General features: G+C 37.0%; 109 protein-coding genes and 1 tRNA gene (2 of these 110 only partly in view). 38 read left to right on the top strand and 72 right to left on the bottom strand.

The genetic code is table 11. The features are described from left to right. The 11 genes from alaS to gpt form a co-directional block, all read right to left on the bottom strand. Positions 1 to 193, bottom strand: partial view of an alanine--tRNA ligase gene (gene alaS, locus AB4J89_RS13660; RefSeq protein WP_311755410.1) — the 5' end (the start) only. Its footprint begins 2,435 nt before the window's first position; 193 of the gene's 2,628 nt are visible here — the first part of the coding sequence; the start codon lies at positions 191 to 193; its stop codon lies beyond the left edge, outside the window. A gap of 903 nt (positions 194 to 1,096) precedes the next feature. Beyond that, a complete protein-coding gene (gene recA, locus AB4J89_RS13655; RefSeq protein ID WP_311755409.1) occupies positions 1,097 to 2,167 on the bottom strand; it encodes a recombinase RecA in 1,071 nt (356 codons plus the stop codon). 107 nt (positions 2,168 to 2,274) lie between these two features. Further along, a complete protein-coding gene (gene pncC, locus AB4J89_RS13650; RefSeq protein ID WP_088493492.1) occupies positions 2,275 to 2,781 on the bottom strand; it encodes a nicotinamide-nucleotide amidase in 507 nt (168 codons plus the stop codon). Positions 2,782 to 2,817: 36 nt separating this feature from the next. After that, positions 2,818 to 4,017 (bottom strand): lysophospholipid transporter LplT, encoded by a 1,200-nt coding sequence (lplT, locus tag AB4J89_RS13645; protein WP_088493493.1) that lies wholly within the window; start codon positions 4,015 to 4,017, stop codon positions 2,818 to 2,820. Further along, positions 4,017 to 6,176 (bottom strand): bifunctional acyl-ACP--phospholipid O-acyltransferase/long-chain-fatty-acid--ACP ligase, encoded by a 2,160-nt coding sequence (aas, locus tag AB4J89_RS13640; RefSeq protein WP_368469608.1) that lies wholly within the window; start codon positions 6,174 to 6,176, stop codon positions 4,017 to 4,019. The genes lplT and aas overlap by 1 nt, the downstream gene beginning before the upstream one ends. Positions 6,177 to 6,279: 103 nt before the next feature. After that, the gene (aroL, locus tag AB4J89_RS13635) at positions 6,280 to 6,792 is read right to left on the bottom strand and encodes a shikimate kinase AroL (protein ID WP_088493495.1); all 513 of its coding nucleotides are present in this window, start codon (positions 6,790 to 6,792) and stop codon (positions 6,280 to 6,282) included. Positions 6,793 to 6,937: 145 nt separating this feature from the next. Further along, on the bottom strand, positions 6,938 to 8,191 hold the full coding sequence (locus AB4J89_RS13630) for a glutamate-5-semialdehyde dehydrogenase (protein WP_368469605.1): 1,254 nt from the start codon (positions 8,189 to 8,191) through the stop codon (positions 6,938 to 6,940). Between the two features lie 11 nt (positions 8,192 to 8,202). Next, the gene (proB, locus tag AB4J89_RS13625; protein WP_036911879.1) at positions 8,203 to 9,306 is read right to left on the bottom strand and encodes a glutamate 5-kinase; all 1,104 of its coding nucleotides are present in this window, start codon (positions 9,304 to 9,306) and stop codon (positions 8,203 to 8,205) included. A gap of 115 nt (positions 9,307 to 9,421) precedes the next feature. Next, on the bottom strand, positions 9,422 to 9,823 hold the full coding sequence (crl, locus tag AB4J89_RS13620) for a sigma factor-binding protein Crl (protein WP_075672399.1): 402 nt from the start codon (positions 9,821 to 9,823) through the stop codon (positions 9,422 to 9,424). 71 nt (positions 9,824 to 9,894) lie between these two features. Further along, entirely contained in the window at positions 9,895 to 11,145 is a 1,251-nt protein-coding gene (gene frsA / locus AB4J89_RS13615) for an esterase FrsA (RefSeq protein ID WP_088493497.1), read from the bottom strand. 201 nt (positions 11,146 to 11,346) lie between these two features. Further along, entirely contained in the window at positions 11,347 to 11,808 is a 462-nt protein-coding gene (gene gpt / locus AB4J89_RS13610) for a xanthine phosphoribosyltransferase (RefSeq protein WP_023580994.1), read from the bottom strand. A gap of 352 nt (positions 11,809 to 12,160) precedes the next feature. On the opposite strand from gpt, the gene pepD reads away from it, so the two are divergent. Together pepD and AB4J89_RS13600 are read left to right on the top strand one after the other, a co-directional pair. Continuing rightward, positions 12,161 to 13,618 carry a beta-Ala-His dipeptidase gene (gene pepD, locus AB4J89_RS13605; RefSeq protein ID WP_368469602.1) on the top strand — a complete coding sequence of 486 codons (1,458 nt, stop codon included), beginning with the start codon at positions 12,161 to 12,163 and terminating at the stop codon, positions 13,616 to 13,618. Positions 13,619 to 13,914: 296 nt separating this feature from the next. Beyond that, positions 13,915 to 16,077, top strand: a complete 2,163-nt coding sequence (locus tag AB4J89_RS13600; RefSeq protein WP_311755406.1) for a TonB-dependent siderophore receptor — start codon at positions 13,915 to 13,917, stop codon at positions 16,075 to 16,077. 103 nt (positions 16,078 to 16,180) lie between these two features. Here the strand turns inward: AB4J89_RS13600 and dinB are convergent, their stop codons facing one another. Further along, positions 16,181 to 17,236: a DNA polymerase IV gene (gene dinB / locus AB4J89_RS13595; RefSeq protein ID WP_088493499.1), complete on the bottom strand. Its 1,056-nt coding sequence runs from the start codon at positions 17,234 to 17,236 to the stop codon at positions 16,181 to 16,183. A gap of 233 nt (positions 17,237 to 17,469) precedes the next feature. On the opposite strand from dinB, the gene AB4J89_RS13590 reads away from it, so the two are divergent. Further along, the gene (locus AB4J89_RS13590; RefSeq protein ID WP_368469599.1) at positions 17,470 to 18,342 is read left to right on the top strand and encodes a glycerophosphodiester phosphodiesterase family protein; all 873 of its coding nucleotides are present in this window, start codon (positions 17,470 to 17,472) and stop codon (positions 18,340 to 18,342) included. Between the two features lie 93 nt (positions 18,343 to 18,435). Here AB4J89_RS13590 and nqrM read toward each other — a convergent pair whose 3' ends face one another. The 8 genes from nqrM to AB4J89_RS13550 all read right to left on the bottom strand — a co-directional run bounded on the left by nqrM (position 18,436) and on the right by AB4J89_RS13550 (position 25,616). Beyond that, positions 18,436 to 18,663 (bottom strand): (Na+)-NQR maturation NqrM, encoded by a 228-nt coding sequence (nqrM, locus tag AB4J89_RS13585; RefSeq protein ID WP_023580998.1) that lies wholly within the window; start codon positions 18,661 to 18,663, stop codon positions 18,436 to 18,438. Between the two features lie 19 nt (positions 18,664 to 18,682). Continuing rightward, positions 18,683 to 19,705 (bottom strand): FAD:protein FMN transferase, encoded by a 1,023-nt coding sequence (locus AB4J89_RS13580; protein ID WP_102949400.1) that lies wholly within the window; start codon positions 19,703 to 19,705, stop codon positions 18,683 to 18,685. A gap of 80 nt (positions 19,706 to 19,785) precedes the next feature. After that, positions 19,786 to 21,012: an NADH:ubiquinone reductase (Na(+)-transporting) subunit F gene (gene nqrF / locus AB4J89_RS13575; protein ID WP_088493502.1), complete on the bottom strand. Its 1,227-nt coding sequence runs from the start codon at positions 21,010 to 21,012 to the stop codon at positions 19,786 to 19,788. Between the two features lie 16 nt (positions 21,013 to 21,028). Beyond that, a complete protein-coding gene (nqrE, locus tag AB4J89_RS13570) occupies positions 21,029 to 21,625 on the bottom strand; it encodes an NADH:ubiquinone reductase (Na(+)-transporting) subunit E (RefSeq protein ID WP_006534792.1) in 597 nt (198 codons plus the stop codon). A 5-nt stretch (positions 21,626 to 21,630) separates the two neighbouring features. After that, on the bottom strand, positions 21,631 to 22,260 hold the full coding sequence (locus tag AB4J89_RS13565) for an NADH:ubiquinone reductase (Na(+)-transporting) subunit D (protein WP_088493503.1): 630 nt from the start codon (positions 22,258 to 22,260) through the stop codon (positions 21,631 to 21,633). Continuing rightward, positions 22,253 to 23,041, bottom strand: a complete 789-nt coding sequence (locus AB4J89_RS13560; RefSeq protein ID WP_088493504.1) for a Na(+)-translocating NADH-quinone reductase subunit C — start codon at positions 23,039 to 23,041, stop codon at positions 22,253 to 22,255. The genes AB4J89_RS13565 and AB4J89_RS13560 overlap by 8 nt, the downstream gene beginning before the upstream one ends. Next, positions 23,034 to 24,272 carry an NADH:ubiquinone reductase (Na(+)-transporting) subunit B gene (locus AB4J89_RS13555; protein ID WP_088493505.1) on the bottom strand — a complete coding sequence of 413 codons (1,239 nt, stop codon included), beginning with the start codon at positions 24,270 to 24,272 and terminating at the stop codon, positions 23,034 to 23,036. The genes AB4J89_RS13560 and AB4J89_RS13555 overlap by 8 nt, the downstream gene beginning before the upstream one ends. 3 nt (positions 24,273 to 24,275) lie before the next feature. Beyond that, positions 24,276 to 25,616: a Na(+)-translocating NADH-quinone reductase subunit A gene (locus AB4J89_RS13550; RefSeq protein ID WP_088493506.1), complete on the bottom strand. Its 1,341-nt coding sequence runs from the start codon at positions 25,614 to 25,616 to the stop codon at positions 24,276 to 24,278. Between the two features lie 415 nt (positions 25,617 to 26,031). On the opposite strand from AB4J89_RS13550, the gene AB4J89_RS13545 reads away from it, so the two are divergent. Continuing rightward, the gene (locus AB4J89_RS13545; RefSeq protein ID WP_088493507.1) at positions 26,032 to 26,799 is read left to right on the top strand and encodes a murein L,D-transpeptidase family protein; all 768 of its coding nucleotides are present in this window, start codon (positions 26,032 to 26,034) and stop codon (positions 26,797 to 26,799) included. Here the strand turns inward: AB4J89_RS13545 and AB4J89_RS13540 are convergent. Both AB4J89_RS13540 and lpcA read right to left on the bottom strand, forming a co-directional pair. Continuing rightward, positions 26,770 to 27,537, bottom strand: coding sequence for a class II glutamine amidotransferase (locus AB4J89_RS13540; RefSeq protein ID WP_368469594.1), 768 nt, complete (start codon positions 27,535 to 27,537; stop codon positions 26,770 to 26,772). The genes AB4J89_RS13545 and AB4J89_RS13540 overlap by 30 nt on opposite strands. 53 nt (positions 27,538 to 27,590) lie before the next feature. Next, on the bottom strand, positions 27,591 to 28,169 hold the full coding sequence (gene lpcA, locus AB4J89_RS13535) for a D-sedoheptulose 7-phosphate isomerase (protein WP_006534804.1): 579 nt from the start codon (positions 28,167 to 28,169) through the stop codon (positions 27,591 to 27,593). A 238-nt stretch (positions 28,170 to 28,407) separates the two neighbouring features. On the opposite strand from lpcA, the gene fadE reads away from it, so the two are divergent. After that, positions 28,408 to 30,855, top strand: a complete 2,448-nt coding sequence (fadE, locus tag AB4J89_RS13530; RefSeq protein WP_311755404.1) for an acyl-CoA dehydrogenase FadE — start codon at positions 28,408 to 28,410, stop codon at positions 30,853 to 30,855. Positions 30,856 to 30,964: 109 nt separating this feature from the next. Here fadE and lysA read toward each other — a convergent pair whose 3' ends face one another. Then, the gene (lysA, locus tag AB4J89_RS13525; protein WP_088493508.1) at positions 30,965 to 32,206 is read right to left on the bottom strand and encodes a diaminopimelate decarboxylase; all 1,242 of its coding nucleotides are present in this window, start codon (positions 32,204 to 32,206) and stop codon (positions 30,965 to 30,967) included. Between the two features lie 113 nt (positions 32,207 to 32,319). On the opposite strand from lysA, the gene AB4J89_RS13520 reads away from it, so the two are divergent. Then, positions 32,320 to 33,246, top strand: a complete 927-nt coding sequence (locus tag AB4J89_RS13520; RefSeq protein ID WP_088493509.1) for a LysR family transcriptional regulator — start codon at positions 32,320 to 32,322, stop codon at positions 33,244 to 33,246. Here the strand turns inward: AB4J89_RS13520 and AB4J89_RS13515 are convergent. Then, a complete protein-coding gene (locus tag AB4J89_RS13515; RefSeq protein ID WP_088493510.1) occupies positions 33,223 to 34,143 on the bottom strand; it encodes a LysR family transcriptional regulator in 921 nt (306 codons plus the stop codon). The two genes, AB4J89_RS13520 and AB4J89_RS13515, sit on opposite strands and share 24 nt — an antisense overlap. Positions 34,144 to 34,248: 105 nt before the next feature. Between AB4J89_RS13515 and AB4J89_RS13510 the strand changes: the two genes are divergently transcribed. Together AB4J89_RS13510 and AB4J89_RS13505 are read left to right on the top strand one after the other, a co-directional pair. After that, entirely contained in the window at positions 34,249 to 35,121 is an 873-nt protein-coding gene (locus AB4J89_RS13510; RefSeq protein ID WP_088493511.1) for an MBL fold metallo-hydrolase, read from the top strand. After that, positions 35,109 to 35,777 carry a DsbA family protein gene (locus AB4J89_RS13505; RefSeq protein WP_088493512.1) on the top strand — a complete coding sequence of 223 codons (669 nt, stop codon included), beginning with the start codon at positions 35,109 to 35,111 and terminating at the stop codon, positions 35,775 to 35,777. Before AB4J89_RS13510 ends, AB4J89_RS13505 begins: the two co-directional genes overlap by 13 nt. Positions 35,778 to 35,900: 123 nt before the next feature. Here AB4J89_RS13505 and AB4J89_RS13500 read toward each other — a convergent pair whose 3' ends face one another. Further along, positions 35,901 to 36,554 carry a prepilin peptidase gene (locus tag AB4J89_RS13500; RefSeq protein WP_368469590.1) on the bottom strand — a complete coding sequence of 218 codons (654 nt, stop codon included), beginning with the start codon at positions 36,552 to 36,554 and terminating at the stop codon, positions 35,901 to 35,903. A gap of 251 nt (positions 36,555 to 36,805) precedes the next feature. Between AB4J89_RS13500 and rsmE the strand changes: the two genes are divergently transcribed. From rsmE to ruvX, 4 genes are all read left to right on the top strand, one after another. Next, positions 36,806 to 37,537 (top strand): 16S rRNA (uracil(1498)-N(3))-methyltransferase, encoded by a 732-nt coding sequence (gene rsmE / locus AB4J89_RS13495; RefSeq protein WP_165125430.1) that lies wholly within the window; start codon positions 36,806 to 36,808, stop codon positions 37,535 to 37,537. 10 nt (positions 37,538 to 37,547) lie between these two features. Continuing rightward, a complete protein-coding gene (gene gshB / locus AB4J89_RS13490; RefSeq protein ID WP_088493514.1) occupies positions 37,548 to 38,504 on the top strand; it encodes a glutathione synthase in 957 nt (318 codons plus the stop codon). A 142-nt stretch (positions 38,505 to 38,646) separates the two neighbouring features. Beyond that, complete coding sequence (locus AB4J89_RS13485; RefSeq protein ID WP_023581015.1) at positions 38,647 to 39,210, top strand: YqgE/AlgH family protein; 564 nt, start codon at positions 38,647 to 38,649, stop codon at positions 39,208 to 39,210. Beyond that, the gene (ruvX, locus tag AB4J89_RS13480; RefSeq protein WP_088493515.1) at positions 39,210 to 39,629 is read left to right on the top strand and encodes a Holliday junction resolvase RuvX; all 420 of its coding nucleotides are present in this window, start codon (positions 39,210 to 39,212) and stop codon (positions 39,627 to 39,629) included. The genes AB4J89_RS13485 and ruvX overlap by 1 nt, the downstream gene beginning before the upstream one ends. A 48-nt stretch (positions 39,630 to 39,677) precedes the next feature. On the opposite strand, the gene AB4J89_RS13475 is transcribed toward ruvX, so the two are convergent. Further along, complete coding sequence (locus AB4J89_RS13475; protein ID WP_088493516.1) at positions 39,678 to 40,682, bottom strand: type IV pilus twitching motility protein PilT; 1,005 nt, start codon at positions 40,680 to 40,682, stop codon at positions 39,678 to 39,680. A gap of 21 nt (positions 40,683 to 40,703) precedes the next feature. On the opposite strand from AB4J89_RS13475, the gene AB4J89_RS13470 reads away from it, so the two are divergent. The 5 genes from AB4J89_RS13470 to hemW are packed head-to-tail and all read left to right on the top strand — an operon-like array spanning position 40,704 to position 44,539. Continuing rightward, positions 40,704 to 41,402 (top strand): YggS family pyridoxal phosphate-dependent enzyme, encoded by a 699-nt coding sequence (locus tag AB4J89_RS13470; protein WP_088493517.1) that lies wholly within the window; start codon positions 40,704 to 40,706, stop codon positions 41,400 to 41,402. Positions 41,403 to 41,416: 14 nt separating this feature from the next. Continuing rightward, entirely contained in the window at positions 41,417 to 42,235 is an 819-nt protein-coding gene (gene proC / locus AB4J89_RS13465) for a pyrroline-5-carboxylate reductase (protein WP_088493518.1), read from the top strand. 18 nt (positions 42,236 to 42,253) lie between these two features. Further along, entirely contained in the window at positions 42,254 to 42,811 is a 558-nt protein-coding gene (locus AB4J89_RS13460; protein WP_088493519.1) for a YggT family protein, read from the top strand. A gap of 11 nt (positions 42,812 to 42,822) precedes the next feature. Continuing rightward, positions 42,823 to 43,416, top strand: a complete 594-nt coding sequence (locus AB4J89_RS13455; protein ID WP_088493520.1) for an XTP/dITP diphosphatase — start codon at positions 42,823 to 42,825, stop codon at positions 43,414 to 43,416. Beyond that, positions 43,409 to 44,539 carry a radical SAM family heme chaperone HemW gene (hemW, locus tag AB4J89_RS13450; RefSeq protein ID WP_368469585.1) on the top strand — a complete coding sequence of 377 codons (1,131 nt, stop codon included), beginning with the start codon at positions 43,409 to 43,411 and terminating at the stop codon, positions 44,537 to 44,539. The genes AB4J89_RS13455 and hemW overlap by 8 nt, the downstream gene beginning before the upstream one ends. A gap of 115 nt (positions 44,540 to 44,654) precedes the next feature. Here hemW and AB4J89_RS13445 read toward each other — a convergent pair whose 3' ends face one another. The 5 genes from AB4J89_RS13445 to trmB all read right to left on the bottom strand — a co-directional run bounded on the left by AB4J89_RS13445 (position 44,655) and on the right by trmB (position 48,579). After that, entirely contained in the window at positions 44,655 to 45,605 is a 951-nt protein-coding gene (locus AB4J89_RS13445; protein ID WP_088493522.1) for a siderophore ABC transporter substrate-binding protein, read from the bottom strand. Positions 45,606 to 45,772: 167 nt separating this feature from the next. Beyond that, the gene (locus AB4J89_RS13440; RefSeq protein WP_368469582.1) at positions 45,773 to 46,510 is read right to left on the bottom strand and encodes a DUF2884 family protein; all 738 of its coding nucleotides are present in this window, start codon (positions 46,508 to 46,510) and stop codon (positions 45,773 to 45,775) included. Between the two features lie 22 nt (positions 46,511 to 46,532). Then, positions 46,533 to 47,459: a glutaminase B gene (glsB, locus tag AB4J89_RS13435; protein WP_368469579.1), complete on the bottom strand. Its 927-nt coding sequence runs from the start codon at positions 47,457 to 47,459 to the stop codon at positions 46,533 to 46,535. A gap of 74 nt (positions 47,460 to 47,533) precedes the next feature. Continuing rightward, positions 47,534 to 47,860 carry a YggL family protein gene (locus tag AB4J89_RS13430; protein ID WP_023581025.1) on the bottom strand — a complete coding sequence of 109 codons (327 nt, stop codon included), beginning with the start codon at positions 47,858 to 47,860 and terminating at the stop codon, positions 47,534 to 47,536. Continuing rightward, positions 47,860 to 48,579: a tRNA (guanosine(46)-N7)-methyltransferase TrmB gene (gene trmB / locus AB4J89_RS13425; RefSeq protein ID WP_088493525.1), complete on the bottom strand. Its 720-nt coding sequence runs from the start codon at positions 48,577 to 48,579 to the stop codon at positions 47,860 to 47,862. The genes AB4J89_RS13430 and trmB overlap by 1 nt, the downstream gene beginning before the upstream one ends. A gap of 216 nt (positions 48,580 to 48,795) precedes the next feature. Here trmB and mutY point away from each other — a divergent pair, with 216 nt between their 5' ends. From mutY to tssD, 5 genes are all read left to right on the top strand, one after another. Next, entirely contained in the window at positions 48,796 to 49,836 is a 1,041-nt protein-coding gene (mutY, locus tag AB4J89_RS13420; protein WP_088493526.1) for an A/G-specific adenine glycosylase, read from the top strand. A gap of 29 nt (positions 49,837 to 49,865) precedes the next feature. Continuing rightward, a complete protein-coding gene (locus tag AB4J89_RS13415) occupies positions 49,866 to 50,138 on the top strand; it encodes an oxidative damage protection protein (protein ID WP_006534840.1) in 273 nt (90 codons plus the stop codon). A 63-nt stretch (positions 50,139 to 50,201) separates the two neighbouring features. Next, positions 50,202 to 51,272 carry a membrane-bound lytic murein transglycosylase MltC gene (mltC, locus tag AB4J89_RS13410; protein WP_088493528.1) on the top strand — a complete coding sequence of 357 codons (1,071 nt, stop codon included), beginning with the start codon at positions 50,202 to 50,204 and terminating at the stop codon, positions 51,270 to 51,272. Positions 51,273 to 51,522: 250 nt separating this feature from the next. Continuing rightward, positions 51,523 to 51,598: transfer RNA gene (locus AB4J89_RS13405), tRNA-Phe, on the top strand. A gap of 297 nt (positions 51,599 to 51,895) precedes the next feature. After that, complete coding sequence (gene tssD / locus AB4J89_RS13400) at positions 51,896 to 52,369, top strand: type VI secretion system tube protein TssD (RefSeq protein WP_088493529.1); 474 nt, start codon at positions 51,896 to 51,898, stop codon at positions 52,367 to 52,369. A gap of 82 nt (positions 52,370 to 52,451) precedes the next feature. Here tssD and AB4J89_RS13395 read toward each other — a convergent pair whose 3' ends face one another. Next, a complete protein-coding gene (locus AB4J89_RS13395) occupies positions 52,452 to 52,775 on the bottom strand; it encodes a hypothetical protein (RefSeq protein ID WP_088493530.1) in 324 nt (107 codons plus the stop codon). After that, positions 52,768 to 53,571 carry a DUF4225 domain-containing protein gene (locus tag AB4J89_RS13390; protein ID WP_088493531.1) on the bottom strand — a complete coding sequence of 268 codons (804 nt, stop codon included), beginning with the start codon at positions 53,569 to 53,571 and terminating at the stop codon, positions 52,768 to 52,770. The genes AB4J89_RS13395 and AB4J89_RS13390 overlap by 8 nt, the downstream gene beginning before the upstream one ends. A 755-nt stretch (positions 53,572 to 54,326) precedes the next feature. Here AB4J89_RS13390 and AB4J89_RS13385 point away from each other — a divergent pair. Further along, positions 54,327 to 55,583, top strand: a complete 1,257-nt coding sequence (locus AB4J89_RS13385) for a Zn-dependent hydrolase (protein ID WP_088493532.1) — start codon at positions 54,327 to 54,329, stop codon at positions 55,581 to 55,583. Here the strand turns inward: AB4J89_RS13385 and AB4J89_RS13380 are convergent. After that, positions 55,577 to 56,461, bottom strand: coding sequence for a helix-turn-helix domain-containing protein (locus AB4J89_RS13380; protein WP_088493533.1), 885 nt, complete (start codon positions 56,459 to 56,461; stop codon positions 55,577 to 55,579). The genes AB4J89_RS13385 and AB4J89_RS13380 overlap by 7 nt on opposite strands. 273 nt (positions 56,462 to 56,734) lie before the next feature. Beyond that, entirely contained in the window at positions 56,735 to 57,931 is a 1,197-nt protein-coding gene (locus AB4J89_RS13375) for an ROK family protein (protein WP_088493534.1), read from the bottom strand. A gap of 204 nt (positions 57,932 to 58,135) precedes the next feature. On the opposite strand from AB4J89_RS13375, the gene AB4J89_RS13370 reads away from it, so the two are divergent. From AB4J89_RS13370 to AB4J89_RS13340, 7 genes are all read left to right on the top strand, one after another. Continuing rightward, complete coding sequence (locus AB4J89_RS13370; RefSeq protein ID WP_088493535.1) at positions 58,136 to 58,954, top strand: purine-nucleoside phosphorylase; 819 nt, start codon at positions 58,136 to 58,138, stop codon at positions 58,952 to 58,954. A gap of 84 nt (positions 58,955 to 59,038) precedes the next feature. Continuing rightward, positions 59,039 to 60,271 carry a nucleoside permease gene (locus AB4J89_RS13365; protein ID WP_088493536.1) on the top strand — a complete coding sequence of 411 codons (1,233 nt, stop codon included), beginning with the start codon at positions 59,039 to 59,041 and terminating at the stop codon, positions 60,269 to 60,271. A gap of 189 nt (positions 60,272 to 60,460) precedes the next feature. Next, positions 60,461 to 62,074: a M10 family metallopeptidase C-terminal domain-containing protein gene (locus AB4J89_RS13360; protein ID WP_368469573.1), complete on the top strand. Its 1,614-nt coding sequence runs from the start codon at positions 60,461 to 60,463 to the stop codon at positions 62,072 to 62,074. A 335-nt stretch (positions 62,075 to 62,409) separates the two neighbouring features. Beyond that, complete coding sequence (locus tag AB4J89_RS13355; RefSeq protein ID WP_088493538.1) at positions 62,410 to 63,837, top strand: serralysin family metalloprotease; 1,428 nt, start codon at positions 62,410 to 62,412, stop codon at positions 63,835 to 63,837. A gap of 163 nt (positions 63,838 to 64,000) precedes the next feature. Further along, complete coding sequence (locus AB4J89_RS13350) at positions 64,001 to 65,740, top strand: type I secretion system permease/ATPase (protein WP_368469571.1); 1,740 nt, start codon at positions 64,001 to 64,003, stop codon at positions 65,738 to 65,740. A 16-nt stretch (positions 65,741 to 65,756) separates the two neighbouring features. After that, a complete protein-coding gene (locus AB4J89_RS13345; protein ID WP_368469569.1) occupies positions 65,757 to 67,082 on the top strand; it encodes an HlyD family type I secretion periplasmic adaptor subunit in 1,326 nt (441 codons plus the stop codon). Beyond that, a complete protein-coding gene (locus AB4J89_RS13340; protein ID WP_088493541.1) occupies positions 67,082 to 68,434 on the top strand; it encodes a TolC family outer membrane protein in 1,353 nt (450 codons plus the stop codon). Before AB4J89_RS13345 ends, AB4J89_RS13340 begins: the two co-directional genes overlap by 1 nt. A gap of 496 nt (positions 68,435 to 68,930) precedes the next feature. Here the strand turns inward: AB4J89_RS13340 and arnT are convergent, their stop codons facing one another. Together arnT and AB4J89_RS13330 are read right to left on the bottom strand one after the other, a co-directional pair. After that, a complete protein-coding gene (arnT, locus tag AB4J89_RS13335) occupies positions 68,931 to 70,577 on the bottom strand; it encodes a lipid IV(A) 4-amino-4-deoxy-L-arabinosyltransferase (protein ID WP_088493542.1) in 1,647 nt (548 codons plus the stop codon). Positions 70,578 to 70,966: 389 nt separating this feature from the next. After that, positions 70,967 to 71,305 carry a carboxymuconolactone decarboxylase family protein gene (locus AB4J89_RS13330; RefSeq protein WP_006534886.1) on the bottom strand — a complete coding sequence of 113 codons (339 nt, stop codon included), beginning with the start codon at positions 71,303 to 71,305 and terminating at the stop codon, positions 70,967 to 70,969. Between the two features lie 130 nt (positions 71,306 to 71,435). Here AB4J89_RS13330 and AB4J89_RS13325 point away from each other — a divergent pair, with 130 nt between their 5' ends. Beyond that, on the top strand, positions 71,436 to 71,825 hold the full coding sequence (locus AB4J89_RS13325) for a DUF1992 domain-containing protein (RefSeq protein ID WP_088493543.1): 390 nt from the start codon (positions 71,436 to 71,438) through the stop codon (positions 71,823 to 71,825). Positions 71,826 to 71,886: 61 nt separating this feature from the next. Here AB4J89_RS13325 and AB4J89_RS13320 read toward each other — a convergent pair whose 3' ends face one another. From AB4J89_RS13320 to AB4J89_RS13230, 19 genes are all read right to left on the bottom strand, one after another. Then, positions 71,887 to 73,461 carry an AbgT family transporter gene (locus AB4J89_RS13320; RefSeq protein ID WP_088493544.1) on the bottom strand — a complete coding sequence of 525 codons (1,575 nt, stop codon included), beginning with the start codon at positions 73,459 to 73,461 and terminating at the stop codon, positions 71,887 to 71,889. Positions 73,462 to 74,077: 616 nt separating this feature from the next. After that, on the bottom strand, positions 74,078 to 74,395 hold the full coding sequence (locus tag AB4J89_RS13315; protein ID WP_088493545.1) for a helix-turn-helix domain-containing protein: 318 nt from the start codon (positions 74,393 to 74,395) through the stop codon (positions 74,078 to 74,080). 23 nt (positions 74,396 to 74,418) lie between these two features. Continuing rightward, on the bottom strand, positions 74,419 to 75,252 hold the full coding sequence (locus AB4J89_RS13310) for an adhesin (protein ID WP_088493546.1): 834 nt from the start codon (positions 75,250 to 75,252) through the stop codon (positions 74,419 to 74,421). Between the two features lie 20 nt (positions 75,253 to 75,272). Beyond that, positions 75,273 to 75,824, bottom strand: coding sequence for a fimbrial protein (locus AB4J89_RS13305; protein ID WP_311755390.1), 552 nt, complete (start codon positions 75,822 to 75,824; stop codon positions 75,273 to 75,275). A gap of 10 nt (positions 75,825 to 75,834) precedes the next feature. Beyond that, complete coding sequence (locus AB4J89_RS13300) at positions 75,835 to 76,326, bottom strand: fimbrial protein (RefSeq protein WP_088493548.1); 492 nt, start codon at positions 76,324 to 76,326, stop codon at positions 75,835 to 75,837. An 11-nt stretch (positions 76,327 to 76,337) separates the two neighbouring features. Beyond that, entirely contained in the window at positions 76,338 to 76,886 is a 549-nt protein-coding gene (locus AB4J89_RS13295; RefSeq protein WP_088493549.1) for a fimbrial protein, read from the bottom strand. A gap of 11 nt (positions 76,887 to 76,897) precedes the next feature. Then, on the bottom strand, positions 76,898 to 77,656 hold the full coding sequence (locus AB4J89_RS13290) for a fimbria/pilus periplasmic chaperone (RefSeq protein WP_088493550.1): 759 nt from the start codon (positions 77,654 to 77,656) through the stop codon (positions 76,898 to 76,900). A gap of 45 nt (positions 77,657 to 77,701) precedes the next feature. Continuing rightward, a complete protein-coding gene (locus tag AB4J89_RS13285) occupies positions 77,702 to 80,323 on the bottom strand; it encodes an outer membrane usher protein (protein WP_088493551.1) in 2,622 nt (873 codons plus the stop codon). A gap of 20 nt (positions 80,324 to 80,343) precedes the next feature. Further along, the gene (locus AB4J89_RS13280) at positions 80,344 to 80,904 is read right to left on the bottom strand and encodes a fimbrial protein (protein WP_088493552.1); all 561 of its coding nucleotides are present in this window, start codon (positions 80,902 to 80,904) and stop codon (positions 80,344 to 80,346) included. A gap of 88 nt (positions 80,905 to 80,992) precedes the next feature. Continuing rightward, entirely contained in the window at positions 80,993 to 81,520 is a 528-nt protein-coding gene (locus AB4J89_RS13275; protein WP_088493553.1) for a fimbrial protein, read from the bottom strand. A gap of 1,937 nt (positions 81,521 to 83,457) precedes the next feature. Continuing rightward, positions 83,458 to 83,778, bottom strand: coding sequence for a helix-turn-helix domain-containing protein (locus tag AB4J89_RS13270; protein WP_088493554.1), 321 nt, complete (start codon positions 83,776 to 83,778; stop codon positions 83,458 to 83,460). Positions 83,779 to 83,799: 21 nt separating this feature from the next. Next, positions 83,800 to 84,627 (bottom strand): adhesin, encoded by an 828-nt coding sequence (locus AB4J89_RS13265; RefSeq protein ID WP_311755389.1) that lies wholly within the window; start codon positions 84,625 to 84,627, stop codon positions 83,800 to 83,802. Between the two features lie 21 nt (positions 84,628 to 84,648). Next, on the bottom strand, positions 84,649 to 85,197 hold the full coding sequence (locus tag AB4J89_RS13260; RefSeq protein ID WP_368469561.1) for a fimbrial protein: 549 nt from the start codon (positions 85,195 to 85,197) through the stop codon (positions 84,649 to 84,651). Positions 85,198 to 85,207: 10 nt separating this feature from the next. Then, positions 85,208 to 85,693 (bottom strand): fimbrial protein, encoded by a 486-nt coding sequence (locus tag AB4J89_RS13255; protein WP_023581062.1) that lies wholly within the window; start codon positions 85,691 to 85,693, stop codon positions 85,208 to 85,210. Positions 85,694 to 85,704: 11 nt separating this feature from the next. Further along, entirely contained in the window at positions 85,705 to 86,250 is a 546-nt protein-coding gene (locus tag AB4J89_RS13250; protein WP_368469559.1) for a fimbrial protein, read from the bottom strand. Between the two features lie 13 nt (positions 86,251 to 86,263). Beyond that, positions 86,264 to 87,022 carry a fimbria/pilus periplasmic chaperone gene (locus tag AB4J89_RS13245; RefSeq protein WP_194951955.1) on the bottom strand — a complete coding sequence of 253 codons (759 nt, stop codon included), beginning with the start codon at positions 87,020 to 87,022 and terminating at the stop codon, positions 86,264 to 86,266. Positions 87,023 to 87,077: 55 nt separating this feature from the next. Then, on the bottom strand, positions 87,078 to 89,693 hold the full coding sequence (locus tag AB4J89_RS13240) for an outer membrane usher protein (RefSeq protein ID WP_088493560.1): 2,616 nt from the start codon (positions 89,691 to 89,693) through the stop codon (positions 87,078 to 87,080). Positions 89,694 to 89,714: 21 nt separating this feature from the next. Then, positions 89,715 to 90,263, bottom strand: coding sequence for a fimbrial protein (locus AB4J89_RS13235; RefSeq protein ID WP_153050571.1), 549 nt, complete (start codon positions 90,261 to 90,263; stop codon positions 89,715 to 89,717). Between the two features lie 95 nt (positions 90,264 to 90,358). Continuing rightward, the gene (locus AB4J89_RS13230; RefSeq protein ID WP_023581066.1) at positions 90,359 to 90,886 is read right to left on the bottom strand and encodes a fimbrial protein; all 528 of its coding nucleotides are present in this window, start codon (positions 90,884 to 90,886) and stop codon (positions 90,359 to 90,361) included. Positions 90,887 to 91,565: 679 nt separating this feature from the next. Here AB4J89_RS13230 and mrpI point away from each other — a divergent pair. After that, on the top strand, positions 91,566 to 92,126 hold the full coding sequence (gene mrpI / locus AB4J89_RS13225) for a phase variation DNA invertase MrpI (protein ID WP_102949403.1): 561 nt from the start codon (positions 91,566 to 91,568) through the stop codon (positions 92,124 to 92,126). A gap of 434 nt (positions 92,127 to 92,560) precedes the next feature. On the opposite strand, the gene AB4J89_RS13220 is transcribed toward mrpI, so the two are convergent. Both AB4J89_RS13220 and AB4J89_RS13215 read right to left on the bottom strand, forming a co-directional pair. Further along, entirely contained in the window at positions 92,561 to 93,784 is a 1,224-nt protein-coding gene (locus tag AB4J89_RS13220; RefSeq protein WP_088493562.1) for an RtcB family protein, read from the bottom strand. Next, positions 93,781 to 94,920: a slipin family protein gene (locus tag AB4J89_RS13215; RefSeq protein WP_311755415.1), complete on the bottom strand. Its 1,140-nt coding sequence runs from the start codon at positions 94,918 to 94,920 to the stop codon at positions 93,781 to 93,783. Before AB4J89_RS13215 ends, AB4J89_RS13220 begins: the two co-directional genes overlap by 4 nt. Before the next feature lie 560 nt (positions 94,921 to 95,480). Here AB4J89_RS13215 and rtcR point away from each other — a divergent pair. Then, on the top strand, positions 95,481 to 97,073 hold the full coding sequence (gene rtcR, locus AB4J89_RS13210) for an RNA repair transcriptional activator RtcR (protein WP_088493564.1): 1,593 nt from the start codon (positions 95,481 to 95,483) through the stop codon (positions 97,071 to 97,073). A gap of 9 nt (positions 97,074 to 97,082) precedes the next feature. Beyond that, complete coding sequence (rnz, locus tag AB4J89_RS13205) at positions 97,083 to 98,000, top strand: ribonuclease Z (RefSeq protein ID WP_088493565.1); 918 nt, start codon at positions 97,083 to 97,085, stop codon at positions 97,998 to 98,000. A gap of 107 nt (positions 98,001 to 98,107) precedes the next feature. Here the strand turns inward: rnz and AB4J89_RS13200 are convergent, their stop codons facing one another. Next, positions 98,108 to 98,770, bottom strand: a complete 663-nt coding sequence (locus AB4J89_RS13200) for a DUF421 domain-containing protein (RefSeq protein ID WP_088493566.1) — start codon at positions 98,768 to 98,770, stop codon at positions 98,108 to 98,110. A 264-nt stretch (positions 98,771 to 99,034) separates the two neighbouring features. On the opposite strand from AB4J89_RS13200, the gene AB4J89_RS13195 reads away from it, so the two are divergent. Continuing rightward, on the top strand, positions 99,035 to 99,670 hold the full coding sequence (locus tag AB4J89_RS13195) for a hypothetical protein (RefSeq protein ID WP_088493567.1): 636 nt from the start codon (positions 99,035 to 99,037) through the stop codon (positions 99,668 to 99,670). Positions 99,671 to 100,035: 365 nt separating this feature from the next. Continuing rightward, positions 100,036 to 102,039 (top strand): choline BCCT transporter BetT, encoded by a 2,004-nt coding sequence (betT, locus tag AB4J89_RS13190; RefSeq protein ID WP_088493568.1) that lies wholly within the window; start codon positions 100,036 to 100,038, stop codon positions 102,037 to 102,039. Between the two features lie 65 nt (positions 102,040 to 102,104). Here betT and hpaR read toward each other — a convergent pair whose 3' ends face one another. Further along, complete coding sequence (hpaR, locus tag AB4J89_RS13185; RefSeq protein WP_075673407.1) at positions 102,105 to 102,542, bottom strand: homoprotocatechuate degradation operon regulator HpaR; 438 nt, start codon at positions 102,540 to 102,542, stop codon at positions 102,105 to 102,107. 590 nt (positions 102,543 to 103,132) lie between these two features. Between hpaR and hpaC the strand changes: the two genes are divergently transcribed. Next, complete coding sequence (gene hpaC, locus AB4J89_RS13180; RefSeq protein WP_088493569.1) at positions 103,133 to 103,651, top strand: 4-hydroxyphenylacetate 3-monooxygenase, reductase component; 519 nt, start codon at positions 103,133 to 103,135, stop codon at positions 103,649 to 103,651. A 597-nt stretch (positions 103,652 to 104,248) separates the two neighbouring features. Next, entirely contained in the window at positions 104,249 to 105,736 is a 1,488-nt protein-coding gene (gene dtpB / locus AB4J89_RS13175; RefSeq protein ID WP_311755387.1) for a dipeptide/tripeptide permease DtpB, read from the top strand. Between the two features lie 250 nt (positions 105,737 to 105,986). Here dtpB and fbaA read toward each other — a convergent pair whose 3' ends face one another. The 12 genes from fbaA to AB4J89_RS13115 all read right to left on the bottom strand — a co-directional run. Next, a complete protein-coding gene (gene fbaA / locus AB4J89_RS13170; protein WP_088493571.1) occupies positions 105,987 to 107,066 on the bottom strand; it encodes a class II fructose-bisphosphate aldolase in 1,080 nt (359 codons plus the stop codon). Between the two features lie 63 nt (positions 107,067 to 107,129). Next, on the bottom strand, positions 107,130 to 108,293 hold the full coding sequence (gene pgk, locus AB4J89_RS13165) for a phosphoglycerate kinase (protein ID WP_088493572.1): 1,164 nt from the start codon (positions 108,291 to 108,293) through the stop codon (positions 107,130 to 107,132). A gap of 87 nt (positions 108,294 to 108,380) precedes the next feature. After that, on the bottom strand, positions 108,381 to 109,400 hold the full coding sequence (gene epd, locus AB4J89_RS13160; protein WP_075673402.1) for an erythrose-4-phosphate dehydrogenase: 1,020 nt from the start codon (positions 109,398 to 109,400) through the stop codon (positions 108,381 to 108,383). Between the two features lie 257 nt (positions 109,401 to 109,657). Further along, the gene (tkt, locus tag AB4J89_RS13155; RefSeq protein WP_088493573.1) at positions 109,658 to 111,652 is read right to left on the bottom strand and encodes a transketolase; all 1,995 of its coding nucleotides are present in this window, start codon (positions 111,650 to 111,652) and stop codon (positions 109,658 to 109,660) included. Between the two features lie 552 nt (positions 111,653 to 112,204). Continuing rightward, positions 112,205 to 112,663 (bottom strand): hypothetical protein, encoded by a 459-nt coding sequence (locus tag AB4J89_RS13150; RefSeq protein WP_088493574.1) that lies wholly within the window; start codon positions 112,661 to 112,663, stop codon positions 112,205 to 112,207. Continuing rightward, the gene (locus tag AB4J89_RS13145) at positions 112,650 to 113,042 is read right to left on the bottom strand and encodes a hypothetical protein (protein ID WP_088493575.1); all 393 of its coding nucleotides are present in this window, start codon (positions 113,040 to 113,042) and stop codon (positions 112,650 to 112,652) included. Before AB4J89_RS13145 ends, AB4J89_RS13150 begins: the two co-directional genes overlap by 14 nt. A 2-nt stretch (positions 113,043 to 113,044) precedes the next feature. After that, a complete protein-coding gene (locus AB4J89_RS13140; protein ID WP_088493576.1) occupies positions 113,045 to 113,374 on the bottom strand; it encodes a hypothetical protein in 330 nt (109 codons plus the stop codon). A gap of 55 nt (positions 113,375 to 113,429) precedes the next feature. Continuing rightward, positions 113,430 to 113,780, bottom strand: coding sequence for a hypothetical protein (locus AB4J89_RS13135; protein ID WP_088493577.1), 351 nt, complete (start codon positions 113,778 to 113,780; stop codon positions 113,430 to 113,432). A gap of 14 nt (positions 113,781 to 113,794) precedes the next feature. Beyond that, complete coding sequence (locus tag AB4J89_RS13130; protein ID WP_368469548.1) at positions 113,795 to 114,124, bottom strand: hypothetical protein; 330 nt, start codon at positions 114,122 to 114,124, stop codon at positions 113,795 to 113,797. After that, positions 114,121 to 114,474: a hypothetical protein gene (locus AB4J89_RS13125; RefSeq protein WP_368469546.1), complete on the bottom strand. Its 354-nt coding sequence runs from the start codon at positions 114,472 to 114,474 to the stop codon at positions 114,121 to 114,123. Before AB4J89_RS13125 ends, AB4J89_RS13130 begins: the two co-directional genes overlap by 4 nt. 1 nt (position 114,475) lies before the next feature. Further along, complete coding sequence (locus AB4J89_RS13120; RefSeq protein ID WP_368469544.1) at positions 114,476 to 115,021, bottom strand: nuclease; 546 nt, start codon at positions 115,019 to 115,021, stop codon at positions 114,476 to 114,478. 33 nt (positions 115,022 to 115,054) lie between these two features. After that, a protein-coding gene (locus tag AB4J89_RS13115; protein ID WP_270754186.1) for an immunity 22 family protein crosses the window boundary here: on the bottom strand, positions 115,055 to 115,343 show its 3' portion. It continues 107 nt past the right edge of the window; only the last 289 of its 396 coding nucleotides appear in the window; its start codon lies beyond the right edge, outside the window; the stop codon is at positions 115,055 to 115,057.

The following is a 115,343-nucleotide window of genomic DNA, read 5'->3' as shown; positions in this document are numbered from 1 at the left end:
CGGTTGTCGCTCGGGAATAAGGTCTATTATCCAATCCAAGAAATACATCTTTGAATTGGTTCATCCCTGCGTTTGTAAACAGCAATGTTGGATCGTTATTTGGAACCAAAGAACTGCTAGGTACTATTTGATGTCCTTTAGTATGAAAAAAGTCGAGAAACGCCTGACGGATCTCAGCGGTGCTTTTGCTCATAATTATCCCGAAATCAAGCTGGAAAAACAGAAATTAGAAATCTAGTTAGAGGAGGTTTATTGTTACCTCTACTTAGCCAACGAATACATAAGTAGGGATAAGATAGAATTTCTTCTGTCAGAAGTAAAACCCCCGATAAACTTATTCGTGTTGACATTGTAAATCGTCTAGTTTTTTTCTGAAAGTGGGATTGTTATCTGAGAATGGGACTTTTCTCTATTTAAGAGCAATTATCTTGGGAAATGTTAACAACTGAAAGTATTTTCATTTTGTAATTATTAAAAAGTATTTGTTATTACTGATCTTTTATGGAATTACTCTCTATACGTTTCTTTTCTACAAATAATCTCTTTTTCTCATGGTAATTAGTTATAAACACATAAGCACTATTACTTAAATAAGATATTAAGAGCACGATAACTTACTAAAATAAAAGCGCTTGTCAGTATAAAATTCACCTTACATCTCAACAAACCTTTAAATACAATTTAAATTAGATCCAAATATCTTGAAGATATTTATCTTTATATGTCAATTATTTACTATCTGGTGCAACCAGATTATCGTAATGATTCTTATTTAGATTAATTATTGATAAGAATATATCACCAAAATTTCACTATATAAAATTTCATACAACTAAAAAAAATAGATTAGTAAAAAATATCGTTATATTAAATAAAGTAGTGTTAAAGGCTATTTTTTATAGGAAGAAAACAAAATAAGGCTAATTTTAACCCTATTTTGAATAAAAAATACGACATATAGCAAAAAGGAAGCCTTTTTATAGCTTCCTTTTTAAGTGAGTTAAATCACATTAATTGACTAGTGTTTTACAACTACGATAATCGTAATATGTTTTAATACGCATTCAATTTAGCAATTTAGGCATTGGCAAAAGAATTATTCTTCTGTTTCTTCAATATCTGCTGCATCATCGCTATCGTTAGTAAAATCAGCTGCGCTAGTAAATTCGCCAGCATGATTTAATAACATTTCACGTAATTTTGTGTTTAACTCATTGTACATTTCAGGGTGTTCTTTTAGGTAAGTTGTTGCATTGGCTTTACCTTGACCAATTTTCTCACCATTGTAGCTGTACCATGCACCCGCTTTCTCTACCAATTTATGTTTAACACCTAAATCAATCAGTTCACCAAAGGTATTGATACCTTCGCCATACATAATTTGGAATTCAGCTTGTTTAAATGGTGCTGCAATTTTATTTTTCACCACTTTAACGCGTGTTTCACTACCAACAACTTCATCACCGTTTTTAACAGAACCGATACGACGAATATCTAAGCGTACAGAAGCGTAGAATTTAAGTGCATTACCGCCTGTTGTGGTTTCTGGGTTACCAAACATAACACCGATTTTCATACGAATTTGGTTGATGAAAATAAGTAATGTATTTGAGTTTTTCAGGTTACCCGCTAATTTACGCATAGCTTGGCTCATCATACGAGCCGCTAAACCAACGTGCGAATCACCAATTTCGCCTTCAATTTCTGCTTTTGGTGTTAAAGCGGCAACGGAGTCAACAACGATAACATCAACAGCACCAGAACGAGATAATGCATCACAAATTTCTAAGGCTTGTTCACCAGTATCAGGCTGAGAACACAGCAGGTTATCAATATCTACGCCCAGCTTTTTAGCATAGATAGGATCTAAAGCGTGCTCAGCATCGATAAATGCACAAATTTTGCCTTCACGTTGAGCAGCTGCGATAACTTGTAGAGTTAAGGTAGTTTTACCAGAAGATTCTGGGCCATAGATTTCAACAATACGACCACGTGGTAAACCACCAGCACCTAAAGCAACGTCTAATGATAAAGAACCCGTAGAGATGGTTTCAACGTTCATGGAACGATCTTCACCCAGACGCATGATAGACCCTTTACCAAATTGCTTTTCAATTTGACCAAGTGCTGCGGCCAATGCTTTTTGTTTGTTTTCATCAATAGCCATGTTATCTCCCTCTGGGCAGTGAAACATAAATATGGGTCACTACCATTAAAACGTATATGATTTTGCTTGTTGAAATTCATTATACTGTATAATCATACAGTATCAAGTTAATTATTAATAATTTCTTTAAGTATTGATTTTAAAGAAAAAACAACAGATTCAGCTCTTACTTGCTCTCGTGAACCACTGAATATACAGTGTTTTGCCGTAGTTTGAATACCTGTTGGTGTTTTCATTGCAAAGCCGAACCAAACTAAACCAACAGGTTTTTCTTCACTCCCACCACCGGGTCCGGCAATACCACTAACAGACACTGCAAAATCTGCATTAGCTGTTAGTAGTGCCCCTTTAGCCATTTGAAGAACGACTTCTTCACTCACCGCGCCGTATTTAAGCAAAGTTTGTTCATCAACACCTATCATTTCATGCTTTGCTTCATTGCTATATGTTACAAAGCCACGGTGATAATATTCAGAACTTCCTGCGATATCCGTGATAATTTTCGCAATCCATCCGCCAGTGCAAGATTCAGCCGTTGTTATCGTACTCTTCTTTTCAATTAACGCTTTACCCACCTCAATACTTAGGCGGGTCATTTCATCGTAATTTATCATTAAGGTTCATCTAACCTCTATTCTAAATCTCACTGTTTAAGATTTTTTTCTGGTGCAATCCCATAACCATAAACCACCAATTGCTAAGGCAAAGATAGCACCAAAGCCAATTCCGATAGCAACGACAGAGACACCAATGCTCGTAACCAGTGAGAATAATCCAAGCATTAATAGCATTGCCGTATTTTCACCTAAGTTTTGTACAGCGATAGCATTGCCAGCACCCACACTGTGCTTTCCTTTATCTTGTAATAACGCATTCAAAGGAACGACAAAGAAGCCACCAAAAACACCGATGATGATAAGGATTAGATAGGATGGAATAATTGAAGTTTGCAATGAGAAGTAAACAACACCAAGACCAATTAAAATACCGGCAGGCATGCAGCGGCGTACTGTTTTTAGTGTCACAAATTTAGCGGCTAATCCAGCACCGACCACAATACCAATGGCAACCATCGCATTTAATACAGTAGGTGTCGTATTATCAGTCATACCTAAAGCAATAGGTACCCATTGAACCAGTAAGAAACGCAATGTGACTCCCGCTCCCCAAAACATGCTGGTTCCCACTAAAGAAAAGCGACTTTCTTTATCAGCCCATAAAGTACGTGTAGCTTCAAGAAACTGAATAAACATTTTTTTAATGTTCCAACCACGACCAATTTGAGCTGCTGATAATTTAGGTATACCAAAGTTAACAAATACAGCTAAGGCATACATTGCCGCGCAAACACCTAATGCAAAAACAATGTTCCAATCTGAGAGCAAACCGCCTATGACTGATCCCAGTAAAATAGCAGCAATGGTAGATGCTTCCATTAAGCCATTTGCTTTAACTAAACGCTCGCCATCTGTTAATTCACCCAAAATGCCATATTTAGCAGGAGAATAAACAGCTGCGCCAATGCCGACTAAGGCATAACCAAGGAAAGGGTCTGAGCCTACACAAATAAGAAATGCACCTACGAATTTTAAAAGGTTGCCACTGAGCATAACCCTACCTTTAGGATTACGATCAGCAAACTGTCCCACAAAAGGTGCTAAGAGAATAAAAGCCAGCACAAAGACCATTTGTAAAACAGGCTGGCTCCACTCTGGGTAAAGCGCCGATTTAAACTGAGCGAGGATCGCAAACAATAATGCATTGTCAGCAAAAGCAGAAAGAAATTGCGATATCAATACCGCTTTCATTCCTTTACTCATTAAAGGAGGCTGGCTAATATTCTCTGACATTAGTTATTTTCCTGTTCAGCAAGTTTTTTCAATGAGACAAAATCCGTTTTCCCACTTCCTAAAACAGGAATTTCTTTGATAAAACGAATATCCTTTGGTACAGCAATTTCAGCAACACCTTCCAATTTTGCCAATGCTGACAGCGTACTACGATCTAATTGCTTATCGGTTGTGAACAGGACTAATGATTCACCTCTGCGCTTATCACTTATAGTCACAACGGCGTGCTCACCTTTAGATGCTTTACGTGCAAGTTGCTCAACACCCTCAAGAGAAACCATTTCACCCGCAATTTTTGCAAAGCGTTTTACACGCCCTTTAATAGTACAAAAACCTTCACTATCAATAGCAACGATATCACCAGTGTCGTACCAACCTTCTTCGTCAATACCTTCAGCATTGGTTGCGACAGGGACTTCCAGTTTTTCAGGTGATTCAACGCGTAAATATCCCATCATTACGTTAGGACCACGTAGTTGTAGTCTACCGCCTTCGGCAATACCATTCATTGGAATTAAGCGCCCTTCCATACCGGGTAACAAACGCCCCACTGTATGAGCTTTGGCACTCATAGGCACGTTGATTGAAACAACAGGTGCGCATTCTGTTACACCATAACCTTCTAAAATACGAATACCGAATTTCTCTTGCCATAAAACACGAGTCGATTCAGAAAGCTTTTCAGCTCCAGCAACCACATATCTGACTCTGGCAAAATCATAAGGGTGGGCAAATTTTCCGTAGTTTCCTAAAAAAGTTGATGTACCAAACAACACCGTACAGTTTTGGTCATAGACCAATTCAGGCACAACTCGATAGTGTAACGGACTTGGGTAAAGAAAAACGCGCGCCCCCAAGCAAATTGGAGTCAGTAAACAAGCGGTTAAACCAAATGCATGGAATAACGGCAATGCTGACATAAATTTGTCTTTCGGTGAAAAATCAGCAATAGCGCGAATTTGATCAACATTAGCCAATAAACTTGAATGACTATGAACAACACCTTTAGGCGTACCTTCAGAGCCTGATGTAAATAGAATAACGGCTGCATCATGTGCGTCTTGCGGTAACATCGCTTTTTTAGGCGTAACTAGGTGTTTGAGGACCCAGCGTTTATCTTCACTGGTAACAGTATCTTTTAGATCTTCAAGATAAATCCAATTCGCTTCTGGGGTTTGCTCAGGAATATGTAATAAATTCCCTTTTTCTAAAAATTGACGTGATGTAAAAATGGTTTTGATTGATGCGGCTTTCATCGCATTTTGTACACCTAAACTACCCGCCGTATAGTTAAGCATTGCCACAACACGTTGACGCATTGTTGCACCTAATAGTGCAGCCGCAGTGACGGTTGTATTTGGAAGCAGTAAACCGATACGCTCTTTGGGCTCTGTATAGCGCTCAATTAATCGGCTGATCCCTAACGTTTTTTTCAGTAACCCTTGATAAGAATCTTCTTTTAGATTGATATCAGAAATTAGCGGACTAAATCGACCATATTGAGACATTGCCTGTAAAAATGCTTCATATAGCGTGATATTAGGGCGCGTTTGCATGATGGCTTCCATCATGATGTCACGCATGGCTTCACCCGCTAATCGGCGACGCTCAGAAGACTTTTCAGCTTTTGGCATCGGTAAATCAACAGCAGGAAGTACCTTGATGGTGATTTTAGGAAAGAATTGAGATTTTACTCGTAAGCTTTTACGTACTCGTGAAAAATAGCTGAATTCAGCTCCTTCAATTCTAACAGGAACAACTTTAGCGCCTGATTTTGCGGCAATAAAAGCAGCACCTTCATAAATTTTCATCAAACCATTTGTTACTGTGATCCTTCCTTCTGGGAAAATCACAACAGGACGACCTTTATCCACTTCTTTAACTAACTGACGAACAGCCATTGGGTTGGCGGGATCTAAAGGTACGATATCAGCATAACGACCTAACCATCTTGTCGTTTTTGCGGAAGCAACAGAGGTATAAACAGCAAACACAGGATTAATAGGCAGGAATAAGCGTAATAATATACCATCAATAAAAGAAGTATGATTTGGTGTAATTATACATTTTTCATATTGTGAAAACTGATTAACAAGTCCTTCAATTCTTATTCTAAATAAGAATTTAAATAGTGTTTTAAAAAACGCTATCAACATCATATCCATATCTCATTTTGCTATAATTAGCCTTACTATAAATAGGATGTGATGAAAATAAAATAGATGTTCCCTGTTTTATCCTTTATATCAGACGACTTCTTAATTATTTCGTGAGTTTTGCGAGAATTGCCTCAATAATCTCATTAATAGGTAATCCAGCATCCACAATAATATCAGCACATTGCAAATATAAAGGTTCACGTTTAACCAAAACGTCATTCATTTCTGAAACTAACGTTTTCCCCGTCAAACTTGGTCTTTGTGCTTCATTCGGATCTTGGGACAAACGCTCAACTAAAGTTTCAAGAGATGCCTGTAAATAAATAGTAACACCAGAAGATTTCATATAAGCACGATTTTGATCTGCCAAAATCATACCGCCACCTGTTGAGATAACTTGATTAGGTTGGCTAACTTGGACGAGCGCTTCTGACTCAGTTTGTCGAAAAAAATCCCAACCTTTCTCTTGAACCATAGTCGATATAGTTTGTTGATATTTTTGAGTTATCCAATCATCTGTATCAATGAATCTATAATTTAACGCAAGGGAAAGTGCTTTACCTACTGTTGTTTTGCCTGCACCTCTAGGTCCGATAAGGTAAATTGTACTATCCATAAAATGCACTATCTCCATAGTGTGTTCCCTTTTAGGGGTGTAATTAAAAATTTACATGCTGTAAAGTATAAAATATCATACCTGATGTAACAAAAAAATAAAGCCACACTTTAGAAAAGTATGGCTTATTTATTCATATTAACAATTAGCTACGAATTGTATTATCGCCGTAGCCAATCCATTTATAGGTCGTTAGAGCATCTAATCCCATTGGGCCTCTAGCATGTAATTTCTGTGTACTAACAGCAACTTCGGCACCTAAACCGAATTGTCCACCATCAGTAAAACGCGTACTTGCATTAACATACACCGCAGCCGAATCAACTTGGCGAACAAAGCGATCAGCATTAGCAATAGATTGCGTTAAAATAGCGTCAGAGTGTGCAGTACCATAACGACGAATATGACTAATTGCTTCAGTTAAACCACTTACCACTTCTACATTTAAATCAAGTGATAACCATTCATCGCAATAATCTGCATCTTTCACATCAACAACAGTAGCGACGCCTTTTTTCAGCCCTGCCAATGCCTTTTCACTTGAATGTAAAGTCACTTTTTGAGCTGCCATAGCATCGCTTAACTGTGGTAAAAAGAGATCTGCAATATTCTCGTGTACTAAAAGCGTTTCTAAAGAATTACACGCGCTTGGACGTTGTACCTTTGCATTTACGATAACCGTTAATGCTTTTTCTAAATCTGCACTCTCATCCACAAAAGTATGGCAAACACCGATACCACCAGTAATAACTGGAATGGTTGATTGTTCACGGCAAAGTTTATGCAGCCCTGCTCCGCCTCGTGGAATAAGCATATCAATATACTCATCCATTTTTAGCATTTTAGCGACTAACTCACGATCAGGCTTATCAATTGCCTGAATAGCGCCGGCTGGAATACCACATTTTTCTAATGCTTGTTGAATAACCGCAACAACCGCTTGGTTAGTGTGATAAGTTTCTTTTCCGCCACGAAGAATAGCCGCATTACCTGTTTTCAAACATAAAGAAGCAACATCAATCGTAACATTAGGGCGAGCTTCATAAATAACACCCACAACACCCAGCGGCACACGGCGACGCTCTAAACGTAAACCGCTATCTAGCATACGACCATCAATAACTTGACCCACAGGATCTTCTAAGCGACACACTTGTCGAACATCATCGGCGATCGCTTTTAAACGTGCTGAATTAAGTAATAAACGATCAAGCATAGCGGCATTGATATTGGCTTCGCGAGCCGCTTGCATATCTTTTTCATTTGCTGCAAGAATTGACGCTTCTTGTTGTTCTAATAAATCAGCCATAACTAATAATGCCTGATTTTTTTGCTCTGTTGATAGTTGAGCTAAATGCCAAGATGCCTCTCTTGCAGATTTACCCATTTGTTCTAACATCAGAAGGCTCCTTAGCTAACAATCATATCATCACGATGCACAGCAACACTGCCATACTCGTAACCTAAAATTTGACTAATTTCTTGTGAATGGTGCCCTGCAATTAAACGCAATGCATCACTATTATAGTGCGCAACACCATGAGCGAGATCTTTACCTTGTAAACTTTGAATGCGAATAACACATCCACGAGAGAAATCGCCTTTAATCTCTTTGATACCTTTTGGTAAAAGGGAGCTACCTTTTTCTTTAATTGCGTTTTCAGCCCCTTCATCAACTACTATTACACCAGCAATTGGCGCACCAAAGATCCACCGCTTACGCGCTTCTAATGGACTTTGTAAACCATGAAATAATGTTCCAACAGGTTCATCATTGATCACTTTGGCAATAACTTCAGGTTGTACGCCGGCGGCGATAACAACATCAATACCCGCGCGTCCTGCAACGGTTGCTGCTTGCAATTTTGTTGCCATACCACCCGTGCCTAGACCAGATACGCTATCACCCGCCATTTGGCGTAACTCATCATTGATATCAAAAACTTCAGGGATCAGTTTAGCATCTGGATTACTACGAGGATCAGCCGTGTAAAGCCCTTCAATATCCGTTAGTAATAACAGCTTATCAGCACCACCTAAAATAGCGGCTAATGCTGACAAGTTATCGTTATCACCCACTTTAATTTCTGCGGTGGCAACAGCATCATTTTCATTGATAACGGGAATAATATGGTTATCTAACAGCGCATGTAATGTATCACGCGCATTCAGGAAACGTTCTCTATCTTCAATATCAGCACGTGTTAATAGCATTTGACCAATATGAATACCGTAGATAGCAAATAACTGTTTCCATACTTGAATTAAGGCACTTTGCCCCACAGCGGCAAGCAACTGCTTTGACGCAATAGTTGCGGGCAAATCAGGATAATTCAAATACTCACGTCCTGCTGCAATTGCACCAGAAGTGACAATAATAATCCGGTGCCCTTTTTCGTGTTGTTTAGCGCATTGGCGAACCAGCTCAACAATATGAGACTGATCCAGACGTCGTGAACCACCAGTAAGTACACTCGTCCCTAATTTAACAACCAGCGTTTGGCTGCTACTCATAACATTTACCATTCTTGTTGATTATTTAAAAAGATAATACACAGTTTTATCAGGAGAGAAGCGTTATGCCAACTGACATAACGCAAAATCTATGAAAAGTTGCCCTAACACAAAATTAGGGCTGAATGGGAAGAGGAAATTTGTTCATTTTTTCATCGGGGATGAGTGTCATCTCTAATTCACTCACCGCAAGTTGAAGAAATTCATGAAAACGAATAAGTGTTTCATTGATTGACTCAACAACATCATTCTTACTTATGTTCTGATGGAGCCAATCACCATTTTTATCGAATAGCCCAATTTGATAATGATAAATAAGCTGTTCATTATTACGTTCTAATTCCATCCACCAGCCCCAAAACTCTCGTTTTTCCGGCGCGACTTTTTTATTTACACAAACTGCTAAACAGTCAAAAAAGAACTGGCTCTCTTGGCATTGTTGCTCTCGGATATAAGGTCCGATTTGAGCAAAACGCTTTAATAACTTACCTCGGGTAGGGTTCAAAGATGAAGTCATAAATTCAGTCTCCTTAGAAACTCTACTGTTATATAATCTAATATAATTAGCAAGTTATTGTTCAAAATTAATTATATTAATTTATCATAGATCCAATCTGCACTTTTTTGTAACGCAAGCTCTAAACCTTCATAAAGCGGTTTATCATTAATAGCAAGAATGTCACCATCCATAGAGGAGCGTGCAATTAATTGCGAATCCTCTTTAGGGCTCATTTCATCCCCTTTCCAATAAACCCCCATCATAGGAACAGGCATACGTCGCCCAATCAAACCTTGGTTTTTCAGAGAATAACTGCTTAACGATAATCGAAGATTATTCTCGTCAATATTCCATAATCCTAAGCGGCTTGCTAACACATCAAGATACATCACAGGAATTTTTTTCTGTAATTCAGCTTGGGTAAAGAAAGTGTGGATCAACGGACCTAAGGCAACAACACCTTTAATCAATTTTGGGTAGATATAAGCTAAACGCACAGCAATATTACCGCCAAAGCGAAACCCCATCACACCAACACGAGTATGATCAATCCAAGGTACTTCAGAAAGTTGCTTTAGAACTTCACCTTGTAAATGGCATGTATCTTCCGTTAGTTTTTGTTTTACTGAATAACCAATTGCGGGCATATCCAGAGTTAACATTGCAATACCTTTAGGGGAAAGATAGTCACGGAAGAAGCTAACATAATCGCTTTGTAAGCCGTCTAATCCGCCGCAAAATAACACGGTAGGATAAGGGCCTCTACAATCTTTGGGTAAATGTAGAAAACCTGTTGTCGTCCCTTTTCCTTCTAATTTAAATGTCAGTTTCTTGACTTCAAAAGAAGAAAATTTCGTCGCATTCTCAAAGGCTTTCATCGACAAAATAACGGCTTGATCCGCTAAAAAATCACCATTAATAAAGGGATATGCGGCAATACTATAAAGATGAGCGGCTTGTAACCAACAATCTGCTGCGGCATCACCAGACTCTTCACGTAATGCTTTTTGTTGCCAGATCATCGCTTGATGCGACCACTCAAATGACCAACCACCTTTACGATACCCGATAACAGTATCAATAAATTTATCATCACTACGAGGGGCATCCTGTACCGCAATTCGGCTTAACACCTCTTCTATCTCAATAGGAGAAATTCCACGCCAAATCCACAGTAAACGTTGAATAGTTCGATACCAATTTTGTTGGCTCGTACCATTAAGCACGCTATAGGTATTAATATTCGATTTTGGATGGGTATACTGAATTAGCGTTGAGGTTTCAGCGTGTTTTGCTCGTGGCTTAAATAAAGTTTCAGAAAGATTCGTATTGTTTGCCATATCACTCTTCAAATCAGTGGATATCGTATAAAGGGGCTTAAAAGTCTGGCTTTATCATAGCATGAAATTGACTGGAACAATGTGTATCACGACAAGCAATCGCACGAAGACATCATTAAGAGGAAGAGAAAAAAGCTTCAAAACAAAAATCCCCGCCTAAGCGAGGATCTCAATTAAAACAGCAAAACGAATGCTATCAACTTATTTTTGATCGCAAACTGGTGGAATAAAGGCAACACCCATATCCCAAGGCTGTTCAATCCATGTATTTTGCGGAATGTCAACCACAAAATCATCCACTAAAGGGCGCCCTTCTGGTTTTGCAAAGATAGTGACGAAATGCGCTTTTGGATACATGTCACGAATAACTTTAGCAGTACCACCAGTATCAACTAAATCGTCAACAACGATAAAGCCTTCACCATCACCTTCTGCTTTTTTTAAGATTTTGAGGTCGCGCTGATGATCGTGGTCATAGCTAGAAATGCAAACTGTATCTACATGACGGATACCTAATTCACGAGCAAGTAATGCAGCAGGGACTAATCCCCCACGGCTGACAGCAATAATGCCTGTCCACTGTTCGACTGGTAATAAACGTTGCGCCAATTGACGGGCATGTATTTGCAACATATCCCACGTTACAACATATTTTTCGCTCATAATATTGTGATCCTAGCTACTTGAATTTCGAGAGAAGCTTTTTTGCGGAAAAAAAGGTTGCGCGAGATTATAGTGATTTGAGCGCCTAAAAACCAGAGAAAACGTGAAAACAGGTGAGATTATCCTTATTTTTTTCTGTAATGTCTTTTTATGATTAAAAAACGAGCTATATAAAAAATGAATACAAATAGAGATCTAATTTCTTAGATAGAGATGTGAATAGAATGACGCATTCATCAGAAGAAAGTGATATTCTCAACTATATTGGCGTATAACGCTCAGAATAATAAAGCTAACCCTTAAAATAGCGGTAGGCTATCAATAACACAGATGCTGTTAGAGGAGATCCATCGTGTCTGAACTATCTACTCTATCCCCACAACCACTATGGGATATTTTTGCAAAAATTTGTTCGATTCCACATCCATCACATCATGAAGAAGCCTTAGCTTCCCATATTCTTTCTTGGGCAAGTGAAAAAGGTCTTTTTGCACAGCGCGATGCAGTTGGCAATATTTTAATTCGTAAACCAGCAACTAAAGGCATGGAAGATCGTAAAGCCGTTGTTTTACAAGCACACTTAGATATGGTGCCACAAAAAAACAACGACACCGTTCACGACTTCACTAAAGATCCAATTCAACCTTACATTGATGGTGAATGGATCAAAGCTAAAGGCACTACATTAGGTGCTGATAATGGCGTAGGTATGGCATCTGCATTAGCTGTTTTAGCTGACGATACTGTTAAACACGGTCCATTAGAAGTCCTGTTAACTATGACTGAAGAAACCGGCATGGACGGTGCATTTGGTTTACAACCAGGTTGGTTACAAGCTGATATTCTTATCAACACAGACTCTGAAGAAGAAGGTGAAATCTACATGGGTTGTGCGGGTGGTATTGATGTTAAAACCACAGTAAGCCTTTCTTACGATGCTATCCCAGCAGGTCACGTTGTTAAGCAACTGGTTCTGAAAGGATTAAATGGTGGTCACTCAGGTGGTGATATCCATTTAGGTTTAGGTAACGCAAATAAATTATTAGCGCGTTTCTTAGCGGGTCATGCAGAAGAATTATCACTGAAATTAATTGATTTCCACGGTGGTACACTGCGTAATGCTATTCCTCGTGAAGCAAACATTGTTTTTGCAATTCCAGCAGATAAAGCAAACCAACTAGACGCAGTAAAAGCGAAATTTGAAGCTCTGCTAAAAACTGAATTAGCTATTGCTGAAAAAAATCTGAAAGTTGAATTAATTGATACAACAACAGATAAAAAAGTTTTCACCGCAGATTGCCAAGAGCGCTTAATCAACCTACTTAATGCTATGCCAAATGGCGTTATTCGTATGAGTGACGACGTTGAAGGTGTTGTTGAAACTTCATTAAACGTAGGTGTTGTTAGCATTGTTGACGATAAAGTAGAAATCCTATGCTTAATTCGTTCTCTGATTGATAGCGGTAAAACCTATGTTGTTAGTATGCTGACAGCATTAGCAAAACTGGCTAAAGCGGACATCGAAACCAAAGGCGGTTACCCAGGTTGGAAACCAGATGCAGACTCTCCTGTTATGCATTTAGTTCGTGACACTTACCAACAACTGTTTGATAAAGTGCCAAACATCATGGTTATCCACGCGGGTCTTGAGTGTGGTCTGTTCAAAAAACCTTACCCAGATATGGATATGGTTTCTATTGGGCCAACAATCCGTGGTGCTCACTCACCAGACGAGCGCGTTCACGTTAAGAGCGTCGGTCAATACTGGCAATTATTAACTGCAATTTTAAAAGCGATCCCTGCTAAATAATTTTGCTTTAATGTTAATAATGAAACCCGCTTAATTGGCGGGTTTTTTGTGCCTAAAGCTATCACCAAAAAATAAATTATCCCCTCAAATCACACGCTATTTCCCTTAAAGATCATAATTTATTCCTCATATAGCCAATTCCATAATCACTTATTCCATTATGGAATAAAAAATAAATCTTAATAAATTAAATATATAGAATGCTAATCATTATCATTAGCATTAATGTATTTGGGGTGATATTTTCATGACTTCCGCATTTAAAGTTAAAAAATAAAAAACCAAAGGGTTCTATTGTGTCTAATAAAAATTACGTTGCTAGCGTCTTTCTCGCCTTACCTCTAAGTTTACTCTCTGTTCAAATTCATGCGGCCGTCAATCAAAATGTCCCTGAAAAGATAATTGTTACAGCATCTCCATCGCAAGATCCTCAAGCGCCTGTTTCCGGTTTTGTGGCAACAAAAACGTTATCAACAAATAAAACACCGAGTGAAATTGAAAAAACACCACAATCCATTAGTGTGATCACACGTGATCAAATGGATGCTCAAGATGTCAGTTCAGTTTCTCAAGCATTACGTTATACGCCCGGAGTTTTCACAGAATATCGTGGAAGTTCTAATCGTAATGATGAGGTTTTTATTCGCGGATACAGTTATGCACCCCGTTTTCTTGACGGCCTAAGTTATGGAATGGGCGCTTCATCATCAACTGGTGCAATTGATCCCTGGTTATTAGAGCGCGTTGAAGTTGTTAGAGGGCCGGCATCCGTTCTTTATGGCCAAGTTAATCCGGGTGGCCTTGTGGCAATGACAAGTAAAAGACCAACCGCAACCCCTATTCGCCATATTCAAGTACGAGCTGGCAATGATAAATTAGCAGAAACTGCTTTTGATTTTTCAGGTGCATTAAGTGATGACAATCGAGTGCTTTATCGCCTAAACGGTGTTGCAAAAACACAACACACTCAAATAAAAAACTATAAAGAAGAACGTTTTGCACTTGCACCTGCTATTACTTTCTTACCTAATGAACAAACTCGTTTAACACTGTTAAGCTTTATTCAGCAAGAGCCTGAAGCTGGGTATCGTAATTTTTTACCTGCTTATGGAACGGTTAAAAGTACTCCAGCAGGTACTATTCCCTTTGATTTTGATGTTAACAATCCCGATTACCATAAATCATGGCGTCAACAATATGGTATAGGCTATGAATTTGAACACGAATTTAGTGATTCACTAAAAATTGTACAAAATGCTCGATATAGCCATATTAATCAGAAATATAAATATCTTGTATTTGGCTCTTTAAGAAAAGATAACCCTTATGTTCTTGAACGCCGAGCGCAACAAGAGCAGCGTGAAACAGATACTTTAGGAATAGATACTCGTTTACAAGCTGATTTTACCACTGCAAAACTTAATCATACTGTGATTGCTGGTATTGATTATCAGTGGAGCAAAGATCAAGATAATTTGCTCCGAGCAATGGGTTCAGAGTACGATCTTGACTGGCGTGATCCTAATTATCACTATCCAATTGATATGAGTTTACAAAAACCTGCGACCGATCAGCTACAAAAACGTGATCAAATCGGGTTATATCTACAAGATCAGATCCAATGGAAAAATTGGATCTTACTTGCAGGCTTACGCCAAGATTGGGCTCAAGTTCGTACTCATGATTTCTTAGCGAAAAGCTATGATCAACAAGATGATAATAAGTTAACGGGTCGTGCAGGACTTTTATATGCTTTTGATAATGGTATTTCGCCATATATTAGTTATAGCACTTCGTTTGAGCCTAATTTACAAACTCGCCGAGCACCAGGAAGTGCCCCTTTTGAACCTAGCGAAGGTCGTCAATTAGAAGCTGGAATAAAATACCTCACACCAAATGAGCAAACATTGGCAACACTCTCTGTTTATCAATTACAACAACGTAATGTTACCAACTACAATGCTGAAAAAGCGTATTTCGAACCAGTGGGTGAAATTAGAAGTCGTGGTGTTGAAGCTCAAATTAATAGCCAATTAACTGAAAATATTTCATTTATCAGCAGTTATGCTTATATCGATACTGAAGTAAGAAAAACCATTATTGCGGGAACACAAGGAAAAGAACTCCCTAGAGTTCCTAAGCATATGGCATCACTTTGGGGTCAATATGATGAAACATCTGGGCTATTTAATGGCGCTAAAGCGGGTGTTGGTGTCAGATATGTGGGTGTATCTCAAGGAGATACAAAAAATACAGTTAGCGTACCCGCAGTGACTCTTTACGATGCGATGATTGGTTATTCATTAGGTGAGCTATCACCTTCTTTAAAAGGTGCTGAAATTCAGCTTAATATGAATAATATTGCGAATAAACATTATGTTGCATCTTGTGCTGGTGATACTGCTTGTTTTTATGGTATTGGCAGGACGATGACAGCAACTATGAATTATCGCTGGTAATACTATATAAATTAACTAAATAAATTAACTAAATAGATTAACTACATAAATTAACTGCGTTAACCATAGTCTATCTGTTGATCGACTATGGTTTTTTTAATTTTTATAGCGCCAAAAGAAGTTGTCGTTCTATTTGTGGATCTTGCAAGGTGACATGAAATCCGATCAAGCGCACACCTCTGCCATTTCGACGCTCATGCCATGCTTGATAGGCAATATTGATTAAATCGGCTTTTTCTAAAATAGGATGAGTATGCTCTTGTGTTGTTAATTGAAAATCATCAAATTTTAATTTAACGCCCTGCCTTGCTATCCTTAGATCCGGTTTAACTTTTGTTAGTCGCCTTTCCAATTCGCTATATAATCCGTCAAGTAATACCAAGCAATCATCCCAAGAATTAATATCTGAAGCAAAAGTGCGCTCAACTCCGACTGATTTTCTAAGTCTATCTGGGTTAATTTCGCGCTCATCAATACCATGACTGCGTTCCCATAAATTTTGACCAAATTTTCCAAACGTTTTTACTAAAGAAATGACATCGGTGCGACGAATATCAGCGCAAGTTTCTAACCCCATTTCTTGCAAACGAGCAAATGTCACCTTACCTACACCCGGTATTTTATTAAGTGGTAATTTTAAAATAAAATCATCGACTTGTTCTGGTGTAATAACAAATTGCCCGTTAGGTTTATTCATATCAGAGGCAATTTTTGCAAGAAATTTAATTGGTGCAATACCTGCGGATGCCGTGAGATTTAACTCATCAAAAATTTGTTGGCGAATTTCTTGAGCCATCAACGTTGCTGAGCCATGACAATGCTTACTGTCAGAGACATCAAGATAAGCTTCATCGAGTGAAAGAGGTTCAATAAGGTGAGTATAACGAGAAAAGATTTGACGTATTTTTGCTGATGTCTCTTTATAGAGAGCCATCCTACCGGGTAGCACTTTTAAGTGAGGACATAACTTCAACGCTGTTGCTGTTGACATAGCACTACGAACACCAAAACGACGAGCGGGATAATTCGCCGTGCAGATCACACCTCGACTAGAGGCATTGCCTCCAACCGCAATTGGGATCTCTTTTAGTGCTGGATTATCTCGTATTTCAATCGCAGCATAAAAACAATCCATATCAACATGAATAATTTTACGCATACAATCACCTCACTTTATTTACTGTTTAAATATACAGTAAATAAATATTAACTACAATTTTTATTCGCTCTTATCTCCCTCTATTGAGGTGTATTTCTCATAAAAATCTGAATTAGTCTGTTTATTTATAGAATTGTCACAAAGTGATGATAGATTGTTTTTGCTCGTTGATTAATTACATTAATTTTAAATATTGTTTTGTAACTATATATAAAACAAGGAAATAATTTTTCATGATCAAGTTATTCATCGCTATTTCTCTCTTTTTTTATTCTGTAATCCTTATGGCATCTCCTAAAATTATCGCACATCGTGGTGGCACAGCTGATGCCCCTGAAAATACTGAAATTGCTATAAAAACAGCGCTCTCTAATCAAGCTGATGCAATTTGGATCACTATTCAATTATCGAAAGATAATATTCCTGTCCTTTATCGCCCTAGCGATTTAAAAAGCTTAACGAATGGGCAAGGTAGTGTTTCTGAATTTACTGCACAACAACTGAAGCAATGGGATGCCGGCTATAAATTTGGTGAAGCTCAGCAATTTCCTTATCGAAATAAAGGTGTCACCATTCCGACATTGGATGAGATCTTAACTCTATTCCCCACAACACAATTTTATCTTGATTTAAAATCACCAGATGCTGATCCAGCAATCCAAGGAGAAGCATTAATAACCGTACTTCGTAATCATAACGCACTGGATAGAACTCGCGTTTATTCTACAAATACCGCATTTCTTGATGCCTTACCGACTAATGTACAACGTTTTGAAAGCCGTGATATCACTCGTGATATTTTAGCCAATACCACAATGAGCCATGTTTGCTTGTTACCTGAAAATTTAGATATTACTCGTTGGTACGGACTTGAGCTTCACCGCAAAGTCGAGGTTGTTGAGAAGTACACATTAGGAGAAGCGCGTTCCGCTTCAGTTCTGAGTTGGGATAAAGATGCAATGTCTTGTTTTCGTGCTGGTGGCAATGCTCATATTGTTCTTTTTGGGATCAACACAGAGAAAGACTATATTCAAGCTACTGAATTAGGTGCTGATGCGGTTATGGTTGATTCACCCGCAAATATGAAAGCATTTAGAAAAGAGTAAGCGTCCTCACTTTTATCTTAGTTTTCTTAGAAAGAAATAAAAAAGAGTGATGTAAATATATACATCACTCTTTTTCTTATTCTTATATCTTACTCAAAGAATTCTATTTTTATTAAGCAATTCTTCTCTTGCTGCATCTTTTGCCATACGTTTTTTACGTGCATCACAAGGTTCTGGGCAATCACACTCTTTCTCAATGCCCATAGCACCTAAACCACCACAGCTACCTTGAAGGCTTTTACGTTTTACAATATAGCCTAATGCCATACCAAAGAAGGCAATCAAGAATAAGATGAAGGCAAATAGAAATATTTTTAACATAACCTTCTCTCCTTAAATTCTACTTTTTCAAGAATGGGGCGAACGCTTTACTATAACGCTCTTCAAACCCATTTTCAGTTTTCACTATCATAAAGACAGGAATATTTAGTTCGTTTGCTACTGCTAACCCTTTTTCAGGCCCTAAAACATTCAACCCTGTTGAAAGACCATCAGCACTCATGCAAGTTGGCACAATCACAGTGATAGAAACAAGGTTATGTTTAATAGGGTGACCTGTGGTTGGGTCAATAGTATGAGAAAAACGAACACCATTTTCTTCAAAATAGTTACGATAGTCACCAGAAGTGGCAATTGAGTTATCACCCGGTTCAATAATTAACTGAACACTCTGTTTTGTACCGTCATTTGCTGGTTTTTCAATCGCTATACGCCAAAGCTTGTCATTTCCATTCACGCCTTGAGTTCTTACTTCGCCACCAATATCAACCATATAGTTAGTGATATTCTGTGAAATTAAATATTCAGCTACAGCATCAACACCATAGCCTTTAGCAATTGAAGAGAGATCAACATAAAGTTCAGGGATCTTCTTAATTAACGAATTACCTTCAACAGCAAGATAATCAATTCCAATCCACTGTTTACGTTTTGCTAATTCATCTTCAGAAGGTTGATGCGTAAATCGACCTTCTGGACCAAATCCCCATAAATTCACTAACGGCCCCACAGTCACATCTAAAGCACCATCAGTCATTTTATTAATGCGAATAGCTTCACTGACTACTTTTGCTGTTGCAGGTGAAACAGGAAATGGAGTATTAATTTCACGGCTTTGATTGAAACGACTGAGTTCAGAATGAGGACGATATGTTGACATTTGATCGTTAACTTCTTCAAGAATACGATCAATCTCTGTTTGTAAGACGTTTTGTGGAGGTGAATTACTATCAGGAACATATTTAATCGAGTAATAAGTTCCCATGGTTTCGCCTTCTAATACCTGCTGTTTTTCACCACATGCAGATAATAGAACTAATGCAGACAGCATCACTATCCAATTTATCATCTTTCTTTTTAACATAACTCTCTCTTCTGATCATGAGCGCCCACATAAGTGGGCGCTTGTCATTTCATTCATTTATGCTTTATCGGAAGTTAGGATCAACCTCCAAAGTCATCCAGCATAATGTTTTCATCTTCAACGCCTAAATCTTTGAGCATTTTAATAACTGCTGCGTTCATCACTGGCGGTCCACACATATAGAATTCACAATCTTCTGGTGCTGGATGATTTTTGAGGTAATTCTCAAACAACACATTGTGAATAAATCCAGTATAGCCAGTCCAATTATCTTCAGGTAATGCATCTGAAAGTGCGACATTCCATGTGAAGTTTTCGTTTTCTTTTGCAAGCATATCGAAATCTTCAGTGTAGAACATTTCACGAACAGAACGCGCACCATACCAGAAGCTGATTTTGCGTTTAGAATGTAAGCGCTTCAATTGGTCGAAGATATGTGAACGCATTGGCGCCATACCTGCACCACCACCAATAAAGATCATCTCAGCATCAGTTTTCTTAGCAAAGAATTCACCAAATGGTCCTGAAATTGTCACTTTATCGCCCGGTTTTAATGACCAAATATACGATGACATAATTCCAGGTGGCACATCAGGATTACGTGGCGGAGGTGTTGCAATACGCACGTTTAACATGATGATGCCATGCTCTTCAGGGTAGTTCGCCATTGAATAAGCACGTACAGTGGTTTCTTTAACGTCAGAAACATAACGGAATAAATTAAATTTATCCCAATCTTCACGATACTCTTCTGGTACATCAAAATCTTCATAACGTACCGTATGAGGAGGACATTCGATTTGAATAAATCCACCAGCACGGAAAGGTACAACCTCACCTTCAGGGATTTTTAACACTAATTCTTTAATGAAAGTGGCTTTATTATCATTTGAGATAACTTCACATTCCCACTTTTTAACACCAAAGATTTCTTCTGGTAATTCTAATTTCAAGTTGCTTTTTACGTTTACCTGACATGCTAAACGACAACCTTCTTTAGCTTCACGCTTGTTAATATGCGAAAGTTCTGTCGGTAAAATATCACCGCCACCTTCCAGCACTTTAACGCGACACTGACCACAAGAGCCACCGCCACCGCAAGCTGATGAAATAAAAATACCTTCGTTTGATAATACGTTAAGTAATTTATCACCTGCTGGTGCATCAAAACTTTTTTCTGGGTCTCCATTGACCTCAACTGAAATATCCCCTGTATTGACCAGTTTTGATTTTGCGAACAAAATCAACGCTGTTAATACCAATACAATCAGGGTAAACATCACGACACCTAGAATAATTATATCCATGAGTTCTTCTCACCCTTTATAGCTGAACACCAGAGAAGGACATGAAACCTAATGCCATCAACCCTGTGGTGACAAAAGTAACGCCTAACCCTTTCATACCTGCCGGTACATCCGCGTACTTCATTTTCTCACGGATAGAAGCCAGTAATACGATGGCTAACATCCAACCAATCCCAGAGCCGAAACCATAAACAATAGATTCACTAAAGTTATAGTCACGTTGTGCCATAAATGACACACCACCGAAAATGGCGCAGTTAACGGTAATAAGTGGCAAGAAGATCCCTAGTGCGTTATACAGCGCAGGGAAATAACGGTCTAAAATCATCTCTAGGATTTGTACCAGTGCCGCAATCACACCAATGAAAGTGATAAAGTTTAAGAAACTTAAATCAACACCTTCCATCAATGCATTATCACGTAACACATAGTTGTAAACCAAGTTATTCAACGGTACAGAAAGACCCAGAACAACAGTAACAGCGATACCTAATCCAAAAGCTGTTTTTACGTTTTTAGAAACGGCGAGAAATGTACACATCCCTAAGAAGAATGCGAGAGCCATATTCTCAATAAAAACAGCACGAACAAACAGGCTTATATAATGTTCCATGGCGATTAGTCCTCTTCAACCTGTGCAGGTTTTAATGTACGTAATCCCCAAATTAGCAAGCCAATAATAAAGAACGCACTTGGTGCTAACAGGAATAAACCGTTTGGCTGATACCAGCCACCATTTTGGACAGATTCCATTACTGTAATGCCGAATAATTTACCAGAACCAAAGAGTTCACGTAAAAAACCAACAAGGATCAAGATAACGCCGTATCCTAAGCCGTTACCAATACCATCCATAAAGCTTTCGACAGGAGGTGCTTTCATCGCATAAGCTTCAGCACGACCCATTACAATACAGTTAGTAATGATAAGACCAACGAAAACAGATAGTTGCTTAGAAATTTCATACGCATAAGCTTGTAGTATTTGGTCAACAACGATAACTAATGAAGCAATAATCGCCATTTGAACAATAATACGAACACTACTTGGTATGTAATTACGAATTAGTGAAATAAAGAAGCTTGAGAATGCAGTAACCAAAGTTACCGCTATTGTCATCACTAATGCGGTTTCAAGTTTTGTTGTTACCGCCAATGCAGAACACACACCTAATACCTGTAAGGCAATCGGGTTGTTATCTAACAATGGCCCAAGTAAAACTCGTTTAATTTCTTTTGTATCAGCCATTGATCTCTCCTTCACGAACTTTTTTCAGGAATGGGCCGAAACCTTTTTCACCTAACCAGAAATCGAACATATGCTGGATACCATTTGAGGTCAGTGTTGCACCAGAAAGTCCATCAATGCCATAAGGATTACCAGCCGCTGCGCCGCTGCGCACAATTTTAATTGCAGGTACGCCTTCTTCATTAATTAAGCGCTTACCTTTCCACTGTGCTTTCCATTGAGGGTTATCAACTTCACCACCTAAGCCTGGCGTTTCACCATGAGCATAATAGGTAATGCCTTTAGAAGTCACACCATCAATATCAACCGCAATAAATGCATACATCACAGACCATAAGCCAGAACCATAAACAGGTAGAACGACTTCTGTAGTTTTGCCTTGTTCATCAAGAACAAAATACACTTCTGCGGTATTTGCACGTCGGCGAATTTTTGCTGCATCGTCTGCTGGAGATAATGCAATAGAAGTATCATCACTACGTAATGCAGCATTTAAATCAAAATTGCCTTTACTATCAGTCAGTTCACCTGTCTGGAAATTAACAATTTTTGCTTTAATACGAGAGTCATACACTTTCAGTACATCTGTAGCACTCATTTTAGGTACGAGCAGACCCGCAACATCAAGAATATTACGTTGTTTATCAAGAAGTTTTTGCTCTTCTTGTTTAGACTTCAGTCCAACAGCCGCTCCTGCTACTACCACGGAACACACTAGACATAGAATAAATACAACGAGGAACGTTCTTGCGACGCTATCTTTGTTTTTCTCTTTAGCCACGAGCTTTTCTCCGCTTAATATTCGCCTGAACAACCACGTAATCGAACAGTGGTGCAAATAAGTTTGCGAATAAGATTGCCAGCATCATACCTTCAGGGTAAGCCGGATTGACGACACGAATAAGCACAGCCATTACGCCAATCAAAATACCGTAAGCCCATTTACCTTTATCAGTAAACGATGCGGATACTGGATCTGTTGCCATAAACATCATACCGAAAGCAAAACCACCTAATACTAAGTGCCAGTGCCAAGGCATTGAGAAGAGAGGATTGGTATCTGAACCGATGAAATTAAATAGGTATGACATTGCAATCATGCCCACCATTACCCCAGCAACAATACGCCATGAAGCAATGCGAGCAAAAAGAATGACAGCACCACCGATTAAAATCATCAGTGTTGAAACTTCACCGATCGACCCTGGAATATATCCAAGGAAAGCATCCATCCAAGAGATAGGTTGTTGAGTGACGGTATTTACTAATGCACTTTCACCCGATACAGACCATTGTGACAATGGTGTTGCACCAGAGAAACCGTCAGCCGCAGTCCAAACTAAATCACCTGAAATTTGAGCCGGATAAGCAAAGAACAGAAATGCACGACCTGCCAATGCTGGGTTTAAGAAGTTACGTCCTGTTCCACCAAAGATTTCTTTCGCGATAACAACACCAAACGTAATACCTAATGCAGCCTGCCAAAGTGGTAATGTTGGCGGTACGATTAAGGCAAATAAGATTGATGTAACAAAGAAGCCTTCGTTAATTTCATGACCACGAATAAAGGCAAAAAGAACTTCCCAAAATCCGCCAACCGCAAAAACAACTAGATAAATAGGTAAGAAGTAAGTTGCACCAAGTAGCATCTTACTTGCCCAACCCGCATCTGTTGTTAATGATGCGCCGAGGAATTCAGCAAGGCGATAGTGCCAATCTGAAGCAATGATTTGCTGTAATTCAGCACCACTATATAACTGATTAAGTGCAGGGATCGCTTGATGACCTACGTTATACATTCCCCAAAACATTGCTGGGAAAACGGCTAACCAAACTAAGATCATCATGCGTTTTAGGTCAATGGTGTCACGAACATGACCGCCATTACGCGTGACAGTACCTGGCGTATAAAATACCGTGGTCACTGCCTCATAAAGTACGTACCATTTTGCTAATTTGCCACCGGGCTCAAAATGGTGCTCTACTTTTTCAAATAAATTTTTCAAACCCATGAGTTACCCTTCCTGCTCAATTTTGGTCAATACTTGGCGCAGTGCTGGGCCATACTCATATTTGCTTGGGCAAACATAAGTACATAATCCCAAATCTTCTTCATCCAATTCCAAACAACCTAATGCTTGAGAACTGTCAGTATCACCTACAACTAAATCACGTAATAAATGCGTTGCCATAATGTCTAACGGCATCACACGCTCATAGTTACCAATTGGTACCATTGAACGTTCGCCACCATTCATAGTGGTTGTGAATGCAAAGCGTTTATTTTTTAAGAAGTGACCGATGGTGGTACGAGTGATAGAAAATTTATCGCTACCCGGCATACCCCAACCAAATAACTCTTTATCACGACCTTCACGTAATACAGAAACTTGGTTATGGAAACGACCTAAATAGTGATGAGCCTCATCAGATTTCCATCCCCATAATACAGAGCCAGAAATAATGCGGTTTTCACCATCAACTAATTGATCTTTAGTTAACTCATAGAGATCAGCCCCTAAACGAGTACGCACTAAACGAGGTGCTTTTACTTGAGGGCCAGCTAATGCAACAACACGCTCTGTATATAAAGAACCTGTTGTAAACAGATAACCAATAGCAATAACATCTTGATAATTTAAATGCCAAACCATTTTCTTAGCACTAACAGGTTCTAAGAAATGGATATGCGTACCGACTAATCCTGCTGGATGAGGGCCTGCAAATTGGTTATAGCTAATTTGTCCGTCATTTAATTTTGTCGGTGATTTTTCACCATGACAAACATAGACTTTCCCTTCGGTTAAACGAGTTAAAACAACAAGGCCATCATTAAATGCCTTCTCATTTTGCTCAATAATAACCATAGGATCTGCTGCAAGCGGATTTGTATCCATTGCAGAGACGAAAATGGCAACAGGTGTTGTGCCTAAATGCGGAGTACGACTATAAGGACGAGTCCTTAACGCAGTCCACATTCCCGAATTAACAAGGTTAGTTTCAACTTGTTCGCGGGTCAGGTCTGAAAGCGTTGAGCTATCATAACGGTTAAAGGTAATTTCTTCGTCGCCATCAATTTCGATAACGATAGATTGGAACACACGACGTTCGCCGCGGTTAATTGCAACGACTTTACCACAAGCTGGGCTGGTGAAAACAACACCGGCATTCTTTTTATCTTCAAAAAGAATTTGCCCTTTCTTTACATGCTCACCTTCCGAAACCACCATAGAAGGACGCATACCGACATATTCTTCGCCTAGCAATGCTATGCGTCGAATCGCGGGTCCGTCTTCTATCACTTGGGCAGGCGCTCCTGCAATTGGGAGGTCGAGTCCTTTTTTAATTTTAATCATAAGATTTGCACAAGTTTATCAGTTAAACCCTAAGCTACAAATTCACCCCGAAAATGTAGCGACTCTGTAATAAAAACATCTTAAGGTGTTTTTGAACCCTAAGTTATTTATCTCCGATAATTGTTACTATTTTCTCTTATTCTGCCGAACTGAATTTTATCATCTCAGCCTAAACCTGTCTGACTATTCGAGTGATTTAGCTCAAGCAAATGGGAATATTATTTTGACTGAAACGTTAACAACTCGTATAAACCGAATTAAAATATCATCTTTTTCGACGAGCGCTTAAATTTCATACAGAATATTTTGTAAAAGAAAAGAAACCATATCAGATTTTAATTTACAAATTTATTGCTTCATAGCAATCTACGATCTACTTTATCAACAAATTTTAAGCTATTTTTCTGATAAAACCATGACCAGTCACGCAAAACTACTAATCAGTTTTTTAACATTAATGTTAACTTCCTTATTAGTTAACGCTGAAAACAGTTCAAAATTTCTAATGAAACCTGTCACAAAAAGTACAGGCCAGCCTATCTATATTCAGATTTTTAAAGAAGAGAGCTTACTTGAACTTTATACGGAAAAATTAGATGGGCAATTAGAAAAAGTACGTACTTACCCTATTTGTAGCTATTCTGGAGGTCTTGGTCCTAAAAAGTTTCAAGGTGATTTAAAAAGCCCGGAAGGTTTTTATCAGGTCAACTTTTCGCAATTAAATCCGAACAGTCGATTTTACCGAGCTATTAACCTAGGATTTCCTAATCAATATGATAAATCAAAAGGATACACCGGCGACTTTTTAATGATCCACGGGGCATGTAAATCGGTTGGTTGTTATGCAATGACGGATTCGGTGATGGACGAAATTTATCAGTATGCGGAATTAGCGCTACAAGGAGGTCAATCTACGATTAATATTCATATTTTTCCATTTAAGATGACCGCTGAAAATATGAAAAAACATCAGTACTCAAAAGATATAGATTTCTGGCAACAGCTTATGCCTGCCTATCAATATGTTGAAGAACGCAAACAAATTCCATCTGTTACCGTTCAAAATGGGCGTTATTCCGTTAATAGTACGTTGGCTTCATCTAATAGCGTAAGTCCTGTCCTTAACTTATCGCAAAATAGCGAAAGCAAATGGCTACAGAATACGCACACCACGATCAAATAAGACAAACTCGCCAGCGGGAATACGCTGCCAAGATTCATTTCCAGTCAATGGTAATGTTGAAATAACAGAAACCACATCATCTGATTGTGTGTGTTGCTGGAAATCAATTTCTATATCTTGATCAAGTAATTTTGCTTTGCCGAAAGGTGCTTTACGCGTGATCCAGTGTAAGTTAGTTGAACAATATGCCATTACAAATCGACCATCCGACAACAGCATATTAAAGACCCCTTTTTGCTTTAATTGAGAGGCTAAAATAGCGATAAAACGAAATACAGCTGGCCAATTCACAGGAGTTCGTTTATAGCGATTTTCAAGTTGATTTAAGATCCAGCAAAAAGCTTTTTCACTATCTGTCTGCCCTATCGCCCGAAAACGCCCTGTCTCAAGAGATTGATAACCTTTCAGTTGACCATTATGCGCATAAGTCCAATTTTTTCCCCATAATTCACGGGTAAAAGGATGGGTATTTTCTAAAGAGACATTACCTCGATTCGCTTGACGAATATGAGCGATCACAGCCTCTGATTTAATCGGGTACTCTTGAACAAAGCGAGCGACTGGTGAAATTGCGCTGGCTTGAGGATCTTTAAATGTACGACATCCCAATCCTTCGTAGAAAGTAATTCCCCATCCATCTTTATGAGGTCCTGTCTTTCCACCTCGAGGAATTAAGCCACTTAGACTGAAGTTAATATCTGTCGGTACATTTGCACTCATGCCTAACAACTCACACATCGCTCACTCCTTCTTGTCGATGTTTATTGCTAATTTATAGCAATATCAACAAATTATTTTTCCATTTCTTTTTCAATTAATTGGATCAGAATATGGATAACTTTGATATGAATTTCTTGAATACGATCAGCGTAACCGAAATGAGGTACACGAATTTCAATATCTGCTGTACCGTCCATTTTTCCGCCATCTTTCCCCGTTAACGTAATGACTTTCATGCCTTTCTCACGCGCAGCACTAATTGCTTTGATGATATTGCCTGAATTGCCTGAGGTTGAAATACCCAGTAGAACGTCACCTTCTTTACCCACTGCTTCAACATAACGAGAGAAGATATATTCATAGCCAAAATCATTACTCACACATGAAATATGGCTTACATCTGAAATAGCAATGGCAGGATAACCAGGGCGATTTTCACGATAGCGTCCGGTTAACTCTTCTGCAAAATGCATTGCATCACAATGAGAGCCACCATTACCGCAAGATAATACTTTACCGCCTGCTTTAAAAGAATCTGCTAATAACACCGCAGCTTTTTGGATAGCTTCAATATTTGCATCATCTTGAAGAAAGCGAGAGAGTGTATCTGCTGCTTCTGTTAATTCACCACGGATAAGATCTTGGTACATAGGATTTTTACTCCAGAAAGGGTAATCGAAATTTTCTGTTTCTCAGTGTAACGGATTAAATGTCATGAAAGAAGATACCTATTATCGACAAATGCTAACTTCTCTCATTTACGAATAATTTGTGAGCTATATTGTAATTAGAATGTAAATATATTGATAAAAGTTAGTGACTGGATTAGATCTAAATAACAAACAACAGGTCTGACCTCTGATCTCTTGCTAAATACAGGAGTTTATTATGACACTACTCAGTATCGTACTTTTTATTGTTCTTATTGGCGTACTTAGTTATCGCAAATTCGGTATTGCGGTAAGTAGCCTCGCACTTATTGCTTATACGTTAGTAATGGGTATCGCCAATATTTGGAGTTACTGGTTACTCCTCCCCGTTGCATTGGTTTTATTACCCTTTACTATTCCTTCTATTCGTAGAGCCTATATCTCAGTACCTGCACTTAAAGCATTTCAAAAAGTCATGCCTTCTATGTCTAAAACGGAACAAGAAGCCATTGATGCAGGTACAACATGGTGGGAAGGTGAGCTTTTCCGTGGTGCTCCCGATTGGAAACAACTTCATAATTACCCTAAACCACAGTTAACGGCTGAAGAACAAGCTTTCCTTGATGGACCTGTCGAAGAAGTTTGCCGTATGACAAACGACTTTGAGATCACACATGAATTAGCTGATTTACCTCCTGAAATTTGGCAATACCTTAAGGATAATCGCTTCTTCGCGATGATCATTAAAAAAGAGTACGGCGGATTAGAATTTTCAGCCTACGCTCAATCCCGTGTATTGCAAAAGCTGTCAGGAGTATCTGGTATTTTAGCCATCACCGTGGGTGTACCTAATTCTTTAGGCCCTGGTGAACTGCTACAACACTACGGTACTGATGAACAGAAAAAACGCTATTTACCCGGTTTAGCCAAAGGCGATGAAATTCCTTGTTTCGCATTAACAAGCCCTGAAGCGGGCTCCGATGCAGGAGCTATTCCTGACAGTGGCATAGTCTGTATGGGTGAATGGCAAGGCGAGCAAGTACTTGGTCTTCGTTTAACATGGAATAAACGCTATATCACGCTTGCCCCTATCGCAACCGTATTAGGATTAGCATTTAAATTACGCGATCCTGACCATCTATTAAGTGATGACGAAAACCCTGGCATTACCTGTGCGTTAATTCCAACTGATGTCAAAGGTGTTGAAATTGGTCATCGCCATTTCCCACTGAATGTGCCATTTATGAATGGACCGACTCGTGGTAAAGATGTTTTTGTCCCTATCGATTACATCATTGGTGGACCAAAAATGGCAGGTCAGGGCTGGAGAATGCTGGTGGAATGTCTCTCTGTTGGTCGAGGCATCACTCTACCTTCAAACTCTACTGGTGGATTAAAAAGTGTGGCTATGGCAACAGGCGCTTATTCTCGTGTCCGTCGTCAGTTCAAAATTCCAATTGGTAAAATGGAAGGCATTGAAGAGCCATTAGCTCGTCTGGCTGGTAACGCCTATCTTTTAGATTCAGCGGCAACCTTAATTACTACGGGTATTATGCTGGGAGAAAAACCTGCCGTACTATCCGCTATCGTAAAATATCATTGTACTCACCGAGCACAACGTGGCGTTATTGATGCAATGGATATCGTTGGTGGTAAAGGGATCAGCCTTGGGCCATCAAACTTTGTCGCACGTTCTTATCAAGGTTCTCCAATTGCTATCACGGTTGAAGGTGCCAATATTTTAACTCGTAGCATGATCATTTATGGTCAAGGTGCTATCCGTTGCCATCCTTATGTATTAGATGAAATTGCAGCGGCACGAGATAACAATCTACACGATTTTGACCGTGCTTTATTTGGCCATATCGGTCACGTAGCAAGTAATACCTTACGCAGCCTGTGGTTAGGTATCACCAATGGTCGATTAAGTAATTCACCAACTAATGATGAAACTCGTCGTTATTATCAACAGATTAACCGCCTGAGTGCCAATATGGCGCTGCTGTCTGATGTTTCAATGGGTGTTTTAGGCGGAAGCTTAAAACGTCGTGAGCGTATTTCAGCACGCTTGGGTGATATATTAAGTCATATCTTCCTCGCATCTGCCGCACTTAAGCGTTATGAAGATGAAGGTCGCCATACCGCCGATTTACCTCTCGTACATTGGAGCGTAAAAGAGTGTTTATACCAAGCTGAAAATGCAATTGATGAACTGCTACGCAATTTCCCAAGCCGTGCTGTTGCTGGCACTATGCGAGCAATTATTTTCCCACTGGGTAAAGCTCAAAAATTACCATCAGATAAATTAGATAGCAAAGTGGCGCAACTTATCCAACAACCGTCTGAAACCCGTGATCGCATTGGTAGAGGTCAATACTTAACACCAAGCGAGCATAATCCACATGGTTTAATGGAAGAAGCACTGCTGGATATTTTAGCGGCTGAACCTATTTTTGACCGTATTTGTCGCCTCTATGAGAAGAAATTTAACTTTACTCAATTAGATAAATTAGCGGACAAAGCACTGGCTGATAAACGAGTAACTCAAGAAGAGGCTGATATCTTACGTAAAGCAGAACAGAGTCGCTTACGGAGTATCAATGTTGATGAATTTGACTTTGATGCATTGGCGGTGCCAGCAAAAAAGCCGAAAGCTGACAAAGTCAAAACAGACAAAGCAGCCTAACAATCGAGATAAAGGGAAATATTTCCCCTGATAGAACACAAACACCTCATCACTTTTAGTCATGAGGTGTTTTTTTATTAAGAGCAAACTGTTAAGACCAAAAAATTAATTAGAGATCTAACTCCAATGCTAATAACTCTTCTATTGTTTGGCGACGACGAATTAATTGAGGAACGCCTTCTGTTATCAACACTTCAGGAATAAGTGGTCGGCTATTATAATTTGATGACATTGACGCACCATACGCCCCCGTATCATGGATCACTAAATAATCGCCCACCTGTGCTTGAGGCAATAAACGAGGAACAACCGTACCGCCCTCTTGCTGAGTAAAAACATCACCCGATTCACACAACGGACCTGCCACAATAGTCTCTTGTAATTCTGTCATTGGTTTTATTTGACCATGAGTGTCTAAAACTGAAATCTGATGATAACTGCCATACATTGCAGGACGCATTAAATCACTAAACCCAGCGTCCACCAGCACATAATGACGGCTTCCCATTGATTTAACGGCTCTCACTTGTGAAATCAATACACCGGATTCAGCCACTAAAAAACGTCCCGGCTCAATCTCTAACTCAACAGAATGCCCTAAGTGTTGTGCAATACACTGGCGTGCTTTATCCCATAAAGAAAAATAGTGATCCAAATCGACTGTTGCATCACCTTCTTGATAAGGCGTTGATAATCCACCTCCTGCCGAAATAGCTTGAATATCAACTCGAGAGGTAAGCACTTGCTCTACCATTGCATCGCAGACACTAGCAAGATGTTGATAGTCAACACCCGAACCAATATGCATATGAAAACCAACTAGAGTTAGATTATATTGCTGGATCACAGCTAACGCTTCTGGCACATCTTCATACCAAATACCATGCTTACTGTTTTCACCACCTGTATTGGTTTTTTGACTATGCCCATGACCAAATCCGGGGTTAACCCTTATCCAAACCGCATGACCTTGGTTGCGCTCACCTAATTGACGGAGCATATCAATAGAGCCAGCATTAACAGGAATATCTAACTCAACAACACGTTCAATGGTTCTTTCATCAAGTAAATCAGCCGTAAAGACAATCTCACTTTTTTCTCTGCCACCTTGATAACCGGCAACTAAAGCGCGTTCAATCTCGCCCAATGAAACAGAGTCAACTTTAACACCCTGTGCTTTCATTAAACGTAAAATATGAATATTGGAGCACGCCTTTTGAGCAAATCGAACTACATCAAAAGATTTAAGCTGGGCAATACGCTGAGAAATAGTATCGCCTTGATAAATCCATAATGGCGTTCCATAGGTTTGTGCTAATTGGTATTGAGCCATAGTTATTGATGTTGTCATGTTATCTACTCATAGAAGTCACTGGTGAATAAAATCATTATTTATGAACTTACAAGGGAATAAAAATATCAAATAAGCTACACTCTATTCATCTGTGATATAGGGATCTTAAGATGAAAGCTCTTTTTAATTGGCGACATATTGAAATTTTTCATGCAGTGATGACCACTCAAAATCTTACTGAAGCCGCAGAGTTACTGAAAACGTCACAACCTACTGTCAGTAGAGAGCTATCTCGTCTTGAACATCTATTAGCATTTAAATTATTTGATAGAATAAAAGGCCGTTTACAGCCGACAACTGAAGGGCTACGCTTTTTTGAGGAAGTACAGCGTTCTTATTATGGTTTAGATAGAATAATTAACGCTGCTGAAAATATTCGTCATTTTAACCAAGCAGAATTGAATATCACCTGCTTGCCTGCATTTGCTCAATCATTATTACCTTCAATCTGCCGACAATTTCTAGATAAATATCCTGATGTCAATTTAACTATTGTCCCTCAAGAATCCCCTTTATTAGAAGAGTGGTTATCCGCACAACATTACGATTTAGGATTGGTAGAACACACACAAACACCAGCAGGAACTCAACAAGAGACTGTGCTTACACTCAATGAAGTTGCAGTTTTACCCAAATCACATCCATTGTGTAAAAAACCATTGTTGTACCCTACTGATTTTCAAAATGAACGTTTTATTAGCCTGTCAGCCAATGATAGCTATCGACAATTAATTGATACCGTATTTATTAAAAATAGAATTGCACGACAGTTAGTAATGGAAACGCAAAGTGCCGCCTCTATTTGTGCAATGGTGAGTGAGAATATCGGCATTTCAATTGTTAACCCTATTACCGCACTTGATTACTTAGATAAGTCTATTTGCCTTCGTCCTTTGAGCTTTACTATCCCTTTTACCATCAGCTTAATTACCCCATCACATCGCCCTTCATCACAACTTGTTACCTATTTTATTGATGTGATGAAAGAAACATTATCAGATTATCCTAAACGGCTAACCCAAGCTTTTACCCGATAAAGCAAGCCAATAAGGTGATGATGAAAACCACTCTACTAAGAAATCCAGCAATACTCTAACGGCAGCGGGCATATTTTGCCGGCTCGCTAAAACCGCATAAATTCCCATCGGCTGAGCTTGATAGTCAGACAAAATTTGTTCTAATTCACCACTTTCAATATAAGGTTTGGCTGAGTAATAAGGTTGTAGCGATATACCAGCTCCTTTTAACGTAGCTTGCAATAAAACAACCGATTCATTTGCGCTTAAATTCCCCCCAACAGGTACTGAATAACGTTCGTCACCTAAATTAAATTCCCACAAGCTACGACCAAAAAATCGGTAAGTTAAACATTGATGCTGAGCGAGTTCATCTGGCGTTTGAGGTATACCTTTTTTTGCTAAGTAATCTTTATGAGCACATACCACAGAAAGACATGTCGCGAGCGAGCGTGCGATTAAGTTAGGCTCAAGGTGATTCGTAATACGCAATGCAATATCAATACGTTCTTCCACCAAATTCACGGTTTGATTAGTAATTTGCAAATCAACCGCAATTAAAGGATAACGCTGCATAAATTCACATATTGCCACTGACAAAATACTATTTGCTAATGATTGTGAACTGGTAATACGAACAAGCCCACTGATTTGATGACGCTCTTTAGGAATATTAGCGGGTATACGTTCGGCCATTTCTAATAGCTGTACACTCTGTTCATATACCATTTCGCCTACTGATGTTAGGCTTTGTTTGCGTGTTGTTCTATGCAATAAGCGCACTCCTGCCCACTCTTCCATCTCATTTAAATAACGCGTCACCATAGCTCTAGACATACCTAGATAATCAGCAGCTTTTATCATGCTCCCCTGCTTCACAATAGTTACAAACACTTCTGATGCTTTTATTTTATCCATTTGATTTACTCGATTTACGCAACAATCAATTGCCTAAAATAGGGTTTTTCTCTTGTTTTATGCAACATATTATAGTCAGCAACAACATTATGGAGAAAACAAAAGATGAAAAAATTACTTCCTTTAACACTTGCAACTACCGCATTCTTCGCAACATCAGCATTAGCAACTGATTTAACATTAGATATATATAACCCAGGAGAAGCGAGTGTTTTCCCTGTTTCTTCTGAAATTATTTATGGCGATAAAGATGCCGTTTTAATTGATGCACAATTTCAAAAAAATGATGCTCAAGCTTTGGTTGATAAAATAAAAGCCTCTGGAAAAAATCTGACTTATATCTATATCAGCCATTCTGATCCTGACTTTTATTTTGGGTTAGATGTTATTACTGATGCATTTCCAAATGCTAAAGTGATTGCAACAGCACCCACAATTAAAGCCATTAATGAAACTCAAGCAGGAAAACTTGCCTACTGGGGGCCTGTACTTAAAGAAAATGCCCCTCAGAAAATCATCATTCCTGAAGTATTAAAAGGTGATAGTTTTTCTCTAGAAGGGGAAACCATTTCAGTCAAAGGCTTAGATGGACAATCTCCAGATAGAACATACCTTTATGTTCCAAAACTTAATGCAGTAATGGGTGGTGTTTTAGTCTCTGAAAATATTCATGTTTGGTTAGCCGATACTCAAACTGTGGAAGAGCGCCAACATTGGGTTAGTTCGTTACAGCAAATAAAATCACTATCCCCAAAAACCGTTATTCCTGGTCACTATTTACCAAAAGCAACGTATGACCTACAAGCTGTTGACTTCACAATGAATTACCTAATTGAGGCTGAGAAAAATCTTGAAAAAACGAAAAATTCAGATGAATTTATTGCAGCAATGGAAAAAAATCATCAGAATTTAGCAGATAAATCAAGCCTAGAACTTAGTGCAAAAGTACTAAAAGGAGAGATGCAGTGGCCTCAGTAGCAAGCAATACAGGTAATACCCAAGGTACTAAAATATTGCACTATGTTTATGATCCTCTTTGTGGTTGGTGCTATGGCATTGCTCCCCTGATTGAAGCGGTAAGCAATACGTTTCCAAATTCCATTAAGTTGCATGGTGGTGGATTGTTTACACCAGCAAGAGCTGTAACGGGTGGTCAATCATGGAAAGAGCATGTTACGCCAATTGATGAGCGTATTAGTCAATTATCAGGTCAAGTTTTTAGTCATGCATATCATGACGCTCTTGGTAACACTGAAATGGTATTAAACTCACTGCTACCTATTTCAGCCGTTCTTGTTGCTGAAATAATGGGAAAGCGAGATGTTTATTTACTAAAAGCATTGCAAGAAGCCTATTACCTTGATGGATTAAATATCAGTGATAAAGACACTCTGCTATTTATTGTAAAAAAACTTGGTTTTGATGTTGAGCAGTTTGCATCCTTACTGTCTGAAATTAGTGAAACACAAATTCAGCAACATTTAAGCCAGACACAACAATTAATGTCCCAAGTTAATGGCCGCGGTTTTCCGACTTTATTTATTGAAGATAACCAAGGTTACCACCTGATACCAGTTGAAAAATATTTAGGTGATACAAAACGTTGGCAGCAATTTATACAAGAAAACCTATAATCTTCTTTTCAGTGTGCTGATTAATTTCCGCACACTGCTTTCTTTATTTCGGTTCTTATTATTTTCTTTTTTATACATATCTAAAAATTTTAAATCCTTTTAAAATCAAATAATTGAAATCAATTAGTTGAAATAACTGTAAGGCGAAAAGTTGAAACCTAATACCATCAATGTTGAAAATGAAAGGCAAGAGCCAAATGCCACTTTTTTGATATGGTCTTTTGTTGCTATTAATACCGCACAATACACACTTAACCCTAAAAAAGAGCCCAGCAAAAGAATATACGGTAATTTTTCAAATCCACACCATGCCCCAATAGCACCAAATAATTTCACATCACCAAAACCTAAAACACATTTTTGGCAAATGAAATATCCCCATAAATAGATGCTATAAAAAAGTCCAACACCACCTAAAAAACCATAAAAAGCATGATTGAAAGGTATTAATCCACATACTGTGTAATTACACAATAACCCTAAAAATATTAGCCAATAAGTCAACGTATTAGGCAGAAGAAAATAATCAGCATCAAAGAAAGAGAGCATCAATAAATAAAAGCTTAATACTGAAAGTATTATCAATAAAGAAAATGAGTTAATTGAAAAAAACCAATATAAACAAACAATAGTATAACTCAGCGTAAGTTGTTTCCGTCGAGTTTTAGGTAACAAAAATAATAATGGAAAAGGTAGGCAAAACTTAATAAAAACAAAAAAATCAGTCAACAAAGAAAACAAAGGTGTTTTTATCAAACAAGAACGGCTTAATGGCATAAATATCTACTCCTTAGATACATCGTTATCCTTGTTAAGCAACTGTATAAGAGGCTCCATTTAATGCCGAGATTTTTCTTTAGAATGACAATGAAAACATGAAATTTTGCGACAAAACACTCAATAAGATCCACGCTATAATAACGACAAAAGCAAAGTGATAACTTGCATGCCATAATGTCATGCGTATGATGCATATCACATATTTTATTTATCACGGTTAACCATCTTTTACGTAAGGGTTTCACGTTATGCGTATTCCTCGCATTTATCATCCAGAACCGCTCACAGCAGGTACTCAAACAGCATTAGATGAAGAAGCATCTAATCATGTTGGGCGTGTATTAAGAATGTCTACGGGGCAAAAACTAGCACTGTTTGATGGTTCAAATCAGGTATTTGATGCTGAAATCATAGAAAGCACAAAAAAGTCAGTCACTGTGCAAATCAATGAAGGCATTGTTGATGATAAAGAATCCCCTCTCGACCTCCATTTAGGACAAGTGCTTTCACGAGGCGAGAAAATGGAGTTTACTATTCAAAAATCAGTTGAGTTAGGTGTTAATACGATCACTCCACTGATCTCAGAACGCTGTGGTGTTAAACTTGACCCTAGCCGTTTAGAGAAAAAACATCAGCAATGGCAAAAAATTATTATCTCGGCATGTGAACAATGTGGCAGAAATAGCATCCCACAATTAATGCCGGTGATGTCATTAGAAGAATGGTGTGCTCAAGATGATGGTAGTTTAAAACTCAATTTACATCCTAGGGCTAACCAAAGTATTAATACCTTACCCTTACCTGTTAAAAAAGTGCGCTTATTGATTGGCCCTGAAGGTGGACTTTCCCCTGAAGAAATCGCCATGACAGCAGAGCACCATTTTACTGATATTTTATTAGGTCCTCGTGTATTAAGAACTGAAACAACAGCGCTCACCGCAATCACCGCTTTGCAGGTTCGGTTCGGCGATCTGGGATAAAGGAGAAGTAATGATTAAATTAGGTATTGTGATGGACCCAATTTCATCCATCAAAATCAAAAAAGACACCAGCTTTGCGATGTTATTAGAAGCACAACGTCGTGGCTGGGAAATTCATTATATGGAGATGAACGATCTTTACCTACACCAAGGCGAAGCACGCGCTCACACTCGTTTACTCAGCGTAGAAGAAAACCCAGAAAAATGGTTTGAGTTTGGCAAAGAGCAAGATATTGCTTTAGGTGAACTTGATACCATTTTAATGCGTAAAGATCCGCCTTTTGATACCGAATTTATTTACGCAACCTATATTTTAGAACGTGCTGAAGATATGGGAACACTGATAGTTAATAAACCACAAAGCTTACGTGACTGTAATGAAAAACTCTTTACTGCATGGTTCCCAACATTAACACCAGACACCTTAGTGACTCGTGAAGCTAAGCATTTACGTGCTTTTCATGAAAAACACGGTGATGTCATTTTCAAACCATTAGATGGCATGGGTGGTGCATCAATCTTCCGCTTGAAAAAAGACGATCCTAACGTAGGTGTTATTATTGAAACACTCACAGACCACGGTCATCGTTTCTGTATGGCACAAAATTTCCTACCTGAAATTGTCGATGGTGATAAGCGCATTCTAGTTGTCGATGGTGAACCTGTTCCTTATTGCTTAGCGCGAATTCCTGCAAAAGGTGAAACTCGAGGCAACTTAGCCGCTGGTGGTCGTGGCGAAGCTCGCCCATTAACAGAAAGTGATTGGGCTATTGCGCGTCAAGTTGCACCTATCCTTAAACAAAAAGGTCTTATTTTTGTTGGATTAGATGTTATTGGCGATCGCTTGACTGAAATTAACGTCACAAGTCCAACATGTGCGCGTGAAATTGAAGCGGCTTATCCTGATGTTTCTATTACAGGCATGTTAATGGATGCAATTGAAGTACGCTTAAACAAGAAAAACTAACTTTTAGGCACTGAGATTAAAGGGTTTAAAAGTATGAACCTAGCCCCCACATATTAATCAATAAGCGGTATACATTAAGAAATACAATGTATAAAAGGGCTAGGTTTTTTAATAAAAATGATCAGGGAACAGTACTACTATTATGAATTTACTTAACCATTTTCTTATTGCTATGCCTTCATTAAGCGATCCGTTATTTGAACGCTCGGTCGTCTATGTTTGCGAACATAATGAAAACGGTGCGATGGGTTTAATTATTAATAAACCTATTGAAGATATCTCTGTGGAAGGTGTATTAGATCAACTGGAAATTTTTTCGACTGATAGAGATGAAGCAATTAGCTTACAAAAACCCGTGATGTCAGGAGGTCCAGTTGCAGAAGAGCATGGTTTTATCTTGCACACTCCAGTTTCAGGCTTTAGTTCTAGTATCAAAATTAGTGACAGCACGATGATCACAACTTCCAAAGATGTATTAGAAACCTTAGGTACAGCAAGACAACCAGAAAAAACATTAGTCTCTTTGGGTTATTCTAGTTGGGAACAAGGCCAATTAGAGAAAGAAATTTTAGAAAATAGCTGGCTAACAGTTGAAGCTTCACCTCAAATTATTTTTGATACCCCTATTGCTGAACGTTGGCATAAAGCCGCTGAATTAATTGGGATTAATATCCACACCATTTCACCGATAGCGGGTCACGCATAATGTCAAACAGAACGGTAATGGGCTTTGATTTCGGCACAAAAAGCATTGGTGCCGCTATCGGTCAAGAAGTTACAGGAACAGCAAGACCTTTAGCCTCATTTAAAGCAAAAGATGGTATTCCTGATTGGACTCAAATCGAAAAAATCATAAAAGAGTGGCAACCTGATCTCGTGGTTGTCGGCTTACCTCTTAATATGGATGGCACCGAACAGTTAGTCACTACTCAAGCTAAAAAATTTGCTAATCGCCTTCATGGTCGATTTGGTGTACAAATTGCCTTGCATGATGAACGCCTTAGCACCGTAGAAGCTCGTGCCCATCTTTTTGAGCGTGGCGGTTACCGTTCCTTAGATAAAGGCAGTGTAGATGCCGCATCTGCTGTTATTATTCTGGAAAGCTGGTTTGAACAGCAACTCTAAAAAATAGCTTCCAACGGATCATAGACACCTATTTTTACTTATAAGTTATCACTCAGCTTGAATTAAACCTTCATGTTGGCGTTGCTGCCGACTTAACATGAAGGTTTGCATACCGTATTCACTACCTGTTTGCATTAATGTTGTCACTTGGTGGTATTTTCCTTCTCTAATAAGATGCGAAATACCCTGTGTGACCTGCATTATTTCAAATAACGCCACACGTCCGCCTTCAATTGAAGAAACTAACTCTTGTGAAATTATCGCCCTTAAACTGCTTGCTAATTGTGATGAAATCCATTGTCGCTCATTACCTGTAAATACATTTGTCACGCGCTCAAGTGTTTGTGCCGCCCCTTGAGTATGCAATGTAGCCAGCACCAAATGCCCTGTTTCTGCTGCCGTTAATGCCAACTTAATACTTTGTGCATCTCTTAACTCGCCTAACATAATGACATCTGGATCTTGGCGCAGAGCGCTCTTTATTGCATTTGCAGTATGTTGAACATCTCGCCCTATTTCCCTTTGCTGCACAATGCTTTGCTTATTGCTATGTATAAACTCAATAGGATCTTCTAATGTCAAAATATGCTGACGTTGATATTGGTTTAAATGATTGATCATTGCCGCTAATGTCGATGATTTCCCACTTCCTGTTGCACCAGTCACCAAAATAAGTCCATGAGAATAGTTGTCTAAAAGTGTTGAAACCGACTTGGGTACTCGAAGTTTATCTAAAGAAGGAATTTGTGTTTCAATTATTCTTAATACAGCTGAAATGCCTTTTTGTTGGCGAAATAAATTAACACGAAGTCGCTGCCCACAAGACAGCGTGAGTGCTGTATCAACTTGCCCTTCATTCTCAAAAATTTGCTTTTGAGTGTTGCTCAAAAAAGGCAAAAACCACGCTAATAGACTATCAGAAGTGATAGGTTTACATTGATTTTGTTGATAAAGTATTCCATTGATCCGCAATCGTGGTACATCACCACAACAAAGGTGCAGATCCGAGGCGTTATGCTTTACACTATATGCAATTAAATTTTCCATTTTCATCTTATTATCTCCTGAGTTGCCATGAATACTATTAAACAGAATCTCGTCAATGTCAGGTCTCACATTGACACAGCAGCGCAGAAATGCGGCCGTTCTTCAGAAGAAATAACACTACTTGCAGTGAGTAAAACAAAACCTGCGAGTGACATCGAAAAAGCAATAGCGTGTGGACAAACTGAATTTGGTGAAAACTATGTCCAAGAAGGTGTTGATAAAATCAATTATTTTGCTGATAACCACACCTTAGTTTGGCACTTTATCGGCCCTTTACAGTCAAATAAAACACGCCTTGTTGCTGAGAATTTCGATTGGTGCCATACCATTGATAGATTGAAAATCGCTCAAAGATTAAGTGACCAACGTCCTGACTCATTGCCACCAATAAATGTCCTTATTCAAATCAATATTAGTGATGAGAACAGTAAATCAGGTATTAATCTGACTGAACTTGATGGGCTAGCGGCACAAATTTCTATTCTATCAGGTATTAAATTGCGCGGATTGATGGCTATTCCAGCACCTGAAAGCAATTATGACAAACAAGTTGAAGTACTAGAAAAAATGCATCTTGCATTTAAACAATTGCAATCTCAATATCCCGATATAGATACCTTATCTATGGGAATGACAAGTGATATGGAGGCTGCTATTGCTTGTGGTTCAACACTCGTTCGTATTGGAACAGCAATTTTTGGCGCAAGAGATTACGCGACTAAGTAAAAATAGAGGTTTATATGGAACATCGTAACATCGCATTTATTGGCGCTGGAAATATGGCTCAAGCCATTATTGCAGGATTGGTTCAAGGTGGATATCCAGCAAATAAAATAACCGTCAGCTCACCTTCTGCCATTCGCCGTGAACCACTAGAAAAAGAGTTCGGTATTCATAGTACTAATGACAATATTGATGCGGTTCAGAAAGCGGATGTTATTGTGTTGGCAGTAAAGCCACAAATGATGGAAGAAGTTTGTAAGCCCTTACAAAATATCGATATGAGCAAAAAGTTAGTCCTCACTATCGCTGCTGGCATCCCCGCTACTCGTTATAACGACTATTTTGCAACTCAATTACAGCTTGTTCGTATTATGCCAAATACTCCGGCTCTTGTAGGTAAAGGCTTAAGTGGTATGTTCGCTCACAATTCACTTTCATCTCAAGATAAACAGTTTGCCGATGAATTAATGAAAAGTGTCGGAACAACCGTTTGGGTAGAGCAAGAATCTGCCATCAATGATATTATCGCCGTTGCTGGTAGTGCACCCGCTTATTTCTTCTTGTTTATGGAATCAATGCAACAAGAAGCAGAACGTTTAGGTTTTTCACCTGAAGTGGCAAGAGCTATTGTGCAACAAGCAGCAAGTGGTTCTACCGCCTTAGCAGAGAAACAACACATGTTACCTTTCTCAACTTTACGCGAGCAAGTAACATCAAAAGGTGGAACGACCGCGGCTGCACTTATGCAGTTTTATGAAGGTAAACTACCTGAAAACGTCGCTTCTGCCATGCAAGCTGCGATTAAACGTGCGCAAGAAATGGAAAAACAATTTTAATTTCATCAGGGCCAACTAATGAATTTTTTAAATTTCGTCATTCTGACTCTTCTTCAACTCTACACATCCGTACTGCTATTACGTGTTTGGATGCAATGTGTCAGAGCTGATTTTTATAATCCTTTTTCACAATTTATCGTCAAGATCACACAGCCAATTGTTCGCCCATTGAGAAGTATTATTCCTTCTATTGGTCCTATTGATACAGCTTCAGTTTTACTAGCCTATATATTAATTCTACTAGGTATTATTATTCCATCTTACTTATCAGGAACATCAATTCCTTTCTCTTTAATGTTCCCATTTGCCTTTATTGAACTGCTCACAGCAGCAGGTAAGATGATTTTCTGGTTGATCATTATCCGCGCAATTCTTAGCTGGGTAAGCCAAGGTCGTAATCCAATTGATCGCCTTTTATTTCAATTAACAGAACCTTTAATGGCTCCAATTCGTCGTGTCATTCCAGCGATGGGCGGTTTAGATTTCTCTGCAATGATTGTTATTCTTGTGCTTTACGCCCTGAATTATCTGCGTGTAGACGTATTACAATGGCTACTTAGCGTAACGCTTTACTAAGGATAACACTCATGCAAAAAGTAGTTCTCGCAACAGGAAATCCGGGAAAGGTCAAAGAGCTAGCCTCTTTGCTTTCTGATTTTGGTTTAGATATTGTTGCTCAAACAGAGCTTGGTGTTGATTCTGTTGAAGAAACAGGCCTAACTTTTGTTGAAAATGCGCTGATTAAAGCACGTCATGCAGCAAAAGTAACCGGTCTACCGGCCATTGCAGATGACTCAGGTATTTCAGTAAATGCTTTAGGTGGTGCTCCGGGAATTTACTCAGCACGCTATGCGGGTGTTGATGCAAGCGATCAACAAAATCTGGATAAATTGCTTGATGCAATGAAAGATATACCTGCTGAAAAACGCCAAGCACAATTTAACTGTGTATTAGTTTATATGCGCCATGAAAACGATCCAACTCCGTTGATTTTTCACGGTATTTGGCACGGTGTATTAAGCACAGAAATGCACGGTGAAGGTGGATTTGGCTACGATCCTATTTTCTTTGTTCCGGAATTAAATTGTACTGCGGCACAATTGACTAAAGAGCAAAAAAATCAGCATTCGCATCGTGGTAAAGCACTTAAATTAATGTTGGATGCCCTTAAGAATGCTTAAGTTACCTCCACTAAGTTTGTATATTCATATTCCTTGGTGTGTACAAAAATGCCCTTATTGTGATTTCAACTCGCACACACTAAAAGGCGAAGTTCCACATCAGGAATATGTGCAACATTTACTCAATGACTTAGATGCCGATCTTATTCACGTTGGTTCACGTGAAGTCCAAACTATATTTATTGGTGGTGGTACACCTAGCTTATTAAGTGCTGAGTCAATGGCTGATTTACTCTATGGCGTCAAAGAGCGCATTGCTGTCAGCCCTAATGCAGAAATTACCATGGAAGCTAACCCAGGAACCGTAGAAGCTGAACGCTTTGCTGGATTCCAACGTGCGGGTGTCAATCGTATTTCTATTGGTGTGCAAAGTTTTGGTAACGATAAGCTTATTCGCTTAGGACGCATTCATGATGCTGATGAAGCTAAAAATGCAGCTCGTTTAGCCAAAGAATTAGGCTTACGTAGCTTTAATTTAGATTTAATGCATGGATTACCAGACCAATCATTATCTCAAGCGCTTTCGGATTTACAGCAAGCAATAGAGTTATCTCCACCGCATTTGTCTTGGTATCAATTAACCATTGAACCCAATACACAATTTGGCTCTCGTCCACCGAAATTACCTGATGACGATATGCTGTGGGATATCTTCTCAGAAGGCGATAAATTGCTGATAGCCGCAGGTTATCAACAATATGAAACATCAGCATATTGCAAACCAGGCTTTCAATGTGAGCACAACTTAAATTATTGGCGTTTCGGGGATTATTTAGGTATCGGTTGTGGTGCTCATGGAAAAATAAGCTTTGAAGATGGTCGCATCATGCGAACAGTAAAAACCAAGCACCCTAAAGGTTTTATGGAAGGTCGTTATCTCCACCAGCAAAATTTTGTTGATAATGATGACCGTCCATTTGAATTTTTTATGAACCGTTTTCGTCTATTAGAAGCATTTCCAAGACAAGATTTCAGCGATTACACTGGGCTTTCTGAAGACGTTATTCGCCATCAAATAGATGAAGCTTTGGCCTTAGGTTATATCAGTGAATCAGACACTCACTGGCAAATTACACCTCATGGCAAACTCTTCCTCAATTCATTGCTTGAGTTATTCCTTTAATATTGCTGATTTCAAATAACTAGCTTAAAAAAATGCCCATACTGATTAATCACAGTTGGGCATTTTTCTTTATTTCAAACCTTAAAACATCATAAAAATCTTAAGGTTAAATCAATTAAAGTGCGTTTTCTACTGCTTCAATTTGTTTAGTTAAGCTGTCTAAACCACCGCCAGAAAGATACCAAAGATCAGCTTGTAGATAAATAATACCGCTATTTTTATAAGCTGAGGTTGTTTTGATTACCTCATTTTCAAATGTTGCTTTGTCTAATTTATCAGCACCAATAGCTTCGCTACGATCCACAATTAAAATAACATCAGGATTAGCTTTTGCGATCATTTCAGGTGTTACAACACGACGTTTGCCTTTCTCTTCTTCAGCAACAGGCGGTAATTCGGCTCTTTTGGCTTTAACAACATCATAAACAACACTTTGATTATTAGGCATTAAATTGCCAGCGTTATGTAATAGTACTAAAACTTTTTTGTCAGATCCTGCTGCTTTTTTCTGAGCTTGCTCAATAACAGCATTTAATTTAGCAATTTGTTCTTGAGTCACTTGTTGTTTATCAAATAATTCACCTAATAATTTGATATTTGACTCAACTGAATTGAGATAATTTGCGCTGTTAGTACCTAAATTAACGGTTGGTGCAATTTTCGCTAAAGCCTCATATGATGCACCTTGGCGACCCGTAATAATAATTAAATCAGGTTTAATTTCGGCTAATTTTTCTAAGTCAGGCGCTTTCATACCACCAACATTAGCAACGTTACTTGCAATACTTCCTTTAATATAGGCAGGCGCATTACCTAACGGTAGCCCAACTACTTTATCGGCTAAACCTAACTGAACTAAAGAATCATAAAGACCAAAATCAAATAGAACCACTTTTGAAGGGTTCTTAGTGACCGACGTTTCACCTAATAGGTGTTTAATCACCATCTTGTCATTGTGCTGGCTAATAACTTGGTTAGGTTGGTATTCGATTGGCGTTTTGCTTAACGCAGAGAAACTGGTTACAGAAAGGATAGATGCGATAACTAAAGGAAGGATCTTCTTCATTAATTTTGCCCTGTTTAAGTGGAATACTCAAACAGGGCATTCTAAACAGCTCATCTCATAAGTCAATTGAATAAGAATGATTTTCATTATTGTTTTCAATTGTTGTGAGCTAGAAATTTATATACTCTAAATAATTCAAGATCTCTCTTGAAGAATGACGAGTATCATTATTTTTTTAGAGAATTAACAAGCTCCACTCGTTGACTCTCCATCTGGGTTATTTTGCTACAAGCTTGCTGACCAAATTGAGTAAATGCAGCTTCTTGCTGTTTCCACTCCTGATCTATAATTTTTTGAAAACCATCTAAGTTTCCTAATAATCCGCCTAATACTTTTTTACTGTCACCACCAGCTGCTGCTAATAACTGCTTTTTTCCCAATTCATTAATGCTGTCTTGCAACATACCACCTAGGCTACTTTCTACGATTTCACGACCTTTGGCTTCGACTTCTTTTATGGCTTGAGAATGAAATGTAATGTTATTCGGTTCTATGCTGACCACTCTATCCATTTGCTGATTAAGATCTTTCTCTAATCTACTTAATCTATTAAGGATATTGCTATCTTTACCAAAAGCTTCAATCACCACTTTATCAAGCACTTTGCGAGAATCTTGCAGTTTTACCCCTGTTTCAGTTCTTAACCAAGGTACGTCTCGTCTTACTGTGGCTTGATATTTCTTTGCTAGTTCTTGTTGCTGTGGTGTCAATGAGGCACTTTTTTCATTTTGAAACAATGTGCCATCAGGATAAATCACCATTAAGCCATGTGAACCTGCGACTTCAACAAATTCAGAGGTTATGCGTAAATCATCTTTTGGCATTACAGCGCAATCAAAACTTGGTGATGCATTTGCTGTACCCACAACAAAAAATAGTGTGACAGCAATATTTCTTAAATTCATAACAACTCTCCTGAAAACACACCTAAAAAATTGAACGCCCTACTTTGTTTGCTAATAATTCAAGTGCTGCACAACCTGCTAATGAGTTACCTGATTTATCCAGCTCTGGTGACCAAACTGCAACTGTAAAGGCATCTGGAACAACAGCAATAATGCCACCACCTACGCCTGATTTTCCGGGAATACCGATACGAAACGCAAATTCACCGGCACCATCATACATGCCACAAGTTAACATTAACGCATTTATTTGGCGGGTTTGTCTTGGCGTAATAATCTGATTTTTATTACCCACACATGTGCCTTGATTAGCCAAATAGCTAAAACATTGCACTAACTCGGTGCAACTCATCTCTATTGAACAATAGTGAAAATAGGTTTCCAGCACCGTAACAACATCGTTCTCAAAATTACCAAAAGATTTCATCAAATAAGCGATAGAGGCATTTCGACTAAGATGCTCCATTTCCGATTTTGCAACCACTGAGTTATAACAAATATCAGGAGTATCAGTGAGAAAACGGATCACTTCTAACATTCTTTGCTTAGGCGCACTTAATCGAGACTGCAACATATCAGTGATAACAATGGCACCCGCATTAATAAAGGGATTGCGCGGTATTCCTTTTTCCATTTCTAGCTGTATTAAGGAATTAAAAGGCAGCCCTGATGGCTCTTTTCCTACACGTTGCCAAATTTCATTTTCTTCATAACGTGTTAAAGCAAGCGTTAAGCTAAGCACTTTAGAAATTGATTGGATTGAAAAACGCTTATCTGCCATTCCTGATTGATAGAGTTCACCATCAACCGTATAAACAGCCATAGCAAGCTGCTCTGGAGGTACTTGAGCTAATGCGGGGATATAATCCGCGACTTTTCCTTGCCCGATTAATGGGCGAATTTGTTGCAAAATATCTGACAGTAATGCGTTAGATAACGTTGTAGTCACAGTCCCTTCCCCAGACAGACAAGGGCATCCTTTTGGATGCCCTTGTTATTATTTGCTAAATGTATAACTTTCTATCAATCCCACCAAACATCAAATAGTTCAGAGGTCTGTACATCTTGCATTTTGCTTTCTTTTAGGAAGTTTTCGACTAATTGGCGATGCTCTTCTGTACATTTACCAATTTGTTGTAAGCAGATTAAGCCTTCCCAGCTCAGGTAACCACTTGCATCAAATGCCAGCCCATTTGGCTCAATAACTTTGAGGATCAGTTCATCAACAAAGCGATCTACTTCCTCAATTGGGGTATTTTCTGGGAAAGTCCATTTAACTGAGAAACCTAATTCCTGAAATTCATCGATACGCATTTTTTTGCGTAAGCGGCGACTACGTTGTTTAGCCATTATTTTACCCTCTTAAACATAAGATCCCAGACACCATGCCCTAAACGATGACCGCGTTTTTCAAACTTAGTCACAGGACGTGTTTCTGGTCGTGGTACATAATCCTGAGTTTCTGACAAATTCTGATAACCTTCAACACTTGTCATTACTTCAAGCATATGTTCTGCATATGGTTCCCAATCTGTCGCCATATGAAAAACACCATCTAACGTTAATTTTTTTAAAATTAATTCTGCAAAAGGCACTTGAACAATACGGCGTTTATTATGACGCGCTTTGTGCCATGGATCAGGAAAGAATAACTGAACCATTTTTAAGCTATTATCAGGGATCATATGATTGAGTACTTCAATCGCATCGTGACACATGACTCTCAGATTGCTTAATTGTTCTTCTTCAGCACTTGCAAGACAAGCACCAACACCCGGTGCATGTACTTCAATACCGAAATAATTATTTTCTGGTGTATTTTTTGCCATAGTCACGAGCGATGCGCCCATGCCGAAGCCAATTTCTAAAATTACAGGCGCTTCGCGTCCAAAAACCTGACTGAAGTCGATGGGTTCCGGTTGATATTCAATGCCAAAGGCTGGCCACTGTGTTTCTAATGCTTGCTCTTGACGAGGCGTTAAACGACCTTGTCTACGAACAAAACTACGAACGCGTCGTAAAGCACGCCCCTCTTCATTGAATTCCGGAGAAATTACATTCTTGATCATGTCTAATACTGTCAGTCGTTAGGCCAATTATTTACTTAAAATCGTTATAATGTCGCAATAGTGCAACTTAACCGACATTATCCAAAGATCACTAAGTTTAGCAAGAGTCACACATAGAAGCATCACTCTATAAGATAAATATTAAGAGTGTTTACAGTTTATTCTCTCTGTGGTGCAATCTTACCTTAATCAGAACATGAGTTAATAAAATAAAACATGATGGAAGCTCTGCAATTTTCGCAAGTCGTACTCAATTGGTATCACAAATATGGGCGTAAAACGCTCCCTTGGCAGCAAGAAAAAACGCCTTATCACGTATGGTTATCTGAGGTAATGTTGCAACAAACTCAAGTTGCGACGGTTATTCCTTATTTTGAGCGTTTTATTGCACGTTTTCCTGATGTCAACGCATTAGCTAAAGCGCCTCTCGATGAAGTACTTCATCTTTGGACAGGCCTTGGTTATTACGCAAGAGCCAGAAACTTACATAAAGCAGCACAACACATTGTAGATAAACATCAAGGACAGTTTCCTGATACCTTTGAGGACGTTTGTGCCTTACCTGGTGTTGGGCGTTCAACCGCTGGTGCTATTTTATCGTTATCACTGAAAAAACCTTATCCAATTCTCGATGGTAATGTGAAGCGTGTTTTAGCACGCTGTTATGCGGTCGAAGGCTGGCCGGGTAAAAAAGAAGTTGAAAACAAGTTGTGGGAGATCAGCGAAAATGTCACCCCAATCGAAGGTGTAGAGTATTTTAATCAGGCAATGATGGATTTAGGTGCAATGGTTTGCACAAGAAGTAAGCCTAAATGTGAGTTATGCCCATTAAATACTGGCTGTATTGCTTATGCTCAAAACAATTGGGCGGATTATCCTGGGAAAAAACCGAAAAAAGCCATCCCAGAAAAAACAACTTATTTTCTTATTTTACAATATGATAATCTTGTTTGGTTGGATAAAAGACCACCAGCAGGAATATGGGGTGGGTTATTTGCCTTTCCTCAATTTGAAACAAAAGCGCTTTTAGAGCAGTGGTTAACTGAGCATGGGCTCGATAATAATGAATCAGAGCAACTGATTTCATTTAGACATACTTTTAGCCATTTTCATTTAGATATTGTGCCAATTTGCGTAAAACTCTCAGCGTTTACCTCTATGATGGAGGAGCAAAAAGGACTTTGGTATAACTTACAGACACCTGCAACCGTAGGGTTAGCAGCACCTGTAGAGAATTTACTTAGACAATTAGCCTAAGCTAATACCTGCGATATTGAGGATTTATTATGAGCAGAACTATTTTTTGTACTTTCCTTAACAAAGAAGCTGATGGACTTGATTTTCAGTTGTACCCAGGAGAAATTGGAAAGCGCATTTTCAATGAGATCTCAAAAGAAGCATGGGCTCAATGGATGGCAAAACAGACCATGCTTATCAATGAGAAAAAACTTAACACCATGAATCCTGACGATCGCAAATTATTAGAACAAGAAATGGTGCGATTTTTATTTGAAGGCCATGATGTTCATATTGATGGCTACACACCACCTGAAAAATAATATTCACTTTTCCAGAGCCTTTAAGGCTCTGGTATTTTATTCACCATAGCGATGCAATTGACCATGAAAAAAATCCTTCTCTTGCTGATTATCGCCCCTCTACTCATTTCATGTAGTAGTCAACCATCAAAAACATTTGAACCCGATTACGCAAAGGATACCAATGCGTTCGATATTCTTATGGGGCAATTTGCCAATAATATCGAAATGATTTGGGGTATGAAGGAAGTATTAATCGCAGGCCCTAAAGACTACGTAAAATATACCAATGCTTATAAAACACGTAGCCATATTAATTTTGAAGCTGGTACGATCACAATAGAAACTTTAGGTGATGATGCACCGCAATTTCAATTGCATAAGGCGATAGTCACAACGTTATTAATGGGCGAAGATCCAGGCTCTATTGATCTCTACTCTGACGTTAATAATATTCCTCACAGTACAGAACCCTTTTTATTAGGACAAGTACTCGATAACACAGGGCAACCTATACGTTGGGAGTGGCGTGCCAATAAATTTGCAGATTATCTGATTGCCAATAAATTAAAAAAACGCCAATCCGGTATGAACACTATTTGGTATGTCACCCTTAATCTTGTTCCTAATCACCTTGATCAACGTGCTCATAAATATTTACCGTTAGTACAACAAGCTGCGGCTAAATATGGTGTTGAACCATCATTGATCTTGGCAATTATGCAAATTGAATCAAGTTTCAACCCATATGCGGTGAGCAGTTCTGATGCACTCGGTTTAATGCAAATTATGCCAGCAACGGCAGGACGAGATGTATTCCGAATGCAAGGCAAATCAGGACAACCAAGTCGTAGTTACTTATTTGATCCCGCTAATAATATCGATGCAGGTGCGGCTTATATTTCGATACTGCAAAATAGCTACCTTGGAGATATCAAAGATCCTGTTTCACGCCGTTACGCCGTTATACAGGCTTACAACGGTGGTGCAGGTAGCGTGTTGCGGATATTCCACAACGATAAGAAACAAGCCGCAGCTATGATTAACAATTTAGAGCCAACTCAGGTGTATACCACATTACGTAATAAGCACCCTGCCGACCAATCTCGTCGTTATCTTGAGAAAGTCAGTACAGCTCAACGTAACTATCGATAGTTGATACTTAGTCTAAAAATAAAGCTTCCTCAATGAATTTGGGGAAGCTTTTTTGTTATTAAGGCTCTATAAATGGCTTTATCGTCATGTATTTTTTAAGTATCGCAAAACACTTTCAGCTTTATTTTTACTCATTTCCCGCGACAAATAGCATTTTATTAATCAATAAGTTTAAAAAAGCAGCAATCAAACAGTTTTGTGATAAATAACGTTGACGAGCAAGGCGATATCGGGTTTAATACGCCCCGTTGCCCGAATAGCTCAGTCGGTAGAGCAGGGGATTGAAAATCCCCGTGTCCTTGGTTCGATTCCGAGTTCGGGCACCACTATTTAGAAAAACCAGCCTTAGGGCTGGTTTTTTGCTTTCTGCGCTTTATAAATTTTTTAGATCCCCTTTTCTTAAAGTCTACCTTGATCCTTAACTTGTTCACTCAAAATATTATTTTTTCTTTATACTTCTGATATCTGATAATGACTTCATGTAAATTGCGACAGTATTTAGATAGCAATCTATTTTCTTTTTAATATAATGAATTCTTAAATTAATCTAATGTAATTAACTTTAGAATAAATTTAGCTTTAGGTGAACATGAAGTTTAATTATACAAAAAGGAAAATAATTAATGTCTAATAATATTTATTTAAGAATAAATGGAAATGTTCAAGGAAATATTTCAGCTGGATGCTCTTCTTACGATTCACTTGGCAATAAATACCAAAGCTCTCACTTAAATGAAATATTAGTTATAGCGTCTACATTTGATATATCAAGAAGGCAAAATTTAAGTCATGCCCCTCTTTCTATAACCAAACATGTTGATAAATCCACACCACTACTTATTACTGCAATTACGAATAATGAAATTTTAAAGTGTGAAATTGACTACTACAGAACTTCTCATACAGGTGCTCAGGAGAAATATATGACGGTAGTTTTAACGAATGCTTCCATTATTAATTACTCACAAATACATGCTAGTACCTTAACTCAAAGTGATTCATTACCTAGCGAAATTATCACTATACAATATGAAAGTATTACCTGTAACCATATAATGGCAGGAACGTCTGGATATAGTATTTCTGAACTAAGTTAATCAGTAAAAATTTAATGGTGAATTTAATATCTTGATTCACCATCAATTAAATCTATTTTTCATAAAATATCAATATGATAAATTACTTTTTTTTGCCAAATGTCAGTGAGATACAAAGGTAAAGTGCAAAAAAGAGACAGCTATAGCGAATAATATCTTTATTACCAGACCTTATAAATAATTCACCAATAAAAAATTTATCACCAAATTTGAATATAATAAGACAACAACTTCCACATAAACCAACAACTGCAAGATAAATAAGATCTAAAAATCTATTTTTTTTACAAAGAATATAGAGTTGAGTTTTATATAAAATGAAAAATAAAAAGAATGAAGATAGATAAAATAGAAAAAGCTCCAACCAGCCAAAAGGAAAAGGTGATAATACATCAAAATCATTCACTTTTATTTCCCTCTTCATATAAATCGTATGTAGAATAAATAGCCATACCGTCAAAGAAAATTTCTGACATAAGAGGCACTCTATCCATTGTTTTCCATGATGTTATAAAATCACTCTTTATATAGTGAAATAGTTTCCATGAATCTTCTTTAAGAACTGGTTTCAATAATGATGCACCAGATAAACTTAAATCAACCACATTATAAAACATATCCGCTTCATTATCGCCATAACCTAAAGCTTTAGATGCTGCTCTATATCCGTTTCTTACAGGTCCACTATATTCTTCTCTAAATAATAAATAATATCCATTTTCAATCATACTATTTACACCTTGAGATACCATTCCAACCCCTAAACTACTACATAATGTTCCGACAGATCCCACACAAGAACCTCCCCCTCCATATATTTGCATTGCTCCGCTGACAAAACCTACTTGTTTGAGTATTAATTTATTATTTTCCTCATTTTCTTCTTTTTTACGTATTGTTTCAAAAAGTGCATATTGCATTATGCTTCGATTTCTTAGTAAATTATCCTGTAACTCTAACCTTTCAATTTCACCGGAAATATTATCTAATCCTGCTGATAAACTTAAGCAATAACTACTTACCTCTAATTCTGTTCTAGCAATCAGTTGTTCTATATCATTTAAGAACATCATTCTTGCAAAAGAATCACCAATATATTGATAGGCAAATTTCATTGCTATTTTTCTTAAATAACTGGATTCTCTTCTTAATGTATCTCTATACACATCACTATAACTATAGTCTAGTTCATACTCAGTCATTTCTTTCACATCCTTATTGAAAATAAAAACTTAAGTGATATCTCATCCGAATTATCGGCTACCATAGTGTAATGTTTAACAAACCTTATCAATAGTGAATGTTTAGTTTTCTACTTATTATAGAGATAAAAGTTCATTCAACTAAAAAGATAAAATAAATAGACTATAAGCCTAGATATATAAGATAAGTAATTATTCACCTTAACAGTTGGAAAGTTAAATTTATATAAACACCTCTATATATTTACACGTTATTTATGATACTTACAGGTAAACCCAACATTTCCCTGATAATGTTATAAATATTATTTAATATAAAAACTGATATCTTTATTAATACAAAAAAAGTCAGGAATATTTTTAATCATCTTTATTATTAATATATAAATCACAATTTAAGTAATTTTTAAAACAATAAATTTACTACCAATAATAATTCTTATTTTCATTTTTAAATTAAAAATATAATTTTAAATATTCTTAATATAAAAAAGCGATCTCTTTTATAACATTTATCACACAAATTAAGTTCATTTAAGAAATACTCTAGATATATATCTCCTTTTAATTAATACCTACCTCACAGAATATGAAATTCGCCTGAATTGTCATTGACGAAATATAGCTACAGCAGTAAATATAATAAGCAATGATCATAAAAACAGTGACCATCTTTAAAGATGGCTTTTTTAATCCTTAAATTGTCTCATTTTTTAGACAAAGAGATATTACAGAAACCACGGGAGAATTCTCTTATGACTCAACAAGATACAGCACCTCATTATTCAATTGATGATATGAAAGCGTTAATTGAAACAATGCAAATTTATAAAAAAGATAACAGTGGCAAAGGGATCACTCGTATTGCCTATGGCGAAGAAGATGAAGCCGCGCATCTGTATCTTGCTGGTTTAATGAAAGAAGCTGGGCTTGAAGTTTATCGTGATGGTATTGGTACACTTTACGCACGTTTACCAGGTAAAGATCGCTCACTACCCGCAGTAGGTACTGGTTCTCACCTTGATACTGTACCTCAAGGCGGTGCTTATGACGGAGCTTTGGGTGTTATCGCTGGGTTTTATGCCTTGATGCAATATAAACCACAACAACTTAAACGAGACCTTGAGCTGGTTGTTTTCCGTGCAGAAGAATCTAGCCGTTTTGGTTTTTCATGTATTGGCAGTAAGGTTTTAACAGGCAAAATAGATAGAGCTCGCTGGGAACAAAATAGAGATGATGATGGCAATAACTTCTTTGAAGTTCTGAAGTCTTTAGGCTACCAACATGATAATTTTGATAATTGCTTAATCAAAAAAGATCGTTTTAGCGCCTTTGTTGAGCTGCATATTGAGCAAGGTAAACGTCTTGAGAATGACAAGAAAACTATCGGTATTGTCAACGGAATAGCTGCGCCAACTCGTTTCTCGGTTACGGTTAATGGCCATGCTGATCACTCTGGTGCGACACCAATGTACCAGCGCCAAGATGCTCTAGTTGCAAGTGCTGGTATTATTACAGACATTAACCGCGCGGCATGTACTGAAGCTGTTTATGGCACTGTTGGTACAGTGGGTAAGCTCAATGTTGTACCAAACTCCATGAATGTTATTCCAGGACAAGTAAAATTCTCAGTGGATATTCGTGGTATTGATACTGAAAGTATTCAACGTGTTGTACAGCGTTTAAATAATAGTGTTGAAAAAGCAGAAAAAGATTTTGGTGTCGCTATTGATGTTCAACCGATTTCTGCTGAATCGCCAGTGAAACTAGATGATTCAATTTGCCAAGTTATTGAAAGCTTGTGTCAAAAACACAATATCAACTATATGACAATGCTAAGTGGTGCTGGCCATGACTCAATGAATATGGCTCCGCTTTATCCAACAGCAATGATTTTTACACCATCTGTCGCGGGTATTAGTCATCATCCTGATGAATTTACCGAATTTAGCGATATTGCTGTTGCAGCGGATTTATTAGCTGAGACATTAGGTACACTAGCAAATCAATAATGGCTAACTATTTGTTTTAAAAGATTAATAGCATCATCACCTTTAGTGGCTTTTAACCATAACTTATCAAAGAGGGATTGGTACTGAAATATTGCCTCAGTTGAAGAAGTCACTGTCGCTATGCCCGTACTGACATTAGGAAACTCACCTAAACGGAACGGGCTAACGGCTAAAGAAAGAGGTACTTTATCTTGATAAAATAATTGGAAAGTTAGAGACGGCATAGTATCTGAAATAATTGCAATATTAAGATAACTATTTTTTTGTTCTAACTTTTCAATTAAATGAAGAATTTCATTTTTTGCTCGCTCTTTTCTTTCTTGTTGCAGTGTTTTAGTTAAATTAACCGAACCTAGCATGCCAACATAAAGAAATTTTTCAATTTGCTGTTGGCTAATAAGGTTATAAATATGGGGTGAATGCAAGGACTGATGTTTCTTACGCTCTTTTAAAATAGATAAAACTTCTTGTTGTTTTTCAGACAAAAGATTTAAGGGCGATGCCTCTGTTAGCATTTCAACCAATGTTTTGTCATAACAATCTGAAGTTAATAAGTAAGAGAAAGGTTCGAAGTGGGTATAAATATGTGAAGATTGAGTTTCAAGTTGGCGCATTCGTTCAAAAAAGCCATTTGCACTTGAATAATATTCAGTATTAATGCCTAACAAACTAGTTAACGAGGTATTTAATAATCTAGCAAGATTATCAAGTGTCTCAATTTTAACGATTTCGCCTTTTTCTAATCGATATACAGCAGCACGAGAAATGCCCAAGCTTTCGGCTACATCTTCAGCTTTTAATGAAGAGGCTATACGGTAAGCACGCAAGCGATAGCCAATGGATTGGTAATCTATTTTTTCTCTAGGTATGTAAGGCATATTTATAATTGGCTCCCAAATGCACAAAGTACCAGGGTAAAGTAACGGCACAACAATAAGACGTTAGTTCAGATAGTTTAAATTAAACCAAAAATAAAAAGAATCACCTTCCTCACAATGAGGTAAATAAAAGAAGTTTGCAGTAAAAAGTTAGTCTATATCAATAAACCTGTCTCCTAGCAGGTAACCTCACCAGGGTTAAAGTAGCAAAAACAAACAATAATAAAAAACTAAAAGGCGTTGTAATTGATATTACAGCGCCTTTTTCATTATTTAATTAACTAAATGCTCTAATACCATTGCGCCAGCCCCTTGAGAAACGATTTCATAAGCGTGGCTTGCTGGATAAACTTCTGTTTTTATATTTGGGAAAAGTGCGAGTTTAGTTTCAATCGTTTTTTTAACCGTATCAAAAAACGTATATTTAGGTATTAATGTTCCACCACAAACCACAATATCAGGTTGAAGCATTAAAATCGTATTGGCAATAGCAAGCCCATAGTAATAAGCGGCTTCTTCTAATGCATCAATACACAAAGGATCACGCATTTCAATTGCCTGAAAAATAGTGTGATAATTAATTTCATCATCAACACTAACAAGCGATGTTAATAAGGAGGTTTTTCCTCGCCTTATTTGATGAATAACGTTATTTTTTATAGCATCTAAAGAACAGAGTGTATTTAAACAACCGTAAGAGCCACATTCACATAATGGCCCTTTTACATCAATCGTCATATGACCAAAACAATTCATAGTCGCTGAAGTATCAGTTAAAAACTGATTGCCAATAATAGCACATCCTCTTACTTCGGTATCACAAGAAGTAAATAAAAACCGTTGTGTTTTTTGGCGGTAATATAAACGAAATTCAGCTAAAGCGGCAAAATGTACTCCGCTTCCTACAGTAACGTAAGTAGGAATTTTTTTACGTAATAACGTCTCTAATTCGCTGAACTCTTCATCAAGGGATTTTGAAGCCAATTGATGCTCAACAACATGCTCAATAGAAATTCCTAATCCTAAAATTTTTTCATAGCTGATTTTATTTTTTAATAACAAGGCATCAATTTTAGGTAATAGCTTATCTGTCATTTCATATGCAGATAAATAAGGCTCTGGCGATATTTTAATTTTATCCAGCATATTAAGTTTTAAGTCCATTAACACAATGGTTGAATAGACTTTGCTTAATTCAATACCAATCAAAAACACCCCTTCTGTATTAATATTATACAAAATAGGTTTTCGTCCACCGGTTGATTCCCCTAATTCTGCGGTTGTAATTAATTGAAGCGCATTTAACTCGTCCAATAATCGAGCACAAGTCGCAGGCTTCATTTGTGCTAATTCGGTCAACGTTTCTGTTTTTATCGGTCCATTTTCTGCCACTAATTTGTAAAGGCTTTTTAGTTTCAATGCTTTTGAAGTCTTAGAAGACTGAAGTTCTTTTAAATTTTTCAATAGCATAACGATATCCTTTATTAAATTATTGAGAAGCAAAAGAGGGATATCGCTATCTTACTGTAAAAAAAGCAATAGTTCCTTAATCAAAACAAACAATATGATCTTAATCTCAAAATGAGAAAAAGAAAGTTGTCCATTTTTGTTTATCAGGCAAAGTACTCTCAACCACTATTTAAAACGTAATGACGATTTACACAGGAGAGAGTCATGCATCAGGTTTCTGAAATTAATAAAGCAAAAGAATTTGTTCAATCTAAAACCACAGAAAAACCAACGATTGGGATCATTTTAGGATCAGGTTTAGGCCCTTTTGCCGACACATTAGAAGATGCAGTACATATCCCGTATCACACCATTCCACACTTTGCAGCGTCTGGAGCCGTGGGACATGCTAATGAATTAGTGATTGGTAAAATTGCAGGAAAAACAGTTGTTGCAATGAAAGGTCGTTTTCATTACTACGAAGGTGTATCACTTGATGAAGTCACCTTTCCTGTTCGTGTGATGAAAGCATTAGGTGTTGAAAAACTGATTATCACTAACGCATGTGGTGCCGTAAACACTGAATTTAATCCGGGCGACCTTATGCTAATTACGGATCACATTAACCTGACTGCAAATAACCCACTGATTGGGCCAAATAATCCTGAACTCGGCGTTCGTTTTCTGGATGTTAGTGAAGTTTATAACAAAGCAATGCGCCAAATCGTTCTTGATATTGCTAAAGAACAAGACATTACCTTACGTCAAGGTGTCTATGCATGGTGGACAGGTCCAACTTATGAAACACCAGCAGAAATCCGCATGATAAGAACATTAGGTGCAGATGCCGTAGGCATGTCAACCGTTCCTGAAGCACTGATAGCTCGCCATTCAGGTATTGATACCATTGGTATTTCATGCTTAACCAATATGGCTTGTGGCATTTTAGAACAGCCCCTTAGTCATGATGAAGTTATTGAAACAGCAGAACGCGTAAAATCTACCTTCTTAAAGCTTATCAGTGAAGTGATCTCTCGCTTATAACTTTCTACCAATAAGAGAAAAAGTGGATCATAGATAGCTGCCTATGATCCACTTAAATCAATATCCCCAACAGTGGAGATTGTTATGGGTATAAAAATACAGCTCAAAGGCATGATGTTTATGCAATATTTTATCTGGGGAAGTTGGTTGATTACCCTAGGTGCATACATGATGCAAACATTAAACTTCACAGGGATTGAAGTTGGATTAGTTTATGGCTCTAAAGGTATTGCGGCTCTGATTATGCCTGGTTTATTAGGTATCATTGCCGATAAATTTATTCCTGCAAATCGCTTATATATTATTTGTCATCTTATTTGTGCTGTTGCTTTATTCTTTGCCGCTTCAGTGACTGATCCTTCGATTATGTTCTGGGTTATGTTTATTAATGCATTAGCATTTATGCCAACCATTGCTCTTTCAAACTCCATTGGCTATTTTTGTTTAAATAAGCATAAATTAGATTCAGTTGCGCATTTCCCCCCTATTCGTGTATTTGGTACGATAGGCTTTATTGTTGCAATGTGGTGTGTCAGCTTATTTAGATTAGAGCTTAGCAATACTCAATTATATATTGCATCCGTTGCATCGCTTTGCTTAGCGCTCTATTCATTCTGTTTACCTAAAATTCCAACAGCACAGCATAAACAATCCACATCTTGGGCCTCTCGCTTAGGATTAGATGCTTTTGTTTTATTTAAAAAACCAGTCATGGCAATTTTCTTTTTATTTGCGATGTTATTAGGTGCTGTACTTCAAATTACAAATACTTTCGGTAGCCCATTTATTCATGATTTTGCCAAAAATCCTGAATTTGCAGATAGTTTAATTGTTCAATATCCATCAATTTTACTATCAGTATCACAAATGGCGGAAGTTGCCTTTATTCTAGCAATTCCTTTCTTCCTAAAACGTTTTGGCATTAAAAAAGTCATGCTAATAAGTATGATTGCATGGACTTTACGTTTTGGATTATTTGCATATGGCGATCCTTCTCCTTGGGGTTTTGTATTGCTGATGCTTTCGATGATTGTTTATGGTTGTGCATTTGATTTCTTTAATATTTCAGGCTCTATCTATATTGAAAATGAAGTTAAACCTGAAATAAGAGCCAGTGCTCAAGGACTCTTTATGACCATGGTAAATGGCGTTGGTGCATATGCGGGCTCTATTTTAAGTGGTATGGTTGTTGATCATTTTACTGTCAATGGTATGAAAGATTGGCAATCAATTTGGTTAATATTTGCATCATATACATTAATACTAGCAATTATCTTTGTGTTTGCTTTCAAGGAAAATAGAAAACTAGCGCACTGATAATCTTTATACATCACTTACTATCTTATATTAATGATAATAAATCGATAAAAAGATTTATTATCATCTTTATTTATAATTAAATTTAAAATTTAACACATAGTAAATTATTCCTTTTTTAAAAGAAAAACAGTTATTAATGTATAATATATTAAATAACAGAAAATGGATTTTTAAAAAGGAAATGAAATGTCTTATCAAGAATATTCACATGGAGTAGGTATTATTATTGATTTAATAAAGAGTAATCCATCATTAAAACGATGGAATAAGAAAAATAAAGACGATATATTTACGGAAATAACATATAGTTTTCCTGATTGGAGTAGTTTAAGAGGTGATGAATATAAAACTCTTACAACATTAAACGAATATCAACAAGAAGTTGCAGAAAAAACATTACAACAATGGTCTGATGTTGCAAACGTTAAATTTACGAAGAAAGATAATAAATATGACACTAATATTAAATTTGGCGTCTATAATAATATAAATGAGATAACGAAAGACACCTCTCATTTAGTCGCTGGTGTTGCTAGATTTCCAGATAACAATACAAATCCAAATAAAAAAATAGAAAAAGTCACTGATTATAGTAATGGAGGACATGTCTGGATCAATATATCCTCAACAGTAAATATAAAAAAAATAAATAAAAACAATATGACACCAGAACAAAAATATAAAATTAATTTATTTAAAGAAAAGTCAGATAATATAAAATATTATTATTTAGAAACAAATTCATACATTACCTTATATAAAAACAGTAATGAAAATGGTCATATTAACAATCAACCTATAATATTATTCAAAGGAAATGGAGAAACTAAAACTTATATACATGAAACTGGACATGCTCTTGGCTTGCCTCATACTTTTAAATGGGATGATCATAATAATCCTGACATTGAAGAAAATACTTTCAAATATTCAGTGATGGCATATCGATATCCAAAAATAGAAGAAGCTGAATTGGATGGACTTTTTCCTATGTCTCCATTATTAATCGATATATATGTTATTCAACAATTCTATGGTGTAAATATAACGACCCGAACAGGTGATACTATCTATGGTTTTGACTCTAATACGCAAAGAGACCATTATAGCTTAACTTCACCAGATGATGTCATTATTAGTTGTATTTGGGATGCCGATGGTAATGATACTCTAAATTTTTATAAATATAACAAAAAGCAAAAAATAGATCTCAATGAAGGCGCTTTTTCCGATACTGGAGGGTTACGAGGTAACCTCTCTATCGCATATGGTACCATCATTGAGAATGCTATTGGTGGTATTAATGATGATATTATTATTGGTAATAATGTTGATAATCATCTTTATGGTAATAACGGTAACGATATTATTTATGGTAATAATGGCAATGATATACTTCAAGGAGGGAAAGGCAATGATTGGCTTTATGGCGGCGAAGGTGATGACATTCTGTATGGCTCTGATGGCAATGATATTCTTTGGGATGACAATGGATTTAATCAACTTAGTGGAGGAAAAGGAAGAGATATATTTATATTAAGTCTTGGACATAATAATAGCCATAATAAAATTATGGACTTTAATAAAAATGAAGATCTCCTGCTATTCTCTGATGAAAATGATCATATTTTTAATATTATCGATTTAATTAAAAATAAAAAAATCATTATTTTTAATGACAATCAAAACGTAGAAAACACTACAAAAATATCCATTTCAGAAGAAATTAAATCTATAAACCATCTTCATACAATAGAACTTGTCGGCAATTTCTCTTTTGATGATATATTTAATAGCTAACACATAAAGTAAATAAAAATTAAAAAAATCTTATGATATAACTTAGATCAATTGAATATAATATTTAAGTTATATCTTTTTCAACAAAAATAACAAAATAAAATAATAACAGAAAAAAAGATCCCACTAGGAAAGATAACTTTATTTTTATTAACTTAATTAAATTATTCTGACTTAAAACACACTTCACTTCACAATTATTTAAAAACATATTTTCCCCCTCTAGATTAATATCAATAAGTGGCTATCTTTATTATCGCTGGCGCTCGCCAGATAATTAAACTATTTTCAACATGAAAATAAACTTAACCTAAACTTGATATCCGGAGGATATTATGGGTTCTTCTTTATTAAAAAAAGCAGTAGGATTATCTAATGTTTCTGATTTATTAGATAAGAGTGGAATTTTTTATAATTTCTCAGCTAAGACTCTACCTTCTTTTGATTATGATACCGCAGGAAAACATATCGCACGTGAAGATTCCACATGGAATGGGAAATATGTTATCGGTCAAGCCGCAGAAGTAACGTATTCATTCCCAACTTGGGCAGGTAAAAAGTTTAATGATTTTGGTGATAAAAATCCCTATGGATTTAATTCAACACAGAAAGAACATGCAAGACAATCTTTAGATGCATGGTCTGATATCGCAAATATTAAATTTACAGAAGTAGGGCCAAATGTAAAATCAGATATTACTTTTGGAAACATTACTGATCCATATGGCAAATTCCAAGCTTATGCAACATTACCAAATACCCATGATTATTATGGACGTGATGTTTCAGGCCAAGCTTGGTTTAGTGATTATTATTATGCAGGTAATACAACGCCTGAATTAGGTAATTATGGTCGCTTAACTATTATCCATGAAATTGGTCATGCGCTCGGTTTAATGCACCCTGGAGATTATAACGCAGGGCAAAATGTACCGGGTTATTTAAAATCTGACTACGCTGAAGATAGTCGCCAATATACTGTTATGAGTTATTGGGAAGAATATGAGACAGGAGCACACTTCCAAGGTGCTTATGCAGGTGCTCCTTTACTTCATGATATTTCAGCAATGCAATACCTCTATGGTGCAAATACAACAACCAGAACAGGTGATGATGTTTATGGTTTCAACTCAAATACGGGTATTGATTATTACACTGCAACAAGCAGTAACGATAAATTAATATTCTCAGTTTGGGATAGCGGTGGTAACGATACTTTTGACTTCTCAGGATATTATCAAGATCAAGTTATTGATTTACGTGAGGGTCATTTCTCTGATGTTGGCGGACTACAGAAAAACGTTTCTATTGCACAAGGCGTTACAATAGAAAATGCAATCGGTGGCTCTGGTAATGATATTATCTATGGAAATGATGCTGATAATACTCTCATCGGTGGCGGCGGTAACGACATACTGTATGGTGGCGGCGGTCAAGATACATTATGGGGTGGTACAGGTAGCAATACCTTTGTTTATAAAGAGATCTCTGACTCTTTAGTCTCTGCCGCTGACAAGATAATGGACTTCAAATCGGGTATTGATAAGATTGATTTATCAGAATTAATCGAAAATACCTTTAGCCATAAATTCTTTAATTTTGTGGATAATTTTACAGGTCGCTCAGGTGAAGCAACCATTAAATATGATCAATCAACAAACTCAAGTGAACTTGCTATTAATGCTTATGGTTATGGAAATAGCCCTGATTTCAAAATTGACATTGTAGGATTTGTTAATTACGAAACTGACTTTATTGTTTAAGTTGTCATTGGGTAGGAGAGAAGTATTTCTCCTACCTTTTTACCTATACGGAGCTATTTTTATATTTTTTTATTAAAAAAAAGATAGATTTATCGCTCCGTATAGATAGAAGAAATGCAGTAAATAGCAATAAACAGATAGGAATAAAATCAGGAATAACATTATGCCAGCAAGTAAACACAATAATGAAATAACAAATATTATAAAAAAGAGAAAGAAAGTATTTCTTTCCATTGGAATATTCACAGCCTTAATAAATATTTTAATGTTAGTTCCTTCCATTTATATGTTGCAAGTTTATGATCGAGTCTTACCGTCAGGCAATGAAATGACTTTATTAATGCTAACGCTCATTATGTTAGCATTATTTATTTTTATGGGAGGATTGGAGTATTTAAGAAGCATTATTGTCATTAGAATGAGTAACAAACTTGATTTATCCTTAAACTCAAGAATTTATACTGCTGCATATCGAGCAAAATTAAATAAAACTCCCGGTATTAATTCCTCTTTAGCATTTAATGATTTAGTGACTATTAGGCAATTTATTACAAGTCATGCTATTTTTGCTTTTTTTGATTTACCTTGGTTCCCTATTTATCTTCTTGTTATCGCATTATTTAATCCATGGTTAGGATTATTTGCATTATGCGGTGCGCTCGTTTTATTTTCGTTGGCAATTCTTAATGAGTATTTATCTCGATCATCATTAAAAAAGGCCAATGAGTTTGCTAATCAAGCACAAGTAATACAAGGTCATCATTTTGAACATCCACAGCCTATTGAAGCAATGGGAATGCTAGGTTATTTACGAAACCAATGGCAAATTGCTCACTTTAAATACCTACAAGCACAAACTCATGCAAGTGATAATGCAGCCGGTGTCAATGCAATAACAAAAGTCACTAGAATGGCACTGCAGTCTTTAATGCTAGGATTAGGCGGATGGTTAGCAATAGATAATACAATTAGCCCAGGAATGATGATCGCAGGATCAATACTATTAGGTCGTGCTTTAGCCCCGATTGAACAAGTTATTGGTGTATGGAAAAACTGGGATAGTAGTAAAGAAGCTTATAAAAGACTAACCACACTACTAAACGCGTATCCTGAAGAAAATAAAAAAATGGCGCTACCTACCCCTAAAGGTGAATTAACGGTCAATATTAATCAAGCTCAATATCCTCAAACGGAACGTACTCTATTAAATAATATTCATTTTTCACTCAGCCCGGGTGATGTACTTGGTGTTATTGGCCCTAGTGCTTCAGGAAAATCCTCTTTAGCTAAATTTATTGTTGGCATATGGGAAGTTAAAACTGGTGCCATACGCCTTGATAATGCAGATATATATCAATGGAATAAAAGTGAAGTTGGTCAATATATTGGATACCTTCCTCAAGAAATCGCCCTTTTCCCCGGTACAATTGCCGAAAATATTGCTCGTTTTTCTGAGATAGATCCTCAAAAAGTCACTCAAGCTGCAATGATGGCAAATGTTCACGAGATGATTTTACGTTTTCCTGATGGGTATGAAACCGTTATTGGTGCTCATGGTGAAGGTTTATCAGGGGGACAACGACAACGAATTGCCTTAGCGCGCGCATTGTATGGCAACCCTACACTGGTTGTTTTAGATGAGCCAAATTCTAATTTAGATGATTTGGGCATTAAAGCATTAATACAGGCAATTCAAACACTTAAACAAAATAAAAAGACCGTTATATTAATTACGCATCAAAAACAATTACTCTCAGTGACCAATAAACTCTTAGTTCTTTTCGATGGTCACACTAAATTATTTGGCTCTACAACAGCCGTTATTGCTGAATTAAATAACTCATCAGCAATAAAGAGTACGCCAACGCCAGCAACCACACCTATTACTCAAAGCAATATTTAATATTGAGAAAACTATTATGATCACAAAAAAAAATGAAATCGATATCGTTCATGGCATTTCAGATGATCCTAGGAAATTCTTAATAATAGGATGGTCAGTTATTCTTTTAGGTCTTACTATTTTTATTTTTTGGGCAGCCTTTGCCCCCTTAGATAAAGGGGTATCAGCGAAAGGAAATGTTTCAATTTCAGGTAATAAAAAAAGTGTTCAAGCTTCAGTAGAAGGTATCATTACTGATATTTTAGTAAAGAATGGTGATAATGTAACCGAAGGTCAAACACTTATTCAATTAAGCCCTATTCAATCAAAAGCTTTAGTAAAATCCCTATCAGAACAATATGATAATTTACTTATTACTCAACAACGCTTATATGCTCAATTGAATGAAAAAACAGAGTTCACCTTAGATCCTAATGAAAAATATTATTCTCCTTCAGAGAATTTAAATAAATTATCACTACTTCAAAACAAGTTACTTAATGAAAAGTATATAGAATTGCATAGTGAAATAAATGGCTATAACGCTATTATTGATGGAGTTTCTAATCGTTTAGTTCATTTAAAAAGATCCACACAAAATAAGCAGCATCAAATTAATAGTTTACAAAATCAAATCAAAGATTTATACACACTTGCAAATGAAGGCTATATTCCTCGCCATCGTTATCAAGAAATTGAGCGTGAACTCGCTGAAAATAATAACCATCTTAATGATACATTTGGGCAAATAAGTACATTAGAAAAACAAAAGTTGGAATATGAGCAAAAAATATTGCAACGCAATGCTAATTTTTACCAATCAGCACGTACTGAGCTTAATCAAGTTCAATTACAAATGAGTGAAACTGAAAAACAACTTATCATCGAAATAGATAAACTGAAAAAGATGCAAATTACCGCCCCTATTTCGGGAATAGTAATGGATTTATCTGTTTTTACCCAAGGTGGTGTTGTAAGAACAGGTCAAACATTAATGGAAGTTGTTCCTCAAGATCATCAATTAATTATTGAGGCACGTTTAGCCCCTCACCTTATTGATAAAGTCGCCCTTGGTCTTCCTGTTGATTTAATGTTTAGTGCATTCAATCAAAATACAACACCTAAAATTCCTGGAGAGGTAACATTAATTTCAGCGGATAGACTTATTGATGAAAGAACAACAGAACCTTATTACCAAGTGTTTATTAATGTTAAAGATAATACTCTTCTTACAGACAACAAAAATAAATTAAAAGCAGGAATGCCGGTTGATGTATTCATTAATACAGGCGATCGCTCATTACTAAATTATCTCTTTAAACCTGTTTTAGATAGAGTCCATACTTCATTGACGGAAGAATAATGATGCGAATAAAAAAACTCTCTGCCATTATATTTATATGGATGCTAAGTTTTCACGCTTTTGCCATCAGTTTGTCTGATCTCTATTTCTTAGCAGTAAAAAATGATCCTACTTTTAATGCTGCAATTAAAGAACAGGTTGCGGGGAAAGAGTATGAAAATATTGGATTATCTCAATTACTCCCAAGCGTACATGTAAACTATCAAAACAACCCACGAAATTGGCAACGAAAAGTTTATCCTATTAATACGAATCAAGGAGAAATGGAACGCACTGAATACCAAAATTATCAAAGCCATTCTGTCAGTGCCATTATTAGCCAACCACTCTTTGATTACACCGCTTTTAGTGATTACAAATCATCAGTAATAAAAACATTATTATCTGACAGTCGTTATCAAGTTAAATTTTCCGAGCTTGTTATAAGATTAGTGGATAATTATATAGAATTGGCTTACGCACAAGATAAATTATTATTGAATCTTTCACAGCAAGAGATTTATAAAAAACAGCTAATATCAAGTCAGCGTTTATTCGAGTTAGGCGAAGGAACAAAAACAGATATCTCAGAGATCCAAACACGATTATATTTAACTCAATCTCAATATACAGATATTCAGCTTGAGTTAGATAATGCTAAAAATAAATTAAGTTCAATGATTGGTACATCACTACCTTATACAGAACATATAGCAAAATTAAGCAATAATCGTTTTATATTACAACCTATCACACCCAATAATTACGAGTCATGGGAAAACGAAGCTATGCAAAGCAATCTCAATATTCAAACGGCTCGTTATGAAATGGCAATAGCAAAACAAGAAGTAGAAAAAAATAGAGGTGAATTTTTCCCAACAGTGCAACTCTATGCTTCTTATTCTAATAGCGATTCCGATAGCAATAATACCGTAAATCAGAAATATCAATCAGCGAACGTTGGTTTTTATGTCAGTTTACCTCTATTTAATGGTGGAAAAACAACAGCTTCAATGCGCCAATCTACTGCACTATATCAAATGAGTGCTTTTGAAAGAGATGCAATTATCCAGCAAATTAGACAAGAACTACGTCATCAATACCAAATATGCACAACGAGTAATATTAAATTGAATGCCTATGAGCAATCTGTTTCTTCTGCTAAATTGCAATTAGATGCAACTCAAAAAAGTTATATTGGTGGACAAAGAACAATGGTCGATGTTCTTAATGCCGAAGAGTTATTATATCGTGCTCAACAAGATTTAATTAAAGCTAAATATGATTATATTCAGGCTTGGACATTATTACATCAATATACTAATACATTAGATATTGAGAAAATAAAATTGATTGAAGGCTATTTTCAATAGAATAGCTAAATTTTTAATAAGAAATATTAATGTAATTATAAAAGTCCTAGATCATGGATAGATATAGGACTTTTAATTATAAGCAACTGTTGATTACTTATTTTAGCTAGCGGGTATCATCACTTCTTTTTAGTACCGTACAACGTTAATACACGGTGAGTAAGAGCAATTGATGCTAGACCGATAAAACATTCAGCTAAGAAAATCAGCATAAATTACCCCCATTCATAAGTACATTTTGTTTGGGCGGGGGTTCTGATAAAGTAAAGTGACTTGTCATATAGTGCTTAGCTAACTCCGATTTAATGGACACATTTTAAACCTACCATTAAAACTAAAAAGAGCAAAATATATTTCTCAACAAAATCCATTTCTGGGCTTTGATCACATAAAAACAACACAAAAAATCAAATCTATGTCATTTTAAAGCTAAAGCTAAATTTATTTTCTCTTTGATAACCATCTTTTGAAAAATAGAAATAGACTTTTAAATCAGTTAATTAAAGAAAACGAATGTTAAATCACCCTGTTTTTCTACAATAGGTTTTACCTTTAACTGACTTATAACTGATAATATTTCTTTTCGCTCAGGTCGAACTAAAACAATCGCAAGCCCTTGATAGTTATTCTCTTCAATTAAGTTAACTAACTGGTTAAGATCATAATATTTATTTTGCACATCAGGATATGCCAGACCGTAAGCAAGCTCCCCCTTCGTCTCTGTTAAACGAATATCAGTGCGTTTTAATCCCCACGCTAAGGACGTTCCGATCCCGATTTCATCGGTTAAAATATAAGGCTTATCGGCTAGCTCACTATAATAGTGATTAATTGCTTTTTCAGGGGTACTTTTGCTTTCTATTTTATGAGGAATGGCATACCCAATTGCTAGACTTAATCCTATCGAGCAAAACAGAGTCAGTAAACGTGTGGGTTTAAAGAATGAAGCAATTCCCATCACACTCCAAAATAAGAAGCCCACAATACCCAGCAGCGCTTTATATTGCTCATTTGTTTCATATAACGTAAATCGTGTAGAAAACAGCGAATAAACAATAATAGAAACGCCTACAAGCCCAAAAACCGTGTTTATGATCGCATTAATATTATGAATTTTTTCATTTTGTTTATTTTTTAGCTCTTCTATGTAATGTGCAATCAAGATAGAGAGTGGCACAAAACAAGGTAACATATAGGTTAATAACTTACCGCTGGAAGCGGAAAAGAAAGCAAAAAACAGGAATAGCCAAAACGAAAAATAAAGTGTTCCCTTTTTCAAGAAAATAGCCGATTTAAGAGCACCAAATAAGAACCCTAACCACGGTAAAACACCCAAAATAACAATAGGTAAATAAAACCACATAGGTTGTGATCTTGCTGAATCCTTTTCAACAAAGCGTTGAACGTGTTCAATCCAAAAGAAGTAGTGCCAATAATCAGGGGCTTGAAGTGCAACGGAAATCACCCAAGGGCCTGCAATAACAAGCATAGAAATAAGCGCTATTGGCGCATAACAAAGGACTTCTTTAAAACGAGATAAGCTAATTGCGGTTACAATAAAAACTAATGCAGGTAATACAACAGCAATAAAACCTTTAGTTAAAAAACCTAATCCACAGAAAACACCGACTAAAATATAAGCACCGATTTTTGACTTTCTATTTTGTGCAGATAATCCACTTAAGAAGTAATACATCGCAATAGTGACAAACATTGTCACTATTGGATCAAGAATATTGTAGGTACCAATTGCTAACACAAGAAACGAAGATAAAAAGACAACTAGCGCATTAAACGCCAAAGCACGGTTATGCCAAACGAGCATAGCAGCACGATAAACGAATAAGCCAGTTAATAAGGTTGAAGTCACAACAACAATACGAACAGAAAAATTACCGCCACCAAATAACCATTGTGCAATACTGTTTAACCAATACCCCAATACTGGTTTTTCAAAATAGCGAACATCCAGCATGTAAGGTACAGACCAGTTACCTGATACCAGCATTTCTCGGCTAATTTCAGCATAGCGGATCTCATCTGGTTGCCAGAGTAGTCGCGTTTCGAGAGGAATTAAATAAGTTAAAAATATAAAAATAAAAAGTAGAAACCATTTATATCTTTCTACAAAATCAACACGCATATATTCCCCGTTAAAATAAAACAATATCATCTTATACGAACTATTCACTTAGAATACCTATCCTATAAAAGATTCAATTATTATTTATTAAATTATAATTAATTAATAACCTGCTTTATTTTTAATAAACCAAAATGATACCAAAGAAACATTTTATCCATACAAATCAGCACAATGAAGCATTCTCATTGAAAATTAAAATAATGAAAGATTAATCTTTTATTAAATAACCGGCGTCTTTTTATTAAAATATTATCTAGATAACATTAAAAAATAGAGGATAAAAATTAAACATAAACAGAAAATAAACAAAGTCTATAAATAAAAAAACCAGAAGGAACTTATTCTGGTTTTTGATTACTTTATTTAATTATATGATGATAAAAATCTTATTTACTAAACTCTTTAAAAGCGCCCATGGTGTTGGATGCATACATAACTGAAGGGCCACCGCCCATATAAATAGCAACACCTAATGCTTCAGCAAGTTCTTGTTCTGTTGTGCCAAGCTCCACAAGTGTTTTTGTATGAAATCCAATACAACCATCACAACGATTCGCGACAGCAATTGCAATGGCGATCAATTCTTTTGTTTTTGCATCTAAAGCGCCTTCTTTACCACCCGCTTTTGTCGTGCTCATAAACGCTTTCATCACTTCTGGAATATTTTGAGACAACGCCCCCATGTTGCTGGCAATGTCTGTTACTATTTCTTTGTACTTGCTCATTTTTGATCCCTTAACAATATATTCATTTATATAATATAAAAATATAATATCAAATTATATAATCTAAGCAAGTCAATTTAATTTTAGGTGATCTTTTCTATTGCAATAGTTACCAAAAAAGAGGTTTAAAGTGTCTATCTTAGATGAATGGGCTGAACGCCATATCGAAAAAGCGTTACAAAAAGGGGAACTTTCATCACTAAAAGGTGAAGGAAAACCACTGATCCTTGATGATAATAGCCATGTTCCAGAGTCACTTAGAGCAAGCTATCACTTATTAAAGAATGCCGGTTTTTTACCACCTGAAATGCAAGACAGAAAAGAAGCCTTATCTCTAGCAGAAATCCTAAGTACGTTAAATGAAGCGGAAATAGAAGATGGAACACTGCAAAAGCGTTTGACATTACTTGAGTTAAAATTGCAACAAGCAGGTTTAGATACCCAATTTTTACATGCAGACTATGCCACACAACTAACAGAAAAATTGGCAAATCATAAAAAAGAAACCAGACAAAAATAATAAAATATCAAAATAGAAAAAGCCTATACGTCCCTGTATAAGCTTCCGTCATCGCAGAGAATTAACCTGCTGTTGGAGAATAATACGTTGGTGAGCCAGGTCCTACTGGTAAGTTGAATACAAATACCCATAAGTAGAACAATAATGACCAACCAATTAAGAAAATAACGGAATATGGCAACATCATAGAGATCATGGTACCAATACCCGTATCTTTCTTATATTTTGTTGCGACTGCTAATATCAAACCAAAATAACTCATCATTGGTGTAATAATATTAGTGACAGAATCGCCTATTCGATATGCCGCTTGGATTGTCTCTGGTGCATAACCGGCAAGCATTAGCATTGGTACAAAGATAGGTGCTGTCACAGCCCATTGTGCCGATGCTGAACCAATCATTAAATTAATAAAAGCACAGATTAAGATAAAGCCTAAGAACAGCAACCCACTTGGCATATCAATACTATTAAGTAGCGCAGCACCCTTAACAGCAATAACCTGACCAATGTTTGTCCAACCAAAGAACGCAACAAACTGAGCCGCAAAGAAAATAATCACTAAATAGAGGCCAAGCGTACTCATCGAATTCGCCATAGCGTCAACGATATCTTTATCTGTACGCATTGTCTTAGCAATCCATCCGTAGACAATACCCGGTATTGCAAAGAATAAGAAAATAAAGACAACAATAGATTTTAAGAAAGGAGAATTACCAATAAGCCCTGTTTCTTGGTTTCTCAATATGCCATTTTCAGGAACAACCGTTAGCGCCAAAATCACGCCCATCACAATAAATGTCCCTGTTGCAGCCCATAGTGCTTTCTTTTCTAGTGGCGTAACTTCAGCAGCATTCCTTAAATCATTTTCTTCATCATCAAGTTCGTTACCGTTATAAGGCCCTAGTTGAGGCTCAACGATTTTTTCCGTAATGAAGTAACCTAAGAAAGTAATAAGGAATGTACTGACAAACATAAAGTACCAGTTTGCTTCAGCACCAACGATATAGGTTGGATCTATAATACGCGCAGCTTGCTGTGTAATACCCGATAATAACGGATCTATCGTTCCTAAGAGTAAGTTAGCAGAATAACCGCCTGAAACCCCTGCAAATGCAGCCGCTAGACCAGCAAGTGGATGTCGTCCTAACGAATGGAAGATAATCGCTGATAACGGTATCAGTACCACATAACCTAATTCAGCCGCAGTATTAGACATAATACCAGCAAACACAATTGCTAATGTGGTCATTTTGCGAGGTGCTTTCATTACCACTAAACGCATCACCGCAGATAATAAACCTGCTCGTTCAGCAATACCGACACCTAATAACGCCACCAGCACCGTACCTAAAGGTGCAAATCCAGTAAAGTTTGTAACGATATTTGCCAATATACGACGGATACCATCCGCATCTAACAAACTAATAATATGGATATAGCCATCTTCTGCACGTCCTTTTGCGCCTTCTGGTCGGGGATCTTGTACCGTAACACCGAAGTATTCACCAACTGCCGAAGAGACAAGTAAAATAGCAATTAAAATAATAAATAAAATAACGGGATGGGGTAGTGCATTTCCTAGCCATTCCACCGTGCGTAGAAAGCGACTGCCTCCCTGTTTTTTTGTTTGCATCATTTATCCTTTTTATAAAAAAAACAGAAAATGCACAGTACACAACCCTTTTTATTATGACTATCTGTTAATCCTATTTATAAATACCTTATTTAAGATAAAAGCTAGGGCAAAATTGTTAAATAAAATATTTTTCACTATAATAAACAATCAATTAAAAATTAATCATACAATTACAAATCACTTGCATTAAAATTAATTTATAATATCTAAAATTAAAAAATGTGCATAAGGTAACATTTTTTAACATTTTCATGATTATTTATTAACCTTTTCTGATTGAAAATGCCTTCAATTAATAGTCAGAAACGATTAAACACTCAGATAAACCTGATAGTAACGGTTGTAATTACTATAAAAGGGAAAATAATGACGAATAAATGGTCAGGATAGGTTAAAACTTTAGATTATTTGTAACATGAACAACTAATATTGCAGTAGATATTGAACGTTCAACTATACGTAGAATGAAGAATTGCTGATCTGAGCAAAGAAAGAGAGAAATCGTAAATTAAAGATTTAAAAATAATGATGTTGATATTTTAAAGATAAAAAAAGAGGGCAAAATTATATTTTGCCCTCTTTATCTACCACTCAATGAGAAAATATTTGTTGATTAGAAGATAATATCTGGCGTAGTTTCTGCCATAAAATATATACACTTATTTGCGTGTCTATCTTCAATCTCTTCTTCAATGTGAAAACAATCTTCAAAAAACCAGTAAATTGGGGTTCTTAAATAGACAGCTAATGTCACAAGGTAACTCAAGTCTATTTTATTTAACCCGCGTTCATAACGTGAGAACTGTTGTTGGCTAATTCCCAATTTATCGGCAATATGACTGCCAGTATAACCAAGCTCTTTGCGTTTTTTCTGTATTCTTTTGCCAACTAATTCATTCACATTGATGTTTATAAGATCATAATCCATCATCGCGTTTTCCAACTTCGTTTATATTAAGGCATTGCCAAAATTAGTGTGCCTACACCAGAAAATGAACCAGGAGCAACTCGACCATAAGGACGTAATACAGAGCTAACGACTACTGGTGTTGCTCTCCCCGCAGGTACAAAAATTTTCTCACCATTTTCACCAGGATTATTATTAAGATATAAATCCGCATATAGGCTACCGTCTGGACGTAATCTGACATTTGGACCATCGAGAGATGATGCATAAACAACAACGTATAAATCTTTATTGCATGTCACCCGAATACTTTGTGAACGTTTATTCTGTGTTGGGTCGCTCAATCTGTCTTCATCAATATCGCCATAATTAAGGTTGACAGAACCATCAATTATCTCACAAGCCCCAGCTGGAGGAGGTGCAATACCACACATTGATCCTGGAAGTAATAATTTTGTCGTTCCGGTTTCATAGAATAAACCAACACACTCTTGAATTTCACTATTAGGCACCCCTGAGTGGTGGGCTACAGCAGGTGACGTAGGAAAAGTCTGCACTCGCATAACCGCATCACGCAATTCCGCCATAGTGCGATATTTTTGCGCACCAGTTAAAATTGTTCTTGTTGCTGCCCCACCTTGCCCTGATGCATTATGTCGATGGTTAATCGTAATTTTACAAGATGCGCCACCATAACAGGGATTCAATGTCATCGTTGTTTCAGGGTCCCAACGTTGAATAATAAAAGTATAATTTGCAGAAGAAGAAGAAAGAACTTTAGATTCTGTAATATAAGAAAAAATAGAAGCCATTGATGACACAGAAAAGAGCATCATCACACTAAATAGACACAATGCTGATAATCGTTTTAGGGTAAACATATTAACCTCAATCTTAATAATTAATCATAATTCAGGTGGAATGTAGCTATGGCACTAAAACGACCTCGTTTTATTGATTCATTAGCAATAGCATTGGGCTCGGCTTGTATAAATGCACGGAACCTTAAAATAGAATCTCCCGAATTTAAGGCAATATTGCTTGTTTCCTGATTAATTCGCAGTGGACTACCATCAGAGTTTTCTAATCCAATGGCAATACCTTCAGCTTGACTTCCTGTACTTAACGCAAGAAAACCTTGCCCTACCATTGCCTGATTTTCAGTACCACTAAATGTCACTCTCACCTTTTTATTAATAGAAAGATCACATTCTGATAAATGAATTTGAAAATTTTGGCTATTTGTTCTACCCGCGCCAATATAAAACGTTTTATCAGGCACATTACCAAATTCTAACGAAATGGTTTCATCACCCGGTTTTATCACACAAGGCTCATCCACTAATGTGCCATAAAGTCGCATATTATTCGGTGCTGCATTGGCTGTTGTAAATATTCCTATTAGGAGCGTAAGCCCGCAAATAACAGGAAGCGGTAATGCTTTAAGCTTCATTTTCACACTCCTATTGATATTCTGCGAGCAATGTTGCTGTTACTTCAAATGGACCTTCTACTAATGTGCTTCCTGGTTTTTTCACTGGAACGGCTTGAATAATAGGTGGTTTGTCCGGCGATATAACAAAGCGCTCATTTAAAATAAAAGGCTCACCATTTCGAGTCATATGAATAGCTAAATCAGTAATATTGGTTTGTAATCCAGCATCATCAAATTGGCTTTTAGGACCAATAATAGAAAGTCCCAGATCCCAGCCTTTTATATTTGGATCGCACTTTAATGTGTAATTTACAGGCTGGGTATAATTAATCCCATCAACTCTATGAATACCAACGTTATGGCCAAAATAAACTTCAATTAAGTTATTATTATCAATCACACAAGGAGGCGGAATTAATAATGTTCCAAATAATTTCATATTCGGTTCATCCGCACTGACAAATAAAGGTGACATTACAAGTAATGTTGTCAGACAAACCTTTTTTAAATTAATAAGCATGTACTGACTCCTTACTGATATTCTACTCGAAGTGTTGCAGTAGCGTAAAAATCACCACCTGTTAATAATGCAGAGTAATCACGAACAGGAATTGCTTCAAATTGAGGAAAGTTAGGATAAGTGAAATTCACTTCTTGCCCCAATCTCAATAATTTATTTTGGTAAAGAATACGTACCCCTAATCCTGTAATATTTGTGGTCAAGGCATTTGAATCAAACCCTGTACCATTTCCTGAAATAGAGACTTTCATCGTATTTGTTGGCATTTTTCTACATTCAGCACTATAGGTAATAGGCTTCTTGTAATTAACACCATCAATACGCGTACTCATGACTTCACCAAAATCAACCTCAATCGTTTTTCCTCCATTGATGACACAAGGAGGTGGAGCGATAACATTACCCGAGATGTAGACATAAACAATCCCAGGTATAGTGCTACCCGCTCTCGCTGTAGGTGGTATATTTGCAACAGCAGCTGAACTCAGGACACCAGTAAATGTTGTCATTAATAAAATCAACACTGCTTTGCTTGTGTTAAACCGCTGTTCCATATCCATAAATAAACCTATTAATTTCCGATTGCTGTTTCTACAACCTTGCACTCATTGCCACTACAGCTAAATTTTAAGCGAGGGCGTCCACCGTAATCGTTGATATAACTTAATACGGGCGATGCACCAAGTGCAGAGGCTTTCAAATTAAGATCCGCACTACTTTTTGGATCAACCATTAAAGGCATAAACCCAGTTATGCTTTCACCTTTTAACCCAGTTAACCCATCGACAATGGTGACAAAGTAAGGCGTTGGATTATTAACCTGATAGGTATCCCCTTTTTTCGTTAGGGTGATTTTTTCCTGCCATGGATTTGTTAAATCAGTTTGTGTCGCATAAATGGCGGCTGGGCGATAAAACAATTTAATCCGTGTTTGTAATGCAATTTGCAGTACGTTTGGTTTATCACTACGTGGTGGAATTTCACGTAAGTTAAAATAGAACACACTTTCCCTATCTTGAGGTAACTTAGCGACATCAGGTAATCCTTGTATTTTTATCTGGCTTTTATCACCTGGTTCAATACGTTGGATAGGAGGCAGAACGATTAATGGACTTTCCACTTTTTGTCCATTTACATCTTCCATCCAACCTTGTGCTAAATAAGGCAGATCTTTATTTTGATTACTGACATTAAGGCTAATTGATTTATCAGCTCCATTAAAAATGATACGAGTTCTATCCAATGCAATCGCAGCAATAGCTTGTTGAGTAAACACCATACCCGTCAATAATGTGGTTGCTACAATGAATGAGCGCTTTAATAACATCATCTTTAATTACTCTTTTGTTTATAAAATCGTTTAATTTTTCCCTTCTCAACCTTCAGTTTTGACTAATTGTGGCTGAGATGGTGATTCGGTTCTCTCTTGTGCGGAATAAGAGATTGATGGAGTGTCCCCACAAGTTAATAATAGCGAAGAAATAAAATAACCTTCATCTAATTTAGGTACTTGTACGGTACATTGTGTTTTACCACTCCAACGTACATCTAAAATATCACCAGAGTTTATTCCACTTAAATAAACATTACCGCTGTCATTCACGATGCCCAGTTCTCGTCCTTTTACTGTGGTAATGCTTGCGCCAAATGGTGGATAGCTACCGTCTTTCAAGCGAACAATCGCCATCGCTTTTTGCCCTGAAATAACATCAAACTCGCGGTAGCCTATTGCCCCTTCTGTCAGGGTTAATTGTTGAATTGAACGCACCGCATCAACATCATCAGGTAATTTATCTAAATCAATTGTTGCACTACTCCGATAGTAATTATTGATATCTGGAAGTACAGCTTTACCAAAATAGTTAGTATGGCTCACAGCCCCTAAGCTTCTAATTGGTACTCCGGATACCCCATTAGTATCAACTAATAGACGCGCAGCTCCTGGCATTGCAGTACGATGGAATGCTCCGCCTTTTGGTGTTAACGTCGCTCCACCTTGTAGAGAAAGTGATGCTGAGGTATTTTCACCTTGAGTATGGCTCGCACTTGCTGTTACCAGTGCGGTATCACCATAACGTGTATAATAAGCATCAGCAGAAGGACGACCACGGCTACTTAAACCTGCACCTAAGCGATAGTTATTATTGTCATCGAGGCGGTCAAAATAGCTCACATTATGTGAGTTACCATTCTTATTAATCACAGTGTTATAACTAATTGTCGCTTTATCACTCCAAGGCATACTGACGTTTAGATAAACACCATCATCATTTGCTCCGTTAAATTTGTTGCGATAAGCAGATAAATTAAGATTAATATTTTTAAAACTACCAATATCCATAAACTTAGATAAAGATAAATTGTAATAATCGTTATTAGGCTTATTCCAATAGGTTTCGTGTCTATAGTTAAGATATGCACTTGCGCCCCATTCTGGAAACTGCTTACTTAATGTTATGGTATAGAGTTCTTTACTATTATCACGATTGTTATCGCGGTAACGACGATCTAAATATTGATCCATACTCATAAAGTCGCGTTCTGAGAAACGGTAACCTGCGAAAGTTACCTGACCATTAATAGCCTCAAAACGTTTAGAGTAACTAACTCGATAAGAGCCACCATGATAGCGTTTATCATCACTTGGAATTTTTGCCCAAGAGTGTGTTGCATCAAATGAAATTGCCCCTAACGCCATCAAGTCGCGACCAATACCTAAAGAAACAGAATTATAATCTCCCGCAACTAATGACCCCCCATAGAGCGACCAACCATTTGTGACCCCCCATGAAAACTCACCCATTGCAAAAACTGGCCCTTCTGTCTTGTGATCCATATCAGAAGGCTTACCTGCTGATAATTTATATTGCACTCGACCGGGACGTGTTAAGTAAGGGATACTTGCAGTATCCATTTGGTATTCTTGTACCGAACCATCTTGCTCTTCAACACGAATATCCAACTTACCGCTTACCGCATCATTAAGGTTTTGAATACGGAATGGACCTGGTGCGACTTGAGTTTCATAAATAACACGGCCTTGCTGACTAATTGTTACTTTAGCATTAGATTTCGCAACACCCGTTACTTCAGGAGCATAACCACGTAAGTTTGGTGGTAACATCTGGTCATCAGTCAGTAAGCTGATACCTGTAAAACGGAAATTATCAAAAACATCAGAACGAGAGTAAGTCTCACCCATAACAAGGCGAGCCCCCCACTGAGTTATCGCCCTATAAAGATAATACTGGCTCCAATCCCAATTATTCTCAGTACTACCATTCACGCCTGTTGTGTGTTGGTAGTTTGCTTGCCAATCAGCACGAAAACGCCAAACACCTAAGTTAGCACCGGCAGTACCACTACCAGTAACTTGTTGTCTTTGTTTACCATTAGCTGGATCGGTCACATTGGCATTCAGGTTATAATCAAAAATAATCCCAGAAATACCTTCATCCCAACGAGAAGGCGGGTCCCAATCGTCAGTAGCATATTCAACATAAGCTTGAGGAATAGTAACAATAAAGCTACCTGCACCTAAGTTGGTACTTGTTGTCATACCTGGTATCGATGACTCATCAAGACAGGCATCACCATCTTTCCAAGTTACCGCTTTAAGCCACTCAGGCTTCAACGTAAATTGATTGACCAATTCGCGAGGAATACAAGGAACACTCGCTTTAGGGTCATTTTCGGGAACAATATAATTGATGGTATAGAGATCGGGTAATTCGTTATTGTTAACTTTAACAATAAACTCATACTTGCCGGGCATAATATAGCCGGCACGAGAAAAATCTGATAAATCAATATTTTGTTTATCTTTTAGGTCAAGAATATCAGAATTAAACTCGATATCGCCAGCAGCAAATACCATATTAGAGGCACCCGCCATACCAGCAATAATTAAATAGATCAGTGCTGCTACAGGTCGAATTGTATGCTGATTACTCTTTTTTTCTGCTTTTCTTGAAGCAGTTTTGAATGATTTAGCCATAAATAATCCAACCAATCCATTTAATAATATTCGAGTTTAAAACGCAGGGTTGCTTGATAATTACCTGCTCGTGGGATGTCGTTATTTTTAACAAGCCTTGCTTGATACAACAAAGACAACGATTTAGTATCGATATCCACGGGAGGTAAAGGTTTCCCTGGTGTTGCCAATCTTCCATAACGGTCAGCAATAGCCAACGAAGCACCTTTCGCGTCGCCGAAAAGTTGGAATAATCCGTTCTGTGCGGGGCCTTCAAAAGTAGCAATAAAACGAGGACGCTCAGCTTGTGTACCTTTTTGGTCAACAAGGGAACATTCTGTTAATCGAATAGAAAAATATTCAATAGGTCCTTGGCCTTCAACAGCTAAGGTTGGAATAGACACGGTACTTAAAGAGATAACTTGCTCTCGACTTCCAGCCGAGATAGTACATGTTGGCTCTAAAATAGAACCTTGTAGACTAACCACGCCGAATCGCTGATGTGATTTTACATCTTGTTTTATGTCGGTGACTGCCATTACAGGCTTAACAAATAATCCTGTTGTAACAAGTAATAATAGTGGCACCATTTTGCGATTCATTGTTTTCCACTCCATAAGATAAACCATAAAAAATACAGCTAAAGATAAAGCCCTATACATCCTTATACAGGGCTTAAAAGAACATCTATTATTGGTAAGTTAATGCAAAAGTAGCGATTGCAGTAAAGTCACCAGGTACAGCTGCATCTGTTGCAGAACCTTGTAAGTAAGCAGCAAAGTTCAGATCGTTTGAACCGTCACGAATAGTTTGAGCTTTTGTTGGTTCACCTAATTTAATTTGTGTACCACCTGCATCAGTAATAACAACAGCTGCATTTTTCGCTAAACCTTCGATACCTAAAGAACCTGGCAGAATAGAATCTGCGCCAGCACCAGTGAAGGTAGTTTGAACTGTTTTATAAGTTTCAGTAGAGCATTGCAGTAATTTAATTTTGAAAGTATTAGAAACGCTACGGCCGCCATCTTTCAGTGCATTTGCTGAAACTTGTCCTAGTGGAACACGTTGGTCACCTGAGTTAGGATCAATTGAACATGGAGCATCGATGATTGAACCCCAAAATTCTACAGTACCATGACCTTGATCAGCCGCGAATGCAGAACCAGCAGCAACAGTTAAGCCTAAACCTAAAACTAAACCTAATTTATTTAATTTCATCTTTATGTTTCCTGAAAATATAAGAACGAAGATATTTAAAATAATAAAATTCAATATAAGCAAATTGCTTAAATGAATGACACACTAAATAGAGTTTCTATATTTTGATAAACTTCACCTAGCCAACTTCATATTTAATTATGAAATTAGATAAAGGAACCGTATCAAGTTGGATATATTATTCGCTTGGGTTTTATTTAAGTCAAACCACCCAAAATAAATTAAACCTATTTTATTAATTTACTGATATTAGGTGTATTTTTTACATTTTCATACAAAATATTACTTTTTGAAAATGACGAAATGGAATTTAAAACCAAGCAAATACTCTTAAAACGAGAGATTTGAGATTTAAATTCTGCCATCTCAAAATTTAAAGTTAAAAGATCTAACTGTCTTTTTACGAATAGGAGTATTTGTCAAATAAGTAACATTTTATTATTTATTTATTTTAACCCCATATAACCAAAATTTTACATATTGAAACAAATTAAATCTAATACATTGATTTATAAGCAGATCAAAATAAGGAATTTGTTAATTGATTTATTATCATTATTTACTCCCATGCGGAAATCACATTAAATAAATCTTTTAATGATAATCTTAAATTGAATTGGATATTAAAACACCAACCCCAAGAATACATAACTCATTGTATTTAATGGATAAATTAATAATTACATCTTTTATAGTTACGCATATTTACAATAAATAACATAAAAAGAGTAAAAAAATTATAACACATTGATTTATAATTAATTATACAAATAAGTCAGTCAAGAATAGAGTGTTTTGATAATAATTTAACACTTAGACACAAGTATTTATACTTAAGAAATTGAAGTCAAAAAGCGAGTTTTTTATACGACTTGCATTTTTTGATTAAGAACACTCCTATATGTTAACTAGCTGATAATTCAAAAAAGAAATTCGTGTAATGCTCATTTCCCCCTCAAAAAAAACCAAAAATCTAATCATTTGATTGAGAATAATTACGCCTTTTTTGGGTAAAAAATTTAATGTATTTACTAAGAGCTACTTCAAACATTTAAATTATTTATTTATTGGATTATTGACTATTTTACGTATTGCTACTAATTTTATTATTAGCTTATTCATATTATTACTTTCCCACAGAATCCACATATTTTTATCCAAACAGAAACACAGTAAAATACATTTCATTTACATTAAATATATATTAGATTAACATTACTCATTTAAAGCGTATATATATTAGTCGTTATTACTTGTTTTTTAATTATCAAATCTTTTTCAATAAGAATATTGGAATTTTTTTATCTTTACGATAAATTAGGAATAGTTTTATATTATTTGAATAGATTTAACTCATTTTTGAATAGTTAATTAATTTAAAGAAGTAAGTTTTAAGGTATATATTGGAAACAATCTTTTATCGACTAAATGATAACAAGTTAATAATTTAAATAAAAATAGAGAATTCCATTAATATTATTTAATTATTCAACTCACCACCTCTTAATAAGAATGTCATTATTAGAAGATCTTTATTTAATAAATTAAGTTAGATTTATTTATCTTTTTCATGATGTAATAAAAAAAAGACATGTTTAACTTAATAGAAGCCTATATTTGCAAGACACTCGCTTTAAGAGTATTCCGATCCCGCTTTTCAAGAGAAATACCTGTTTTAGATAATTATTATCATCATAAAATGATAACTTTACTTTTATGACCAATTTTTTCCTCTTATCAAAGTGTAAAAATTGATTATCTATCCCCTCTCTTTTTTGCTGGTTACACGATCAATAATTCAAGTTTAACTAACAGTACTTAGTATTTTTAGCATAAAAAAAGGGCAGGGTTTCCCCTGCCTTACCAATTTGGTAATCAATCAAAGAAAAAGCATACGCTCTAAAACACCAAGTTTGAGTTCCTTTTAGCGATATGCATTAGTATAAAAAAACATCAGGCATCGCTTCAGCAGTGATGCTACTGCGTTTATCAATACGCTGATTTTCAGATGAAGATTTCGAGGTAAAGCAGTCTTCGAAAAACCAATAAATAGGAGTATTCAAGTAATTAGCTAACAAAACGAGGTAACTTAAATCTATTTTATTCATCCCTCTCTCATAGCGAGAAAATTGCTGTTGGCTTACACCGATTTTTTCAGCAATCTGCACACCGGTATAACCTAATTCTTTACGTTTTTTCTGAATTCTCTTGCCAACTAACGCATTAACATCAATATCTGTAAAATCGTAATTCATCATAATATTCACCCATTATCATGATTAAGGCATCGTTAAAATAATTGAACCTGAACCAGAGAAATATCCTGGTGCAACACGACCATTGGTATGTAAAGTTGAACTAACTTTGACAGGAATAGAGCCACCAGCAGGCACATTTATAATGCTTCCCGTTTCACCAGGATAACCATCAAGAAATAAATCAGCGTACAAACTATTATCTGAACGAAGTGAAACTCGGCCATTATCAGAGCCTGATGCAATAACCATCACTTTCATTGCTAAGTTACAAGTCACATTAATATTTTGATAACGTTCAGCGCCTTCTAAACTCACTTCATCAATATCGCCATAATTAAGATTAACAGCCCCTTCTGTTATTTTGCAGGCACCTACTGGCGGAGGAGCAATACCACATAATGAACCAGGAAGTAGCTTCCCATTTGGTGATATTCCACTTGAATTTGGTTGATAAAATAATCCCACACATTCTTGATTAGAATTTAAAGCGGGTCCTACGTGATCTGTCTTTCCTTCTACTGGAAAGGAAATATTTCTTAGCACTTCCTCACGAACCTCAGCTAAAGTACGCAACTTCTCAATTCTTGTGATAATTTGCTTAGCTGATCCACCAGACCCATCAAGATCATGTTTATGGTTAATCGTTGCATAGCAAGTAGACCATCCATAACAAGGATTTAATGCTCCCGACGTTTCAGGGTCCCAACGCTGAATAACATAGGTATAGGTTGCATTTGTGGGTGTTCCTGTCGATTCAGTAATATAAGAAAAGATAGATGCCATCGTAGGTGCTGAAAACAACAACCCTATTGCAATACATAAAGCCGGAAGTCGCTTTAATATGGACATATAAAACCTCAACCCTAATAATTAGTCATAATTCAAATGGAATGTGGCTATTGCGCTAAATGGGCCGCGTTTAATGGACTGGTTAGCAATCGCATCCGGCTCCCCTTGAATAAAGGCATAAAAATTTAAAATCGTGTCATCTGCATTTAATGACATTTTGTCTGTTTCTTTATTAACAGGTAGCGCATTTCCATTTTCAGATTCCAGTCCAACAGCAATACCCGCAGCTTGACTACTTGGGCTGATCGCTAAAAAACCTTGTCCTGCCATGGCTTGATTTTCATCACCTTTAAAGGTGATTTTGACGCTTTTACCAATCGTTAAGTCACATTCAGACAAGCGTATTTGAAACAACTTGCTGGGTGTTCTTTGATACGCATAAAGGTTTTTGTCCGGAATATTGCCAAAATCTAACTCAACAGTTTCGTCTCCGGGCTTTATGGTGCAAGGCTCATCGACCAATATGCCGTGAAAGCGCATATTATCTGGTGCAGAGAAAGCGGTTGATGTTAACCCCATAAATGTGACAAAACCCAATACGAACGGGATCGATAATCTTGTTATATTCATCAATACGCTCCTATTGGTATTCAGCAAGCAGTGTTGCAGAAACTTCAAATGCACCTTCAGGCAAAGTGCTCCCCGGTCTTTTAACAGGCACTGCTTGGATCACCGGTGGATTATCGGGTGATATCGCAATACGCTCGTTTAATTTAAAAGGCTTACCATCTTGCGTGAGATGAATACCTAAATCAGGAATATTGGTTTGTAGCGCTGCTTCATCAAACTGTGTTTTAGGGCCAATAATAGAAAGCCCTAAATCCCAACCTTTTAAATTTGGATCACAGACCAATCGGTAATTCACGGATTCGGTGTAGTTAATGCCATCTACTTTATGAATACCTACATTGTGCCCAAAATAGACATCAATCAGTTCGTTGTTACTGATGACACAAGGTGGTGGCACTAATAAGGTGCCAAACAATTTCATATTAGGTGCGTCTGCGCTCATGACAGAATAAGAATTCAGTAATGCAATCAGGCACATGTACTTTAATTTATTCATCTTCTGACCTCTTACTGATAATCCACATGCAGTGTGCCACTTGCGACAAAATCACCACCCACTAAGGCTTCATTCTGATCACGAACAGGAATAGCTTCTAATTCAGGTAAGTTGGGATAGGTAAAATTCACCGCCTTACCTAAATCTAATAAGTTTCCTTGATACAGAATACGCACGCCCAATCCTGTAATATTTGTTTGTAGCGCATTTGAATCGAAGCCAGTTGCGCTACCCGTGACATAGACTTTCATCGCATTTGTCGGCATTTTCTGGCAAGTCGCGGTGTAGTGAATAGGCTCTTTATAACGAACACCATCAATACGTGTACTCATCACCTCACCAAAATTAACTTCGATCATTTTGCCGTCATTAATTAAGCAAGGCGGGGGCGCAATGACATTCCCTGAAATATTGATATAAACAATTCCCGGAATGACATCTTTCACCGCTCTAGCGGGTAAATTCGCAACAGCAGTAAAACTTAGGCCTCCAGTAAACGTTGCCAAAATAAGAATCAACACTGCTTTGCTTGGGCTAAACCGCTGTGCCATTTTCATAAAATAGACCTATTTAGTTTCCTGCTGATGTTTCTGCGACTTTGCATTCATTGCCATTACAAGTGAATTTCATCTGTGGGCGTCCACCGTAGTCATTGATGTAACTGAGTACAGGTGATGCACCAAATGCAGAAATATGCAGATTTATCGTTCCTGTGCTTCTAGGGGCAATCATGATCGGTTCAAAACCATCAAGGCTTTTTCCTTGTAATCCTGTTAGCCCATCCACTAATGTCACGTAATAAGGTGTTGGGTTATTCACTTCGTAGCGATCACCTTTCTTTATTAAGGTGATTTTTTCCTGCCAAGGATGGGTGAGATCCGTTTGTGTGGCATAAATTGATGCTGGGCGATAAAACAGCTTAATTCGTGTTTGTAATGCAATTTGCAACACGTTAGGTTTATCACTACGAGGTGGAATTTCACGCAAGTTAAAATAGAAAACGCTTTCTCTATCTTGTGGTAACTTGGCAATATCTGGTAATGACTGCACTTTTACTTGGCTTTTATCGCCCGGCTCAATACGCTGAATTGGAGGTAAAACTAATAATGGGCTGTCAATACGTTCTCCATTTTCATTTTCCATCCAGCCCTGAGCCAAGTAAGGTAGCTCTTTGTTTTGATTGCTGACATTTAAGCTAATAGATTTATCTGCACCATTAAAAATGACGCGCGTTCTATCTAAAGCAATCGCAGCAAGGGCTTGACTAGTAAAGACCATTCCAGTTAATAAAGTGGTTGTTACAATGAATAAGCGCTTTGATAACATCATTTTGAATTACTCTTTTTGTCTGAAATTATTTTTATCTTTCCCTTCTTTCCTAACCTTATTGTGTAATCAGTTGAGGCTTAGGTAAGGGCTCTGTTCTTTGATTGATTGTCGAAGGTGTTGCATCTCCATCACTACAAGTCAGTAATAATGAAGACATAAATAATCCTTCAACTAATGTTGGAATACGGACTTTGCACTGCTCCTGACCATTCCAACGCACACTCAATACATCATCACTATTAATCCCCGTCAGATAGACATTCCCACCATCATTGACAATACCAAGCTCACGCCCTTTCTCGGTTGTGACACTGGCACCAAATGGTGGATAAGTTCCGTCTTGTAAGCGAATGACAGCCATGGCTTTTTGTCCCGAAACCACATCAAAGTGGCGGTAGCCTATTGCACCTTCTGTTAGGGTTAATTGTTGAATTGAGCGTAATGCTTCAGCGTTATCTGGCATCTGATCAAGGTCGATACTGGCACTGCTGCGGTAATAATCATTGATATCAGGCAGTACAGCTTTACCAAAAGCATTGGTACGAGTAATAGCGCCGATACTTTTCACTGGTACATCAGAAATACCATCTGTATCAACCAATAAACGTGTACTACCAGTACGACTTGTACGGTGTAATGCACCACCTTTTGGTGTTAATGTTGCTCCACCTTGTAGTGATAATGTGGCTGATGTGTATTCGCCATTAATATGGCTCGCACTGGCAGTGACCAATGCAGCATCAGCATAATGCATGAGATAGGCATCTGCGGATGGTTTACCGTTACTGCTTAAACCAGCACCAACACGATAGCTACTATTGTCATCAATACGATCGTAATAACTGACATTATGTGAATTACCGTGCTTATTAATCACAGTGTTGTAGCTAATAGTCGCGCGATCGCTCCAAGGCATACTGACATTCATATAAACGCCATTATCATTGGTGCCATTAAATTTATTGCGAAACGCCGACAAACTGAGATTAATATTTTTAAAGCTACCAATATCCATCGTTTTGGCTAACGATAGGTTATAGTTATCATTATTAGGTTTATTCCAATAAGTCTGATGACTATAGTTTAAGTAAGCACTCAACCCCCATTCAGGGAACTGCTTACTAAACATAATGGTATAAAGCTCTTTATTGTTATCTTCTTCACCACCACGATAACGGCGATCTAAATATTGATTCATACTCATAAAGTCACGTTCAGAGAATCGATAGCCTGCGAATGTCACTTGGCTATTTATTTGTTCAAAACGTTTTGAGTAACTTAAGCGATAGGAACCACCGTGATAACGCTTATTATCACTTGGAATTTTTGCCCAAGAATGTGTCGCATCAAAAGAGATAGCACCCAGTGCCATCAGGTCACGACCAATACCAGCAGAAACCGAGTTATAATCTCCCGAGACTAATGAACCACCATAAAGTGACCAACCGTTACTGATCCCCCATGAGAATTCACCCATACCAAAAATAGGACCTTCTGTATTACGGTTCATATCCGACGGTTTACCCGCAGATAATTTATATTGCACTCTGCCGGGACGTGTTAAATAAGGAATACTTGCAGTATCCATTTGGAACTCTTGAACAGATCCATCTTGCTCTTCAACACGCACATCTAATTTGCCACTTACTGCATCATTGATGTCTTGAATACGAAACGGTCCCGGAGCGACCTGAGTTTCATAGATCACACGACCTTGCTGGCTAATCGTTACTTTCGCATTTGTTTTTGCTACTCCCGTTACTTCAGGGGCATATCCCCTTAAGTTAGGTGGTAGCATATTGTCATCCGTAGACAAGTTAACCCCAGTAAAACGGAAGTTATCGAAAATATCAGAGCGTGAATAAGTCTCCCCCATTACAAGGCGAGCCCCTAATTGCGTAATTGCTCTATAAAGATAAAGTTGGTTCCATTTCCAGCTATTTTCAGTGCTATCAGGAAGACCCGTTGTATGCTGATAACTTGCTTGCCAATCGGCACGGAAACGCCAAACACCGAGGTTTGCTCCCACGGTTCCTAAACCTGTAACTTGTTGGCGCTGTTTCCCTTTAGCGGGATCGGTCACGTTAGCATTGACGTTATAGTCGAAAAGTACGCCTGAGATACCATGATCCCAACGAGACGGTGGGTCCCAGTTTGGTGCTGAATATTCAAGATACGCTTGAGGAATAGTAAGAATAAGATTGCCATTTCCCAGACTTGCATTTACCGTCATTCCGGGAATAGAAGAGATATCAAGACAACTTCCATTATCTTGATATTTCACTTTTTCAGCCCATTCAGGTTTGAGCCCTATTTGGTGGATCAATTCTGGTGGTAGGCAAGCCTCGCTACCTTTAGGATCATTAGCTGGCACAACATAGTTAATGTTATAAAGTTCAGGGAGTTCATTATTATTCACACGAACAACAAACTCATATCGGCCGGGCATAATATAGCCAGCACGAGAGAAATCTGATAAGTCGATATTTTGCTTATCTTTTAGATCCAAAATATCGGCATTAAATTCAATATTACTATTTGCTAAAGCTGAACTTGAAATACTGGAAGCGCCAGTAAGAATTAAATAGATCAGTACAGCAACAGGCCGAATAGTATGTTGTTTTTTCTTTTTTTCCGTCCCTAAACCAACGGTTTTGAATGTTCTAACCATAAGTTATCCAACCCGATCCATTTAATAGTATTCCAGCTTAAATCGCAGCGTTGTTCGGTAATTTCCAGCTTTTGGTATTTCGTTGTTTTTGACTATTCGCGCTTGGTAAAGTAACGCCATAGATTTAGAGTCAATACCAACAGGGGGTAATGGCTTACCCGGAATTGCTCGTCTGCCATAACGATCAGCTATCGCTAATGACGCACCTCTCGCTTCACCAGAAAGTGCAAAATTACCATTCCCGTTAGAGGGACCTTCAAACGTTGCAATAAAACGAGGGTTGTCCGCTTCCTGACCTTTTTGTTCAATTAGCGTACATTCCGTTAATCTGATAGAAAAATACTCAATAGGTCCTTGCCCTTCAGTCACCAGCATTGGAATAGAAACCATTGTCAGTGGAATAACTTGTTCACCACTTCCTGCTGCAATCGTGCAAGATGGTTCTAAGATCGAGCCTGAAAGATTAAGTACCCCAAATCGCTGATGCATGTTTTTATCTTGTTTTACATCACTCGCTACTGCTGTTGTTGTCAGTAAGCTGGCAATAAGGCATAGCCATAGTGGTGTCATCTTGCGATTCATATTTTTCTCCGTAAGAAAAAAATCGTTAAAAATAGACACAGGAAAAAAAGCCCTGTACATCCTTGTACAGAACTTATTTTTTCTTACTGATAAGTCAGTGCGAAAGTTGCGATTGCAGTGAAGTCACCAGGAACAGCAGCTTCTGCAGAAGAACCTTGTAAGTAAGCAGCAAAGTTCAGATCGTTATTACCATCACGTAATGTTTGAGCAGCACTTGGTGTGCCTAATTTGATTTGTTTGCCACCAGCATCGGTGATAACAACAGCAGCATTTTTAGCAATACCTTCAATACCTAAAGAACCTGCTAAGATGTCTGCATCTTCTGAACCAGTGAAGGTTGTTTGAACAGTTTTATAAGTTTCTGTTGTGCAATTCTCTAAAGTGATTTTAAAATCACGAGAATTACTACGACCGCCATCTTTTAATGAAGCAGTAGAAATTTGACCTAATGGAACAGTTTGATTTTCTGAATCAGGATGAATAGAACAAGGTGCATCAATAATTGAACCAACAAATTTAACTGTACCGTGACCTTGATCAGCAGCAAATGCAGAACCTGCAGCAACAGATAAACCTAAGCCAAGAACTAACGCTAATTTATTTAATTTCATCTTTTTTGTTTCCTAAAATATAAAGGACGAAGACATTAAAAATAATAAATTCACTAGGAATAAATAATTCCTAATTGAATGACTCACTTATTGAGTTTTTGAATTTTGGTATATCAATGCCCGTCCTAAACGAAATTAAATATCGTTAGAAACAAAACAAAATACACCAAATTGTTTTGTTAAAAATTTTCATCTCGAAATTAAACACATTTAGATAATCAATCTTTAAATATCGGAAAAAGAGTTTATAATTCTAAGTGCAAATACTATAATTTGTGAAAAAAGTAAAAAAATTTATTTCTGGATTTTAAACAAAGTAACCAATCATGTTCGTTTTTTAAAATAATGATAAATATCAATATGTTAATTAAGTTGTGATATGTGGTTAACATTAAATTTGACTTAAGTGAGAAGCCAGAGAATAATAGTAAACAATTTGGTGTATTCTGTTTATTTCTCTAAAAATGCTTGAATTCCTATCTCTGCTCGTTTTTCACTTTTCCAATCAATAACTTTCATTTTCTAAAAATAAATAAGCTTTCAATAAACTTGTTTAAAATGAACAAGTAAAAGTGAAAGCATAAAAAAAATACAACTCTTTATTGATGCATATTACTTGTTATAGTGATGCAACAATTGACTTTTGTTCCTTGTTATCTCATTGAAAAGGTTATAAAAAATGAAGCAACGTAAGTTTCTTACACGTTTTGAGATCAATTCTATTTTGAAGCAAGCCAAGGAAGGACGGTATCCAGAAAGAGATTACTGTATGTTTTTAATGTGTTTTTTACATGGATTTCGCGTTAGTGAGCTATGTAGATTAACCCTCAGCGATATTGATTTGGAAAGTCGGATACTCTATGTCAGACGTTTGAAGGGGGGGTTATCTACAACGCAGCCAATTATCGAAGAGGAGTATGAAGCGTTAGTTAACTGGTTGAAAAAACGAGAAACATGGAGAGAAGCGGATTCTGAATGGGTGTTTTTATCTCAAAAAACGGGTCCAATTTCGCGTCAACAAGTCTATGGATTACTTCGCCGTTTAGGTAAGAAAGCTAATGTATCTATTACTCCTCACCCTCATATGCTGCGCCATGCATGTGGCTATGCATTAGCTGATTTGGGGCGAGATACACGTCTAATTCAAGATTATTTAGGACATCGTAATATTTCACATACTGTTATCTATACCGCAAGTAATTCAAAACGCTTTGTTCACATTTGGGATATAAGAAATTAACAATTACTTTTTTATTAGTATACACTATGAAGATTAATACACTAAATATAGTAGGCTATATTTTTACAATAAGAATAAAGTTAATTTTTAATATAATTAAGAAATTTAGGATTTGTTTTATACTAAATAAATAACTGCGGTTGTAGATATTAATAAGTTATTAATAATTCCTTTTTAATTAAAGAATGACTCAATATAAGTATTCATTTTATGATTATCCTTATTGGTCAATAATAAATTTAATATCAGAGATTATTTATTAATAATACTAAACATTAATTGTTTGAATTTTGAACAGTAAATAAGGGCTTAATTTAAAGATCACTTTAATTCTTTAACTTGTATTCATTTGCATATCAGCACACGCTTTCATATCTCACTATCCCCAACGTTACCATTTGGGGATAGTTATGAATTATCTTAAAAAAACACCATTATCCTTTTACACAAACAACCTGCCGTAGTGTATGAACAACCTCAACAAGTGATAACTGAGCCTTCATAACAGCATCAATATCCTTATAAGCCATCGGAATTTCATCAATCACATCTTCGTCTTTTCGACATTCCACATGTGCTGTTGCTCGAATTTGGTCTTCAACACTAAAGGCTTTTTTTGCTGCTGTTCGGCTCATTACGCGTCCTGCGCCATGGCTACATGAACAGAAACTTTCTGCATTTCCCTTACCTCTAACAATAAAGCTCTTCGCTCCCATTGAACCCGGAATGATCCCCATTTCACCTTTTTGAGCAGAAACGGCACCTTTTCGAGTCACCAGAACTTCTTCACCAAAATGCATTTCCTTTTGCACATAGTTATGGTGACAGTTCACTGCCTGTTGCTGAGTCGTAAAAGGTTTAGTTATTTGTGTTGATAATGCCGCCAACACGCGTTCCATCATGATTTCACGGTTATGACGTGCAAAATCCTGTGCCCATTCTACGGCTTCTATATAGTCATCATAGAAAAGCGTTCCTTCTTTTAAGTACGCTAAGTTTTTATCTGGCAAGTTAGCGATATGTTCTCTCATGTCTTCTTGTGCCATTTGTATAAATAACGTACCGATAGCATTACCAACACCGCGAGATCCACTATGTAGCATTACCCAAACATTATCTGATTCATCAAGACACAACTCGATAAAGTGGTTTCCTGTTCCTAATGTACCTAGGTGACGATAGTTATTCGTATTTCGTAAACGTGGATACTTATCCGTTAAAACCTTAAAACGCCCTTCAAGTTGTTGCCAATGTTGATCAACAAGTTTAGGTGGGTTCTTCCATGAACCACGATCGTTCCCTGACTGATAACTTGTTCGTCCATGAGGTACTGCTCTTTCTATTGCCGTTCTTATGGCAAATAAATTATCTGGCAGATCATTTGCGTGTAATGATGTTTTCACCGCAATCATTCCACATCCAATATCCACACCAACAGCAGCCGGAATAATCGCACCTTTTGTTGGAATAACACTTCCTATTGTTGAACCTTTCCCTAAGTGAACATCGGGCATTACTGCCATATGTTTAAAAATAAAAGGCATCTTGGCGGTATTGATAAGTTGCTTTAGAGCATCAGCTTCAACAGGTACACCATTTGTCCACATTTTGATTTCCGCAGTCCCTGCTTCTTTTACTATTTGATGATCCAATATCATGCCTGTGCTCCTTTAATTTGTACTAGCCCGTTTAATACTTGGTCTAAACCGCCATAAACGGAAATCTTATCAATACGTTCTGCAATACGTTCTACGGTTTCTAGCTCTTTTAATCGTAGAGCTACTGGATTGTTTTCCATCACTTTTGCCGTATTTAATAAAGAACGTGTCGCGGATGTCTCTTCTCTTCGACGTATAACATTAGCCTGAGCTGATTTTTCAGCCTCAACCACTTGCGCTAAAATCGTTTTCATTTCGCCCGGTAAAACAATATCTTTTACCCCTAATGAAGCCACTTCAATACCATATCCTTTAGTCACTTCACTGATTTTTTCACTTACTAAACTATCAATCAGTGTTTTATTTTCTAATAATTCATCCAACGTTCTTGTTCCTACGGCTTCACGTAACGCAAATTGCAACTCTTTATATAAGAACTCAAGAGGTGAACTCAGCAGTTGGTACGCTAAAAGCACATCGCGATAACGCCAACTCGCTGACAAATTAATGCGTAATGTCACTTTATCTTTCGTTAAGATCTCTTGACCACTGACATCGAGTGTTTGTAAGCGCATATCAACGACTTCAACATCAACTTTGTGCTGATAACGCCAATAACCTTTTAATCCCGGTGGTAATAGTGATTGAGTTTCGCCATTAACACGGATAATGCCCGCATGCCATGTCGGAATATCCACACTTAATACACCTTCACTGCCTTTTATCGTCTGGTTACGTAATTTTGGATTCTGTAATTTTTTAACCAAATCTGGCGAAACTTCCAATTCATTTGCTGACAACACTTCCATTGAGCGCTGTGCATAATTCCAATAGAGACGGCGAGTGCTCGGCGCTAAGATCTCTTTGAGTGAGCCATTTTCATAAAGTAAGCCAATCTCTTCATCAGATAACACAATATCAAAACAATATTCACTCACCCATTCTGGATGATATTGGCGTAAAAATTCGGCTTTCTCTCTTTCAATTGCAGGACCGTTCAATTCCACCAGCTCAACACTTAATTGACGACGAAGATCGAGAAATTTATGTTCACCCATAGCAAGGACATCAATATATTCATCGTCCTTCTTTAATAAACCCAGTTGTCCCTGTTTCACTTTTATTGTTGTTCTTATCATCATTGCTTCCTTTTTCTCTTCTTTATTATTGGCTTTCTTTTATTACCATTTTTATCGTGACTTACTTTCCACGAACAAACTTGGCGAAATCGAAGGGAAAACAAGAGAGGAACGATACTTTGTTTGTCTCTTCTTCTGCCTTCAATCCAGCGTAGTTGCTGGTGGATAAGTAAGGTGACGATACTGCTGTCACAACGATTTTTTATATTTAATTTTACATTTGGATTTGTAATGGTTTTGGTGTCAGGAATCGAACCTGAAAATAACCCTCTTCACCTACAGAGTCCCGATGTGGAGGAACACATTTAGATAACACCACAGAGTGTTCTTTATGTGCCTACCAGATTTAAAATCTGCTCAAGACATTAATAATATTGCGATGATCGTGCCAAGTTTTTAAAACCCACCAAAAATATTTTTAACTCGTTGTTTTGATTAATAAAAATATCTTCAATGTGATTTTCAAATATTTAGCCATTGAATTAAAATCGATAAAAACTTATCTTTTTATCTATACATTTATAAATATAGATAAAAAGATAAGTAGGGATAACTTAATGAAACGCAAAGTGGTGATTGGTGTTTTAGGTACGACATTAGATAAACGAGGTAAAAGCCATAAAAGATGGAATTCATGGCGTCCAACAATTTCTATTTGCCATCAAAAAGATTTCCCCGTTAGTCGATTGGTCATGATCCATCAACCCAATGATTCAATGCTAGCGTCAAAAATCACTGAAGATATTCATACCGTCTCTCCTGATACAGAAGTATTACCTTACGAAATTGATATTTGTGATCCTTGGGATCTGGAAGAGGTTTACAGTCACTTTCTTGATTTCGCAGTGAATTATCCATTTGATACTGAGAATGAAGAATATTATGTCCATATCACAACGGGTACTCACATCGCTCAGATTTGCTGGTTTCTACTGACTGAAGCGCACTACTTACCTGCAAAACTATTACAAACCTCCCCTTCTTCTAAAATCGAAAATGAAGATGGTATCAAAACAATACAATCAGCCACGGGAAGTTATGCTGTTATTGATCTCGATTTAAGCCGTTACACAAAACTAACGAGCCGATTTGAGCACTACCATAATGAATCACTCTCTTTCTTAAAATCGGGGATAGCCACACGCAATGAACGTTTTAATGCTTTAATCGCTCAGATTGAACGAGTGGCATTACGCTCTGTTGCACCTATTTTATTAACAGGCCCCACTGGAGCTGGGAAATCATTCCTTGCTCAGCGTATTTATGAATTGCGACAGTCTCGCCATTTTGTAAAAGGCCGTTTTATCGCTGTTAACTGCGCCACTTTGCGCGGTGACAATGCAATGTCCACTTTATTTGGTCATGTAAAAGGGGCATTTACAGGTGCGTTGCAAGCCAGACAAGGCTTATTAAGGGAAGCCGATAAAGGAATTTTATTTCTTGATGAAATAGCGGAATTAGGACTTGATGAACAAGCGATGTTACTGAAAGCAATAGAAGAGAAATCTTTTTATCCTTATGGCTCCGATACTGAAGTGCAAAGTGATTTTCAGCTAATTGCGGGGACGCATCGAGATATGGACAAGCAAATTGCGAAAGGACTTTTTCGTGAAGATCTCTATGCGAGGATCAACTTATGGTCTTTTTCTCTGCCCGGTTTAGCCGATCGTAAAGAAGATATTGAGCCTAACATCGATTATGAATTGCATCATTTTGCCAAGCTTTATCAAAAAGCAATCCGCTTTAACTCTGATGCAAAATTACACTATATTCGATTTGCAACATCTGAACAGGCATTATGGCGTGGTAATTTCCGTGAACTTAGTGCTAGTATAACGCGAATGGCAACACTTGCCGAAAATGGTCGTATTACCCTTCCTCTTGTTGATGAAGAAATTAATCGTTTAAAACAAAATTGGGGAGTTGCATCCTCTTCTTTATTTAATAGTACTGATATTGATCTTTTCGATCTTAGCCAACTCAATACCGTTATCAAAACGTGCCAGCAATCATCAACACTCTCAGAAGCCGGTAGAAAACTTTTCGCAGTATCAAGACAAAATAAAAAACAACCCAACGACGCCGATCGCCTACGTAAGTATCTTGCGAAATTCGATTTAAGTTGGGAACAAATTCGACATGGAGAATAATATTTCATTATGGAGCTCACTTTTTTAGGCACTAACGCAGGCGTTCCTTCTAAAGATCGCAATGTCACCAGTATGGTGCTTGATTTACAAAATAAACAAAAAAGTATGTGGATGTTTGATTGTGGCGAAGCGACACAACATCAAATATTGCATACCCGCGTAAAATTACCGCGTTTAAATAAAATTTTTATTACCCACTTACATGGCGATCATATTTTTGGTTTACCGGGATTACTTTGTAGTCGCTCAATGGGCGGAACAGAAACACTGTTAACAGTGTATGGCCCTACGGGTATCAAAGCCTTTATAGAAACAGCGTTGACATTAAGCCAATCCTATTTAACTTACCCTATTAATATTGTCGAAATTGACGAAGCGGGTTTTCTGTTTGAAGAAGAAGGTATGAAAGTGAGCTGTGAAGCACTTTCTCATCCTGTACCTTGTTTTGGTTATCGCTTAGAAGAAGAAAACAGCCCAGGTAAATTAGATGCAGAAAAACTGAAAGCCAACAATATTCCTACGGGTGCTTGGTTACAAGAGTTAAAACAAGGTAAAACCATTACATTGCCAGATGGAAGAGTCGTTGACGGCAAAGAGTATATTGGCCCTGAAACAAAAGGTCGTTGTATTGCAATTTTCGGTGATACACAACCCACACCAAATGCATTAAAACTGGCTAATAATGCAGATGTTATTGTTCATGAAGCGACGTTTAAACATGAAATGGCAGAGCAAGCGAATAGCCGTGGACACTCAACTACTGTGCAAGCGGCACAGTTAGCCAAAGAGGCTAATGTCAAAAAGCTGATTATCACGCATATTAGTAGTCGCTACTCACCCGAAGACTGTGTTGAATTACTCAAGGAAAGCCAACAGATCTTTAGCCATACTGAAATGGCTTCTGATTTTGAGGTATTTAAGTTGTAATTGCGTTTTCACTAAATAGCAGTGGCGATATAAATAACAGTAGCGATATTATGTCGCCATTGTTATGGCCCATACTTCACTCGTTGACGTATATTTTAATGAGCTATCTATAACGTCGTGCGTTTTATCTTGCCATCTTGCAAAATAAAATTAACTTTTCCATCCCAGAATTCAGCTAAGAAAATATCTTCTGGTTTCTCAATATGTTGATTTTTCATCTCTTCTTGAAGCCATGCCTCATCTTTTTCTATTTGTACTAATTCTGATGTTCGAATAACACCGTCTTTCATAACAATAATCGAAGGCATTTTTGCACCGTCACATACCACAGTGATTTGTCCATCAGGTTCAATTTGCGCGTAATTAACCTCTTGAAACGAATGAATACCTTGTGCATGAAGACGAGACGTTATATTTAAAATGTCTATTTTGTTCTTTTTCTCCATGATGTTTTCCATTATAAATTCGCCTTTCTTTATAATGGGAATAGGATTACCAATAGTCACTGCACGGAAAAAATTGAATCGCTTACTGATATAATTAAGCAACGAGATAAAACAGACACCAATTAAGAAGACGATAATATATTGATAAAGAGGGATCGCATCGGTGTAAATCACCCCACCCATAATCCCACCGAGCACAAAATTACCAATAAAATCAATAGGTGTTAATTGAGAGAGTTGAGTTTTACCCGATAAATTCATATGGGCTAATATGATAGTAAAACCAATAATAAATTTGATAATAACCAGAAAGTAATATTCCATTTGCGTCTCACATTTCCAATAATTTCTGCACTTATTATAAAGCAGAAAATCTCACCCAGATAAAAATCTAAATTATTTTTGATGATATTTGACTAAGAAAAAACACTTAATATACTTAGGTTTGTTGATTTTAAGACTCACACTATACTTATTACGATCATTTATTCGTAATATCTTACTATCAACTCGATAGCTTCTCGCCTTTTCTAGTTCTTACGCGGGATATCACTGAATTGTTTTTGAACACACATTTTGGAGAAAAAAATGAATAAAAAACTACTTACTTCATTGGTTCTAGCGGGTCTTGTTACTATTACAGCAGGTTGTGATGATTCATCTAAAAAAGTTGATGAAGGTATTGATAAGGCAAAAGAAACAGCAACTCAAGTAACTGAAACGGCGCAAGATAAAGCCAAAGAGTTGACGGAACAAGCCAAAGATAAAGCTGCCGACTTGAAAGAAGATGCATCCGCAAAAGCAGATGAATTAACACAACAAGCTCAAGAGCTAAAAGATAAAGCTGAACAAAAAGCGGCTGAGCTAAAAGCGCAAGCTGATGAAAAAACAGATGCCCTGAAAGAGAGCATTTCACAAAAAACTGATGAACTAAAAGATGCAAGTGCTGCAAAAGCAGAAGAAATAAAACAAAGCCTAGAAGCTGAAAGCAATAAATTATCTGAAAAAGCCGCTGAGCTAAAACAAGATGCGAGCAAAACAGCAGATAACCTGATGCAAGAAGCAGACAACAAGGTTGATCAGCTAAAAGGTGATGCATCAAAAACCAGCGATGATGTGAAACAACAAGCTCAAGAGACTGAAAATAAAGCGCTTGATAAAGCAGATCAATTAACAGATCAAGCCAAACAAAAAATTGATGATTTAAAAACTGAAAATAAATAATCTGATTTCAGTTTTTTTGATGAATCTAGAGCCAGTAAATTTTTACTGGCTTTTTTTGTACAAAAAAAAGACAGGGGTTGATCGATTAAGCAAAAAATGTAACCATGTTCTCCTTTTTTCAACAGGAGAAACCTATTAAAGAGCGAAAGCATCTAGCATAAAAAGTTATTAATAAATTGATTTAACTGTGTTTTTCTTCATCTTGCGGAAAAGATAATTTACTTCCGTTCTTTTATAAAACATCTTTCCAATTTGATGTTTTATTCAAATTTTCTTATGAACTTTTCTTTTCTGATGACATAAGCAATCAGAAAGTGGGTAGCGAAAAGTCTCTTTCTAGGAAAATAACAAAAAATAGGTTAACTATGAGTCAACAAAACGATATAACCCCTCAAAAAGTTAGGATGAAAATTAATCCTCCCGTTTTTTATACATCTGCACTGTTAATTTTACTGGTCGTTGGTTTCTCTGCATTATTTCCAGAGTTGGCTAATGATAAATTAGGTCATCTTCAGGAAAACCTCTTCACGAATGCGAGCTGGTTCTACATTCTAGCCGTTGCATTGGTTTTGCTGAGTGTGACTTATTTAGGCCTTTCTCGTTTTGGTCAAATCAAGTTAGGGCCGGATCATGCTCGCCCCCACTTTAGTTATTTTGCTTGGTTTGCCATGCTCTTTTCAGCAGGAATGGGAATTGGCTTAATGTTCTTTGGTGTTGCTGAACCCGTTATGCATTACCTTATGCCCCCGACAGGTGAAGCTCAAACCATAGAAGCCGCAAAAGAAGCGATGCGATTAACCTTTTTCCACTGGGGATTACATGCATGGGCAATTTACGCCATTGTCGCTTTGATCTTAGCGTTTTTCTCTTATCGTCATGGCTTGCCGTTAACACTGCGCTCGGCACTTTATCCAATCATTGGTGATCGCATACATGGCCCTATTGGTCATGCTGTTGATATTTTTGCCGTTATGGGAACCGTATTTGGTGTCGCAACTTCTCTTGGATTTGGTGTTCTGCAAGTTAATGCGGGTTTAAACCATCTTTTTAATGTCCCCATTAATCCAACCGTGCAAGTCATATTGATTGTTGTGATAACAGGGCTTGCAACTATTTCAGTTGTTTCTGGATTAGAAAAAGGTATCCGCTTTTTATCTGAACTTAACTTAGGATTAGCGGTAATTCTTCTTTTATTAGTCATTATTCTTGGTCCAACCGTATTGATATTAAAATCATTTGTTGAAAATACGGGAGGATATCTATCCGAAATTGTCAGTAAAACTTTTAATCTTTACGCATACGAGCCAAAATCGAGTGATTGGTTAGGGGGATGGACTCTACTTTATTGGGGTTGGTGGCTTTCATGGTCTCCATTTGTAGGGATGTTTATTGCCCGTATTTCTCGTGGACGTACTATTCGTGAATTTGTTGTGGGTGTTCTGTTTGTTCCTGCCGGCTTTACCTTACTTTGGATGACCGTTTTTGGTAATACAGCAATTCATTTAATCAAAGATAAAGGTGCAGAAGCTCTCGCAAATATCGTACAGCAAGATGTCTCATTGGCTTTATTTGAGTTCTTAAATTATTTTCCATTTTCGTCTGTTTTATCTTTCTTTGCGATGTTGATGGTCGTTGTCTTCTTTGTGACCTCAGCAGACTCGGGAGCAATGGTTGTTGATACTTTGGCTTCAGGTGGTGATAGCGAAACACCTGTGTGGCAACGTATTTTCTGGGCGGGCTTAATGGGCGTTTCTGCAATTACTTTATTGCTAGCGGGTGGTTTAACTGCGCTACAAACAGTCACCATTGCGAGCGCACTTCCCTTCTCAATGGTATTGCTTGCTTCTATTTATGGATTAATAAAAGCATTGCGAGTGGATGTATATAAACGTGATAGCCAACAGCTAACGACAATTGCGCCACCAGCAAGCCGTAATCCGATCCCTTGGCAACGTCGTTTAAGAAATATTGCCTATTTCCCTAAACGTTCTCATGTAAAACGTTTTATGGATGAAGTGATCCAACCCTCAATGGAAATGGTATCTGCTGAGTTAAGTAAACAAGCGACACAATGCATTATCCATAACGAAGAAGAGGATCGAATTGGTTTTGAAGTCGATTTAGGCGATGACATGAATTTCTTCTATGAAGTTCGTCTGCGTTTTTATACTCAACCGGCCTTTGCTTTAGCTGGATTAAGTGATGAAGAAAGAGACGAAGAACATAAATATTATCGCGCTGAGATTCATTTAAAAGAAGGTGGACAAGACTACGATGTAATGGGTTGGACGAAAGAACAAATCATTCACGATATTCTTGATCAGTACGAAAAACACATTCACTTCTTACATGTATTAGGTAAGCAATAATTTTGCCTGAGTGAAAACAACAAAAAGGAGATGTCATAGCATCTCCTTTTTTCTTATCAAATAACTTATTTCTCTGATTGTTCAACATCATCTGGATTAAGTGCAATCAACTCTTTTAATAATCCAGCTAGTCGTTGTAGTTTTTCAGTGGAAAACTTTTGCTCAAGTAATTGATAGCCTTCTTCAATTTTAGGCTGAATTTTATCGTATAAACTTTGCCCATTGGCAGACAGTGAAACGAAAAGTTTACGTTGGTCACTCACAGGTTTTAAACGACAAATTAGCTCGTCTCTTTCCATTCTAATAAGAATACCCGTTAGACTTGGTCGAAGAATACACGATTTTTGTGCTAATTCGTGGAAATCAATAGAGCGTTTATCCGCAAGTACGCGAATGATCCGCCATTGCTGTTCTGTCAGATTATGCTCTTTAAGAACAGGTCGAAAAAAACCCATCGCAGATTCCCGTGCTTGTAATAGCGCGATAGTTAATGATTCATGCATAATCAAGAAGCTCTTTATATGGTGTTATAGGTGAAATGACAAAATATCACTCAATATAGACAGTGAAAAAGTACCGCTGTTTATGGTTTATAAAATGACTATATTCTAAGAATAGACTAATTGTTACAATTATTCATATTAACAAATAAATAAAGTTGACTCAATTTTTGCAATTTTATTCCCTTTGTGCAATTTATCACCCATGCTTCTTTTTCGTGTTAATTTCACCTTCTGCAACATCTTGACCTATACGCAATTTTCATCAATTGGCAATTTGTGTTATCTCTCAACCAACTAAAAAAGTAGCCTGATTTGCCTATTACCCTACCTCTAAATTAGGAATAATGGTGCTTAGCGATAAGGTTGTCTCACAGTTTTTCGAGATAAAGTTAACAGGTTGTAACAAAGAAAGATTGCTATCTTTGTTCATGCGCGGTAGCGTTACGGCTTTAAAACAACGCAACAAAGAAACCGGCAATAACATTACAACTTTGTTAGCGGAGTAGTTAGGTAATTTATTAGTTATCTAACTAATAATTATTTTAAGTGAAGACGCCCACAGACGAGAAGTCTGGCAGTAGGAGTAAATAATGTCTGAGGAAAAACAGGCTAACCCACTTTTTCGGGATGCAATGGCAAGCTTAGGTGCCGCAGTCAATATCGTGGCAACAAATGGCGATGCAGGATGTTGTGGCTTAACAGCAACAGCGGTATGTTCTGTTACTGATAACCCACCTACCGTGATGGTTTGCATCAACAGTAAAAGTCAGATGAACTCTATTTTTCAAGAAAATGGAAAATTGAGCATCAATATATTGAATCATGAACAAGAAGAAATGGCATGTCATTTCGCCGGAATGACAGGACTCGCGATGGCAGATCGCTTTACTCAACCTGGATGGCAAAACGGACAATTACAACAACCCGTATTAACAAATGCGCTTGCCTGCCTTGAAGGTGATATTTATGATGTGCGCCAAGTTGGTACACATTTTGTTTATATGACCGAAATTAAGAATATTTCTGTACGTGAAGATGGTGATGGACTTATTTATTTCAAACGTCGTTTCCATTCTGTTAAAAATGAACAAGTACCCATCCCTGTTTAAATTTCACCTATTTTACCTCAAGATAAAAACGCACTTTTAATAAGGGCGTTTTTTATTGATTATCATCACAATATAAAATTAAATATTTATTTATATTAAGTGAATACTTATTTAATTAAATAACATTAGCTAACTTTTAGGTATTTATTAAATATTTATTAACATCTGTTTGTTATAAAAGAATAATTTTTAATTATAATGAAAAATTTCTTTCTAGAATCAATCAGTCACATAATCAAAAACATTTCCCCTCTACTTTTATTCTTTCTCTTTATTTAATTTACTCAGATTAAAATATAAACAAACAATAATCTAATTGGTTATATTTTATACCAAAGATCAATTAAATGACTTTATTTGAAAATAAACTAATGAATATTTTTTTCAATCTGGTATTAATCTTACCCACAGTGTGATCAACCTTTGAGAAGTCATTCTATCAATATATTAGTCTACTCGACTTGCTGATTACCTTCTTAAATTTGCAAACATCACTCTAAATGCGACAGATAATGTTACCGTTGTGTAACATTCCTCGTGAATGTGAGTAAATAACATCGTTGTTGAAAATAAATAATAATTAGGGGCATTACAGATATGGATAAACCCGCTCAAGTCGGTTTATTACAACAGCCTAAACCATTCTTTATGATTTTCTTTGTAGAATTATGGGAACGTTTTGGTTACTACGGCGTACAAGGTATTCTTGCCGTTTATTTTGTTAGTAAACTCGGTTTCTCTCAAGAACAGGCTTTCATTACTTTTGGTGCATTCTCTGCATTGGTTTATGGGCTTATTTCTATTGGTGGTTATGTTGGTGACCACTTATTAGGAACAAAACGAACAATTGTTTTAGGTGCTATTGTCTTGGCTATCGGTTATTTCATGACTGGTATGTCAATTATGTATCCTAATTTAATTTTCTATGCATTAGGAACTATCGCTGTAGGTAATGGTTTATTTAAAGCCAACCCTGCCAGCCTATTAGCAAAATGTTATCCACCTAAAGATCCCCGTCTTGATGGTGCATTTACGCTATTTTATATGTCGATTAATATCGGCTCATTAATTTCTTTATCTATCGCCCCTGTACTTGCTGAACGTTACGGATATGGACTGACTTATAATATCTGTGGTGTTGGCTTGATCATGGCGTTATTAGTTTATTTCTTCTGTCGCAAAATGGTTGCCAATATTGGTTCTGAACCAGACCATTTACCAATGAGCTTTAGCAAATTGTTATTAGTTATTGCTGGCTCAATTGCGATGGTATTTGTTTGTGCATGGTTACTGCACAACGTAATGATTGCAAATATTGTTTTAGTCAGCTTGTCTATTATTGTTGTCTTCATTTATTTCCGTGAAGCTTTTAAACAAAAAGACAGAGTTGCTCGTAATAAAATGTATGTTGCATTTGTTCTGATGTTAGAAGCTGTTGTTTTCTACATTCTGTATGCACAGATGCCAACTTCACTGAACTTCTTTGCTATTCATAACGTTCACCACACGCTTTTAGGCTTTGATATTAACCCTGTAAGCTTCCAAGCACTAAACCCATTCTGGATCATTGTTGCTAGCCCAATCCTTGCTATCGCTTATAGCCATTTTGGCGCGAAAGGTAAAGACTTCTCAATGCCAGCGAAGTTTACCGCAGGTATGCTTCTGTGCTCGTTAGGATTCCTTACAGCGGCAGCTTCAGGTATGTGGTTTGCCGATGCTCAAGGCTTAACATCACCTTGGTTTATTGTTCTGGTTTACTTATTCCAGAGCTTAGGTGAACTGATGATCAGTGCGTTAGGTTTAGCAATGGTTGCAGCGTTCGTACCGCAATACATGATGGGCTTTATTTTAGGTATGTGGTTCTTAACACAAGCAACGGCTTACCTGTTAGGCGGTTATGTAGCAACTTTCACAGCTGCACCAGAAGGTATTACTGATCCACTACAAACATTACCTATTTATACTGATGTATTTGGTAAAATTGGTATTGTGACCTTAATTGTAGGTATTGTTATGTGGGCAACCGTACCTTTATTAAATCGTATGATGAAAGAAGAAAGCAAAGACGCTAAAGTCACAGGCTGATCTTCCAAATAATATATTGCTCAATTTAAGCGTCTATTTATTAATAGGCGCTTTTTTATATCTGCTTTATCTCAACATTAGGTTTCATTTCGTATTGGCTAGATATCCCTAATAGGGCCGCATCTACATTCCCTCACACCCAATTTTAATAATAAATATTGCCATAGCCAAACTACCTAATCGCTTTTTATCAGGCATAAAAAAACCCGCCAAATAAGCGGGTTTAGTTTAATCATTAAGAATGACTCAATTACAGAACATCAACTGAATTCAATTCTTTAAATGCTTGTTCTAAACGAACAACCATTGATGCTTGTGCTTGACGTAACCAGTTACGTGGATCGTAGTATTTCTTGTTAGGTTTATCAGCACCTTCTGGGTTACCTAATTGGCCTTGCAGATAGCCTTCGTTCTTTTTGTAGAACTGTAAGATACCATCCCAAGTTGCCCACTGAGTATCGGTATCGATATTCATTTTGATAACGCCATAACCAACAGCTTCTTTGATTTCTTCAGCAGAAGAACCAGAACCGCCGTGGAAAACGAAATCTAAGCTATTGTGTGGCAGATTGAATTTCTGTGATACGTAGTCTTGTGAGTTACGTAAAATTTTTGGCGTTAACTGGACGTTACCTGGTTTATAAACACCGTGAACGTTACCGAAAGATGCCGCGATAGTGAAACGAGGGCTTACTGCGCTTAGTTTTTCATATGCGTAAGCAACATCTTCTGGTTGAGTATAAAGCGCAGAGCTGTCCATACCTGTGTTATCAACACCGTCTTCTTCACCACCAGTACAGCCTAATTCGATTTCTAAAGTCATATCGATTTTAGCCATACGCGCTAAATATTTAGCACAGATTTCGATGTTTTCTTCTAATGATTCTTCAGATAAGTCAATCATATGAGAAGAGAACAGTGGTTTACCTGTTTTAGCGTAGTGTTTTTCACCCGCATCTAACAGACCATCAATCCATGGTAATAATTTTTTAGCACAGTGGTCAGTATGCAGAATAACCGGAACACCGTAGTATTCAGCCATTTGATGCACATGGTGAGCACCAGAAATTGCGCCTAAAATAGCAGCTTGCTGTGGTACATCAGATTTAAGACCTTTACCTGCGATAAATGCAGCACCACCGTTAGAGAACTGTACAATAACAGGAGAACGAACTTTCGCAGCAGCTTCTAACACAGCATTGATTGAGTCAGTACCTACACAGTTAACCGCAGGCAGAGCAAATTTGTTTTCTTTTGCTACTGCAAATACTTTTTGTACATCATCACCAGTGATGACACCCGGTTTCACGAAATCAAAAACTTTAGACATGTAATAAGATCCTATATTTGGAACAGGTAGAAAATAACTTTCTACCTGTATGAGCTGACTTAATTACTGTTTAGCGCGTTCTTCTAACATTGCAACAGCAGGAAGTTTTTTGCCTTCAACGAATTCTAAGAAAGCACCACCACCGGTTGAAATGTAAGAGATTTTGTCTGCGATATCAAATAAATCAATAGCAGCCAGCGTATCACCACCACCTGCGATAGAGAATGCGTCGCTATCTGCGATTGCATTAGCGATGATTTCTGTACCTTTGCGGAAGTTAGGGAATTCGAATACACCTACTGGACCATTCCACAGAATAGTTTTCGCATTTTTCAGGATTTCTGCTAAACGCTCAGCAGTTACATCACCGATATCAAGTACTTGTTCATCATCTTTGATGTCACTTGCTGATTTTAAAACAGCATCTGCAGTTTCAGAGAATTCAGTCGCAACGCGAACATCACTTGGTACTGGAATATCACATTTTTCCATCAGCTTTTTAGCATCATCAACAAGGTCTGCTTCATATAAAGAGCGACCTACTGGATGACCTTCTGCTGCGATAAAGGTATTTGCGATACCACCACCAACGATTAATTGGTCAGCAATTTTTGATAAAGAATCTAATACAGTCAGTTTAGTTGAAACTTTAGAACCACCAACAATCGCAACCATTGGGCGAGCTGGTTTATCTAATGCTTTACCTAATGCTTCAAGTTCTGCTGATAACAGTGGACCCGCACAAGCAACTTGTGCAAATTTAGCAACGCCATGAGTTGACGCTTGAGCACGGTGAGCAGTACCGAATGCATCCATTACGAATACATCACATAATGCAGCATATTGCTTAGACAGAGTTTCGTCGTCTTTCTTTTCGCCTTTGTTAAAACGAACGTTTTCAAGAACAACTAATTCACCTGCATTGACTTCAACACCATTTAAATAGTCTTTAGCAAGGCTAACTGGTGCAGTTAATTTGTCTTTCAGATAGTCAACAACTGGTTTTAAAGAGAACTCTTCGTTGTACTCACCTTCGGTAGGACGACCTAAGTGAGAAGTTACCATCACTTTAGCGCCTTGTTTTAACGCGGCTTCAATTGTTGGTAAAGAAGCACGGATACGCGCATCTGAAGTCACTTTACCATCTTTAACTGGAACGTTCAGGTCAGCACGGATAAGAACTCGTTTACCCGCTAGGTCTAAATCGGTCATCTTAATTACAGACATGATGAATCCTCTCATTGATTCTCTAAAATTTAGTAATCTTCTGTTCAGTGCGTCGTATTATTACGCGACACCGTCATTAAAACATGATTATTTAAAACCAGTTGCAGCCATTGCTAACGTTGTATCAAGCATTCTGTTAGCAAAGCCCCATTCATTATCACACCAGACTAAAGTCTTGATCAGGTGTTGCCCACTGACTCTTGTTTGTGTGCCATCAACGATTGCACTATGAGGGTCGTGGTTAAAATCAGTTGAGACTAATGGCAATTCTGTGTAATCCACTATACCACGAAATGCGCCAGTTGCTGATTTTTGAATTAACCGATTGACATCTAACACATTTACAGCAGTTTTTACAGTGACACTTAAATCAATTGCCGTCACATTAATTGTAGGAACTCGTACAGAAATTGCCTCAAAATGATCCTTAAATTTCGGGAAAATTCGAGTAATTCCTGCTGCCAACTTCGTATCAACAGGAATGATAGATTGTCCTGCTGCACGAGTACGGCGTAAATCCTTATGGTATGCATCAATCACGGGTTGATCGTTCATGGCTGCATGGATTGTTGTTACTGTTCCTGATTCTATATTAAATGCGTCATCCATCATTTTAATAATGGGAATAATGCAATTCGTTGTACAAGATGCGTTTGAAACAATTCGGTGCTCTTTTTTTAGTTCGTGTTGATTGACACCAAAAACGACAGTTGCATCTAAATCAGTTGTACCGGGATGAGAAAAAAGTACTTTCTTTGCGCCTTGTGCAATATGTGCTTCACCATCAGCACGAGAGCCATAAGCACCACTACAATCAAGTACGACATCGATACCAAGTTCACCCCAAGGTAAATCAGTAATATCAGCGTGGTGAAAAAGACGAATAGTATCATCACCCACTTGCAATAAATCGTTATTAATTCGTACATCCCAAGCAAAACGTCCATGACTAGAGTCATACTTGAGAAGATGCCCAATACCTTGTGCATCAGCCAATTCATTTATTGCAACAACCGTTATTTCAGCTCGTTTACCTGATTCATAAAGCGCTCTTAACACATTACGCCCTATACGACCAAAACCGTTAATAGCGACTCTGATTGTCATGTGACTCCCTTGATAACTTGTGATTCGCAACCGCTTAGAATAATAGAGCAAGATACTAATCAACAACGATAAATCAAGTAAATCTAGAAATTGTGCAGTCACCGACACTTTAGGATTAACTGAAACGGTTCAGCTTGCTGATAATCAGATTACGAGAAATGAGAGAAGATCGCAATAGTAAAGAAAGATGGAAGGATAAAAAAAGAGCACATCTGAGAAATTCTTCCCAAAAATGTGCTCTTGTTAACACTTATTGATTATTTAAGTAAAGATTTTGCCTGTGTAACCACATTTTCAACAGTAAAACCAAACTCTTCAAATAGTTCGTTTGCAGGTGCAGATTCGCCGAAGCTACGCATACCTACAATTGCACCATCTAAACCAACATACTTGAACCAGTAGTCAGCAATACCTGCTTCGATAGCAACACGAGCTTTCACTGATGTTGGTAATACTGCTTCACGGTAATCTGCATCTTGTTTATCAAATGCATCAGTTGCTGGCATAGAAACAACACGTACTTTACGGCCTTCCGCTGTCAGTTGTTCATAAGCGCTGACCGCTAATTCAACTTCAGAGCCTGTTGCGATAAAGATTAATTCTGGAGTACCAGCGCAATCTTTCAGGATGTAACCACCCTTCTCAATGTTTGCCAGTTGCTCAGGAGTACGTGGTTGCTGTGCAAGATTTTGACGAGAGAAGATCAGAGCTGTTGGGCCATCTTTACGATCAATTGCATATTTCCATGCAACAGCTGATTCAACTTGGTCACATGGACGCCATGTGCTCACGTTTGGAGTTACACGCAGGCTTGCCATTTGCTCAACAGGTTGGTGAGTTGGACCATCTTCCCCCAGACCGATAGAGTCATGAGTATAAACAAAGATACTGCGGATCTTCATCAGTGCAGCCATACGTACAGCATTACGTGCATATTCCATAAACATCAGGAAAGTCGCGCCGTAAGGAACAAAACCGCCGTGTAATGCAATACCGTTCATGATTGCGGACATACCGAATTCACGAACACCGTAATGGATGTAGTTACCCGCTTTGTCTTCGTTCAGTGCTTTAGAACCAGACCACATAGTCAGGTTGCTTGGTGCTAAGTCCGCAGAACCGCCCATGAATTCTGGTAATACTTTACCAAATGCTTCTAATGCATTTTGGGATGCTTTACGGCTTGCAATGCTTGAAGGGTTTTGTTGCAGATTTTCAATAAATGCTTTGGAATCTTTTTCCCAGTTTGCTGGTAATTCACCAGAAACACGACGTTTGAATTCAGCCGCTAATTCAGGGAACTGTGCTGCATATGCAGCAAATTTAGCATCCCATGCAGCTTCTTTTGCTTTACCCGCTTCTTTTGCATCCCACTCTTTATAAATTTCTTGTGGAATTTCGAATGCGCCGTATTCCCAACCTAACGCTTTACGTGTTTCAGCGATTTCTGCATCACCTAATGGAGAGCCGTGAGAATCAGCAGTACCTGCTTTATGAGGAGAACCGAAACCGATAGTGGTTTTACAAATCAACAGTGAAGGTTTGTCAGTGATTTGTTTTGCTGCTTCAACAGCTGCTTTAATGCTTGCTGCATCGTGACCATCAATGCCACTGATTACATGCCAGCCATAAGCGTCGAAACGTTCTGCTGTGTTATCAGTAAACCAACCATGCACTTGACCATCAATAGAAATGCCATTGTCATCATAAAATGCAATCAGTTTACCTAACTGTAATGTTCCCGCTAAAGAACACACTTCGTGAGAGATACCTTCCATCATACAACCATCACCCATAAAGGCGTAGGTGTAGTGGTCAACGATATCATGACCAGGACGGTTAAATTGAGCCGCTAATGTACGTTCTGCAATTGCAAAACCCACTGCGTTTGCAATACCTTGACCTAAAGGACCCGTTGTTGTTTCAACACCAGCGGTGTAACCATATTCTGGGTGACCAGGTGTTTTAGAATGCAATTGACGGAAGTTTTTCAGATCATCTAAAGAAAGATCATAACCAGACAGGTGCAGTAAGCTGTAAATCAGCATTGAAGCATGACCATTAGATAAAACGAAACGGTCACGATCAGCCCAGTTAGGGTTAGTTGGGTTATGATTTAAAAAATCACGCCATAATACTTCTGCAATATCAGCCATACCCATAGGGGCGCCAGGGTGTCCTGATTTAGCTTTTTGCACAGCATCCATACTTAAAAAACGGATCGCATTAGCAAGGGTTTTACGAGTGGTCATTTTCTACTCCAAGTCGGATAAAAAGCATCTAGATAGCTGATTCTCTCAATGCGGGCAAAAAACCGCAATATAAAAAATCCACAAAGGTGGCTATCGTAATTAGCATAAAGCAATAATTCTTTGATTTGCACGGCATTTTTTACGATCAAAGCGGAAAATAACATTACACCACCGCATTGTTGCGCAACAAAAAGCAAAAAAGACAATGATTTGCGCAATTGAGAAGCGTGCTATTAAACCTTAGCTTGATATGACTAATCAAGATAAAATTTTATTGCTGAATTATCCATCAAATCAAATAAATACCGTATTTGTTTTAATTATAGCCTAATAACTGACTGAACTTGTTACAAGGACGTAGAATTATAAGAGCTTAAAAAAGATAAAAAGCAGATAATTCACTGATTCAGTAATAAAAATCTTATTTACATCATATATAGCTAAAAGGAAAAATCAGCGTAACGTAAATGTTACTTTTTAATATCAATAGCAAAGAATAAATTTAATTCTATTTGTCCCTGTGAGTGAAAACTCTTTTTAAGCAACTGACGATTAAATCACCACTAATTTCTTTTTATAAAAACCTATCGGAAAATGACCTTGGTAGTAAATCTGAATGATCTTTTCCCAGCTGTCACCATAATTGAAGTATTTTTCAGTAAGATACTGCCTAAATGCGTAACATATCGCATTTCTTGCTGCAATTTTGAAGTTATGTGCATCGTATTGAAATTGACTATCTGGTACAGGGAAAGCTTTTAGACTCTCTATCACAGCTTTACTGACGACTAATCGCATCTCGACCAAATCTTTGGGATATTCTTGTTTTATATAGAAAGGATCATCTTGCGTGGGAGAAGTTGGCAACCATTCGACATTTAAAGACGATTCAAAACAAGCTTGGATACTTTGAAAATAGATAATCTTTTTATCATCGAAGCTTCCCTTTCCCATATTAGAAAAGAAAAGTGTAATGCTGATTTTTTGTTGGATTTCGTTAAAAAAGCTCATTGCTAATAGACTCAATTATTTCTACGTTAATTCTGTCTGATTTCAACATAACATACTGATTTTCAATATGTGAATATTGATAAAATAGATCATCTTCAAAAACTAAATTAGTGACAATAAACTTATTATCAAGCAATTTACCATTTAATTGATAAGCAAAAGAATTTCCGATTTGAGTCAACGACATAACGTGATCATTTGATGGTTTAATCTCAATATCATCAAAAAACATTAATACTAACTCAACTAAATAGACCTCCCCTATCACAAATACATTGGGCTCATTAATAAAACAACAAATTTCATATTCACCAAAAGAGAGTGTAACTTCTTCTTCCACATAAGGATTGAGGGCAACAACTCTAGCAAAATATTTCATTCTTATTCTGGCCCATCCCATTTTAGTTGGTCTTTTAAATGCTCAGGTACAATCTCAAATAAGCGCTTAATATTTTTCTTATGCACATTATAATTATCACAAATTCTTTCACTAGCATTATCTAAGTAATACTTCGCCTGTACATTAAGAAAGTGGATATCGTTATTAGTCATCTCTTCGGTAGGTAAACTACCAACAACATTATGTAGTAATTCAGCTTCAAAACCACAGGATTTGTTTTTTCCTTTACGAATAAAACTGTGTGTTTGAACATTTCGAATATGGGATAATGACCACCACAACATTTCAGAGTAAATTTCTATTTTTTTCATTTTAATGCGTAATATCCTTTATAGTAATTGGATCCTTGCCAGAATAAATTTTAATTTAACTATTATTATCTTCCACTAACGCTAAAAAATGATCTTGAAGATCACCTTGTATTTCTTCGTTATCATAAATAAGCCGAAAATCCTCATCAATATTATTAACGAAATGAGTACCGTCTAGCATTCCGAATATTGTTGATGCAGTATCTGTCATCACGATTTCCATCATATTAATCACTGACTTTCTTTCTTCTTCTGATAAATTAACAAAAATCTTATTCACTTGAGAGAAAGCACCTTTATGATAACTTTCTGGATCTTGTCTATTTAACCTTTCACTATATTGCTTAAGATTATCTTCAAATAACTCTTTGTATATTTCATTGATAACAAGTTTATCTTTTTTCATTATTTTCCTTTGTATTAAAACCAACGCCCCATAGGTGAATTCTCTCTCAAATTTTTGTCAATCAATTCTGGCGTAATGATATTTTGTTCAATAACAGGAAGCATGATTTCATCTAAAATTTCGTAATCAATATGACAACCGGTATTATGAAATATAAGGTTTAGAGCCTCATTAATTAATTCTTGCTCACCCTGCCCTTTCATTTCAAGGATAAACTGAACAATGGCTTGTTTTATCTCTTTATTTTTATTGTATTCGGCTTGTTCAGTTTCAAATTCTTGATAATAAAAATGCTCGAGCGTTTTAGATAGCATACTTAAACGCAAATAAAATTCCGTGTTCATAAATTAATCCTAAATATCCCTAAGACTATGATTTGATATCTTGCAGGTTGTCTTTCACCAATAGCAAATAAACCAAGCAACTGCATATTCTCTTTTTTTGATTTTTGAATATCACACATTACTGATAAACCATCATAGCTATAACGCGTTCCTAGATTTAAAGTGAGTCCTTTTACCTTATTTATTACCTGCTGTTTTACCTCTTTATCTAGGCTGTTTAAGTCTCTTAATTGCGTTACGCTAACTGACATATCTTCATCATAATAAGGACATTGAATAAGGTGATTTAGCTGATAAAAATCATCTTCAAAACCATCATAAACTAGCTCTTTTTTCTTTATATTTTTCATCTTATTCAGGTTTTAATTGATGCCAAAATGAAGTTGTTTGAGATGAGGTTAGGTCAATAATTCTATCTGGCGAAATATCAGTTAAAAACAGTGTGGCAACTGCGCGAAAAAAAGCAAAAAAATTCACTGCAATATGTTCAAAACTATCGATAGATGACTCACTTGTCATTGCAAAAACATTCCCAGTTTGAGTATTTAATAAGATGGTATAAGGATCTGACAATGCAATAACAATGATGTTCTCAGGTCGTTTATCACCAATCCACCATTGAGCAAACTCATTGGAGCCATTTAGCATGAAAAGTCTTTCAAGATAATCTTCACCACAGCCAAAACTGATATTAAATAATGAGAAATTATCTAAATTATAGAGAGAGATAAAAGAGGTAAAATCATCAGGAAGAGAGAGTGTTAGCGTCTGTTCTAGCAAACCGAAATCTGTAAGTGGTGTTTTTCTTTTAAAAAGAATTAAATCATTAAAATCCGCTCCTAAAGGAGAAAATTTATCTTTTAGCTCTTTTGTGATTTCATCAAGCGTTAATAGCATGATCAGCCCAGCCTAAATTAATTTTTAAACCAGTTAATCACCATTATATTCGCCAATATAATGTAAATTATTATAGGTTTGGTTATCGCTCTTTTTGATAACAAGTTCAGGATCTTGATACCAAAATATAGCGTTAGCACTTTTAATTCCTAGCTCTTCACATTTAGCTTTAATAAACGATATTTCACTTTCATCAACAGCAGCATCTACCAAAACTTCATCAAGTGTAACATTGTTATCAAAACGAGGGATAACACCAATAAAATCTTCGTCGTACCACACTATCCCCAGATCTTTGCAGAATCCACATACTCTATAATTA

It is taken from the genome of Proteus sp. STS61-E, from assembly GCF_040932335.1.
GTDB classification, from domain to species: Bacteria; Pseudomonadota; Gammaproteobacteria; order Enterobacterales; family Enterobacteriaceae; genus Proteus; species Proteus mirabilis_B.
The sequence above is the reverse complement of the archived record's forward strand: the minus strand, read 5'-3'. Positions and strand labels throughout refer to the sequence as shown.

Excerpts from the sequence above, each read along its gene's own strand:
- AB4J89_RS13415 (WP_006534840.1), top strand. The coding sequence starts at position 49,866 with ATGAGCAGAACTATTTTTTGTACTTTCCTTAACAAAGAAGCTGATGGA.
- AB4J89_RS13280 (WP_088493552.1), bottom strand. The coding sequence starts at position 80,904 with ATGAATCGCAAAATGGTGCCACTATTATTACTTGTTACAACAGGATTA.
- AB4J89_RS13375 (WP_088493534.1), bottom strand. The coding sequence starts at position 57,931 with ATGCTATTGAAAAATTTAAAAGAACTTCAGTCTTCTAAGACTTCAAAA.
- AB4J89_RS13200 (WP_088493566.1), bottom strand. The coding sequence starts at position 98,770 with ATGGAATATTACTTTCTGGTTATTATCAAATTTATTATTGGTTTTACT.
- proB (WP_036911879.1), bottom strand. The coding sequence starts at position 9,306 with ATGAGTAGCAGCCAAACGCTGGTTGTTAAATTAGGGACGAGTGTACTT.
- rtcR (WP_088493564.1), top strand. The coding sequence starts at position 95,481 with ATGAAACGCAAAGTGGTGATTGGTGTTTTAGGTACGACATTAGATAAA.
- AB4J89_RS13350 (WP_368469571.1), top strand. The coding sequence starts at position 64,001 with ATGCCAGCAAGTAAACACAATAATGAAATAACAAATATTATAAAAAAG.
- AB4J89_RS13255 (WP_023581062.1), bottom strand. The coding sequence starts at position 85,693 with ATGAATAAATTAAAGTACATGTGCCTGATTGCATTACTGAATTCTTAT.
- mltC (WP_088493528.1), top strand. The coding sequence starts at position 50,202 with ATGAAAAAAATCCTTCTCTTGCTGATTATCGCCCCTCTACTCATTTCA.
- lpcA (WP_006534804.1), bottom strand. The coding sequence starts at position 28,169 with ATGTACCAAGATCTTATCCGTGGTGAATTAACAGAAGCAGCAGATACA.
- AB4J89_RS13315 (WP_088493545.1), bottom strand. The coding sequence starts at position 74,395 with ATGATGGATTATGATCTTATAAACATCAATGTGAATGAATTAGTTGGC.
- fbaA (WP_088493571.1), bottom strand. The coding sequence starts at position 107,066 with ATGTCTAAAGTTTTTGATTTCGTGAAACCGGGTGTCATCACTGGTGAT.
- AB4J89_RS13455 (WP_088493520.1), top strand. The coding sequence starts at position 42,823 with ATGCAAAAAGTAGTTCTCGCAACAGGAAATCCGGGAAAGGTCAAAGAG.
- AB4J89_RS13250 (WP_368469559.1), bottom strand. The coding sequence starts at position 86,250 with ATGAAAATGGCACAGCGGTTTAGCCCAAGCAAAGCAGTGTTGATTCTT.
- AB4J89_RS13370 (WP_088493535.1), top strand. The coding sequence starts at position 58,136 with ATGCATCAGGTTTCTGAAATTAATAAAGCAAAAGAATTTGTTCAATCT.
- AB4J89_RS13120 (WP_368469544.1), bottom strand. The coding sequence starts at position 115,021 with ATGCTATTAACGCTTGATGAAATCACAAAAGAGCTAAAAGATAAATTT.
- AB4J89_RS13445 (WP_088493522.1), bottom strand. The coding sequence starts at position 45,605 with ATGAAGAAGATCCTTCCTTTAGTTATCGCATCTATCCTTTCTGTAACC.
- AB4J89_RS13285 (WP_088493551.1), bottom strand. The coding sequence starts at position 80,323 with ATGGCTAAATCATTCAAAACTGCTTCAAGAAAAGCAGAAAAAAAGAGT.
- AB4J89_RS13340 (WP_088493541.1), top strand. The coding sequence starts at position 67,082 with ATGATGCGAATAAAAAAACTCTCTGCCATTATATTTATATGGATGCTA.
- AB4J89_RS13295 (WP_088493549.1), bottom strand. The coding sequence starts at position 76,886 with ATGGATATGGAACAGCGGTTTAACACAAGCAAAGCAGTGTTGATTTTA.
- AB4J89_RS13515 (WP_088493510.1), bottom strand. The coding sequence starts at position 34,143 with ATGGATAAAATAAAAGCATCAGAAGTGTTTGTAACTATTGTGAAGCAG.
- proC (WP_088493518.1), top strand. The coding sequence starts at position 41,417 with ATGGAACATCGTAACATCGCATTTATTGGCGCTGGAAATATGGCTCAA.
- AB4J89_RS13590 (WP_368469599.1), top strand. The coding sequence starts at position 17,470 with ATGATCAAGTTATTCATCGCTATTTCTCTCTTTTTTTATTCTGTAATC.
- recA (WP_311755409.1), bottom strand. The coding sequence starts at position 2,167 with ATGGCTATTGATGAAAACAAACAAAAAGCATTGGCCGCAGCACTTGGT.
- aroL (WP_088493495.1), bottom strand. The coding sequence starts at position 6,792 with ATGGATAGTACAATTTACCTTATCGGACCTAGAGGTGCAGGCAAAACA.
- AB4J89_RS13245 (WP_194951955.1), bottom strand. The coding sequence starts at position 87,022 with ATGATGTTATCAAAGCGCTTATTCATTGTAACAACCACTTTATTAACT.
- AB4J89_RS13300 (WP_088493548.1), bottom strand. The coding sequence starts at position 76,326 with ATGCTTATTAATTTAAAAAAGGTTTGTCTGACAACATTACTTGTAATG.
- AB4J89_RS13275 (WP_088493553.1), bottom strand. The coding sequence starts at position 81,520 with ATGAAATTAAATAAATTAGGTTTAGTTTTAGGTTTAGGCTTAACTGTT.
- hpaR (WP_075673407.1), bottom strand. The coding sequence starts at position 102,542 with ATGCATGAATCATTAACTATCGCGCTATTACAAGCACGGGAATCTGCG.
- frsA (WP_088493497.1), bottom strand. The coding sequence starts at position 11,145 with ATGGCAAACAATACGAATCTTTCTGAAACTTTATTTAAGCCACGAGCA.
- nqrM (WP_023580998.1), bottom strand. The coding sequence starts at position 18,663 with ATGTTAAAAATATTTCTATTTGCCTTCATCTTATTCTTGATTGCCTTC.
- AB4J89_RS13430 (WP_023581025.1), bottom strand. The coding sequence starts at position 47,860 with ATGGCTAAACAACGTAGTCGCCGCTTACGCAAAAAAATGCGTATCGAT.
- AB4J89_RS13485 (WP_023581015.1), top strand. The coding sequence starts at position 38,647 with ATGAATTTACTTAACCATTTTCTTATTGCTATGCCTTCATTAAGCGAT.
- AB4J89_RS13470 (WP_088493517.1), top strand. The coding sequence starts at position 40,704 with ATGAATACTATTAAACAGAATCTCGTCAATGTCAGGTCTCACATTGAC.
- AB4J89_RS13460 (WP_088493519.1), top strand. The coding sequence starts at position 42,254 with ATGAATTTTTTAAATTTCGTCATTCTGACTCTTCTTCAACTCTACACA.
- AB4J89_RS13125 (WP_368469546.1), bottom strand. The coding sequence starts at position 114,474 with ATGAAAAATATAAAGAAAAAAGAGCTAGTTTATGATGGTTTTGAAGAT.
- AB4J89_RS13360 (WP_368469573.1), top strand. The coding sequence starts at position 60,461 with ATGTCTTATCAAGAATATTCACATGGAGTAGGTATTATTATTGATTTA.
- AB4J89_RS13240 (WP_088493560.1), bottom strand. The coding sequence starts at position 89,693 with ATGGTTAGAACATTCAAAACCGTTGGTTTAGGGACGGAAAAAAAGAAA.
- AB4J89_RS13475 (WP_088493516.1), bottom strand. The coding sequence starts at position 40,682 with ATGAAAATGGAAAATTTAATTGCATATAGTGTAAAGCATAACGCCTCG.
- AB4J89_RS13150 (WP_088493574.1), bottom strand. The coding sequence starts at position 112,663 with ATGAGCTTTTTTAACGAAATCCAACAAAAAATCAGCATTACACTTTTC.
- AB4J89_RS13555 (WP_088493505.1), bottom strand. The coding sequence starts at position 24,272 with ATGGGTTTGAAAAATTTATTTGAAAAAGTAGAGCACCATTTTGAGCCC.
- AB4J89_RS13550 (WP_088493506.1), bottom strand. The coding sequence starts at position 25,616 with ATGATTAAAATTAAAAAAGGACTCGACCTCCCAATTGCAGGAGCGCCT.
- AB4J89_RS13140 (WP_088493576.1), bottom strand. The coding sequence starts at position 113,374 with ATGAAAAAAATAGAAATTTACTCTGAAATGTTGTGGTGGTCATTATCC.
- trmB (WP_088493525.1), bottom strand. The coding sequence starts at position 48,579 with ATGATCAAGAATGTAATTTCTCCGGAATTCAATGAAGAGGGGCGTGCT.
- AB4J89_RS13270 (WP_088493554.1), bottom strand. The coding sequence starts at position 83,778 with ATGATGAATTACGATTTTACAGATATTGATGTTAATGCGTTAGTTGGC.
- mrpI (WP_102949403.1), top strand. The coding sequence starts at position 91,566 with ATGAAGCAACGTAAGTTTCTTACACGTTTTGAGATCAATTCTATTTTG.
- mutY (WP_088493526.1), top strand. The coding sequence starts at position 48,796 with ATGATGGAAGCTCTGCAATTTTCGCAAGTCGTACTCAATTGGTATCAC.
- gshB (WP_088493514.1), top strand. The coding sequence starts at position 37,548 with ATGATTAAATTAGGTATTGTGATGGACCCAATTTCATCCATCAAAATC.
- gpt (WP_023580994.1), bottom strand. The coding sequence starts at position 11,808 with ATGAGCGAAAAATATGTTGTAACGTGGGATATGTTGCAAATACATGCC.
- AB4J89_RS13230 (WP_023581066.1), bottom strand. The coding sequence starts at position 90,886 with ATGAAATTAAATAAATTAGCGTTAGTTCTTGGCTTAGGTTTATCTGTT.
- AB4J89_RS13145 (WP_088493575.1), bottom strand. The coding sequence starts at position 113,042 with ATGAAATATTTTGCTAGAGTTGTTGCCCTCAATCCTTATGTGGAAGAA.
- crl (WP_075672399.1), bottom strand. The coding sequence starts at position 9,823 with ATGACTTCATCTTTGAACCCTACCCGAGGTAAGTTATTAAAGCGTTTT.
- AB4J89_RS13235 (WP_153050571.1), bottom strand. The coding sequence starts at position 90,263 with ATGACACCACTATGGCTATGCCTTATTGCCAGCTTACTGACAACAACA.
- pncC (WP_088493492.1), bottom strand. The coding sequence starts at position 2,781 with ATGATAAATTACGATGAAATGACCCGCCTAAGTATTGAGGTGGGTAAA.
- AB4J89_RS13380 (WP_088493533.1), bottom strand. The coding sequence starts at position 56,461 with ATGCCTTACATACCTAGAGAAAAAATAGATTACCAATCCATTGGCTAT.
- AB4J89_RS13540 (WP_368469594.1), bottom strand. The coding sequence starts at position 27,537 with ATGTGTGAGTTGTTAGGCATGAGTGCAAATGTACCGACAGATATTAAC.
- nqrF (WP_088493502.1), bottom strand. The coding sequence starts at position 21,012 with ATGGATATAATTATTCTAGGTGTCGTGATGTTTACCCTGATTGTATTG.
- AB4J89_RS13355 (WP_088493538.1), top strand. The coding sequence starts at position 62,410 with ATGGGTTCTTCTTTATTAAAAAAAGCAGTAGGATTATCTAATGTTTCT.
- aas (WP_368469608.1), bottom strand. The coding sequence starts at position 6,176 with ATGATGTTGATAGCGTTTTTTAAAACACTATTTAAATTCTTATTTAGA.
- betT (WP_088493568.1), top strand. The coding sequence starts at position 100,036 with ATGAGTCAACAAAACGATATAACCCCTCAAAAAGTTAGGATGAAAATT.
- AB4J89_RS13365 (WP_088493536.1), top strand. The coding sequence starts at position 59,039 with ATGGGTATAAAAATACAGCTCAAAGGCATGATGTTTATGCAATATTTT.
- AB4J89_RS13265 (WP_311755389.1), bottom strand. The coding sequence starts at position 84,627 with ATGTCCATATTAAAGCGACTTCCGGCTTTATGTATTGCAATAGGGTTG.
- AB4J89_RS13330 (WP_006534886.1), bottom strand. The coding sequence starts at position 71,305 with ATGAGCAAGTACAAAGAAATAGTAACAGACATTGCCAGCAACATGGGG.
- AB4J89_RS13130 (WP_368469548.1), bottom strand. The coding sequence starts at position 114,124 with ATGAACACGGAATTTTATTTGCGTTTAAGTATGCTATCTAAAACGCTC.
- AB4J89_RS13385 (WP_088493532.1), top strand. The coding sequence starts at position 54,327 with ATGACTCAACAAGATACAGCACCTCATTATTCAATTGATGATATGAAA.
- AB4J89_RS13390 (WP_088493531.1), bottom strand. The coding sequence starts at position 53,571 with ATGACTGAGTATGAACTAGACTATAGTTATAGTGATGTGTATAGAGAT.
- fadE (WP_311755404.1), top strand. The coding sequence starts at position 28,408 with ATGACACTACTCAGTATCGTACTTTTTATTGTTCTTATTGGCGTACTT.
- nqrE (WP_006534792.1), bottom strand. The coding sequence starts at position 21,625 with ATGGAACATTATATAAGCCTGTTTGTTCGTGCTGTTTTTATTGAGAAT.
- AB4J89_RS13500 (WP_368469590.1), bottom strand. The coding sequence starts at position 36,554 with ATGCCATTAAGCCGTTCTTGTTTGATAAAAACACCTTTGTTTTCTTTG.
- dinB (WP_088493499.1), bottom strand. The coding sequence starts at position 17,236 with ATGCGTAAAATTATTCATGTTGATATGGATTGTTTTTATGCTGCGATT.
- lplT (WP_088493493.1), bottom strand. The coding sequence starts at position 4,017 with ATGTCAGAGAATATTAGCCAGCCTCCTTTAATGAGTAAAGGAATGAAA.
- hpaC (WP_088493569.1), top strand. The coding sequence starts at position 103,133 with ATGTCTGAGGAAAAACAGGCTAACCCACTTTTTCGGGATGCAATGGCA.
- pgk (WP_088493572.1), bottom strand. The coding sequence starts at position 108,293 with ATGTCTGTAATTAAGATGACCGATTTAGACCTAGCGGGTAAACGAGTT.
- AB4J89_RS13195 (WP_088493567.1), top strand. The coding sequence starts at position 99,035 with ATGAATAAAAAACTACTTACTTCATTGGTTCTAGCGGGTCTTGTTACT.
- tkt (WP_088493573.1), bottom strand. The coding sequence starts at position 111,652 with ATGACCACTCGTAAAACCCTTGCTAATGCGATCCGTTTTTTAAGTATG.
- ruvX (WP_088493515.1), top strand. The coding sequence starts at position 39,210 with ATGTCAAACAGAACGGTAATGGGCTTTGATTTCGGCACAAAAAGCATT.
- rnz (WP_088493565.1), top strand. The coding sequence starts at position 97,083 with ATGGAGCTCACTTTTTTAGGCACTAACGCAGGCGTTCCTTCTAAAGAT.
- AB4J89_RS13440 (WP_368469582.1), bottom strand. The coding sequence starts at position 46,510 with ATGAATTTAAGAAATATTGCTGTCACACTATTTTTTGTTGTGGGTACA.
- AB4J89_RS13305 (WP_311755390.1), bottom strand. The coding sequence starts at position 75,824 with ATGAAGCTTAAAGCATTACCGCTTCCTGTTATTTGCGGGCTTACGCTC.
- AB4J89_RS13320 (WP_088493544.1), bottom strand. The coding sequence starts at position 73,461 with ATGCAAACAAAAAAACAGGGAGGCAGTCGCTTTCTACGCACGGTGGAA.
- AB4J89_RS13630 (WP_368469605.1), bottom strand. The coding sequence starts at position 8,191 with ATGTTAGAACAAATGGGTAAATCTGCAAGAGAGGCATCTTGGCATTTA.
- AB4J89_RS13545 (WP_088493507.1), top strand. The coding sequence starts at position 26,032 with ATGACCAGTCACGCAAAACTACTAATCAGTTTTTTAACATTAATGTTA.
- AB4J89_RS13345 (WP_368469569.1), top strand. The coding sequence starts at position 65,757 with ATGATCACAAAAAAAAATGAAATCGATATCGTTCATGGCATTTCAGAT.
- AB4J89_RS13510 (WP_088493511.1), top strand. The coding sequence starts at position 34,249 with ATGAAAAAATTACTTCCTTTAACACTTGCAACTACCGCATTCTTCGCA.
- AB4J89_RS13580 (WP_102949400.1), bottom strand. The coding sequence starts at position 19,705 with ATGTTAAAAAGAAAGATGATAAATTGGATAGTGATGCTGTCTGCATTA.
- dtpB (WP_311755387.1), top strand. The coding sequence starts at position 104,249 with ATGGATAAACCCGCTCAAGTCGGTTTATTACAACAGCCTAAACCATTC.
- AB4J89_RS13135 (WP_088493577.1), bottom strand. The coding sequence starts at position 113,780 with ATGAAAAAAGATAAACTTGTTATCAATGAAATATACAAAGAGTTATTT.
- AB4J89_RS13290 (WP_088493550.1), bottom strand. The coding sequence starts at position 77,656 with ATGATGTTATTAAAGCGCTCATTCATTGTAGCAACCACATTATTGACG.
- AB4J89_RS13220 (WP_088493562.1), bottom strand. The coding sequence starts at position 93,784 with ATGATATTGGATCATCAAATAGTAAAAGAAGCAGGGACTGCGGAAATC.
- AB4J89_RS13520 (WP_088493509.1), top strand. The coding sequence starts at position 32,320 with ATGAAAGCTCTTTTTAATTGGCGACATATTGAAATTTTTCATGCAGTG.
- AB4J89_RS13260 (WP_368469561.1), bottom strand. The coding sequence starts at position 85,197 with ATGAATATAACAAGATTATCGATCCCGTTCGTATTGGGTTTTGTCACA.
- rsmE (WP_165125430.1), top strand. The coding sequence starts at position 36,806 with ATGCGTATTCCTCGCATTTATCATCCAGAACCGCTCACAGCAGGTACT.
- epd (WP_075673402.1), bottom strand. The coding sequence starts at position 109,400 with ATGACAATCAGAGTCGCTATTAACGGTTTTGGTCGTATAGGGCGTAAT.
- arnT (WP_088493542.1), bottom strand. The coding sequence starts at position 70,577 with ATGCGTGTTGATTTTGTAGAAAGATATAAATGGTTTCTACTTTTTATT.
- AB4J89_RS13310 (WP_088493546.1), bottom strand. The coding sequence starts at position 75,252 with ATGTTTACCCTAAAACGATTATCAGCATTGTGTCTATTTAGTGTGATG.
- hemW (WP_368469585.1), top strand. The coding sequence starts at position 43,409 with ATGCTTAAGTTACCTCCACTAAGTTTGTATATTCATATTCCTTGGTGT.
- lysA (WP_088493508.1), bottom strand. The coding sequence starts at position 32,206 with ATGACAACATCAATAACTATGGCTCAATACCAATTAGCACAAACCTAT.
- tssD (WP_088493529.1), top strand. The coding sequence starts at position 51,896 with ATGTCTAATAATATTTATTTAAGAATAAATGGAAATGTTCAAGGAAAT.
- AB4J89_RS13565 (WP_088493503.1), bottom strand. The coding sequence starts at position 22,260 with ATGGCTGATACAAAAGAAATTAAACGAGTTTTACTTGGGCCATTGTTA.